General features: G+C 65.5%; 100 protein-coding genes and 1 tRNA gene. 61 read left to right on the forward strand and 40 right to left on the reverse strand.

Annotated elements, in window-relative coordinates:
* Positions 1–249 (forward strand): hypothetical protein (locus tag ACTJK6_RS20765; RefSeq protein WP_440840059.1); only part of this gene is annotated, 249 nt, incomplete at its 5' end.
* Positions 250–312: 63 nt separating this feature from the next.
* Here the strand turns inward: ACTJK6_RS20765 and ACTJK6_RS20770 are convergent.
* Together ACTJK6_RS20770 and ACTJK6_RS20775 are read right to left on the reverse strand one after the other, a co-directional pair.
* Complete coding sequence (locus tag ACTJK6_RS20770; protein WP_440840060.1) at positions 313–1,173, reverse strand: CHAD domain-containing protein; 861 nt, start codon at positions 1,171–1,173, stop codon at positions 313–315.
* A gap of 109 nt (positions 1,174–1,282) precedes the next feature.
* Positions 1,283–2,077, reverse strand: coding sequence for a DeoR/GlpR family DNA-binding transcription regulator (locus tag ACTJK6_RS20775; protein ID WP_440076315.1), 795 nt, complete (start codon positions 2,075–2,077; stop codon positions 1,283–1,285).
* A 122-nt stretch (positions 2,078–2,199) separates the two neighbouring features.
* Between ACTJK6_RS20775 and glpD the strand changes: the two genes are divergently transcribed.
* From glpD to glpK, 8 genes are all read left to right on the forward strand, one after another.
* Complete coding sequence (glpD, locus tag ACTJK6_RS20780; protein WP_440076316.1) at positions 2,200–3,777, forward strand: glycerol-3-phosphate dehydrogenase; 1,578 nt, start codon at positions 2,200–2,202, stop codon at positions 3,775–3,777.
* Between the two features lie 65 nt (positions 3,778–3,842).
* Positions 3,843–4,961: an ABC transporter ATP-binding protein gene (locus ACTJK6_RS20785; RefSeq protein WP_232041212.1), complete on the forward strand. Its 1,119-nt coding sequence runs from the start codon at positions 3,843–3,845 to the stop codon at positions 4,959–4,961.
* The gene (locus tag ACTJK6_RS20790; protein WP_260803830.1) at positions 4,948–6,045 is read left to right on the forward strand and encodes an ABC transporter ATP-binding protein; all 1,098 of its coding nucleotides are present in this window, start codon (positions 4,948–4,950) and stop codon (positions 6,043–6,045) included. Before ACTJK6_RS20785 ends, ACTJK6_RS20790 begins: the two co-directional genes overlap by 14 nt.
* Positions 6,042–6,932 carry a carbohydrate ABC transporter permease gene (locus ACTJK6_RS20795; RefSeq protein ID WP_232041214.1) on the forward strand — a complete coding sequence of 297 codons (891 nt, stop codon included), beginning with the start codon at positions 6,042–6,044 and terminating at the stop codon, positions 6,930–6,932. Before ACTJK6_RS20790 ends, ACTJK6_RS20795 begins: the two co-directional genes overlap by 4 nt.
* Complete coding sequence (locus ACTJK6_RS20800; RefSeq protein ID WP_206272500.1) at positions 6,925–7,755, forward strand: carbohydrate ABC transporter permease; 831 nt, start codon at positions 6,925–6,927, stop codon at positions 7,753–7,755. Before ACTJK6_RS20795 ends, ACTJK6_RS20800 begins: the two co-directional genes overlap by 8 nt.
* A 144-nt stretch (positions 7,756–7,899) precedes the next feature.
* A complete protein-coding gene (locus tag ACTJK6_RS20805) occupies positions 7,900–8,181 on the forward strand; it encodes a DUF2160 domain-containing protein (RefSeq protein WP_232041215.1) in 282 nt (93 codons plus the stop codon).
* Positions 8,182–8,349: 168 nt separating this feature from the next.
* Positions 8,350–10,086: an ABC transporter substrate-binding protein gene (locus ACTJK6_RS20810; protein ID WP_232041216.1), complete on the forward strand. Its 1,737-nt coding sequence runs from the start codon at positions 8,350–8,352 to the stop codon at positions 10,084–10,086.
* A 129-nt stretch (positions 10,087–10,215) separates the two neighbouring features.
* A complete protein-coding gene (gene glpK / locus ACTJK6_RS20815; RefSeq protein WP_232041217.1) occupies positions 10,216–11,712 on the forward strand; it encodes a glycerol kinase GlpK in 1,497 nt (498 codons plus the stop codon).
* A gap of 67 nt (positions 11,713–11,779) precedes the next feature.
* Here glpK and ACTJK6_RS20820 read toward each other — a convergent pair whose 3' ends face one another.
* Positions 11,780–12,145, reverse strand: a complete 366-nt coding sequence (locus tag ACTJK6_RS20820; protein ID WP_045205362.1) for a hypothetical protein — start codon at positions 12,143–12,145, stop codon at positions 11,780–11,782.
* A gap of 192 nt (positions 12,146–12,337) precedes the next feature.
* On the opposite strand from ACTJK6_RS20820, the gene ACTJK6_RS20825 reads away from it, so the two are divergent.
* The gene (locus tag ACTJK6_RS20825) at positions 12,338–12,964 is read left to right on the forward strand and encodes a DUF1415 domain-containing protein (RefSeq protein WP_440840061.1); all 627 of its coding nucleotides are present in this window, start codon (positions 12,338–12,340) and stop codon (positions 12,962–12,964) included.
* Between the two features lie 274 nt (positions 12,965–13,238).
* Here the strand turns inward: ACTJK6_RS20825 and ACTJK6_RS20830 are convergent, their stop codons facing one another.
* On the reverse strand, positions 13,239–14,852 hold the full coding sequence (locus ACTJK6_RS20830; RefSeq protein WP_440840062.1) for a glucan biosynthesis protein: 1,614 nt from the start codon (positions 14,850–14,852) through the stop codon (positions 13,239–13,241).
* Positions 14,853–15,128: 276 nt separating this feature from the next.
* Here ACTJK6_RS20830 and ACTJK6_RS20835 point away from each other — a divergent pair, with 276 nt between their 5' ends.
* Positions 15,129–16,367, forward strand: a complete 1,239-nt coding sequence (locus ACTJK6_RS20835; RefSeq protein WP_440476162.1) for an AGE family epimerase/isomerase — start codon at positions 15,129–15,131, stop codon at positions 16,365–16,367.
* Between the two features lie 8 nt (positions 16,368–16,375).
* Complete coding sequence (locus ACTJK6_RS20840) at positions 16,376–17,677, forward strand: MFS transporter (protein WP_316881079.1); 1,302 nt, start codon at positions 16,376–16,378, stop codon at positions 17,675–17,677.
* Between the two features lie 925 nt (positions 17,678–18,602).
* Here the strand turns inward: ACTJK6_RS20840 and ACTJK6_RS20845 are convergent.
* Positions 18,603–19,694 carry an ABC transporter substrate-binding protein gene (locus ACTJK6_RS20845; protein ID WP_260803837.1) on the reverse strand — a complete coding sequence of 364 codons (1,092 nt, stop codon included), beginning with the start codon at positions 19,692–19,694 and terminating at the stop codon, positions 18,603–18,605.
* 282 nt (positions 19,695–19,976) lie between these two features.
* Here ACTJK6_RS20845 and ACTJK6_RS20850 point away from each other — a divergent pair, with 282 nt between their 5' ends.
* Positions 19,977–20,774, forward strand: a complete 798-nt coding sequence (locus tag ACTJK6_RS20850) for an AraC family transcriptional regulator (protein WP_316881077.1) — start codon at positions 19,977–19,979, stop codon at positions 20,772–20,774.
* Between the two features lie 30 nt (positions 20,775–20,804).
* On the opposite strand, the gene ACTJK6_RS20855 is transcribed toward ACTJK6_RS20850, so the two are convergent.
* The gene (locus ACTJK6_RS20855; RefSeq protein ID WP_316870711.1) at positions 20,805–22,112 is read right to left on the reverse strand and encodes an ATP-binding protein; all 1,308 of its coding nucleotides are present in this window, start codon (positions 22,110–22,112) and stop codon (positions 20,805–20,807) included.
* Between the two features lie 3 nt (positions 22,113–22,115).
* Positions 22,116–22,847 carry a response regulator transcription factor gene (locus ACTJK6_RS20860; protein ID WP_102065093.1) on the reverse strand — a complete coding sequence of 244 codons (732 nt, stop codon included), beginning with the start codon at positions 22,845–22,847 and terminating at the stop codon, positions 22,116–22,118.
* A gap of 202 nt (positions 22,848–23,049) precedes the next feature.
* On the opposite strand from ACTJK6_RS20860, the gene ACTJK6_RS20865 reads away from it, so the two are divergent.
* Positions 23,050–23,847 (forward strand): MipA/OmpV family protein, encoded by a 798-nt coding sequence (locus ACTJK6_RS20865; protein ID WP_440840063.1) that lies wholly within the window; start codon positions 23,050–23,052, stop codon positions 23,845–23,847.
* A gap of 12 nt (positions 23,848–23,859) precedes the next feature.
* Here the strand turns inward: ACTJK6_RS20865 and ACTJK6_RS20870 are convergent, their stop codons facing one another.
* Complete coding sequence (locus ACTJK6_RS20870; protein WP_440840064.1) at positions 23,860–24,780, reverse strand: alpha/beta hydrolase family protein; 921 nt, start codon at positions 24,778–24,780, stop codon at positions 23,860–23,862.
* 117 nt (positions 24,781–24,897) lie between these two features.
* Here ACTJK6_RS20870 and ACTJK6_RS20875 point away from each other — a divergent pair, with 117 nt between their 5' ends.
* Positions 24,898–25,848: a helix-turn-helix domain-containing protein gene (locus ACTJK6_RS20875; protein WP_440840066.1), complete on the forward strand. Its 951-nt coding sequence runs from the start codon at positions 24,898–24,900 to the stop codon at positions 25,846–25,848.
* A 90-nt stretch (positions 25,849–25,938) separates the two neighbouring features.
* Positions 25,939–26,715 (forward strand): PepSY-associated TM helix domain-containing protein, encoded by a 777-nt coding sequence (locus tag ACTJK6_RS20880; protein WP_440840068.1) that lies wholly within the window; start codon positions 25,939–25,941, stop codon positions 26,713–26,715.
* A gap of 70 nt (positions 26,716–26,785) precedes the next feature.
* Here ACTJK6_RS20880 and ACTJK6_RS20885 read toward each other — a convergent pair whose 3' ends face one another.
* The gene (locus ACTJK6_RS20885) at positions 26,786–27,649 is read right to left on the reverse strand and encodes a MurR/RpiR family transcriptional regulator (RefSeq protein ID WP_232041229.1); all 864 of its coding nucleotides are present in this window, start codon (positions 27,647–27,649) and stop codon (positions 26,786–26,788) included.
* 287 nt (positions 27,650–27,936) lie between these two features.
* On the opposite strand from ACTJK6_RS20885, the gene ACTJK6_RS20890 reads away from it, so the two are divergent.
* The gene (locus tag ACTJK6_RS20890) at positions 27,937–28,983 is read left to right on the forward strand and encodes a porin (RefSeq protein WP_440840070.1); all 1,047 of its coding nucleotides are present in this window, start codon (positions 27,937–27,939) and stop codon (positions 28,981–28,983) included.
* A gap of 273 nt (positions 28,984–29,256) precedes the next feature.
* On the opposite strand, the gene ACTJK6_RS20895 is transcribed toward ACTJK6_RS20890, so the two are convergent.
* Positions 29,257–31,521 carry a mechanosensitive ion channel family protein gene (locus tag ACTJK6_RS20895; RefSeq protein ID WP_440840072.1) on the reverse strand — a complete coding sequence of 755 codons (2,265 nt, stop codon included), beginning with the start codon at positions 31,519–31,521 and terminating at the stop codon, positions 29,257–29,259.
* 66 nt (positions 31,522–31,587) lie between these two features.
* Entirely contained in the window at positions 31,588–32,841 is a 1,254-nt protein-coding gene (locus ACTJK6_RS20900) for an MFS transporter (protein ID WP_316881069.1), read from the reverse strand.
* A 119-nt stretch (positions 32,842–32,960) separates the two neighbouring features.
* Here ACTJK6_RS20900 and ACTJK6_RS20905 point away from each other — a divergent pair, with 119 nt between their 5' ends.
* Positions 32,961–33,677: a glutathione S-transferase gene (locus ACTJK6_RS20905; RefSeq protein ID WP_440840074.1), complete on the forward strand. Its 717-nt coding sequence runs from the start codon at positions 32,961–32,963 to the stop codon at positions 33,675–33,677.
* A 41-nt stretch (positions 33,678–33,718) separates the two neighbouring features.
* Here ACTJK6_RS20905 and ACTJK6_RS20910 read toward each other — a convergent pair whose 3' ends face one another.
* The 4 genes from ACTJK6_RS20910 to ACTJK6_RS20925 all read right to left on the reverse strand — a co-directional run bounded on the left by ACTJK6_RS20910 (position 33,719) and on the right by ACTJK6_RS20925 (position 35,404).
* On the reverse strand, positions 33,719–34,120 hold the full coding sequence (locus tag ACTJK6_RS20910) for a hypothetical protein (RefSeq protein ID WP_440840075.1): 402 nt from the start codon (positions 34,118–34,120) through the stop codon (positions 33,719–33,721).
* A 41-nt stretch (positions 34,121–34,161) separates the two neighbouring features.
* Entirely contained in the window at positions 34,162–34,584 is a 423-nt protein-coding gene (locus tag ACTJK6_RS20915) for a hypothetical protein (RefSeq protein WP_147218419.1), read from the reverse strand.
* A gap of 337 nt (positions 34,585–34,921) precedes the next feature.
* Positions 34,922–35,149 (reverse strand): hypothetical protein, encoded by a 228-nt coding sequence (locus ACTJK6_RS20920; RefSeq protein ID WP_232041236.1) that lies wholly within the window; start codon positions 35,147–35,149, stop codon positions 34,922–34,924.
* Between the two features lie 45 nt (positions 35,150–35,194).
* Positions 35,195–35,404 (reverse strand): hypothetical protein, encoded by a 210-nt coding sequence (locus ACTJK6_RS20925; RefSeq protein WP_024977449.1) that lies wholly within the window; start codon positions 35,402–35,404, stop codon positions 35,195–35,197.
* Between the two features lie 273 nt (positions 35,405–35,677).
* On the opposite strand from ACTJK6_RS20925, the gene ACTJK6_RS20930 reads away from it, so the two are divergent.
* Positions 35,678–36,892 carry a hypothetical protein gene (locus ACTJK6_RS20930; protein WP_440840076.1) on the forward strand — a complete coding sequence of 405 codons (1,215 nt, stop codon included), beginning with the start codon at positions 35,678–35,680 and terminating at the stop codon, positions 36,890–36,892.
* Positions 36,893–36,902: 10 nt separating this feature from the next.
* Here ACTJK6_RS20930 and ACTJK6_RS20935 read toward each other — a convergent pair whose 3' ends face one another.
* Positions 36,903–38,051, reverse strand: a complete 1,149-nt coding sequence (locus ACTJK6_RS20935) for a cation diffusion facilitator family transporter (protein WP_232041238.1) — start codon at positions 38,049–38,051, stop codon at positions 36,903–36,905.
* Between the two features lie 239 nt (positions 38,052–38,290).
* On the opposite strand from ACTJK6_RS20935, the gene ACTJK6_RS20940 reads away from it, so the two are divergent.
* The 6 genes from ACTJK6_RS20940 to ACTJK6_RS20965 all read left to right on the forward strand — a co-directional run bounded on the left by ACTJK6_RS20940 (position 38,291) and on the right by ACTJK6_RS20965 (position 47,917).
* A complete protein-coding gene (locus ACTJK6_RS20940; RefSeq protein WP_232041239.1) occupies positions 38,291–38,959 on the forward strand; it encodes a response regulator transcription factor in 669 nt (222 codons plus the stop codon).
* Positions 38,960–38,963: 4 nt separating this feature from the next.
* Complete coding sequence (locus tag ACTJK6_RS20945) at positions 38,964–43,304, forward strand: ATP-binding protein (RefSeq protein ID WP_440840077.1); 4,341 nt, start codon at positions 38,964–38,966, stop codon at positions 43,302–43,304.
* A gap of 145 nt (positions 43,305–43,449) precedes the next feature.
* Positions 43,450–45,072 carry a flavin-containing monooxygenase gene (locus ACTJK6_RS20950; RefSeq protein WP_440840078.1) on the forward strand — a complete coding sequence of 541 codons (1,623 nt, stop codon included), beginning with the start codon at positions 43,450–43,452 and terminating at the stop codon, positions 45,070–45,072.
* Positions 45,073–45,100: 28 nt separating this feature from the next.
* Complete coding sequence (locus ACTJK6_RS20955) at positions 45,101–45,991, forward strand: SDR family NAD(P)-dependent oxidoreductase (protein ID WP_440840079.1); 891 nt, start codon at positions 45,101–45,103, stop codon at positions 45,989–45,991.
* Between the two features lie 10 nt (positions 45,992–46,001).
* Positions 46,002–47,024, forward strand: coding sequence for an alpha/beta fold hydrolase (locus ACTJK6_RS20960; protein WP_440840080.1), 1,023 nt, complete (start codon positions 46,002–46,004; stop codon positions 47,022–47,024).
* Positions 47,021–47,917, forward strand: a complete 897-nt coding sequence (locus ACTJK6_RS20965; protein WP_232041243.1) for a metal-dependent hydrolase — start codon at positions 47,021–47,023, stop codon at positions 47,915–47,917. The genes ACTJK6_RS20960 and ACTJK6_RS20965 overlap by 4 nt, the downstream gene beginning before the upstream one ends.
* A gap of 91 nt (positions 47,918–48,008) precedes the next feature.
* Here the strand turns inward: ACTJK6_RS20965 and ACTJK6_RS20970 are convergent, their stop codons facing one another.
* The gene (locus tag ACTJK6_RS20970; RefSeq protein ID WP_232041244.1) at positions 48,009–48,827 is read right to left on the reverse strand and encodes a MerR family transcriptional regulator; all 819 of its coding nucleotides are present in this window, start codon (positions 48,825–48,827) and stop codon (positions 48,009–48,011) included.
* A gap of 86 nt (positions 48,828–48,913) precedes the next feature.
* Here ACTJK6_RS20970 and ACTJK6_RS20975 point away from each other — a divergent pair, with 86 nt between their 5' ends.
* The gene (locus ACTJK6_RS20975) at positions 48,914–50,071 is read left to right on the forward strand and encodes a hypothetical protein (protein ID WP_440840081.1); all 1,158 of its coding nucleotides are present in this window, start codon (positions 48,914–48,916) and stop codon (positions 50,069–50,071) included.
* Positions 50,068–51,141 carry a DUF2993 domain-containing protein gene (locus ACTJK6_RS20980; protein WP_440476309.1) on the forward strand — a complete coding sequence of 358 codons (1,074 nt, stop codon included), beginning with the start codon at positions 50,068–50,070 and terminating at the stop codon, positions 51,139–51,141. The genes ACTJK6_RS20975 and ACTJK6_RS20980 overlap by 4 nt, the downstream gene beginning before the upstream one ends.
* A gap of 16 nt (positions 51,142–51,157) precedes the next feature.
* Here the strand turns inward: ACTJK6_RS20980 and ACTJK6_RS20985 are convergent, their stop codons facing one another.
* Both ACTJK6_RS20985 and ACTJK6_RS20990 read right to left on the reverse strand, forming a co-directional pair.
* On the reverse strand, positions 51,158–51,571 hold the full coding sequence (locus ACTJK6_RS20985; protein WP_232041247.1) for a surface-adhesin E family protein: 414 nt from the start codon (positions 51,569–51,571) through the stop codon (positions 51,158–51,160).
* Positions 51,572–51,746: 175 nt separating this feature from the next.
* Positions 51,747–52,640, reverse strand: coding sequence for a c-type cytochrome (locus ACTJK6_RS20990; protein ID WP_316870685.1), 894 nt, complete (start codon positions 52,638–52,640; stop codon positions 51,747–51,749).
* Positions 52,641–53,020: 380 nt separating this feature from the next.
* On the opposite strand from ACTJK6_RS20990, the gene ACTJK6_RS20995 reads away from it, so the two are divergent.
* The 4 genes from ACTJK6_RS20995 to kdpE all read left to right on the forward strand — a co-directional run bounded on the left by ACTJK6_RS20995 (position 53,021) and on the right by kdpE (position 55,748).
* Positions 53,021–53,096 (forward strand) — tRNA-Arg (locus ACTJK6_RS20995).
* Positions 53,097–53,268: 172 nt separating this feature from the next.
* Positions 53,269–54,336, forward strand: a complete 1,068-nt coding sequence (gene hisC, locus ACTJK6_RS21000) for a histidinol-phosphate transaminase (RefSeq protein ID WP_440840082.1) — start codon at positions 53,269–53,271, stop codon at positions 54,334–54,336.
* A 324-nt stretch (positions 54,337–54,660) separates the two neighbouring features.
* Complete coding sequence (locus tag ACTJK6_RS21005; protein ID WP_232041250.1) at positions 54,661–54,972, forward strand: high-potential iron-sulfur protein; 312 nt, start codon at positions 54,661–54,663, stop codon at positions 54,970–54,972.
* A 71-nt stretch (positions 54,973–55,043) separates the two neighbouring features.
* Positions 55,044–55,748 carry a two-component system response regulator KdpE gene (gene kdpE, locus ACTJK6_RS21010; protein WP_260803857.1) on the forward strand — a complete coding sequence of 235 codons (705 nt, stop codon included), beginning with the start codon at positions 55,044–55,046 and terminating at the stop codon, positions 55,746–55,748.
* Positions 55,749–55,754: 6 nt separating this feature from the next.
* Here the strand turns inward: kdpE and ACTJK6_RS21015 are convergent, their stop codons facing one another.
* Entirely contained in the window at positions 55,755–56,753 is a 999-nt protein-coding gene (locus ACTJK6_RS21015; protein WP_440840083.1) for a Bug family tripartite tricarboxylate transporter substrate binding protein, read from the reverse strand.
* A gap of 144 nt (positions 56,754–56,897) precedes the next feature.
* Positions 56,898–58,028 carry a porin gene (locus ACTJK6_RS21020; RefSeq protein ID WP_232041253.1) on the reverse strand — a complete coding sequence of 377 codons (1,131 nt, stop codon included), beginning with the start codon at positions 58,026–58,028 and terminating at the stop codon, positions 56,898–56,900.
* Positions 58,029–58,526: 498 nt separating this feature from the next.
* On the opposite strand from ACTJK6_RS21020, the gene ACTJK6_RS21025 reads away from it, so the two are divergent.
* Positions 58,527–58,811, forward strand: a complete 285-nt coding sequence (locus ACTJK6_RS21025) for a hypothetical protein (RefSeq protein WP_232041254.1) — start codon at positions 58,527–58,529, stop codon at positions 58,809–58,811.
* A 147-nt stretch (positions 58,812–58,958) separates the two neighbouring features.
* Here the strand turns inward: ACTJK6_RS21025 and ACTJK6_RS21030 are convergent, their stop codons facing one another.
* The 4 genes from ACTJK6_RS21030 to ACTJK6_RS21045 form a co-directional block, all read right to left on the reverse strand.
* On the reverse strand, positions 58,959–61,157 hold the full coding sequence (locus ACTJK6_RS21030) for a xanthine dehydrogenase family protein molybdopterin-binding subunit (RefSeq protein WP_440840084.1): 2,199 nt from the start codon (positions 61,155–61,157) through the stop codon (positions 58,959–58,961).
* The gene (locus ACTJK6_RS21035; protein ID WP_440840085.1) at positions 61,154–62,167 is read right to left on the reverse strand and encodes an FAD binding domain-containing protein; all 1,014 of its coding nucleotides are present in this window, start codon (positions 62,165–62,167) and stop codon (positions 61,154–61,156) included. Before ACTJK6_RS21035 ends, ACTJK6_RS21030 begins: the two co-directional genes overlap by 4 nt.
* 9 nt (positions 62,168–62,176) lie before the next feature.
* Positions 62,177–62,917, reverse strand: a complete 741-nt coding sequence (locus ACTJK6_RS21040) for a 2Fe-2S iron-sulfur cluster-binding protein (RefSeq protein ID WP_440840087.1) — start codon at positions 62,915–62,917, stop codon at positions 62,177–62,179.
* A gap of 163 nt (positions 62,918–63,080) precedes the next feature.
* The gene (locus ACTJK6_RS21045) at positions 63,081–64,391 is read right to left on the reverse strand and encodes a M20/M25/M40 family metallo-hydrolase (protein ID WP_232041258.1); all 1,311 of its coding nucleotides are present in this window, start codon (positions 64,389–64,391) and stop codon (positions 63,081–63,083) included.
* Positions 64,392–64,574: 183 nt separating this feature from the next.
* Between ACTJK6_RS21045 and ACTJK6_RS21050 the strand changes: the two genes are divergently transcribed.
* On the forward strand, positions 64,575–65,369 hold the full coding sequence (locus ACTJK6_RS21050; RefSeq protein WP_440840088.1) for a DUF1835 domain-containing protein: 795 nt from the start codon (positions 64,575–64,577) through the stop codon (positions 65,367–65,369).
* 98 nt (positions 65,370–65,467) lie between these two features.
* Here the strand turns inward: ACTJK6_RS21050 and kefC are convergent, their stop codons facing one another.
* Positions 65,468–67,408 carry a glutathione-regulated potassium-efflux system protein KefC gene (kefC, locus tag ACTJK6_RS21055; protein WP_440840089.1) on the reverse strand — a complete coding sequence of 647 codons (1,941 nt, stop codon included), beginning with the start codon at positions 67,406–67,408 and terminating at the stop codon, positions 65,468–65,470.
* A 23-nt stretch (positions 67,409–67,431) separates the two neighbouring features.
* A complete protein-coding gene (kefF, locus tag ACTJK6_RS21060) occupies positions 67,432–67,989 on the reverse strand; it encodes a glutathione-regulated potassium-efflux system oxidoreductase KefF (RefSeq protein WP_440840090.1) in 558 nt (185 codons plus the stop codon).
* A gap of 400 nt (positions 67,990–68,389) precedes the next feature.
* Between kefF and ACTJK6_RS21065 the strand changes: the two genes are divergently transcribed.
* From ACTJK6_RS21065 to ACTJK6_RS21100, 8 genes are all read left to right on the forward strand, one after another.
* Positions 68,390–69,085 carry a GNAT family N-acetyltransferase gene (locus ACTJK6_RS21065; protein ID WP_232041261.1) on the forward strand — a complete coding sequence of 232 codons (696 nt, stop codon included), beginning with the start codon at positions 68,390–68,392 and terminating at the stop codon, positions 69,083–69,085.
* Positions 69,086–69,342: 257 nt separating this feature from the next.
* A complete protein-coding gene (locus ACTJK6_RS21070) occupies positions 69,343–70,977 on the forward strand; it encodes a methyl-accepting chemotaxis protein (RefSeq protein WP_440840091.1) in 1,635 nt (544 codons plus the stop codon).
* A gap of 16 nt (positions 70,978–70,993) precedes the next feature.
* A complete protein-coding gene (cysC, locus tag ACTJK6_RS21075; protein WP_440840092.1) occupies positions 70,994–71,641 on the forward strand; it encodes an adenylyl-sulfate kinase in 648 nt (215 codons plus the stop codon).
* Positions 71,638–72,744: a sulfotransferase family protein gene (locus ACTJK6_RS21080; protein WP_440840093.1), complete on the forward strand. Its 1,107-nt coding sequence runs from the start codon at positions 71,638–71,640 to the stop codon at positions 72,742–72,744. Before cysC ends, ACTJK6_RS21080 begins: the two co-directional genes overlap by 4 nt.
* Positions 72,745–72,878: 134 nt before the next feature.
* On the forward strand, positions 72,879–73,622 hold the full coding sequence (locus ACTJK6_RS21085) for a LysM peptidoglycan-binding domain-containing protein (RefSeq protein ID WP_440840094.1): 744 nt from the start codon (positions 72,879–72,881) through the stop codon (positions 73,620–73,622).
* Positions 73,613–74,026 carry a hypothetical protein gene (locus ACTJK6_RS21090; RefSeq protein WP_343620721.1) on the forward strand — a complete coding sequence of 138 codons (414 nt, stop codon included), beginning with the start codon at positions 73,613–73,615 and terminating at the stop codon, positions 74,024–74,026. The genes ACTJK6_RS21085 and ACTJK6_RS21090 overlap by 10 nt, the downstream gene beginning before the upstream one ends.
* A gap of 21 nt (positions 74,027–74,047) precedes the next feature.
* A complete protein-coding gene (locus tag ACTJK6_RS21095) occupies positions 74,048–74,485 on the forward strand; it encodes a hypothetical protein (RefSeq protein WP_232041266.1) in 438 nt (145 codons plus the stop codon).
* Between the two features lie 35 nt (positions 74,486–74,520).
* Positions 74,521–74,907 (forward strand): SgcJ/EcaC family oxidoreductase, encoded by a 387-nt coding sequence (locus tag ACTJK6_RS21100; protein WP_440840095.1) that lies wholly within the window; start codon positions 74,521–74,523, stop codon positions 74,905–74,907.
* An 11-nt stretch (positions 74,908–74,918) separates the two neighbouring features.
* Here the strand turns inward: ACTJK6_RS21100 and ACTJK6_RS21105 are convergent, their stop codons facing one another.
* Positions 74,919–75,407 (reverse strand): Lrp/AsnC family transcriptional regulator, encoded by a 489-nt coding sequence (locus tag ACTJK6_RS21105; RefSeq protein WP_027680403.1) that lies wholly within the window; start codon positions 75,405–75,407, stop codon positions 74,919–74,921.
* Positions 75,408–75,563: 156 nt separating this feature from the next.
* Between ACTJK6_RS21105 and hppD the strand changes: the two genes are divergently transcribed.
* The gene (gene hppD / locus ACTJK6_RS21110; RefSeq protein ID WP_232041268.1) at positions 75,564–76,670 is read left to right on the forward strand and encodes a 4-hydroxyphenylpyruvate dioxygenase; all 1,107 of its coding nucleotides are present in this window, start codon (positions 75,564–75,566) and stop codon (positions 76,668–76,670) included.
* A gap of 139 nt (positions 76,671–76,809) precedes the next feature.
* On the opposite strand, the gene ACTJK6_RS21115 is transcribed toward hppD, so the two are convergent.
* Both ACTJK6_RS21115 and ACTJK6_RS21120 read right to left on the reverse strand, forming a co-directional pair.
* Positions 76,810–77,424: an EF-hand domain-containing protein gene (locus ACTJK6_RS21115; RefSeq protein ID WP_260803869.1), complete on the reverse strand. Its 615-nt coding sequence runs from the start codon at positions 77,422–77,424 to the stop codon at positions 76,810–76,812.
* Between the two features lie 139 nt (positions 77,425–77,563).
* Positions 77,564–78,247, reverse strand: a complete 684-nt coding sequence (locus ACTJK6_RS21120; RefSeq protein ID WP_232041270.1) for a type II secretion system protein N — start codon at positions 78,245–78,247, stop codon at positions 77,564–77,566.
* A 175-nt stretch (positions 78,248–78,422) separates the two neighbouring features.
* Between ACTJK6_RS21120 and gspG the strand changes: the two genes are divergently transcribed.
* The 11 genes from gspG (at position 78,423) to gspF (ending at position 89,911) form a co-directional block, all read left to right on the forward strand.
* Entirely contained in the window at positions 78,423–78,893 is a 471-nt protein-coding gene (gene gspG, locus ACTJK6_RS21125) for a type II secretion system major pseudopilin GspG (RefSeq protein ID WP_280928280.1), read from the forward strand.
* 35 nt (positions 78,894–78,928) lie between these two features.
* A complete protein-coding gene (locus ACTJK6_RS21130; protein ID WP_440840096.1) occupies positions 78,929–79,423 on the forward strand; it encodes a GspH/FimT family pseudopilin in 495 nt (164 codons plus the stop codon).
* Complete coding sequence (gspI, locus tag ACTJK6_RS21135; protein ID WP_045206679.1) at positions 79,420–79,818, forward strand: type II secretion system minor pseudopilin GspI; 399 nt, start codon at positions 79,420–79,422, stop codon at positions 79,816–79,818. Before ACTJK6_RS21130 ends, gspI begins: the two co-directional genes overlap by 4 nt.
* A complete protein-coding gene (locus ACTJK6_RS21140) occupies positions 79,799–80,530 on the forward strand; it encodes a PulJ/GspJ family protein (protein ID WP_232041273.1) in 732 nt (243 codons plus the stop codon). The genes gspI and ACTJK6_RS21140 overlap by 20 nt, the downstream gene beginning before the upstream one ends.
* 1 nt (position 80,531) lies before the next feature.
* On the forward strand, positions 80,532–81,617 hold the full coding sequence (gene gspK, locus ACTJK6_RS21145) for a type II secretion system minor pseudopilin GspK (RefSeq protein WP_440840097.1): 1,086 nt from the start codon (positions 80,532–80,534) through the stop codon (positions 81,615–81,617).
* Positions 81,618–81,784: 167 nt separating this feature from the next.
* A complete protein-coding gene (gspL, locus tag ACTJK6_RS21150; RefSeq protein WP_440840099.1) occupies positions 81,785–83,227 on the forward strand; it encodes a type II secretion system protein GspL in 1,443 nt (480 codons plus the stop codon).
* A gap of 10 nt (positions 83,228–83,237) precedes the next feature.
* A complete protein-coding gene (gene gspM, locus ACTJK6_RS21155) occupies positions 83,238–83,804 on the forward strand; it encodes a type II secretion system protein GspM (protein ID WP_232041276.1) in 567 nt (188 codons plus the stop codon).
* Positions 83,805–83,821: 17 nt separating this feature from the next.
* Positions 83,822–84,664 carry a type II secretion system protein N gene (locus ACTJK6_RS21160; protein WP_440840101.1) on the forward strand — a complete coding sequence of 281 codons (843 nt, stop codon included), beginning with the start codon at positions 83,822–83,824 and terminating at the stop codon, positions 84,662–84,664.
* 37 nt (positions 84,665–84,701) lie between these two features.
* A complete protein-coding gene (gspD, locus tag ACTJK6_RS21165; RefSeq protein WP_440840102.1) occupies positions 84,702–87,104 on the forward strand; it encodes a type II secretion system secretin GspD in 2,403 nt (800 codons plus the stop codon).
* Between the two features lie 16 nt (positions 87,105–87,120).
* On the forward strand, positions 87,121–88,677 hold the full coding sequence (gspE, locus tag ACTJK6_RS21170; protein ID WP_440076351.1) for a type II secretion system ATPase GspE: 1,557 nt from the start codon (positions 87,121–87,123) through the stop codon (positions 88,675–88,677).
* Between the two features lie 22 nt (positions 88,678–88,699).
* A complete protein-coding gene (gspF, locus tag ACTJK6_RS21175) occupies positions 88,700–89,911 on the forward strand; it encodes a type II secretion system inner membrane protein GspF (RefSeq protein ID WP_027680390.1) in 1,212 nt (403 codons plus the stop codon).
* A 99-nt stretch (positions 89,912–90,010) separates the two neighbouring features.
* Here the strand turns inward: gspF and ACTJK6_RS21180 are convergent, their stop codons facing one another.
* On the reverse strand, positions 90,011–90,694 hold the full coding sequence (locus tag ACTJK6_RS21180; protein ID WP_440840103.1) for a pyridoxamine 5'-phosphate oxidase family protein: 684 nt from the start codon (positions 90,692–90,694) through the stop codon (positions 90,011–90,013).
* A 93-nt stretch (positions 90,695–90,787) separates the two neighbouring features.
* Here ACTJK6_RS21180 and pdxR point away from each other — a divergent pair, with 93 nt between their 5' ends.
* Both pdxR and ACTJK6_RS21190 read left to right on the forward strand, forming a co-directional pair.
* The gene (gene pdxR, locus ACTJK6_RS21185; RefSeq protein ID WP_440840105.1) at positions 90,788–92,257 is read left to right on the forward strand and encodes a MocR-like pyridoxine biosynthesis transcription factor PdxR; all 1,470 of its coding nucleotides are present in this window, start codon (positions 90,788–90,790) and stop codon (positions 92,255–92,257) included.
* 281 nt (positions 92,258–92,538) lie between these two features.
* Positions 92,539–96,099 carry an indolepyruvate ferredoxin oxidoreductase family protein gene (locus ACTJK6_RS21190; RefSeq protein WP_440840106.1) on the forward strand — a complete coding sequence of 1,187 codons (3,561 nt, stop codon included), beginning with the start codon at positions 92,539–92,541 and terminating at the stop codon, positions 96,097–96,099.
* Between the two features lie 77 nt (positions 96,100–96,176).
* Here ACTJK6_RS21190 and sbcB read toward each other — a convergent pair whose 3' ends face one another.
* A complete protein-coding gene (gene sbcB / locus ACTJK6_RS21195; protein WP_414561226.1) occupies positions 96,177–97,616 on the reverse strand; it encodes an exodeoxyribonuclease I in 1,440 nt (479 codons plus the stop codon).
* A 148-nt stretch (positions 97,617–97,764) separates the two neighbouring features.
* Here sbcB and adhP point away from each other — a divergent pair, with 148 nt between their 5' ends.
* Together adhP and ACTJK6_RS21205 are read left to right on the forward strand one after the other, a co-directional pair.
* Positions 97,765–98,787, forward strand: a complete 1,023-nt coding sequence (gene adhP / locus ACTJK6_RS21200; RefSeq protein WP_024977348.1) for an alcohol dehydrogenase AdhP — start codon at positions 97,765–97,767, stop codon at positions 98,785–98,787.
* A 59-nt stretch (positions 98,788–98,846) separates the two neighbouring features.
* Positions 98,847–99,842, forward strand: coding sequence for a 2-hydroxyacid dehydrogenase (locus tag ACTJK6_RS21205; protein ID WP_440840107.1), 996 nt, complete (start codon positions 98,847–98,849; stop codon positions 99,840–99,842).
* A 9-nt stretch (positions 99,843–99,851) separates the two neighbouring features.
* Here the strand turns inward: ACTJK6_RS21205 and ACTJK6_RS21210 are convergent, their stop codons facing one another.
* On the reverse strand, positions 99,852–100,481 hold the full coding sequence (locus ACTJK6_RS21210) for an HD domain-containing protein (protein ID WP_440840108.1): 630 nt from the start codon (positions 100,479–100,481) through the stop codon (positions 99,852–99,854).
* A gap of 126 nt (positions 100,482–100,607) precedes the next feature.
* Between ACTJK6_RS21210 and ACTJK6_RS21215 the strand changes: the two genes are divergently transcribed.
* The 3 genes from ACTJK6_RS21215 to ACTJK6_RS21225 all read left to right on the forward strand — a co-directional run bounded on the left by ACTJK6_RS21215 (position 100,608) and on the right by ACTJK6_RS21225 (position 103,676).
* Positions 100,608–101,339, forward strand: coding sequence for a Crp/Fnr family transcriptional regulator (locus ACTJK6_RS21215; RefSeq protein WP_440840109.1), 732 nt, complete (start codon positions 100,608–100,610; stop codon positions 101,337–101,339).
* A 93-nt stretch (positions 101,340–101,432) separates the two neighbouring features.
* A complete protein-coding gene (locus tag ACTJK6_RS21220; RefSeq protein WP_440840110.1) occupies positions 101,433–102,683 on the forward strand; it encodes an MFS transporter in 1,251 nt (416 codons plus the stop codon).
* 180 nt (positions 102,684–102,863) lie between these two features.
* The gene (locus ACTJK6_RS21225; protein WP_260803890.1) at positions 102,864–103,676 is read left to right on the forward strand and encodes a ferritin-like domain-containing protein; all 813 of its coding nucleotides are present in this window, start codon (positions 102,864–102,866) and stop codon (positions 103,674–103,676) included.
* 88 nt (positions 103,677–103,764) lie between these two features.
* On the opposite strand, the gene ACTJK6_RS21230 is transcribed toward ACTJK6_RS21225, so the two are convergent.
* The 4 genes from ACTJK6_RS21230 to ACTJK6_RS21245 form a co-directional block, all read right to left on the reverse strand.
* Complete coding sequence (locus ACTJK6_RS21230) at positions 103,765–105,753, reverse strand: methyl-accepting chemotaxis protein (RefSeq protein ID WP_260803891.1); 1,989 nt, start codon at positions 105,751–105,753, stop codon at positions 103,765–103,767.
* A 121-nt stretch (positions 105,754–105,874) separates the two neighbouring features.
* Positions 105,875–108,634, reverse strand: coding sequence for a hypothetical protein (locus tag ACTJK6_RS21235; RefSeq protein ID WP_440840112.1), 2,760 nt, complete (start codon positions 108,632–108,634; stop codon positions 105,875–105,877).
* Between the two features lie 114 nt (positions 108,635–108,748).
* Positions 108,749–108,976: a hypothetical protein gene (locus tag ACTJK6_RS21240; protein WP_232041292.1), complete on the reverse strand. Its 228-nt coding sequence runs from the start codon at positions 108,974–108,976 to the stop codon at positions 108,749–108,751.
* A gap of 197 nt (positions 108,977–109,173) precedes the next feature.
* Positions 109,174–109,962 (reverse strand): SDR family NAD(P)-dependent oxidoreductase, encoded by a 789-nt coding sequence (locus ACTJK6_RS21245; RefSeq protein WP_440840113.1) that lies wholly within the window; start codon positions 109,960–109,962, stop codon positions 109,174–109,176.
* 270 nt (positions 109,963–110,232) lie between these two features.
* Here ACTJK6_RS21245 and ACTJK6_RS21250 point away from each other — a divergent pair, with 270 nt between their 5' ends.
* On the forward strand, positions 110,233–110,721 hold the full coding sequence (locus tag ACTJK6_RS21250) for a MarR family winged helix-turn-helix transcriptional regulator (protein ID WP_045206711.1): 489 nt from the start codon (positions 110,233–110,235) through the stop codon (positions 110,719–110,721).
* A gap of 82 nt (positions 110,722–110,803) precedes the next feature.
* On the opposite strand, the gene ACTJK6_RS21255 is transcribed toward ACTJK6_RS21250, so the two are convergent.
* From ACTJK6_RS21255 to ACTJK6_RS21265, 3 genes are all read right to left on the reverse strand, one after another.
* Positions 110,804–111,502, reverse strand: coding sequence for a response regulator transcription factor (locus ACTJK6_RS21255; protein WP_322018680.1), 699 nt, complete (start codon positions 111,500–111,502; stop codon positions 110,804–110,806).
* A 144-nt stretch (positions 111,503–111,646) separates the two neighbouring features.
* The gene (locus ACTJK6_RS21260; RefSeq protein ID WP_433865614.1) at positions 111,647–112,585 is read right to left on the reverse strand and encodes a S1C family serine protease; all 939 of its coding nucleotides are present in this window, start codon (positions 112,583–112,585) and stop codon (positions 111,647–111,649) included.
* Positions 112,582–113,169: a hypothetical protein gene (locus ACTJK6_RS21265; RefSeq protein ID WP_260803897.1), complete on the reverse strand. Its 588-nt coding sequence runs from the start codon at positions 113,167–113,169 to the stop codon at positions 112,582–112,584. The genes ACTJK6_RS21260 and ACTJK6_RS21265 overlap by 4 nt, the downstream gene beginning before the upstream one ends.
* Between the last annotated feature and the right edge of the window lie 90 nt (positions 113,170–113,259).

Consider the following 113,259-nt stretch of genomic DNA (forward strand, 5'->3'; position numbering starts at 1 on the left):
TTTGTTTATCGCGTCGCTGCGTTGTCTGCAGCAGAGAAACGAGATTATGCAGAGCTTTTTCGTCGCTGTCAACAACTCGTCGAAGAATTTTTATCCGTCAACTCGCTGCTAACCACCACCCGATCTACCGCCAATCGCCAATCACACAATCGACCGCAAACCCGCTCCACTCCTGCTTCTCCACCACTCAACACCACCACCTCCACTTGCGTTTCGGCGCTGTGTTTTGCAGCGAGGGGCGAACTATAGGCGGGTTTCTCGAACAGTGCAAGCCCTTTCTTTTGACAGGGTTTTTCTGCGCTTTTTCTGGGTTTACGGCGCTTTGTGAGACCGCATCCATCGCAGCCCCTTCGCTGCCCGCTCCCGCGCAGTGCAGGCGCGCTTGTGAAAGGCGTTCACTATAGAAAGCGGTGGCGGCGCACCCAATAAGTCGGCAACGCAATCCAGAGCGACGCTCGCATCGTGCACTTCGCCCAAGGCCTCCTGCAATTTGCGCAAATGGTTGCGGTAGCGCTTGGCTGCGTGGGCTCCAAGCGCCGGGTAGAACGCTTCATATAGATAGCGCCACTGCTTGGCGGCGATTCGGGCGCGATGCAGCCGAATTGCGGACGACCGCTTGGGGTGGCGGCCGCGACGGATCAGTTTCCTTCTGAGCGCCCGGGCCTGGGTGCGAGCGAAACGGGAATGCCGCTCCGACTCGCCTTCTAAATGAAATTCCGCGACCGCACGCTCCAGTTCGAGCAGCGTTTCCGCCACATCAGGCGACGCCAGTTCGTCTCGCAACGCCTCCCAAGCTCGATTGCGGGCGTCTTTGGACTTCGTGAGCGCCCGATCCAACCACGCCCGGCCTACATCATCGTCATTAGATAAGGATTGCAGAGCCGCGGGCAGCCAGTCGGAAAGCAGCACATCCCATTCGCGCACAGGGCTCGTGGATGCGGCGAGTGCACGCAGGCGAGGCTTCCACTCTGTGGCAAAACTGCGCGGTAAAACCGGCGCGAACGTCACCCAAGCCGAACGTAGACGGCGCAACGTGACTCGGAATTGGTGGAGATCTTCATCGCTGGGGCTGGGCGCGACCAGCTTGGCAAGGGCATCGCGCAAAGCAGCGATGTGCTCGGTGACGATGCCCGCGAAGATCGAAAGGATTGCCGCATGTGAGTGCTCGCTCACGATGCTCCCCGTATGACGAGTCTGGACGACAGAGCGGCTCGCAAGGTGCGCGCCTTGTCATTTCACTGTAGTCGACGGGGCGAAGACTGCAGGAGCGCCAGATCAAACATCAGAGCGTTTCGCTGGCGACGATCACGTCGACCTCTGCAGCCCGGAAGACTTCGGCCATCGGCTCGGGCACCGGGACGTCGGTGAAGAACTTGTCGATCTGCGAGACGTGGCCGAGGCGGACGACGGCGCGGCGGCCGAACTTGGAGTGATCGGCGACGAGCCAGACCTCGCGCGACTGCTCGATGATGGCCTGGGCGACGCGTACTTCACGGTAGTCGTAGTCGAGCAGCGTGCCGTCTTCGTCGATGCTGGAGACGCCGATGATGCCGATGTCGACGCGGAACTGCTTCATGAAGTCGATCGTGGCCTCGCCGACGATGCCGCGATCCCGGTTGCGCACGAGGCCGCCGGCGACGATGACTTCGGCATCCGGGCTACCGGAGAGGATCGACGCGACGTTCAGGTTGTTGGTGATGACGCGCAGGCCACGCGGGCCGTTCTGGCCGACCAGCGCCTTGGAGACTTCTTCGGTGGTCGTTCCAATATTGATGATGAGCGAGCGGCCGGGCTCGACGTGGCGCGCAACGACTTCGGCGATGCGGCGCTTGGCGTCGATGTGCAAGACCTGGCGCTGGTCGTAGTCGATGTTCTCGACCGACGACGGCAAGCCGACGCCGCCGTGGTAGCGCGCCAGCAGGCGCTCGTCTTCAAGCTGACGGATATCGCGACGGATGGTTTGAGTCGTGACACCGAGCACGCGGGCAAGCGCGTCAACGGAAGCATCGCCGTGCTGGCGAACGTATTCAAGGATTTGGCGGTGTCGCGGAAGCATCAAGTCACGAAATGAACACAAACGAACACATGTGAGCGGATTAGGCGATTCCCTATGTTGCTTTATTTTCGCCCTTCACTAAACTATCCGCCAACGCGTCACTATTCGCAAGAAAAGACGCGCAAATCAACAGATTCCAACCCATGCAACTTTCTGACGCGTCGCATCTGGACTGTGATCTGCTGGTGGTCGGAGGCGGCATCAACGGCGTGGGCATCGCGCGTGACGCTGTAGGCCGTGGCCTGTCGGTGGTCTTGTGTGAAAAGGACGACCTGGCCCAGCACACCTCTTCGGCCTCAACCAAGCTGATCCACGGCGGGCTGCGGTACCTCGAATATTACGAATTCAGCCTGGTGCGCAAGGCGCTGCAGGAGCGCGAGGTGCTGCTGCGCATGGCGCCGCACATCATGTGGCCGCTGCGTTTCGTGATGCCGCACGACGCGGCCCAACGCCCGGCGTGGATGATCCGCGCGGGCCTCTTCCTCTATGACCATCTGGCGCGCCGGCGCTTTCTGCCCGGTTCGGACTCCATCAAACTCGCCCAGCATCCGGCGGGTAAGCCGCTTAAGGCAGGCTACACGCGCGGTTTCGTCTATTCCGATGGCTGGGTGGACGACGCCCGCCTCGTGGTGCTCAATGCCCGCGATGCGGCAGACCGCGGCGCGCACATCTTCACCCGCACACGCTGCCTGAACGCCGAGCGCCGCGCCGATGGGTGGCACGCCGCTCTGGCTGGCCCGGACGGCATCCGCTCCGTGCGCGCCAAGGCAGTCGTCAACGCTGCCGGGCCGTGGGCGGCGGAGTTCGCCCGCTCTGCGCACGCGCTGCCGAGCACGCGCGGCCTGCGCCTGATCAAGGGCAGCCACATCGTCGTGCGGCGGATGTTCGATCACCCGTTCGCCTATATCTTCCAGAACCCGGACGGGCGGATCGTGTTTGCGATCCCGTACCAGAACGAGTTCACGCTGATCGGCACGACGGATCTGGAATACAAGGGCTCGGTGGACCAAGTCGCCATCGACGCGGACGAAATCCAATATCTGTGCGAGATGGCCAGCCGCTATTTCACCCAGCAGCTGACGCCGGCCGACGTGGTGTGGAGCTACTCGGGCGTGCGGCCGCTGCTGGACGACAGCGCCGCCAACGCTTCGGCCATCACGCGCGATTACCTGGTCGAATGCGAGACCGGCGCCGACGGCACTGGCGCACCGCTCGTCAACGTGTGGGGCGGCAAGATCACGACCTACCGCAAGCTGGCTGAAGAAGCGCTGGACCAGTTGGCCCCGCATCTGCCGCTGGCCGGCAAGCCTTCGTGGACGGCCACTGCATCGCTGCCGGGCGGCGATCTGGAAGCGCCAGGGCAGTTGGTTGCCGAATACACCTTCGACGATTTTGTGACGCGCCTGCAAAAACGTTTGCCGTGGCTGCCGACCCAACTGGCGATGCGCTATGCGCACCAGTACGGCACGCGCCTGAACACGCTGCTGGCGGGCGCCACGCGGCTGGAAGAGCTGGGCGCCGAAGTGACGCCCGGCCTGTATGAAGCCGAAATCCGTTACCTGATCGAACACGAATGGGCCCGCACGGCGCAGGACATCCTGTGGCGGCGGACCAAGCTGGGCCTGCACGCCAGCGATGCCGACCGCAGCCGCCTGGAAGGCTGGCTGGCTCGGCATCTGCCGGAAGGCGAGACCGCGCCAGTTGCGGAACGCGCGCCCTGACGCACCGGGCCGGGCGCACGCGCTAAGACATCAAGAAATCAAAGCAGTAAGACGGGAGACATCAATTGATTCTGGAACTGGACCAGGTTACGGCCATGGTCGGGGCGCAGACGCACCTGTACCCGACCAGCCTGCGGCTGGCGCCCGGCGCCATCAACGTGCTGCTGGGGCCGACGCAAGCCGGCAAGACCACGTTGATGCGCATCATGGCCGGGTTGGACCGGCCGACCACCGGCCGCGTACTGGTCGATGGCAAGGACGTGACGGGCGTGGGGGTGCGCGATCGCAATCTGGCGATGGTGTACCAGCAATTCATCAACTACCCGGCGATGACGGTGTTCGACAACATCGCCTCGCCGCTGCGCCTGCAGGGCACCAACAAGGGCGAAATCGACACGCGTGTGCGTGCCGTCGCCGCCAAGCTGCACATTGAACACCTGCTGCAGCGCCTGCCGGCCGAGCTGTCCGGCGGACAGCAGCAGCGTTGCGCGCTGGCCCGGGCACTCGTCAAGCGTGCGCCGCTGGTGCTGCTGGACGAGCCGCTGGTCAACCTCGACTACAAGCTGCGCGAAGAACTGCGTGCCGAGCTGGCATCGCTCTTTGCCGATGGCGGCACGACGGTCGTCTACGCCACCACCGAGCCGCAGGAAGCGCTGCTGCTGGGCGGCCACACCGTCGTCATGCATGAAGGCCGCGTGCTGCAGGATGGCCCGACGCTCGACATGTATGAAGTGCCGGTGTCGGTCAACGCAGCGGCCATCTTCAACGACCCGCCGATGAACGTGCTGGACGCCACCGTGGTTGAGGGCAACCAGATCCGCCTGCCGCAAGGCATTGACGTTGCATGGACGCGCCCGCTGCCGATGGCGGCCGGCACGCGCTGCCGCATCGGCCTGCGTCCGAGCCACATCCGCCTGTCGCCGCGCAATGCTGGTGCGGTTGCCCTGCCGGGCACGGTGGAGCTGGCCGAGTTGTCGGGTTCCGAAACGTATCTGCACGTGCGCGCGCACGCCGCCGGCCAGTCGAGCACGATCGGCTTGGTCGCGCAGTTGCCGGGTGTGCATGAGTTCGAACTCGGCGCGGCGCTGGACGTGTTTGTCGATCCGGCCGAACTGTTCCTGTTCGATGAAGCGGGCAAGCTGGTGAGCGCGCCCAAGCAGGGAGGCGCACATGGCGCGCATTGAATTCCGCAACCTGGGGCACAGCTACCGCCCCAATCCGCAAAGTCTGAACGACTACGCGCTGCAGCCGATGAACATGACGTGGCGCGACGGCGGTGCCTACGCGCTGCTCGGCCCGTCGGGCTGCGGCAAGTCCACGCTGCTGAACATCATCTCGGGGCTGTTGACGCCGTCCGAAGGCCAGGTGCTCTTCGACGACCGCGACGTCACGCACGCCAGCCCGCGCGAGCGCAACATCGCGCAGGTGTTCCAGTTCCCGGTCATCTACGACACGATGACCGTGTTCGACAACCTCGCCTTCCCGCTGCGCAATCGCAAGACGCCGGAAGCCGAAGTGAAGAAGCGCGTGGAGGAAGTGGCCGAGATTCTCGAGCTGCAGCACGCGCTCAAGCGCCGCGCCTCGGGCCTGGCCGCGGACGCCAAGCAGAAGATCTCGCTGGGCCGCGGCCTGGTGCGCAAGGACGTGGCGGCCATCCTGTTCGACGAGCCGCTCACCGTCATCGATCCGCACCTGAAGTGGCAACTGCGTCGCCAGCTCAAGAAGATCCACCAGCAGCTCAAGCTCACGCTGATCTACGTGACGCACGATCAGGTGGAGGCGCTGACCTTTGCCGACGAGGTGGTCGTCATGACTGAAGGCAAGGTGGTGCAGCAAGGCGGCCCGGAAGCGCTGTTCGAGCGGCCGGACCATACCTTCGTCGGCTACTTCATCGGCAGCCCGGGCATGAACCTGTATCCGGTGGCGGTGGATGGCGACGTCATCGCACTGGGTGATCAGCGCCTGACGGTCGGACACGACACGCTCGCTACGCTCAAGAACGCAAACGGTTCGCTCAAGCTCGGCATCCGTCCGGAGTTCGTGCAGCTGGCCGCACCGGGAGAAGTCGGCACCGTGGCGGCCAACGTTCACCAGGTGCAGCAACTTGGTACGCACCAGCTGCTGACTGCAAGCCTGGGCGAGGCTGGCGGCCTGCCCATCAAGGCCAAGCTGCCGAACGAAGTGAGCGTGACCGAATCGCGCGTGTGGCTGCGCCTGGATGCGCCGCAGACGCTGTACTACAGCAATGACGAGAGGATCGGCCGATGAACAAGCCGTTCAACAACAAGGCATGGTTCCTGATCCTGCCGGTGTTCCTGTGTGTGGCGTTCTCCGCCATCCTGCCGCTGATGACGGTGGTGAACTATTCGGTACAGGACATCATCAGCCCCGAGCAGCACGTGTTCGTGGGCGTCGACTGGTTCCGCCAGATCCTGCGCGACGGCGATCTGCAGGACGCCCTCACGCGCCAGTTGATTTTCTCGCTGTGCGTGCTGGCCGTGGAGATTCCGCTGGGCATCGGCCTGGCGTTGTCGATGCCGTCCAAGGGCTGGAAGGCCTCGGCCGCGCTTGTGGTGCTCGCCATGCCGCTGCTGATTCCCTGGAACGTGGTCGGCACGATCTGGCAGATCTTCGGGCGCTCCGATATCGGCCTGGCCGGGTACTGGCTCAACGAGATGGGGATCGACTACAACTACACGTCGCACTCGTTCGATGCGTGGATCACGGTGCTCATCATGGACGTGTGGCACTGGACGCCGCTGGTGGCGCTGCTGGCGTATGCCGGGCTGCGCTCGATCCCGGATGCGTTCTATCAGGCCGCGGAGATTGACGGCGCCAGCCGCCTGGCCGTGTTCCGCTACATCCAGCTGCCGAAGATGCGCGGCGTGCTGATGATCGGCGTGCTGCTGCGCTTCATGGACAGCTTCATGATCTACACGGAGCCGTTCGTGCTGACCGGCGGCGGCCCCGGCAATGCCACGACGTTCCTGTCGCAGTACCTGACGCAGAAGGCGGTCGGCCAGTTCGACCTCGGCCCGGCGGCGGCATTCTCGATCGTGTACTTCCTCATCATCCTGCTGTTCTGCTTCGTCCTCTACAACTGGATGCAACGCATGGGCAGCGCCAGCACGGCCGTGGGAGACGACCATGCGTAAGAACAACAACAACGAGCACAAGCGCAAGATCGCCCGGGCGATCACGCTGGCGGTGTACGTGGCGTTTGCGGTGCTGCCGCTGTACTGGATGCTGAGCATGTCGCTCAAGACCAACGAGGAGACGCTGGCCGGCTTCTCGATCTGGCCGAAGCTCGTCACGTTCGATAACTACAAGATCATCTTCACCGATCCGTCGTGGTACTGGGGTTACATCAACTCCATCATCTACGTGACGATGAACACGGTGCTCTCGACCGTAGTGGCGCTGCCGGCGGCCTATGCCTTCTCGCGCTACCGCTTCCTGGGCGACAAGCACATGTTCTTCTGGCTGCTGACGAACCGCATGACGCCGCCCGCGGTGTTTCTGCTGCCGTTCTTCCAGCTGTATTCGACGGTCGGCCTGATGGACACCCACCTGGGCGTGGCGCTGGCGCACATGCTGTTCAACGTGCCGCTGGCGGTGTGGATTCTCGAAGGCTTCATGTCGGGCATCCCGCGCGAGATTGACGAGACGGCCTACATCGACGGCTACAGCTTTCCCAAGTTCTTCCTGAAGATCTTCCTGCCGCTCATCAAGGCCGGCGTGGGCGTGACGGCGTTCTTCTGCTTCATGTTCAGTTGGGTCGAACTGCTGCTCGCGCGCACGCTCACCTCGGTCGATGCCAAACCCATTACCGCGGTGATGACACGCACGGTGTCGGCCTCGGGCATGGATTGGGGCGTGCTGGCCGCTGCGGGTGTGCTGACGATCATTCCGGGCGCGCTGGTGATCTGGTTTGTGCGGAACTACATCGCGAAGGGCTTCGCGATGGGCCGCGTGTAAACGCGATCAGGACAATTCTGACGGCCCGGCGCGGCCTTGCCGTACCACACGTACTGTCTGCGGCCGCGCCGAACCGTCAGAACCGCTGCGCTTCGCCCTGATCACGTTTCCACGGACGAGGGAACGAATGTTGGAGAAATGAACATGTTCAGCTGGATGGCCTGGACGCCCGAAGTGGCGATCTTCTTTGGCTGCATCGCCTTGATGCTGGCCAGCATGACGGTGTGGGAGGTCGTTCGACCGACCGTGGAGCGCAAGGGCTTCCTGCCTATCGCCACCACGCGCGGCGACCGCCTCTTCATCGGCCTGCTGACCGCGGCCTATATCAACCTGGCGTGGGTTGGGCTCACGTCGGAAGAGACAAGCGCCTGGGGCGGCTTCATCGCCTCGATGGTGGTGCTGCTGATCGTGATGTGGCGCGGCTGACGCGCCATCGAACTTGAATTTGCAGGTCCGGGGGCATCGGCACGCGTTGATGCTTCCACGCCCAAATTGACGTACGGGCACAGGCATTCCATCACGCTCCCCGCGTCGGAATGCCGGATGTTTTCGCTGCGGGGAGAACAACAAGCCAACAAGCACGAGGAGATACCGATGAAAACATCCTGGCGCATGACGCTCCAAATCAGTGCCATTGCACTGGCGAGCGCCCTGGCAGTCGGCGCAGCCCATGCCGGCGAAGCCGAAGCCAAGAAGTGGATCAGCAGCGAGTTCCAGCCCAGCACGCTGAATCAACAGCAGCAGATGGCGGAAATGAAGTGGTTCATCGACGCCGCGGCCAAGCTCAAGGCCAAGGGCGTGACCGAGATCCACGTCGTGTCGGAAACGCTCGACACGCACGCCTATGAATCAAAGACGCTGGCCAAGGCCTTTGAAGAAATCACCGGCATCAAGGTCAAGCACGACATCATGCAGGAAGGCGATGTCGTCGAAAAACTGCAGACCTCGATGCAATCCGGCAAGAGCATCTATGACGGCTGGATTTCCGACTCCGACCTGATCGGCACGCACTACCGCTATGGCGTAGTGATGCCGCTGTCGGATTACATGGCCGGCGAAGGCAAGGAGTTCACCAACCCGGGCCTGGACCTGAAGGACTTCATCGGCACGAGCTTCACCACCGCGTCGGACGGCAAGCTGTACCAACTGCCCGACCAGCAGTTCGCCAACCTGTACTGGTTCCGCGCCGACTGGTTCGCCCGCAAGGATCTGCAAGACAAGTTCAAGGCCAAGTACGGCTACGACCTGGGCGTGCCCGTCAACTGGACGGCCTATGAAGACATCGCCAACTTCTTCACCAACGACGTGAAGGAGTTGGACGGCAAGCGCGTCTACGGCCACATGGATTACGGCAAGAAGGACCCGTCGCTCGGTTGGCGCTTCACTGACGCCTGGCTGTCGATGGCCGGCTCCGCCGACAAGGGCATCCCGAACGGCCTGCCGGTCGACGAATGGGGTATCCGCGTGGAAGGCTGCGCACCGGTGGGCGCCTCGATGTCGCGCGGCGGCGCCACCAACAGCCCGGCCGCCGTGTACGCCCTCACCAAGTACATCGACTGGATGAAGAAGTACGCCCCGCCCGAGGCGACCGGCATGACCTTCAACGAAGCCGGCCCGGTGCCCGCGCAAGGCCACATCGCCCAGCAGGTGTTCTGGTACAGCGCCTTCACCGCGCCAATGACCAAGCCGGGTCCGGTCGTGAACGCCGATGGCTCGCCCAAGTGGCGCATGGCGCCGTCGCCGCACGGCCCGTACTGGAAGGACGGCATGCAGAACGGCTACCAGGACGTCGGCTCGTGGACGTTCTTCAAGTCCACCCCGTTCGAGCGCCGCTCGGCCGCGTGGCTGTACGCGCAGTTCGTCACGTCGAAGACCGTGTCGCTCAAGAAGTCGATCACCGGCCTCACGTTCATCCGTGACTCCGACATCCACAGCGACTACTTCACCAAGAACGCAGCCAAGTACGGCGGCCTGATCGAGTTCTACCGTAGCCCCGCCCGCGTGGCCTGGACGCCGACCGGCAACAACGTGCCCGACTATCCGAAGCTGGCACAGCTCTGGTGGAAGAACGTCGCCACGGCCGTCACGGGCGAGAAGACCCCGCAAGGCGCGATGGACAACCTGGCCAAGGAAATGGACCAGGTGATGGGTCGCCTGCAGCGCGCAGGCATGAAGAACTGCGCGCCGAAGCTGAACCCGGAAAGCGATCCGTCGAAGTGGCTGTCGACCGAACACGCCCCGTGGAAAAAGCTCGACAACGAGCGTCCGAAGGGTGAGACGGTGGCCTACGACAAGCTGCTCGCAGCCTGGAAGGCCGGCAAGGTGCGCTGATCACGCGCCGCCCGCAGGGCGCCGGTCTTTGACGACGGCCACCTGCGGGCTACCATGCTTGTTTCCGTTTCATCCACTGTCGGGCAGGGAGCACCCTGACCTGGCCCGACAGTCATCAGACTCTGCCTTATGGAATACCTCCTCGCGCTCGACCAGGGCACATCCAGCTCACGCGCCATCGTCTTCAACCGCGCCGGCCAGATCGTCGCCAGTGCCCAGCAGGAGTTTCCCCAGCATTTCCCGCAGCCCGGCTGGGTCGAGCATGACCCGTTCGACATCTGGAACAGCCAGCTCGCCACCTGCCGCGCCGCACTCGAACAAGCCAAACTCTCCGCCGCCGACATGGCGGCGCTTGGCATCACCAACCAGCGCGAAACCACCATGGTGTGGGAGCGAGCCACGGGCAAGCCGATCTTCAACGCCATCGTCTGGCAGGACCGCCGCACCGAAGCCATCTGCGAACGCCTGCGCGCCGAGGGTCTGGAAGACGAGGTGCGCAAGCGCACCGGCCTGATCATCGACCCGTATTTTTCCGCCACCAAGCTGCGCTGGATTCTCGACCACGTGGACGGCGCCCGCGAGCGCGCCGCGCGTGGTGAACTCGCCTTCGGCACCATCGACAGTTGGCTGGTGTGGCAACTCACACGCGGCCGCCTGCATGTGACGGACGTGTCGAACGCTTCCCGCACGATGCTGTGGAACATCCACACCGGCGAATGGGATGCGGACCTGATGCGCGCACTCGACATCCACCCGAGCCTGTTGCCCGAGGTGCATCCGTCTGCGTATCAATTTGGGCAGACCGATGCCGACTGGCTCGGCGCCTCGCTCACCATCGGCGGCATTGCGGGCGACCAGCAATCCGCCCTCTTCGGCCAAGCGTGCTTCAAGCCCGGCATGGCCAAGAACACCTACGGCACCGGCTGCTTCATGCTGCTCAACACGGGCGACAAGGCGGTCCAGTCGCACAACGGGCTGATCAGCACGGCGGCCTGTCAGAGCGGCCCGAAACGCAGCTACGCGCTCGAAGGCAGCGTGTTCGTGGGCGGCGCGGTGGTGCAGTGGCTGCGCGACGGGCTGCGCGCCATCCAGCGCTCCGCCGACGTCGAAGGCCTGGCCGCCTCGGTGCCCGATTCCGGCGGCGTGGTGTTCGTGCCGTCGTTCACGGGCCTGGGTGCACCGTACTGGGATCCAACCGCACAAGGCGCCATCGTGGGCCTCTCGCGCGGCACGACCATCGGCCACATCGCCCGAGCCGCACTGGAGTCGATTGCCTTCCAAAGCACCGCGCTGCTGCAAGCCATGACGCGCGATGCCGTTTCCACCATCTCAGAACTGCGCGTCGATGGCGGCGCATCGGCCAACAACCTGCTCCTGCAGTTCCAGGCGGATTTGCTCGGCATTCCGGTCGTGCGCCCCGAGATCATCGAAACCACTGCGCTCGGCGCAGCCTACCTGGCTGGCATCGCCACCGGCTTCTATCAGGGGGAGGACGAAGTCGCCCAGCAATGGCGTGCCTCTCGCACGTTCCACCCCGTCATCAGCCGCGACGAGGCGGCGCATCGCATCGCCCAGTGGGAAATGGCCGTCGCGCAGGTCCGTCTGCCGACAACACGCGGGCACTGACGGCGGAAGCAACAGGCAGAAAAAAAGGCGACCCTCGGATCGCCTTTTTTCATGTTCGGCCGGCGGCTTACTTGCCTTCGCTGCTCGGCGTCTGGGCAGGGCCGCCTTGTTCGCTCATGGCTTCCTTGCGCTTGGCGCGGGCTTCCTTCTTCTCGGCCTTGCGGTTGGCCTTGGCGGCCTTTTTCTCTTCCTTGTACGCGGCCTTGGCGTCGGACTTGCGGGCCTTGTATTCGTCGCTGGCAGCCTTGTCGTCAATGCGCTTCTGCACCAGCGGGTCAGACGACGAGGTGGCCGGCCCGCCTTGTGGGGCGGCCTGCACGGTGCCGGTGGTCTGCGGAGAAGTCTGCGGTGCCGGCGTCATCTGTGCGAAAGCAGCCGACGCAGCAAACGTGGCGGCCACGGCGAGGGCGGTTTTCAGGCGCAGTTCAATCATGGTTGAGCTCCTTCTTTTACAAAAACACGGAATGGACTGACCACATAAGCGGCGCGCAAAGCACCCGAAGTGATCTCGGCGCACATCAAGGGCGCGCGCCGGACGTTGCAAATCACAACACCCATTCCGTCGCAAGAAGCGCTCCCACACCATCGACTACACTGCGCGCTGTCTCATCCCTCCCCGCACGCCGTGTCCAATCACGCCCTCGATTTCGTCTTGCTTGATCCACCCGCCGATGTCCTCAACTTGGACGCGGACGCCGCAGCCCGTCATGTCGCGACCGTGCAGCGCTGGCTGGAAGACGCCGTCATCGGCCTGAACCTGTGCCCCTTCGCCAAGGCCGTGCACGTCAAGCGGCAGGTTCGATACGCCGTCAGCCGCGCCACGATGGACGGCGACGTGCTCGACCACCTGCGTGCCGAAGCCGACCGGCTGCACGCCACGCCCGCCGCACAGATCGACACCACGCTGCTGATCGTCCCCGCCCTGGCCGACTTCCTCGACTTCCACTCGCTCACGGAACGCGCCGAATCGCTGCTCGCTAAAGCCGGCTACGAAGGCGAATTGCAACTGGCCAGCTTCCACCCCCACTTCGTCTTCGCCGATGCCGACCCAGACGACATCGCCAACGCCACCAACCGCGCGCCCGTCCCCATCCTGCACCTGCTGCGCGAAGACAGCATCGCCCGCGCCGCCGCAGCCGTACCCGACGCAGCGGACATCTACGAACGCAATATCGCGACGATGGAAAAGCTAGGAGCAGAAGGCTGGGCCGCAATGGTCGAGAAGTTCAGCAAAACACCGCCCCGCAACTGACCAAAAGCAGCGACGGTTTGGCCGTACCCTGCCCTAGATGGCGCCTTGAATTTCTGTAAGCGGGCGGAAAAAGACGGGAAACTGTTTGAGCGCAGCGAGTTTTTCCCGTCTCCGCCCGGTTACAGAAATTCAAGGAAGGGGTCGCCATCTCGGGCGCGCCTTTCTTTGCTTACTTTCTTTGGCAAGACAAAGAAAGTGAGTCAGCCCCGGCAGGGGATGAAACAAGGGATGGACCGACACCAGCCATAAAAGGCGACGCCCCGAGAAACCACTCTCACACACCCCGATCCACCGGCGGCGTCCACTGATACGCCCAAGTCTCAGAAAGCAACCGCTCCCCCGACTGCAACGTCAGCAGCAACTCAATCGGCGCATTGCTCGCATCCGGCACCACATCAAACATCGCCCGCACACCATCGATGCTCGCCAGCGGCCGCGCCGACGCAATCTCCACCCGCCCGCGCGAGGCACGTATGACCGGCTCCACAGTCGACCCCGCGGTGCTGCGCCCCAGCCGCGACAACTCGCCGCCGGCAAAGTCCACCACAAACCGCCACGAGAAGTATTTGCGCGGCTGTCCCACCACGCCGCCAATGCCCGTGCGCGTGGCCACCACCCGCGCCAGCGGTGAGGCCGCAGCAGGCTGCGCGCCCCACGTCAGCCGATAGCCGAACGCCAGTTCCTGCCCCGCATGCGGCGCCACGGCAGGCCGCCAGAACGCGACGATGTTGTCGAAGGTTTCATCGTTGGCCGATAGCTCCACCAGTTCGACTGCACCCTCACCCCAGTCATGCGTGGGCTCCACCCACACGCTCGGGCGCTTCTCATAGAACACGCCGTCATCCTGGTAATGATCGGGATTGCGATCGCGCTGCAGCAGGCCAAAGCCGCGCGGGCTGTCGTCGGCAAAGCGCTGGCTGCGCAGCATGGGCGGATTGGCCAGCGGCCGCCAGACCCATTCGCCCGAGCCGCGCCAGATGGCCAGGCCGTCCGAATCATGAATTTCCGGGCGCCAGTCCGATGCACGCCAGCGGCGCGCTGCGCTGTGGCGATCACCGGCGCGGTCGGTGCGGTCGTTCTCGCCGTAGAGGAACATGCTGGTCAGCGGCGCGATGCCCAGGCGCTCGATCGGCTTGCGCACGTAAAGCGTGACGGCCACGTCCATCACGAGCGTGTCGCCGGGGCGGATGTCGAAGCGGTAGACGCCCGCCACGCTGGCCGAATCGAGCAACGCATAAACGCGCAACGTATCGGCGTCGGCGGCCGGTCGCACCAGCCAGAATTCAGTGAAGTCCGGAAACTCTTCTGCGCGGGGCAAGCCGGTATCGATCGCCAAGCCCCGCGCCGACATGCCGTACTGCCACTGCCCGCCCACAGCGCGGAAGTAGCTGGCACCCAGGAAGGCGGCCACATCGCGCGTCGGGTCCGCCTTGGTCGTCAGCCGAAAACCGGCGAAGCCGAGATCGGCCGGCAACGCCTGGCGATCCAGCCCGCTCTTGCCGTAATCGAACATGGCGGGGTCGTAGGCAATCAGGCGGGCGTGGCCGTCGACCACCTCGTGCATCTGCACTGCTGACTTGAAGAAGAGCCCCAAATGGAAGAACTTGGCCTCGAACGGCAGGTGCTGGCCGGCCCACAATGCGTGATCAGGGCGATAGCCGATGGATTGGTACCCATCCCAGTCCAGTGCGGCCAGCGGCTTGGGCAGTTGCGTGCTGCGCGGCCGGTACGGCCTTGCGGCCAACGCACTGGCGCGCGCCAGCAGGCGGGCTTCGTCAAACGGTTCGGGGGCGCCAGCGGCGGTGCCGGGCGTGGCGCTGCGGGACAAACCAGGCGCCAGGGCAAGCAGCCCGGCGGCCAACTGCTTGAGCAGGTCGCGACGGTGCATGGATCGGGGCAGGACCAGGGGTGAGCCAGGGGGTGATTCATCTTCGCACAACCCACGCCCAGGCAGCATCCGGGAAAAACCTTTCATTGGACCCACAACCCTGCGCCATGACCGGGATTGCCCCTGTTGTGCGTGGCGCGGGGCAACCAGTTGGAGCACAATCCCGGGTCTGTTCACATGTACAACGCAAGTACGTCGCCTATGGTGAACAGAACAGATTCGAGCAATCGGCCTGGCTGAAACGGGTCGACGCCCGCCACGATCATCACGGCGCACATGCTTTCACAATCCTCCTCGCCCCCGCTGCCCGATACGGCCACCGAGCTGTCCGCCGCCACTGAGGCTGCGCTCGCGTCATTCGACCGCTATTACGACGACGTTCTGCTGCCCATGTGGCTCGGCCCGGGCTGGAACGCGCAGGCCGGTCTCTGCTATGAGGCCCTCGTCGTCGACAACGGCGCGCTGGTGCCAGCGTCGACCGCGCGCTACCGGGCGATGGCCTGTGCGCGACAGTTGTATACGTTCGCGCGCGCTACGCAGCTCTCCAGCCGCCACCGCGATCTCTGCGCCGAACGGGCCGCTGCGCTGTGCCATGCGCTGGACACGCGCTTTCGCGACACGATCCACGGCGGCTGGGTATTTGCGATCGACAGCGCGCTGGCTCCGCACGACACCACCAAGGATCTGTACACGCACGCCTTCGTGCTGTTTGCCGCCGCACATTGGCTGGCCGTGAGCGGCGATCCGCGCGCGGCCGCGTTGATGCATGACGCGCACGACGTGATCGCGCGCAGCTTTGCGCGGGCCGGGGCCAAACCGCTGCCGGTTGCGTCCATGGACGCCACGTTCAGCACCACGCTGGCCGGTGTCGCACAGAACCCCGTGATGCATCTGACCGAGGCCTACCTGGCCGCCGCCGCGCTGGACGAACCGCCCGCCTGGGCCGAAGCCGGCGTGCGCACGCTGGCCGAGGGCATCCTCGCGCGCTTCATTGATACGCGCACGGGCAGCATCGCCGAGTTGCCGGTTGACGAGGCCAGCACCGACAACCGCATCGAGCCCGGTCACCAGTTCGAATGGTTTTATCTCGTGCGCGCACATGCCGACGTCTTTACGCGCTCCGAAGCCGGCCGCCATCTGGCCGATAGCCTCGCCCGCGCGGTGGATGCCGCCTGCGCCGACGGCGTGGATGCCGAGACGCAGGGCGTGTGCCTGTCGCTCAACCTTGACGGCACGATGCGCGACGCCAGCCAACGCATCTGGGCGCAGACCGAATACGGCCGCGCCCTCGCGCTGTGCACCGAAACGCAAGGCGCCATGCTCGCGCGCCTGCTGCCGGCGTGGTCGGCACGCTTCCTGCACGCACAAGGCTGGAACGAGGTGATCGACCCCGCCGGCCAGCGCCTGCGCGCCGACATGCCGTCGAGCACGCCGTACCACATCACCACCTTTTACGAGGCGGCCCGCAGCTCGCTGTCTGGCTCGCCCGCACGTTGTACCCAAGCTGTTGAGTGAAATCCATCATGCATACCTCCAACCCCAACGAATCCAAGGCCCGCACCATCTTCCGGGTAGTCAGCGGCAACTTCCTGGAGATGTACGACTTCATGGTCTACGGCTACTACGCCAAGGCCATCGCCGACACCTTCTTCCCGGCCGGCAACGAGTTCCTCTCGCTGATGCTCTCGCTGGTGACCTTTGGCGCCGGCTTCCTGATGCGGCCGCTGGGCGCGATCTTCCTGGGCGCCTACATCGACCGTCACGGCCGCCGCACAGGCCTGATCGTCACGCTCGCGCTCATGGCCTGCGGCACGCTGCTAATTGCACTGGTGCCGGGCTACGCCACCATCGGGCTGGCGGCGCCGCTGCTGGTGCTGATCGGCCGGTTACTGCAAGGATTCTCTGCCGGCGTGGAGCTGGGCGGTGTGTCGGTCTACCTGGCCGAAATCGCCACGCCGGGCAAGAAGGGCTTCTTCGTGAGCTGGCAGTCGGCCAGCCAGCAGGTGGCGGTCATGTTTGCCGCGCTGCTCGGCGTGCTGATGTCGTACCTGCTGCCGCCGTCCGAGATGAGCGCATGGGGCTGGCGCGTGCCGTTCCTGATCGGCTGCCTGATCGTGCCGTTCCTGTTCATCATCCGCCGCTCGCTGCAAGAGACCGAAGAGTTCCAGAAGCGCAAGCACCGTCCGGACCTGGCCGCCGTGTTCCGCTCGATGGGCCAGAACTGGCGCTTGGTGGGCGCAGGCACGCTGATGGTCGTGATGACCACGGTGTCGTTCTACCTGATCACCGCCTACACTCCGACGTTCGGCAAGAGCGTGCTGCACCTGTCCGACATGGACAGCCTGATCGTTACGCTGTGCGTGGGTGCCTCGAACTTCTTCTGGCTGCCGGTGATGGGCGCGGTGTCTGACCGCGTCGGCCGCCGCCCGCTGCTGATCCTCTTTACCGTGCTGATGCTGGTGACGGCGTACCCGGCCATGCAGTGGCTGGTTGCCGCACCGTCGTTCGCGCGCATGTTGATCGTGCTGCTGTGGCTGTCGTTCCTGTATGGCAGCTACAACGGCGCGATGGTCGTCACCCTCACGGAGATCATGCCGCCGGAAGTGCGCACCACCGGCTTCTCGCTGGCATACAGCCTGGCCACGGCCATCTTCGGTGGCTTCACCCCGGCGATTGCCACGTGGCTGATCCACACCACCGGCAACAAGGCGATGCCGGGCGTGTGGGTGTCGTTCGCCGCGCTGTGCGGGTTGATTGCCACGCTGGCGATTGTGAAGCCGGCGGGCAGGCATGAGCATGGGGCGGGGACGGCGCCTGTGGCCTGACGGGTATTTGGAACGAATGAACGCCTCTCGGGGGATCTCTCTGAGAGGCGTTTTTTCTTTGTGCTTTTGGTTTTTGCTGGGGTTTCTTGTTGGTGGTGCATCCCTTGTTTCATCCCCTGCCGGGGCTGACTCACTTTCTTTGGTCTTGCCCAAAGAAAGTAAGCAAAGAAATGCGCGCCCGAGATGGCGAAAGGCTCCTTGAATTTCTGTCGCAGGGAGGGGAAGGGAAAAACTCGCTTCGCTCAGACAGTTTCCCTTCCTTTCTCCTCCCTGCAACAGAAATTCAAGGCGCCATCTAGGGCAGGAAAGTCAAAGGACAACAGCCACACCCTCTGGGCGCCAGCCCAAACGACAAGGCCAACCGCACGACGGGTTGGCCTTTTGCTTTTGACGTTGAGCCCTTGATGGCGCCTTGAATTTTCGTAAGCGGGCGGAAACAAGACGGGAAACTGTCTGAGCGAAGCGAGTTTTTCCCGTCTCCGCCCGGTTACGCAAATTCAAGGAATCTTTCGCCATCTCGGGCGCGCCTTTCTTTTGCCTACTTTTCTTTGGCAAGACAAAGAAAGTAGGTCGCCCCGCCAGGGGACGAAACGAGCGAGAAACCAAAACCAAAAGAATCCAAACTCCAGCCACCCCAGCCGAGTCCCAAACCCCATCCCCCGAGAACAAAACCCCTCGCTTGGCGTTCCGAACCCGACACACCAAGCAAAAAGGCTCGCGCTCGGCGTTCCGAACCCCACACCGTCGAGAAAAAAACCTCACGCGTGGCGTTCCCGACTCTGCGGGCCGAGTCAGAAACCTCACACTTCGAGTTCCGGACTCGGCGTGCCGAGCAAATAGGCTCACGCTTGAGGTTCAGAACGCCATGCATGAGGTTCCGAACTCGGCGTTAGGCGTCACGAAACCCATCATCGCAGTGCGAGCGTTACTGAATCACCAGCCCATTCGGCCCCACCACCCCCAGTTCCACATAGTGCGAGCCCGGGCGCGTACGGTCGGAAAAGTCCACCATGAATCCGCCACCCACATCGAAATTGCGCAGATGGGCCAGCTCGCGGCGCACCTGGTCGCGCGTGGGCTTGGGGCCGGCGCGGCGCACGGCTTCGGCCAGCACCTTGGCGGCCACAAAGCCTTCTACCGCGCGGAATGAAAGTTCGACATCTCTGGCGCCCACGGCCGTGCGTGCTCGATTGAATTCGCGGATGACGGGGTTCACGCTCTTGCCGGGGTTCGGCATGACAAGTGCGAGGGAATAGCCGCGCACCGCATCGATGCCGGCCACCTTGAGCAGGATGCCCGGATCAATGGACGACAGCCCCAGGATCTGCGCACCGCCGCCGCGCGCGCGGTACTGCTTGATGAACTGCGCGGCGGGCTCCGCCGTGGCGCCGAGGAAAATGGCCTGCACATCGGTGCCGAGCAGCTTGTCGACGGCAGCGCTCACCGAGGCCGTATTGCGCGGGTATGAGGCGGTGGCCGCAATCGTTAGCTTGTAGGGCTTGAGCGTGCGCTCCACGCCGGCCAACACTTCCTTGCCCAGCGCATCGTCCTGATACAGCACCCCGATGCGCGTGACGCCGATGGTGACGAGCGCGCCCACCATCTTGTCCATCTCTTGCTGGTAGCTCGCCTTGATGGGAAACACCAACGGATCGCCGGTCATGCTGGAGGCCCCGGTGGCGGGGCCGACCAGCGGCAGATTGGCTTCGGCCAGCACGCCGCTGCGCATGAGCGCTTCCACATTGGCGGTGCCGACCACGGTGAGCGCCGCCACGGGGTTGTCGATCTTGGCCATGTCGCGCACGTTGCGCAGGGTCTGCTCGACCTTCTGCTCGTCGTCGCGGGCGACCAGGCGGATGGTCTCGCCGTTGATGCCGCCATCGAGGTTGAGCCAGTCGAAATACAGCCGGGCCCCGGCATTGAGCGCCCGCCCCGTCGCGGCTTGTGTGCCGGACAGCGGCAAGGACTGGATGATGCTGATGTCGGCACGGGCGGCCGGCGCTGTCAGCGCCGCCATGCATGCCACACACGTGGCAAGCGCGGCCCACGGCCGCAACCATCCCATCGCCCCGCGCGCCCCCCGGCTACGCGTGTGATTTCCCGTTTGCATTGTTCGCACCCATGTCGCCGCGTGCCTCGTGGGCGACGGCGTTTTTGTCGAGACCGCTTGAGCGATCCGCTTTGTTGTGTGACGCCAAACTTCACCGGCGCCGGGCGATAGCCTGCCATCGACATCTGGCTTCGACAAGTCCTGCTGCCGCATTTACACTGGCCCGACCGTTTCTGTCGCAAACCCGCCATGCCACAGCGCATCCTGCCAACCGATATCGAAGGCCGCACGCCGCCGTCAGCGGCACATCCGGTGCGGCTTTACACGCGGCAGATGGACGCCAACACGCGGTTTCCGCGCCACACGCATCCGTGGGCGCAGGTGGCGTATAGCCACAACAGTGTGCTGCGCGTGCAGGCCGGCGACACCGCCTGGGTGGTCCCGCCCTCGCGGGCGATCTGGATTCCGCCCGGCATCGAACACGAAGTGTGGGTGGTCGAAGCCGCCTTCCTGCGCACGCTGTATGCCGATCCATCCGTGGTGACCGGCACGCTCGCGCAGTGCCGCGTGATGGAGGTATCACCATTGCTGCGCGAGCTGATTGCCGCGATGGATGTCCGCCAGCCACTGCCGGCCGCGCGCGAGCAGGCGCTGGCCATGTTGATCCTCGACGAGTTGCGCCGCAGTGCCCCATTGCCGCTGGATTTGCCGATGCCTGCCGACAAGCGCCTGCGTGCCCTGTGCGAACGCGTGATGGCCGACCCGGGCACCTCGCTCACCTTCGACGCGCTCGCCCGCGATGTAGGCGCCAGCGCCCGCACCCTGGCGCGGCGCTTCCGGGACGAGCTGGGCGTGAGCTTTTCGCAGTGGCGCCAGCAGGCCGTGCTGGCCAGTGCCATCCCGATGATGTCGCAGGGGATGCCGCTGTCGCGCGTGGCGCAGGAGCTGGGCTACAACAGCCAGAGCGCGTTTTCTGCGATGTTCCGCCGGGCGTTCGGCAGCAGCCCGAGCGCGTTTCTGCATCGACCGGGCGGCGAAGACGCTTAGCGCGCCCGCAGCGCCCACATCCTGCTGCGCCTACAACGGCGGAAGCGTCATGGCAGGCAGCAGCACCGCAAAGCGTGCACCGCCCGACGTTGCCGCATCGAGGCGGACGTCGCCGCCATGCACCAGCGCAATGCGCCGCACGATCGCCAGCCCCAGACCGAAGCCGCCGGTGTGGCGGTCGCGACTGGCATCCAGGCGCAGGAACGGCTCGAACACGCGCGCGCGATCCGACTCGGGAATGCCGGGGCCGTCGTCTTCGACCGTCAGGCGCAGCGCGCCGGCGGGGCCGGCTTCAGCGCGGATGGTGATGGTGTTGCCGGCATAGCGCGCGGCATTGCGGATCAGGTTGAGCAACGCGCGCGCCAGCAGGCGCGGGTCACACACGTGGTGCGCGGGGGCGGTATCGGCATGCACAGCCAGGGTGAGCTGGCGGTCGGCCACGTCGTTGGCCACGCTGGCGACCACGCTGTCGAGCCACTCGCCCACCGCCACGCGCATCAGCACGAGATGCGTGGCGCCCTGCTCCAGGCGGCTCAACGCCAGCAGCTCGCTCACCAGTTCATCGAGCTCACGCACGTCGCGGCGCAGCGCATCGAGCCGCACGTTGCGCTGAGCTTCCGACTCGGGCGACTGCAGCAGCGCGATGCCGAACTCCAGCCGCGCAATCGGCGTCTTCAGCTCATGCGAGATGCCGTTCATCATCTCGCGCTGGTGCTGGATCGAGCCCTGGATGCGCTCGGCCATCTCATCGAACTGGCGCGCCAGGGCATACACGTTCGAGCGCTTGCGCAAATTGGCGCGCGTGGCCAGATTGCCTGCACCAAAGCCGCGCGCCGCATCTTCCAGAACGCGCAGGTCGCGCCAGTGCATCCAGACCCAGAGCAGCAACGGCAGCAGCGCGGCAATGGCGATCAGCGAATAGGCGATCAACTGGATGCCGAGGTAGTCCATATCGGCGCTGTAAGCGTGCAGCACGGCTCCGTCGTGCAGCGGCAGGTAGTAGTCCTTGCCGTTGGTCATCAGCACAAGCTTGTGGTCGGCCAGGTCGCGCCGCTGCTGCGCCGAGAAATCCGGCACGGTATCCGGATCGACAATGTCGAATTTCTCCCAGGCGTTCTTGTTCAAGCGGGCGATGGCGGCATCGCGGCCAGCGGGGTCAGTGCGATCGGCGCGGTCCAGATACTCCTGCAGTACGAAGGCGTAGCCCTTGCGCACTTCGCGCTCGCCGTGCGTGAGCGTGTCGTGGAACAGCCAGACGAACGACTTGTTGACGCCGATGAGCGCGAGCGCCGCCGCCACCACGACCATCGCGTACAGCTTCAGTAACGACTTGAGCACGGTTCAGTCCTCCCACGCCGACGGGCTGAACAGATAGCCGCGTCCCCAGATCGTCTTGATCTTGTGCGGCTCGGGCGAGGCATCGCCAAAGCGGCGGCGCAGGCGTGAGATGCCGGAGTCGACGGTACGGTCCAGTCCGTCGAACTCGATGCCGCGCAACTGCTTGAGGATGTCGTCGCGGCTGAGCACGGTGCCGGCCGCACGCGCCAGGATCAGCAGCAGGTTGAACTCGGCCGTCTTGAGGTCGACCGGCTGGCCGCGCCACGTGACGGTGCGGTTGGGCGGCGAGATGGCCAGCTCGCCAAAGACGAGCGTGTCGTCGCGCGGCGCCACCGGCTCGGAGGTCGACATGACCGGCGTCGAACGGCGCAGCAGCGCGCGGGCCCGGGCGACGAGCAGGCGCGGCTCGATGGGCTTGAGGACGTAGTCGTCGGCGCCGATTTCCAGTCCGGCCACCTGGTCGTACGTGTCGACACGCGCGGTCAGGATCAGCACCGGCACGCGCGAGAACGCGCGGATGCGCCGGCACACTTCCATGCCGTCCATGTGCGGCAGCATCAGGTCGAGGATCACCAGCGCGGGCTGGTGTTCACGCACGGCGGCGACGGCAATGTCGCCGCGGCGCACGACTTCAACTGCAAATTCATAGTTGCCCAGGTATTCGCCGACAAGCTGTGCGAGACGGTCGTCGTCTTCGATCAGCAACACCTTGGTCTTGAGCGGCGCGTCGGTCATCGCGTTCATCGCCCGTACCCCCGTTTCTTCTTGTGTTGGCGCGCAGTGTACGGCGCCCGCCTTGCGAGCGGATGGGGCGGAGAAACTTGCAGACACTCGCGCACAATTGCGCACAACTTCCCGGCAATTTCCAGACAGACGTGCGTGCGGCACCTCGCCAGACTGCGGGCTCTCTCTCAAGAGGTCCAACAAGAGGTCCTACGTGCTCAATCGTCTCTCCCCCCGGTTTTCCGTCGCTTATCTGGCCGTGCTCTCCGGCATGTGGCTGCCGCCGTCTTCGGTGTATGCCGATGAATCGTCGTATTCGCTGTCGCTCAACGCGGGCGTGGCGCCGCGCTACCAGGGCAGCAAGGAGTACACCGTAACGGCCGGCCCGGGCTTCCGGGCAGATTTCGGCAACGGCTGGTTCATCGACCCGACCCAGGGTGGCGCCGGCTATGCCCTCCGCTTCCTGAACGGCATGTTCGCCTCGGCCGCGCTGTCGTACGACCCGGGCCGCTCCGATACCAACCGCTATGGCCGCCCCGGCTCGGATCACCTCAAGGGCATGGGCACGGTCAAGGGATCTCTGCTGGGCGTGTTCACGGTGGGCGGCAAGCTGATCGGCGACACCACGGGCAGCGCCACGCTGGAAGTGCCCATCACCCACCGCGAGCGCGGCTGGTCGGGCCACATTGACGTGGCGGCGCCGGTCGTGAGCTGGGGCAGCGACAAGATCACCGTGAGCCCCAGCCTGCATTTCGGCTCGAGCAAGTACATGCAGACGTACTTTGGCGTGACGCCGCAGCAGTCCGCCAACAGCGGCTTCGCCAAGTACAGCGCGAGCAGCGGCCTGCAAGCGGCCACGCTCACGGTGGCCTGGACGCATACGTTCTCGCGCCACTGGGCGGTGCAGACGGCGGTGGGCACCTCACGCCTGCTGGGCAACGCGGCCAAGAGCCCGATCGTGCAGAACAAGCAGAGCTACTTTGGCGGCACGGGCCTCGTCTACACCTTCTGAGCGGGTCCTCAATCAAGCAAGGGCATCGAGCCACGCCACCGTTTCGCGCCACCACGGCGCGCCGGACGATGCGCGGAAGAAGCCCATGTGGCCGACACCCTTGGCGCCCAGCGCAGCGCCGCTCACCTGGCGGCGCGTGACGCGGGTGGCAGGAAACTGCGCGATGAGCGCGTCGACGGCGTTGGCCGGCGCCATCGGATCATCGTCAACCCCCCAGGCGAGCAACGGCACGGCGAGCCTCGGATAGCGCGAGGTATCCAGCCCGGCACGCGGCCCGAAGATGTAGCCGCGCCAGCGGGCAAAGCGCGCCCAATCACCCAGGATGGCAGCCGGAATCGACATCGGCCCCATGCCGACGGCCGCCAGCGGCAGCATGCCGCCGCGCACGCGCGCCACCGCCAAGGGAATCCGCACATGCAGCAGCCAGGCAAAGTGCGGACGGGCCAGCGGCCCGCGCCACGGCCACAACCGCGCATCTGCCAGCGGGACCGCCACGTGCACCAATGCATCGGCATGCACGATGTGCGGCGCCAACCCCGCCAGTTGCCCGCCCGCGCTGTGACCGAGCACCACCAGCCTGCGGCCGCCGCAGCCCTCGGGGACGAGCGTGTCGTGCACCCATTTCAGCACCGCGTCGATGTCCTGCCGGCCCCAATCGGCAAAGCGCGGCGTGCCCGGGCCAGTCGCCACTGCCTCACCAATGCCGCGGTAGTCGAACGTCACCACACGCCAGCCCGCCAGACACAGCCCACGCGCAAACGCCGCGTAAAACTGACGCGGCACGCCCAGAGCCGAGCAGATCACCACCGTGCCGTGCGCGCCCAGCCCAGGGCTGGTGACCGTCACTGGCAGCGTCCAGCCGTCGGCCGTGCGAACGTGGTCGTCGCGGGTGGGAAGGGCATCGGCGGGGTAGTCGATCGGTTCGCGCTGCATGGGCACTCCGCTCGAGGTATCGGGTTGGGATGGACCGAGTATTGGCGACGCCAGAGGCGGTCACAATTACGCGGCGGGTAATCGCGGCAGCTACCTGACTCTGCTTCAATAGGTGACATGACGCCCACCAAGCCCGCCTCCGCCTCGTCCATCGACGACACCCTCATGCTTGAAGACGCCCATGCCTCCCATGGCGCCCAGGTGGCGATCGAGCCGCCTGAAGCAGCGCTCTCGCGCTTCCCGCAGTTGCTGCGCTTCTGGCGCACGCGGCGCGGCTATAGCCAGCTGGCACTGGCCCTGGCGGCGGGTGTGTCGCAGCGGCATGTGAGCTTTCTGGAATCGGCCCGCGCAACGCCCAGCCGCAACATGATCCTGCAACTGGCCGAGGAGCTGAACGTGCCGCTGCGCCATCGCAACCAGATGCTGCTGGCTGCCGGTTTCGCCCCCGCCTATTCCGAACAGGGCCTCGCCACACCGCCCGATGAGGGCTCGCCGATGATGCAGGCGGTGCGCCACGCGGTGAAGCTGATCCTCGACAAGCAGGCGCCGTATCCGGCCATCGTGCTCGACCGTTTCTGGCATGTACTCGATGCCAATGCCGCGCATCGCCGCCTGATGCGCTGGGCCATCGGCGACGACCGGTCCGAAGGCGCGCCGGGTGCCGTCAACATGATGAAGCTGGTGTTCGACCCGACCGCGCTATGGCCCGCCATCGCCAACCGCGATGCCGTCGGGCGCTACCTGGCCCGGCGCGTGCGGCAGGAACTAGCGCTGCAAGCCATCGACCCGGCGACGCAGCGGCTGCTGCACGACATCCGCGCGATGCAACCGGCGCTGTTCGATGCGTCGGATGCGCCGGCAGCCCACGCCGCACCCGCGCACGAGGCCGGCGATCCGCCGCCGTTCCTGCCCATCTCACTGCAGCGCGACGGCGTGACGATCTCGCTGTTCTCCACGCTCACCACGCTGGGCACCCCGCGCGATGCGGGGCTGCAGGAGATGCGCATCGAGTGCTTCTATCCGGCGGATGAAGCGTCGCGGCGGGCGCTGGAGCGTATTACGTTGTAAGCTGCACCCAATTGCAACGAGAATCATTCTCATCTATATTGGCCGGTCGATTTACCTCCCTCCGGCGGCTGTTACGCCGCCTTGTGCTTCATGACCGACCTGTCCCATCCCCCGCTTTCGGCCGAGCCCGCCGCCAAACCGGCCGCCAACGCCCGCCCGGCAAAGGCCAAATCCGAACACCCAGCCAACCGCCGCGCCACGATCGTCCGGTGGCTACGCAAGACGCACGGATGGTTCGGGCTGTGGGGCGCGGTGATGGGCTTGATCTTCGGTGTGTCGGGCATCTGGCTGAACCACCGCGCGGTGCTGAAGCTGCCCGTGGCGCAACAGCGCATCAATACGCAGATTGCCCTGCCCGACCCCGTGCCAGCCACGCCCGAAGCGATGGCCGCCTGGCTGCAGCAGACGCTGAACACGCCGGAGCCGGCCACCCGCACGCGCATAGAAAAGGCCAAGCCGGTGGCCTGGGCCGAGCGCCCGGCCAAGGGGGAAGGCGCCAGGGACGACAAGAACGCCGACGGCCCGCGCGAACCCGCCGCCAAGCCGTTGATGCAGCCCGAGCAATGGACGTTCAACTTCGGCAGCGCCACCACGCAAATCCAGGCCGAATACTGGGCCGGCAACCGCTCGGTAGCGATCCGCCAGACCGACAACGGCTTCCTCGGCACACTGATGAACCTGCACAAGGGCGTCGGCATGACGGTGCCGTGGATTCTGCTGGTGGATACGCTGGCCGGCTGCCTGATCTTCCTGTCGATCTCGGGCCTGTGGCTGTGGGTGATGACCACCAAGCGCCGCACGGTCGGCTGGACGATCTTCGGTTTGGGAAGTCTGCTGGCGATCGGGCTGGCGATCTCGCGGCTCTGAGTACCGCATGTGTTGTAGATGGCGCCCGCGTGGCGCCATTTTTTTGCCTTCGTCGCTTCGTCGCCGTCGCTTACGGGCGATCGACGCTGCGCTCGGTCAGCAGTCGCTGGATTGCCCGCATGCGCGAGCGCACCATTTCATCGCGGCGCTGCGCCACGCAGGTCATCAGGATTTCGATGACGGTGAGGTGCACGAGGTACGCCTCGGTGCCGACCCGCATCACCGCATCTTCCGGCACGTCCACCGTGAGCGCGATCTGCGCGCGCTCGGCCAGCGGAGTGCCCGCCTGGGTGATGGCGATCACGCACGCGCCCTGCTCGGCCGCATAGGCAATCGACTCGAGCAGATACGGCATGCGCCCCACGTGCGAGAACGCCACCACAACGTCGGACGCGCCCAACATGGCCGCTGACACAAGCTGCAGATGCGCATCGAAGTAAGCGTTGGACGCCAGCCCCAGCCGCATCAGCCGCGCCTGCATGTCGTTCGCCATGAACGATGAGGCCGCACCGGCCGCATAGCAATCGACGCGGCGCGCGCGTGCGATGCGCTCGGCGGCGGCGTCGACCTGCGTGGTGGACAGCGATTCGCGCAGCTTGGCCAGCGCCCGCGTGGCGCCATCGATGACCTTGCTGGCGACCAGCGCAGGCGGGTCCGCCCGGCCGACATGCCCCGGCAGCGTCGGCTGCGCGTGCGCCAGCTCGGCGGCCAGCGTGGCCTTGAACTCGCGCAAGCCTTCAAAGCCGAGCGCCTGGCACATCCGCACGATGGTCGGCATCGACACGCCTGCGCGCACGGCCAGTGTCTCGACGGATTGCTCGAGCGACAGCTCCGGCGCCTCCAGGATCAACCGCGCCACGCCCTGCTGCGCCGGCGAGAGCGCAGACAACTGGTCGCGCAGGGCGTTGAGCAGGGGAACGGAGAACGAAGGCATGGCGGTACGTAGTCGGCGAACGGAAATCAGCGTCGCCAGTGTAGCGGCAGCCCCGCGCCACGCCGCCTGGCCGAGGGAAAACCCCCAAGAATCTGTAAGCCCGCGGTTTACGCGCAATGCCCCTTCAGCGGGCAATGCTCCAACCGGCGCGACGTGTGCGGCGCTTTGCCGGTGCATGCGTAACTTCAACCCTTACAGAGCAGACTTGCCTGAGAGTCGGCCCCCGAGCCAGGCCGGAAAACCCGTTCCGGCCGACACAACAGTCGTCACGACAACAAGGGAGCCACATGACTACTTCGATCCGTTCCATTCCGCTATCGGCTGTTGCACTGTCGGCGCTGCTGGCCTGCGGTACCGCGCATGCGCAATCGAACGTCACGCTGTACGGCGTGATGGAAACCGGCCTGCGCTACAGCACCAACAACGACGCCGACGGCCACGGCAAGGCCGAGATGGCGGGCGGCTACTACAGCGGCAGCCGCTTCGGCATTCGGGGCTCGGAAGACCTGGGCAACGGGCTGAAGGCCGTGTTCCACCTAGTCAGCGGTTTCGCGCCGGACACCGGCGTGGGCTCCACCAACGACATGGGCCTGGGCGGCTACAAGCCCACCACGCCCGCAACGTCGCGCCTGTTCGGGCGCCAGGCGTATGTCGGCTTGGAAGGCGGCTTTGGCTCGCTGACGTTCGGCCGGCAGGAGAACCTCGTCTTCAACACGGCCGGCCAGTACGACGCGCTTTCTATCGGCAACCTCGGCGCGACGGCCTGGCACGTCACCGCCACCGGCGTGCGCATCGACAACGCGGTCAAGTACGTGGGCGATTTCAACGGCTGGCGCCCGGGCGTGATGGTCGGCATGGGCGAGCAGGCGGGCGCGTTCTCCGCAGGCAACTACAGCGCGCTGTCGCTCAACTACGCCAGCGGCCCGTTCGCGTTCGGCGGCGCGTGGGAGCAGCAGAAAGACCTGCAATCGGTCGGCACCCGCACCTGGACCACCGGCGGCAGCGTGCAGGTCGGCCCGGCCAAACTGATGCTCGGCTACATCAACTACCGCGACGGCACCCCCACCAGGAACGACCTCATCCTCGGCGGCGTGAAATACGACTTCAGCGGTCAGTACAACCTCGTGGTCGGCGGCATGGCCACGCGCCAGCGCGACCCCGACGGCCTGCGCTACACCGCCTACGCGATCATGAATTACGTGGTCAGCAAGCGCACGTGGCTGTACGTCGGCATGGACTACACCCACCAGAAGGACGCCGGTACCGTGCTCGCAGCCGCACTGCCGAAAGCCTCGCAGACCGGCGTCATGGTCGGCATGCGCCACGGCTTCTAAAACGAAGCACAAGGCCTGGGCGCCAACACCGGCGCCCAGACGGTTTGGCCGTACCCTGCCCTAGATGGCGCCTTGGATTTGTGTCGCGGGGAGGAAAAAGAGGGGAGGCCTGTCTGAGCGCAGCGAGTTTGCCTCTCCTCCCTCCCCGTGACACAAATCCAAGGAGTCTTTCGCCATCTCGGGCGCGCCTTTCTTTGCTTACTTTCTTTGGCAAGACAAAGAAAGTGAGTCGGCCCCAGCAGGGGACGAAACAGCAGCAAACCACCAACGCCCTTACGCTGGCGCCGCGGCAGGTGGTTCATTGGAAGCCGACGCCCCTTTCTCCTGCCCACCCCGCGTCATCCACGCCTCAAACGCCGCAGAAGTCCGCAACACCGTCCCCGGCGCCGCCAGCGGCACGTGCGCCTTGTCGAACGCATCCTTCAGCACAACGTTGAACGCCCGCAGCACATCCGCCTGCTTCTGCGGACGCGTCTTGAACCGCCCCTTGACGATCATCGCGCCACCTTCAAAGCGGTCCAGCCCGAAGATTTCCGCACCGCCGAGCAATGTGTAGGCAAAGCGCGGCTCACCTGCAATCTGATCAGCCGCCGTGCGCACGAGATCGATCGCCTGCTGCGGTTCGGCCTCCATCGCCACGCGCACTTCAAAGTCGGCAAACGAGTAATCGCGCGAGAGATTGCGCACGGTCTTGATCTGGCTGAACGGAATCGACAGCACCGCGCCCGTGCCATCGCGCAGCCGCACCGTCCGGATAGTCAGGTTGATGACGGAGCCCGTGGCCACCCCCACGTCCACCGTATCGCCCACGCTGATCGTGTCTTCCATCAGGATGAAGATGCCGGTGATGAAGTCCTGCGCCAGCGACTGCGCACCAAAGCCCACCGCGAGGCCAATCACCCCGGCGCCCGCCACCAGCGGCGTCACGTTGACGCCCAGGTTGGCCAGAACGCCAATGCTGGCTGTCACCACCAGCGTCACCTTCAGGCCATTGCGCAGCAGCGGCAGGATGGTCAGCGCGCGCGTGCTGGGCTGCGCCCGCGCCGAGGCCGGCGACAGCGCCCGCAGGATCGCCGTGTCGAGCAGGATCCAGACAAGCCAGGTGGCAAAGACGGTGCTGATCAGGCCCACCATGGCATCGGCGATGCGCTTGCCATTGACGGAGCTGTGCGCGACCTCCACCAGCGTGTGGCCCCACACGCGCAGCACCAGCTCAAGAAAGGCGATCCAGATGACGAGCTTGATCAGCGCGCCAACGAAATGCTTGAGCCTCTCCACATAAGGCGAGCTGCGCGCCAGACGCAGGTGTGAGCGCCAGTTGGCGCGGGGGCGGATGAGCGCCGACAGGAAGAACGCCGCCACCAGCAGCAGCGACGTCATCACGGCACGGCGTGCCACGACGTCAACGTTGCCGGGCGTCGTCAGGGTGGCCACGACGGTGGCGCTCGCCAGCACCACCACGGGCACCGGCCAGAACGCGGCCAGCAGACGGCGAATCTGGTTGCCCGTGTGTTCGCCGCTGCGCAGCTCCAGCGGTCGGTTGGCAATCAACTGCCCGATCGGCCGGCGCGCCCACAACGCGCCCACCGCCAGCATCAATGACGCCACCACGTTGCACACCGTGGCCAGCAGCAGACTGAGCGAGCCGCCCAGCGCCAAGGCAACGCGCGGATCGACCAGCGCGTCGCCGCAGGCGCCCAGACTGGCCGTCAGAAAGATCGGCCACATGCCGTGCTTGAACAGGTATTCCACCGCCACACGCCGGTGCGCGCTGCCGGAAAAGAGCGAGAACAGCATCGCCACACCGGCCGTGATGATCGCGCCCCATACGATGGCGTAGGCCAGCACCACCGCCAGAACAAAGCCGGGCGAGGCATCGCGCTCCAGCCGCATGATGACGGCAAAGGAAATCGCCCATGGGCCGATCTTGCGCGCCGCGTCGATCAACAGCGCGCGCGTGGTCGGATGCGGCCCGAGGCCTGCGGTGAGACCGAACACGCGGCGGATCAACCAGCCCAAGCCAAGCAGGCCAGCGGCGATGGCGGCCCAGATGCCCACGGTGCTGGCAAAGTCCGCAGCCAGCGGCATGCGCTTCTCGGGCGAGAGGAGCAGGCTCGCGTTACCGCTGGCGGCCTCGATACGGCGCAGCCAGTAGCGCGGAGCACCGGCTTCAACATCGGCCTGCAACGAGCCGTTCTCGATGAGCGACGCCACCGCGCCCAACAGACCCGGCGCCTGTTCGGCCTGCGCCTTCTGCTGCGCGCTCATGCCGTCGCGCAACTGCTTCAGTTCATTGACGAGAGCCGTGCGCTGCTGGTCGTTGTTGAGCAGCGTGATGACGGTGTCAAGCGACTGGCGTGTCTGCGCAGGGTCCGCTGCCGGCGCCGATGCGCTGGCGGTGGAGGTTGGCAGCCCGGCCAGCTTGGAAAACGACACCGGGGCAGCGTCGGCCAGGTTGGCGACGCACGCGATCAGCAAAAGCAGGACCGATGCGAGCGGCCACAGCCGCCGCGTCAGGAAGGGAGAATGAGTACGCATGACAGGGAAAGCGATCGTCCAGACATCGACCACGGCACGATACGCGAATTCCCTGGGCTCACAACCTCAGCGCTTGGCGCCCGGCGGCAGCGGAGCGCGCCGCCAGAGCCAGGCGGCCGTGCCGAGCGCACATGCCATGCAGGCCATCACCAGGGCCACCACCCCGGGCCAGCCCCACGGTGCGTAGAGCTTGCCGCCTGTGGTGCCGATCAGGCTGGAGCCCAGGTAATACGCCAGCAGATACAGCGCCGCAGCCTGCCCCTTGGCACGCTGCGCGCGGCGCCCCACCCAGCCGCTGGCCACCGCGTGCGCACCGAAAAAGCCGAAGGTCAGCAGCGCGATGCCGCCAATCACCAGCACCAGCGGCCTCGCCAAGGTCAGCAGCACGCCCGCCGACATCAGCGCTGTGCCGGCCAGCAGCATGCGGCCCCGGCCATGGCGATCCGCCAATCGGCCAAACCATGCCGAGGCGCCAATGCCCAGCAGATACACCATGAAGATGCCTCCCACCGCCGTCTGGCTGAGGGCATACGGTGCATCGAGCAAGTGGAAGCTCGCGTAGTTGTAGATCGTGACGAAGCCGCCCATCAGCAGAAAGCCCATGGCGAACAACGAACGCAGGCCCGGCTCGCGCAGATGCGCGCCCAGCGTATCGAACAGATCGCCCAGCGCCACACCCTTGCGCGGCACAAAACGCCGCGACGGCGGTAGCAGCCACAGGAATGCCAGCGCCGCCAGCAAACCCAATGTGCCGGTAAAACCCATGGCAGCACGCCAGCCGAAATGGTCGGCCACGGCGCCGGTCAGCACACGCCCGGCCATCCCGCCGAATGCCGTCCCACCGACGTAGAGGCCCATCGCCATGCCGAGCCCTTGCGGGTGCACCTCTTCGGCCAGATACGCCATCGCCACCGCCGGCACGCCGCCCAGCACAACGCCGAGCAATGCCCGCGTGACCAGCAACCCGTGCCAGCCCGGCAGCACCGCCGCGGCCAGCGTGAGCACCGACGACAGCACCAGCGACACGCCCATCAGTGTCTTGCGATGGATGGACTCCGACAGCAGCCCCGCAAACAGGATCGCAAAGGCCAGCAGCAGCGTGGACACCGACAGCACAAGGCTCGTCTGCGCGGGCGTGAGGCCAAAGTCGTGCGCCAGCATCGGCATGAGCGGTTGCACGCAATACAGCAGCGAAAACGTCGAGAAGCCCGCCGCGAACAGCGCCAGATTGGCGCGCAGATAACCGGGGTGGCCCCGGACCAGCCAGCGCGAAGGATCGGCGGGTTCGATGGAGGGCGAAGGAGAAAGCGGAGCGTTCACGGCGGGGGGGTTGAAACAGGCGCAGGGGCAAGCGCCTATTATCGTTCGCAGGCACCGTTCCCGCTGCGATGCGGCATCGCTCTTGCTGCGCAGCCCCCACCTCGCTTATCCGCCCGACCATGGAAACCACGCTCTACTACTGGCCCGAAATCCAGGGCCGCGGTGAATTCGTCCGGCTGGCGCTGGAGCAGGCCGCCGTGCCCTACACCGACCTCGGCCGCGAAGACGAAGCCGCCATCGAGGCGTTTCTGAACGACGCGGTCATTCCCACCCCGCCGTTCGCGCCGCCGTTCCTTGTGGCCGGCCAATTGGTGATCTCGCAGACGGCCAACATCCTGCTTTACCTGGGCCAGCACTACGGCCTGGCTCCGCACGACGAAGCCGGCGGTCTTTGGACGCACGGCCTGCAACTGACGATTGCCGATTTCGTGGTGGAGATTCACGACACGCATCACCCCATCGCGTCGTGCGAGTACTACGAAGATCAGCGGACGGAAGCCAAGCGCCGCACGCAGGATTTTCTGGACCACCGCGCCCCCAAGTTCCTGCACTACTTCGAGCGTGTGCTCGAGCGCAACCCCGCCGGCCCGACATGGGCCGTGCGTGATGCACTGACGTATGTGGATTTGTCGCTATTCCAGATCGTGGCGGGGCTGCGCTACGCATTTCCTCGCCACATGCAGCGATACGAGCGCGAGCTGCCGCATCTGGTGGCGCTGCATGATCGCGTGGCGGCGCAGCCGAACATCGCGGCGTACCTGGAATCGCCGCGTCGCATTCCGTTCAACACGATGGGCATCTTCCGCCACTACCCCGAGCTCGATGCGCTGAAATGACAAACCCGGCGCAAGCCGGGTTCGCATGGAGATTCAATCGTTCAGGCCGCCAACGGCGTATCCGGGAACCGGCGGGTCAACCGGCGGCGGATGTCTTCCAGCGCCGCGGGCCAGCTTTCGGTGGCCGCCAAGTCGTGGATGTCCTGCAGATCGATCAGCAGCTCCACCACCTGGTCGTCGTCGACATTCACGCCGGAGTAGCGCAGCGCACACGCGAGCGGATCGTCGCTCGGCACACGCAGCAGACTCACGCCCAGGCGCTCGATCGCGGCGCAGTAGAACGCATCGTCAATAAGGATGCCGACGCCGCATCGGCGGTTGTCGAGCCCGCGATAACGCGGCTCGCCGTCGGCGTCTTCAGAGCGGCATTGCTGTGCGAGCAGGTGTGCGCGCACGCGTTCAAAAATGTCCTCGATGGCGAGGAACGTCCCCTTCCCTTTCATGGTGTCACCTTCTATAGGGTGATCTGTGACCGGCCGGTCGGTCAGAATGTATCGACAAGAGCGCCGCTCAGGCCGAATTGGCGTGCGATCGACTGCAGGCGTTCCTTCCACTCCCACGTGCCGAACACGTCATGCGCGTTCTGCAGCTTGGAGAGCAGCTCAACGGTGTCGCGGTCGTCCACGTCGATGCGCGCGCGCTTGAGCGCACGGCGCAATGCGATGACACCGGCATCCATGTACCGCGGAATTTCGTTGGCGGGCTTGACGATATAGCGCACCGGAACGCTTTCCATCGACGTCGTGTAGTCACGCACGCCGATCAGGTTGCCGATCGGGCAGCAGCGGCCGCCCTGGCCGTGGTACGCCGCACCGCCGCGCGGCAGGATGGCAGCGCCGCCCTGACCGAACAGATGGCGAACTGCGCCATCGTAGATTTCTTGCTTGCTGAGATATTGCGTCTTCATGTTCTTTCCCCTGACCCCAAGATTGCAGGCGCCGCCGCTTCGATTCACTTCCGACTTACGGCCTGACGTTGCGTCCGACGTCGCACAATTTGCCATCCGTGCGATCTATCTTGGTTCAGGATGCACCAGAACCATGGGCCGAAAAAGGACCGGAATGTAAGTCATTTTTACCGTTTGCTTTTTGGCAACGGATTGCCCGCAAAGGTGCGCCAGTCAACGCTTTGCGGGTGCTCCAGAGACCACGCGGGCGGGCCGATTTGGCATGCCTTGATGCGCTTTCGCAACAGCGTGTGCGCATGACTGCGCGCACGTGGCGCATGCGTCGTAGGTGCGGCGCTTACATCCCGATGATCTGGTCTGCGTGGCCGAGACAGAAGCCACGTCGGTCATGGTGCCCACAGGTGGGCATCACCTCGTAGCCGGCAGCGCGCAGCAATACCGCGCGCGCGGCCACCTCCACGGGGGGCAGGGGCTGCCCCGAGTCTTCATCGCGCACCAGCCGGCCGAGTTGGGCAAACGGCTGGCGCAGCAGATGGTTCAGATCCAGCGAACCGCAGTACCGCATCACATCACCTTCTTCAAAAATGGCGGCGGCACCGCGGTGCGCCGATTACATCGATTCGTCTGCCAGCTCAGGACACGCAACCAGCGTCCGGCGCACACGCGCATATGCGGCACGCTGTGCCCAGATCGCGTCGGTCAAGGCCGCAATCAGCGCGTCGCGGGGCAGGCTTTGCGGTGCCACGCCGAACTGCGCCTCCACGGTACGTAGAGCCTCCGTCACTTCGCTTCGCCATCGGGCGTCGAGTCGCTGGGTCATGTTGTTCTCGTTGGGTCGGTTCTGGCGCGGTGGGCGGCGGGCTTGTGCCCACTCTGGCCGCGCTGGGAGGGGATTGGCGGAATGGGTTCCGCTCTTGTTTGTGAAGAACGGCACACGGGACTGAAACTTGATCGCCTCGGCGGGGGGTAAAACGGTCGCCCGGGATCGGGTGCCACCGAGCGCCTCTCCGCCAAACGGGCTCCCCCATTCGCGCAGCAACTTCGGCGGGTGCCCGTGGCCCAATCGGTTCTGAAACCGCCACCCGAGCCACCGATGAAGATGGAGCGCTACGTGTCCCGACTGTTTTTCCTGCACCGTACCTTGCTCACCGTTGCGTGCGCGCTGGCCTTGCCCGCCGTTGCGACGGCTGGCGCCCCCGATCCGCGTCAATACATGCATGGCATCAGCGCGGTGCCTGGCGCCAAGGCCGACACCTTCAACGTGTTCTTCAGTAGCTCGGGTCTGCCGCCGCGCGGTGCCGATCGCAGCGGAAACTGGCCGCACGATGTCTATGTCGCGCAATGGCATGCCGACACGGGCGTGCTCGATGCCCCGCGCATCTTCATCCAGAAGCCCGAAGCGCAGGAGCCCGTGACGGTGGCGCGCAACCGCGCGGGCCAGGTGATGGTGTCATTTGAAGACGGCTGGAATGCGCCGGAAAACGTCAACCAGCGCTTCGGCATCTACGACACCGCGCTCCGGCCCATCAAGCCGTATCCGCAACTGGTGGAATCCGGCAGCCATTCGGGCCATATCACGGCCGTGGGCGACCGTTTCGTGGTGTTCTACTCCGACGGCTGGATCACCGGCGGTGGCGTCGACAACCTCGGCAGCGGCAACGGCGTCTACCTGAAGGTCTACGACGGGCGAGGCCGTCGCCTGCACAACGTCGACGTTGCCGATGGCCGGCGCGAATGGTGGCCCATGGTGGCTGGCGGCAGCACCAATGCGCTGCTTGCCTGGCAGCAGTTCGTGCCAGGCCAGACCGAGGCCAATCTGAAAATCGCCGTGTTCGATCCCGTTAGCGGACGCGTGACCGGCGAGCAGCTTCTGCACAAGCATCTGCAGTACTACACCTACAGCGTCACGTGGATGCCGGCGATCGAGCGGTTCCTGCTGGTCGGCGTGGCCAAGGGCAACGGCTTTGCCGACTTGATCGACACGACGGGCAAGGTGCGCGCGTCCATTGCATGCATGCCGGCAACGGTGCGCGAAGCGGGCATCGCCGTGAACCAGAACACCGCCTATACGCCCGCCGCCGATGGCCGCCTGCTGCAACTGCACGCGGGGCCGGATTCGCTCACGCTATCGGCCACGCTGCTGAACACCGACGGCAAGCGCGTGCAATGGCGGCCGGTCGGCAGCACCGGTTTGCTGCGCACGTCGGGCGCGATCGACTGGATGTCGCTGACGGAAAAGGGGCTGGAGCAGTTGCACTTCGACCCCGCCAAGACGCAGCCGGCCAACGCGGTCGACCAGTGCCGCTAGCGCGACAACCTCAAGCGTCCGTAACAAGCACGCGCAGGCGCACGAGACCATCCCACCTTGTGTGGATGGCATCGGCGATGCGGGCGATTTCGGCGGCCAGCGCTGGTGGCAGGACCAAGTCGACCTCCACCGCGCCATCGACGTAATGGAGCACGCAGTGGCGTGCGTCCAGCGGCGTGCCGGGCGGCAGCAGTTGGGCCAGCACGGCGTGCAGCGCATCGCGGTCGGGGAGCGGCACGGGGTCGGTTGCGATGTGCTCGCGCGGGTCGACGTGAATCTGCACGTCGAGCACCGCCATCGCCGTATGCGCACTGAGTACGTTGGTGCGGGCCCGCACGGCAATCGCATGGCCTTCGCTTACCGAGACGCGCGGATCGACCTCGATATGCGCGTCCACCAATGCCTGGTCGCCTGTCACACGCGTACGCAAGTCGTGCACGTTGATCACGCCAGGCGTGGCTTCCAGGCTGGTCCGGATCGCCTCTACCTGCGCGGGCGGCAAGGCGCGGTCCATCAGGTCGTTGAGCGCTTCCCACCCAAAGCGCACACCCACACGGCCAATCATCAGCCCGACGATGCAGGCGGCTATCGGGTCCAGCCAGTGATAGCCCATCAGGTTGCCCGCCACGCCGACGGCCGCCACCAACGACGACACCGCATCGGAACGCGCATGCCACGCATTCGCAATCAGCATGCGTGAGTTGATGCGCTTGGCCACGGCCAGCATGTAGCGGAAGAGCCCTTCTTTGGCTGCCAGCGCGATCAGCGCCACCACCAGCGCCAGTCCATGCACGGGCGTCGGCCCCTGCGGCGAGCGCAGGCTTTCCACCGCGGCCCAGATCATGCCCGCGCCCGCCCCGATCAGCAGCAGCCCCAAGCCCAGCGACGCTGCGTTTTCGTAACGCGCGTGGCCGTACTGGTGGTCTTCGTCCGGCCCCTTGTGGCTGTTGCGGTTGGCAATGAAGACGATGCCATCGGCAATCAAGTCGGACAGCGTATGCAGCCCGTCCGCCACCAGGCCTTGCGAGTGCGACCACAGGCCCGCCGCAATCTGCCCCGCCGAGAGCAGGCAATTGACGCCAGCGCTCACCAAGGTGGAGCGCTCGGCGCTCTGCTTGCGTGCGGCCGCAGAAGGTGCTGTCGAGGATGTGGGCGTCATGGGAAATCGGTGCGATCAAGCGTGCGAGGCAATCGCCAGCATTGTGCCACGCACCGGTACACCGCCCCGATCCGAAATGATGGCCACGATCGCAACGTGCTGCGACAAATTTGCACCAGAAGAGCGCGGATTGGGGCGCATTTATAGGACGTTTCCGATGTTCCGCCCTGGAGGCTTCGGCGATTCTCAGCAATGCGGCAAACACATTGCCGCGCGTTACACGCTCGGAGACACGTCGAATGCAGAACCCCGTCCAACTCGTCATTGCAGATGATCACCCTGGCGTGGTGGCGGCCGTGCGGCGCCTCGTATCGGGGGTCGACGGCTTCGAGGTGGTGGGCGAAGCCAGCAACGCCGATGAGCTGCTCGCCGTGCTGGGTCGCGTGCGATGCGACCTTGTCATCACCGACTACGCCATGCCTGGCAGCCGCTACGGCGACGGCATCCTCCTGCTCGAATTCCTCGTGCGCCGCCACCCCGACCTGCGCGTGATGGTGCTCACCATGCTCGAGACCCGCGCACTGATGAGCAACATCCTGCGCGCGGGCATCAAGGTCATTGTCAGCAAATCCGACGAGCCACAGCACATCCTCGAAGGCATGCATGCGGCGGCGGGCGGTCGCATCTATCTCTCGCCAATGCTCAATGCCAAGCTGCTCTGCCGTAACGGGGAGCCACAGGCTGTCCACGACGACCCCGTCGCCAAATTGGGCAAGCGGGAGTTGGAAGTGCTGCGCATGTACGTGACCGGCAAGACGGTCAGCGAGATTGCCTTGCAGCTCAACCGCAGCGTCAAGACCATCAGCTCGCAGAAGCAGACGGCCATGCGCAAGCTCGAGCTTGGCACCGAGGCGGCGCTGTTCGACTTTGCCGTGCGCCACGGACTGCTTGGCAGCAGCGAGGCCTGAGACGATGGCCCGCGTCACGCTTTCGGTGTCGGCTCGCCTGCGCATCGGCATCGGCGCGGGGTTGCTCGCCTGTGCCGTTGCGCTGGGCTGGCTGGGCAGCTCGCCCAATGCCGATGCGGAAGATGCGGCGCAGGCCGTTCAACGGCTGACGCAGTTTCCGCCCAAGGTGACCGTAGGCGTCATCAGTGATGCCATGGCTCCGCTGGAGGGCGTCGAGGCCGACCGGCTCAGCGGCTTCTCCGGTGACCTGCTGATGCATCTGATTCCCCAGGATCAGGTACGCGTCATCCCGCACGTCTTTTCACGGCGTGATGAGCTGCTCAAGGCGGCTTGCCGCGGCGACGTCGACATCATCATGAGCGTGGCGCCGCGCTCGCAGTACGACCATTGCCTCATCTATTCGGCGCCATACCTTGAACGTCCCACCGCGGTGGTCGCGCGCAACGACAACACGCAAGTCGCGCAGAACCCGTTTGCCTCCGGCATGCGCATCGCCGTCGAGCAGGGCTCTTCGCTCGAAGAAGAGTTGGCTGGGCAATACCCGAGCATCCGCCTGATCAGTACGCCCACGGCGGCAGACGCCCTGGACGCCGTGCTGCATGACGCGGCAGACGCTTACGTGGGCGTGACCTATCCGACGCGGGAGTTGATGTCGCAGCCTCGCTACCGGCGGCTTTCCATCGTGCAGCTTGTGAACCAGCAGGTCGACGCGCTGCACTTTGCCGCGCCGCGCGGGCAGGCGATGTTGATCCGCTATCTGGACCGCCATCTCGCCCAGTTGCCCGACGCCACCATGAGCGAGCTGCGCGCGCGGTGGATCACGCAAGGCGGCGGTTCGTTTATGGGCGTGCAGCTGTCGGACAACGAGCGGGCCATGCTCGCGTCGCTCCCGCCCCTGCGCTACGCCGCCGACCCCGACTACATGCCCTACACCTTCAACGGAACGGGCGGCGGGATGCTGGGTATCTTCCCGGAATATCAGAACTTCCTCTCGCGTACGCTCGGGTTGCGCTTCGAGCGGGTGACCGTGCGCGACTGGGCTGAAGCGCTCGCGAAGGCGCGCAGCGGCGAGGTCGACATCCTGCTCGGTATATCCGATCAGGATTCCCGCCCGCCCGGCTTCACACTCTCTCAACCGATCGATGCCACACCGATGGTGATCGTCGGGCGCAGCGACGCGCTCACGGTGGCTGCGCTTCCCGAACTTTCCGGCAAGACCGTCGCCCTGCCGGCAAGTGAGACCCTGACCACGTTGCTGAACCAGAATGTGCCGAAGATTCGCATCCTGCCTGCACGCTCGGTCAGCGATGCATTGGCAATGACGGCAACCGGGGAAGCCGATTTCACGATCGTGAACCTGCCGGTGGCCGATGCGCTGATCCGTCATCACTTTCCAGGCGAGCTGAAGGTGACCGGTTCTGCGAATACGATCGAAAGCATCGGCGTGGGGGTATCGTCGCGGTACGCTGCGCTGGTGCCGCTCATCAACCGCGCGCTCTTCGCCATGCCCGAAGGCGAACAAGTGAGCATCCGCAACAAGTGGCTGTCGGTCAGCTACCAGTTGGGGCCGTCCACTTCGGCTGTGCTTGGCAAGTTCGGGCCAGCGGCGGCGCTGGTGCTGGCTGCACTGGTCGCACTGTCCATCAAGCAGATGCAACTGCGCCGTGAGAACCACCAGCGCCGCCGCGCCGAGGAAAGCCTGGCGCGGCAACTGAGCTTCCAACGCGCGCTGATGGAGGCCGTGCCGTTCCCGCTCGTCGCCCATGACGCCGCGCACCGTTACGTTGCCGTGAATGCGGCGTTCTGCAACATGTTCGGCCGGACACGCGCGTCGTTGCTCGGGCACACGCCACAGGAGCTGGGGCTGTATTCGGTCGGCGACACGTCGCCGCTGTCCGATATCGACCGACGCGCGGCGCAGGCCAGCGAAAGCACGCGCGAAGAGCTCATCATCGACACGCCGGACGGCCAATCGCGCAACGTGCTGTACTGGATCGAGCCGTTTCACCTGCCGGACGGGCAACCTGCCGGCACCGTGGCCTCGCTGGTCGACATCAGCGAGATCCGTGAAACGCAGGCGCGGGCCGAACGCCTTGAGCAGCGCCTGCGCGAGGTCACCGAGTCGTTGCCCGCGCTTGTCTATCAGTTTGAGCTGCCGCCGGGCCAGGGGCAGGGCCGCATCACCTACGTGGCCGGCAAAGCGCACGAAACACTCGGCGCACAGCCCCAGGACCTGCTGAGCTACCTGTCCACACCTGAACGGCTCATCCATAAAGAGGACAGGCAGCGCATGATCGACACGGTGCTTGCCTCTGCGCAACACCTGACGCCGTTCGACCAGCAATTCCGCCACGTTTGTGAAGATGGGACGGTGCGGTGGCTGCACGCGCGCTCGATCCCGCACCGCGAGCCGGACGGCCGCACGGTCTGGAACGGCTACCTGAGCGACGTCACCACGGAGCGCGAGCAGGCCGACGCGCTGGAAGCCGCCAAGAACGCAGCGGAATCGGCCCTGCACGCGAAAGACCGCTTCCTGGCCATGATGAGCCACGAGATCCGCACGCCCATGAACGGCGTGCTCGGCCTGGTCGAACTGCTGCAGCAGACGAAGCTCGAGGGCGAGCAGAAGCAGATGGTTTCGTTGGTACAGGATTCGGGGCGCGCGCTGCTGCATATCCTCGATGACATCCTCGATTACGCAAAGGTCGAGGCCGGCCGACTGGATATTTCCCCCTCAGCCACAGACCTTCGCGAAGTCTTTGACGGGACGGTCGGCCTACTGGCAAGCCGCGCACACGAGAAATCGCTCGCCGTGCACGTGGATGTGGGCGCCGATGTGCCGGCCAGTGTTTCTGTCGACAGCATTCGGCTACGGCAAATTCTGTTCAACCTGCTTTCCAACGCCATCAAATTCACCGACACGGGAAGCGTACGACTGTCAGCCGACTGCACGCGTGTTACGGACGGCACGGCGCACCTCGTCGTCTCTGTCATCGATACGGGCATCGGGATATCACCGGAGGTGCAGGCAACGCTGTTCGCGCCATTCGTGCAGGCCGAGCGCTCGACCACGCGGCGCTACGGCGGCACCGGTCTGGGGTTGGCGATTTCTCGTCAGCTTGCGGGTCTGATGGGCGGTGAACTGCTGATGGAGAGCGCCCCCGGATACGGCACCGCTGTCACGCTGCGGCTGGCCGTGCCGGTTCTGCAAGCGCGGTATGCGCTGCCGCAACTGGCGGGCCGCAGCGTCGCCATCGTGGTGGACGACCCTGCCGTGCGCCACAGCCTCACGCAATTCGCGGTTGCGGCCGGGCTGCAGGCCGGCCACCCACCAAACGCCGACATCCTCCTGACCTCGGCGGTGCAGGCAGACGCGCGCGCCATCCGCATCACGTCAGAAGCGGGCTATGCGGGACCGGGCAACCCGCTGAGCGTCAATCCGCTGAGCTGGCACGCTTTCGTGCAGGCGTGCGAGCGCGCCCTCCCGCAACCCGAATCCATGCAAGCCGCCAGCGCGACGGTACACGCGCTTCCCGCCGCCGCGCCCACTGAAGCGCCCGGTGCACACATCCTCGTGGCGGAAGACCATCCGATCAACCGCGAGCTGATCGCCAAGCAACTGCGTCTGCTCGGCTATCGGGTCACGCTGGCCGAAGATGGCGTCGTTGCGCTTGAGCGTCTGCACGAACACCGTTTCGACGCCTTGCTCACCGATTGCCACATGCCGCGCATGGACGGCTTCGACCTAGCCCGGCACATCCGCCACGAAGAACAAGAACGCGCCGACGGGCCTCGCCTGCCCATCATCGCCATCACCGCAACGACGCTCGCTGAAGAGCACGCGCGCTGCCGTGCCGTTGGAATGGACGCGAGCCTGCTGAAACCAACCACCCTCGCCACGCTGCAGGAAGCGCTGTCTGCGCTGTGGAGCCCCGATGGTCTCGCGGTTGCGGGCACGCCCCCGGAAGATCCATTCACTTTGTCGCTCGACGATCTGCACGCCGCGCTCGGGACGGACCCGGCCGCAGCCGGGTTGGCGCAGGTCTTTCTGTCGTCGCTGGCCGAGGATGCGCAGCGGCTCCAGCCGCTGCTGGACGCGATGGACCGCCCCGCCCTGCGCCAGTGGGCCCATCGCACCGGCGGCGCACTGGCACTTCTGCACAGCCCCGACGTCGACGCTGTGGCGGAAGCCTTCCGTCATGCCGTGCACGATGGCAGCCATGACGACATCCATGCCGCCGGCAGGCGCGCTTTGCGTCTGCTAACGCACATCAACGCGTTGTTGAACGCCTTCTTGCCCGTGTCAGCCGACGTTGTGCACCGCACGCAAGTGACGGATTCATAAGGGAAAACCGTTTCAAGCGATCGATGCATCGCTTTTAGACGTGCCATTCCAATCGCCCGATTGACTCGGTCCTGGCGGCCTCCTACGATGACATCGACCAATGTCACATTAAGAGGCGCCCATGTGGTGCCCACGGAGACACCACGTGAACGCACGGACCGATTTCCCGCGCCCCGACGCTTTTGCGCCGACCCCGCGCAGCCCTGACGCCCCCGCCCTGATCGATGCCGCCATCATCGGGACGGGCTTTGCCGGCCTGGGCATGGCGATCCAGCTCAAGCAGAACGGCATCGACAACTTCCTCGTCTTCGAAAAAGCGGGGTCTGTGGGCGGCACGTGGCGCGACAACCACTACCCCGGCTGCGCGTGCGATGTGCAATCGCACCTGTATTCGTTTTCGTTCGCACCCAATCCGGACTGGTCGCGTATGTATTCGCCGCAGCCGGAAATTCGCGCGTATCTGGAGCGCTGCACCGATGAATTTGGCGTGCGCCCGCACGTGCGCTTCCATCACGAACTGACGCGCGCCACGTTTGACGAAGCCGCCGGCGTGTGGAACCTGGAAATGGCCGACGGCCGCCGCTACCGCGCGCGCACGCTCATCTCCGGCATGGGCGGCCTGAGCCGTCCGGCCTGGCCGAACATTCCCGGCATCGAAACCTTCCAGGGCAAGGCTTTCCACTCGCAGCTCTGGGAGCACGATTACGACCTGCGCGGCAAGCGCGTGGCCGTGATCGGAACCGGCGCGTCGGCCATCCAGTTCGTGCCGCAGATTGCGCCGAAGGTCGGCCGCCTCGACCTGTATCAGCGCACGCCGCCGTGGATCCTGCCCAAGCCCGACCGCAAGGTGTCGCGCGCCGAGCACTGGCTCTTCCGCCACCTGCCGTTCACGCAAAAGCTGATGCGCACGGGCATCTACTGGATGCTGGAGTCGCGCGTGCTCGGCTTTGTGATTCATCCGAAGCTGATGAAGGCGGTGGAACGCATGGCGCGCAGCCACATCAAGCGCCGCATTGCCGACTCCGTGCTGCGCGAGAAGGTCACGCCCAACTACACCATCGGCTGCAAGCGCATCCTGATCTCGAACGACTACTACCCGGCGCTCACGCGCGAGAACGTCGACGTGATCACCTCCGGCATCGCACGTGTGGAGCCCAACGCCATCGTCACCACCGACGGCAAGCGGCGCGAGGTGGATTGCCTGATTTTTGGCACCGGCTTTCATGCGACGGACCCATTCCCGCGCGGCGTGCTGCTTGGCAGCCAGGGCGTCGACATTGTGGATGCGTGGGACAAGCACGGCGCCGAGGCCTACCTGGGCACCACCGTGTCGGGCTTTCCGAATTTCTTCATGGTGGTGGGCCCGAACACGGGGCTCGGCCACTCGTCGATGGTGTTCATGATCGAGTCGCAGGTGGCGTACATCGTCGACGCACTGAAGTCGATGCGTGCGCACAACGTGGCGGCCATCGACGTACGCCCCGACGTGCAGCGCCGCTTCAACGACGGCATCCAGAAGCGGCTGTCGAATGCGATCTGGTCGGCCGGCGGCTGCGTGAGCTGGTACCTCGATCCGAAGACCGGCAAGAACACGACGCTGTGGCCGGGCTTTACGTGGCAGTTCCGCCGTGCCACCGCGCATTTCCGGCTGGCCGATTACCGCACGCGCCCGATGGCCGTACCGAAGGGTGTGCCGCTGCGCGTGCCCGCCCGCACGGTGCCGGCCGCCCAAAACACCCCCAACGAAGAAGCGCTCGACCGCGTCTGAAGCGCGCCAGCCCCACGGAGACCACGCCATGAAGTCATTCAACAACCAGGTTGCCGCCATCACCGGTGCCGCGTCGGGCATGGGCCGCTCGCTGGCGCTGCAGCTGGCGCGCGAAGGCTGCCACCTCGCACTGGCCGATCGCAATGAAGCGGCGCTCGCGCAGACGCTGCAACTGGTGCGCGCGCACGAAGGCGACCGCATCCGCGTGACCACGCACGCCGTCGACGTGGCCGACCGCGCCGCGGTGTACCGCTGGGCAGAAGAAGCGGCCGCTGCGCACGGCAAGGTCAACCTGATCTTCAACAACGCGGGTGTGGCCCTGTCCAGCACGATCGAAGGCATGGAAGACGACGAGCTGGCCTGGATCATGAACATCAATTTCTGGGGCGTCGTGCACGGCACCAAGGCGTTCCTGCCGCTGCTCAAAGCCACCGGCAACGGCCACATCATCAACACGTCGAGCATCTTCGGCATCTTTGCGCAGCCGGGCATGGGCGCCTACAACGCCAGCAAGTACGCCGTGCGCGGCTACACCGAAGCCCTGCGCCAGGAACTGGATCTGATGAACTGCGGCGTGTCAGCCACGTGCGTCCACCCGGGCGGCATCAAGACCAATATTGCCAAGTCGAGCCGCGTCTCGCCGAGCATGAACGGCTTCCTGGTGCGCGACGAACAGCAGGGCAAGGCGGAGTTCGAGAAGCTCTTCATCACCTCGGCCGACAAGGCTGCGGAGGTGATTCTGGACGGCGTGCGCAAGAACAAGCGTCGTGTGCTGATCGGCCCCGACGCCCACGCCGCCGATGTGATGGCCCGCTTGCTGCCCGCCGCATACCAGGCGCTGGTCGTGCGCGAAGCCCGCCGCACGCGCAAAAAGGCGCTGCGCGACGATACGGCGCCGGCCACCGCCCGCGCAAAGTAGGAGGCCGCCGATGAACACGGCCACCACCGGAGAATTGTTCGCCAGCCCCCCGCGCCCGAACCTGCTCAACGTTGCACGCGCCATGCTGCGCCCCGGCCGCATCGGCCTGCGCAGCATCGGCCGCGATGTGCTGATCGCACGCTACGCCAAGCCGCAGTCGCGCTACCTGCCGTTGATGGGCACGCGCGTGCATTACACCGATGAAGGCGCAGCCAACTCCGAAGGCACGCTGCTGCTGATCCACGGTTTTGGCGCGTCACTGCACACGTGGGATGGCGTGCTGCCGCAGCTCACGCGACGCTACCGCGTCATCCGGCTCGACCTGCCGCCGTTCGGCATCACCGGCCCGCTGCGCGATGCGCAAGGCCGCCCGCGCACGATGGAACTGCCGCTGTATCGCGACTTCATCGACGCGTTTGTCGACACGCTGGGCCTGTCGAAACTCACGCTGATCGGCAATTCGCTGGGCGGCATGGTGTCGTGGGACTTTGCCGTGCGGCACCCGGGTCGCGTCGAGAAGCTCGTGCTGATCGACTCGGCCGGCTTTCCGATGAAGCTGCCGATCTACATCGATCTGTTCAATCACCTGGGCGTGCGGATGACGTCGCCGTGGATGCTGCCCGAGGGGATCATCCGCGCCGCCACGCGCGATGTGTATGGCGACCCGTCGCGCGTGTCCGAGCCCACGCTGCGCCGCTACGCCGATTTCTTCTATGCCGACGGTGCACGACAGGCCATCGGCAAGATGGTGCCGAAGTTCCGCTTTGACGATGTCGATTCCAGCGGGCTGGCCTCGATCCGAGTGCCCACGCTCATCCTCTGGGGCCAGCGCGACCGGTGGATCCCGCCCGCGCATGCCGGCGAATTTGCCCGCCGCATTCCCGGCGCCACGCTGCGCATGTATCCGGCGCTCGGCCATATCCCGATGGAGGAAGACCCCGTACGCGTGGGGACCGACCTCTGTGCATTCCTCGACCAGGGGCGCGCGTCGACGCGCCTTTCAGAAACCACATTCCAGGAGAACCGCCCATGATGCCAGTCCGCCGCGACGTGCATCCTCACCTGCCGGCTGATCGCATCAGCAACTGGCACGAGCGAGGCACGCATGTCACCCACTTCCTGAACGCGCTGTCGATCTTCTTCCCGACCGGCGAGCGCTTCTTCATGGACAGCGTGCGCAACTACCGCCATCTGGTGACCGACCCAGAGCTGAAGCAGGCCGTGGCCGGCTTCATCGGCCAGGAAGCGATGCACACGCGCGAACACGTGCTGTACAACGACCTGCTCGACCGCGCCGGCCTGCCCGCCACGCGCATCGACCGCTTTGTCGGCAAGTTCCTGAACATGCTGCGAAAGTACACGCCCAAGTCGCACCAGTTGGCGGTGACGGTTGCGCTGGAGCATTACACGGCCATGCTGGCCGGCCAGGTACTCGCCCATGAAGATGGCCTGGGCCGCAACTCCGAACCCGGCTACCGCCAGGTCTGGATGTGGCACGCCATGGAAGAGACCGAGCACAAGGCGGTGAGCTACGACGTGTGGAACCTCGCCATCAAGCCGGGCCTGCGCCGTTACATCCTGCGCACCTCGACGATGCTGCTGACGACTGTCACCTTCTGGGCGATGGTGTTCTACGTGCACATGCGGCTGATCCTTGCCGACCGCACCTGCAAGAACAAGTTCTTCGGTCTGGGCAAGGCGTTCCATTACCTGTGGATCCACCCGGCACCGCTGCGCAAGATCATTCCGGAGTTCTTCGACTTCTTCCGGCCGTCCTTCCACCCGTGGGATGAAGACAACCGCGCCGCACTCGAACGCCTGCCCAAGCTGATCTCGGAGATCGAAGCCTATGCGGCTGCCAACGGGGAAGCACCGTCGCCGTCGATCCGGCGCAAGCTCTCGACGGCCGGTGCGGCCGGATCTTGAGCAGGCATTCAAAACGCCTGCAGCACCCGTCGTATCGGGATCAAACTAGAAATAGATAAGGCGCGCCCCATGCATGGGCGCGCCGGAGACACTAACCTTTGTCCGGCCCGGGCGTGCTGCCCGGCGGTTCATGCATGTGCTCGATGACCTGCGCCACACGGTCGCCCAGATATTTGTTGGCGGCCGTCTCAAGCGCGCGCATCAGCTCGGCTTCGACCGCCACCAGCGCCAGCGGACGGATGCGCCAGATCACGTCGACCAGACGCGGCACGTCTTCGACCGGTGGCAGATCGCTGCCGTACTTGTCGAGTTCGCGCACGACCATCGAGACGAGATCGTCGGCCACCGCCTGCGTATGCGGCCGGGCACGCTCGATGATGTCGAGCACTTCGACGAGCGGGAAACCGGCCTTTGCCATTTGCGCGCCGGCCAGCAGCGCTTTCGGGCTGCGCGCCAGATAGCCAAGGCCATCGGGTTCAAGCAGGCCGAGCGAGATGGCACGCGCCAGCGCCTGACGCGACATGGCGCGGCCAAACAGCTTGGCAAGCGCCAGAAGCGAGTAATGCTTGGGCGACTCGTCCGACCACGGGCTGGCGATGGCGGATTCCAGCCCGAGGATGGAGCGCAGGTCATGGCCCTCGACGATGGCCTTGAGCAGCTCCTGGATGTTGGAAAGCGTGTAGCCGCGCCCGAGCAGGTGATTGATGAGCTTGAGCCGCCCCAGATGCGCCTGCGTGTAGATACCCACGCGACCACGCCGCTCGGGCGGATCGATCAGGCCGCGGTCCTGATACGAGCGGACGTTGCGGACAGTGGTTTCGGCCGCGCGCGCGAGTTCATCGATGGTGAACTCGCGGGCGGGCGGATTGGCAGGCGGACCGGCGTCGCCGGTTGGTTTGCGGGCAGGCATGCAAAAAATTCTACACGAGCGCGGCAACAGACCGCGTCGGTGACCGGAACGTTTCCGGTGCGTTTCTCACGACGAGGAGACCGTCGATGTGGGACTTGACCTTGCGTCATCGAAATGGCGCGCTGCGGGCTGCGGGCGCGGTCGTTGCGGCGCTGCTGCTGCAAAGTTGCGCCACCGCCGGCGACGGACACGGCGCCATCGAGGCTGACAAAGCCAAACAGCTTGAAGACGCGCGGGCGCAGGCGCGCGCGCCATTCCAGTCTGGCAATCTCGCCACGCGCGAGGTGCGGCCCGCCACGCTGCGCGACTCCGGCCAGCCCGATGCGATCTCGTATCTGCGCCACGTCGATTTCCGCTTCGATGGTGGCGTGGGCTTCCTGGTCGATCAGCTCGCGCTGCGCATGGTGCCGCGTGCGCCCGGCGACCCGGTATGGCTCGACGATGTGTCGTCGTACACGCTGCAGCCGGTGAGCGGCTCGGTGCGCGTCACGGCTGAGAGCATGGCCGCACTGTTCAATACTGTGGTCTTTGCGCGCGGGCCGGGCGATGATCCGCCGCTGCGTAACTTCACTTTCTCGCTGGACGACGGCACGCTCGACATGCGCGCCGAGATGCGCCGGCGCGGCGCGTGGGTGCCGATCGAGCTGCGTGGTCCGCTCGTGTTGCGCGATCCGCAAACCATCGTGTTCCGCCCCAACGTGGTCAAAGTCCGGGGCCAGGACGCCACCGCGCTGATGGGCGCCGCGCATATCGAACTGGCCGATCTGTTGCCGGTGTCCACGCCCGCAGTGCAGTTGGCCGGCAGCGAGATCGTCATGCAGGTGCCCAAGCTCTTTCCGCCGCCCGCGCTGGATCTGAAGCTCTCCGCCATCCGCGTCACGCGCGAGGGGTTGCTCATGCAGATCGGCGATGGCAACCCGCAGATGCCGCCGTTGGCCAACGCCGCCGACGCGCAGCGCCCGTACATCCTCTTTCGCGGCGGCGACATCCGCTTCATGCGCTCGATGCCGATGAATGCGCGCATCGATATCGTCGTCGCCGATCCGGCCAAGCCGTTCGTGTTCAACCTGTACCGCTATCGCGATCAGCTGGTGGCGGGGTCACTGCGCTTCTCGCCCGATGGCGGCATTCGCGTGCTGATGCCGTCGTTCGACACACTCAGCGCTGCCAGAGCCGCCAAGGCACCTGCCGTCGCCAAAGCGGGCAAGCCCGCCCTGCAACTCGCCAAGAGGACCGCGCCATGATCGCCCCCGCCTTCGCTCTCGCCGCCCTGATGTTGCGCCTGGTGGTGGTGACGCTCGGCTTGACCGGTCTTCTTGCCAGCGCCGTCGCCCGCGCCGCCGAGCCACCCATGGCCGGCGCACAGCGCAAGGAGTTGACCACCGTGCGCCAGCAATGGGTGCAACGCTGCGATCCGTCCTCCGGTGCACCCAACGCCAGCGGCCCCGCCGTTGCGCGCGACTCGGGCACGGCACCGCCCGTGGTGCAGATGCGTGATGTGGATTTCCGTATCACCGGCGACATCGGCTTTCGCGTGCACCAACTCACCGCGCAGCTCGTGCCGCACAAGCCGGGGCAGCCCGTCGACATGGACGATCCGGGCCAGTTCGACATCCGCATCCTCGGCGGTGAAGTGACGGTGCCCAAGGATTCGCTCGACGCGCTGTTCAACCGGTATCTGCTCGACTATTCGCCGCGCTCGCTCAATGCGCTGTCGCTCACGCCCGGCGACGGCGTGCTCGACGTGTCGGGTGGGCTCAAGCTGCGCAATCATTTTCCCGGCGTGTGGCTGCCGTTCGGCATGCGCGGCACGTTGACGCTGAAGGAATCGCGCTACCTCGTCTATACGCCCACCGAGGCCCGCGTGATGGGCATCCAGACGCTGGCGCTGCTCAAGGGGATGGGGCTGGAGTTGTCGCAGCTGGCGCCGCTCAATCGCGACGGCGCCAAGCTGGACGGCAATGAGATGGTGCTGGACCAATACACGGTGTTTCCGCCGCCGCGGCTGATCGGTCAGATGAAAACGGCGCGTGTCACGCCAGACGGGCTGGTGCTCGGCTTCGGCCCCGCGCCGGCCCTGTGCGCGTCTGCGCCAACCGACGCGGCCAGCCGCATCTGGATCCAGTCCGGCGACCTGAAGATGTACAACGTGCTGGTCACCAACAGCCGCATTCTCGTGACCGATACGTCAACGCGTGGGCCGCTGCGCTTCGACCTGTATCACTACCGCGAGGCCGCTGCGCGCGGCACCACGCGCATGGATGCGGACGGGACGCTGCGCGTCGACCTCGCGCCGGCAGCGGCCGTCCAGTAACGCCGTCGTCAACACGCTATTTCTGGCAAACGGCGCGCAGGATCGCCTCGCCTTCTGAACGCGGCACGACGGCCTCCCAGCGGGGGCCGTCGATGGTCTTGGTGAGCACCGTACCGTGCTGGCTATCCTGGATCAGCGCGCTGACCGGCAGGATGCGCCCCTCCTTGCAGTCGTAGACGGACGTGCGCGTGTCGTACTGATACGCCCTGCCGTCCGAGAGCTTGCGCGGCGCGTCATAGGCGTCGCGCGTCGTGGCGCGCACGGTGCCATCCTTGTTGTGCTCGATGGAGTCCTTGTCCAGATAGAGCGAGCCGCCGTTGTCGGCCAGCGGGGCCAGCTTGACCCAGTTGTCGGCCGCCATAGCGGTCGAGCTACCGATTGCCAGCGCGGCAGCCACCCAGTAGATCAGCGTCGTTCGTTCCGTTCGCATCGCAACCTCCGTTTGCCTCATTGCACAGACGTATGCGGAACGAAGCGGCATGGTTGCCTCGTTCTCCGCACATTCGAACTAGGCGTAGCAAACGACATGCCTCACGCGTGTCACTGCCGGCGCAGGCAACAAAAAAGCCCGCACGAGGCGGGCTTCTTCGGGAATGCGGGACGGCTTACTTGGCAGCGGCGGCCATGTAGTCGACGGCAGCTTTCACGTCGTCATCGGAGCCGGCATAAGTGCCCTTGGGCGGCATCGCGCCCTTGCCGTGCAGCGCGGATTCATACAACTTGGCCTTGCCTTGGGCAATGCGCGGCGCCCAGGCGGCCTTGTCGCCAAACTTGGGCGCGCCAGCCACTCCGGCGGCGTGGCACATCTGGCAAGTCGACTCGTAGACCTTTTTGCCAACTTCCCCCGCCGAGGCTTGCGGTGCGGCAGCGGCGGCCGGTGCGGCCGGCGCTGCAGCAGGTGCCGGCGCTGCAGCCGCCGGAGCCGGGGCCGCCGCCGGAGCCGATGCTTCCGATGCCGATGCTGCAGCCGGGGCTGCACCCGCGCCCGCCGGTGCAGCCGGTTCCTGCAGCTTGCCGCCAGCGGAGTTGGCCATGTAGACGATGGCGCGTTCGATTTCGTAGTCGCTGACGTCATCCGGCGACGTGCCGCCGCGCGCGGGCATGCCGCCCTTGCCGGCCAGCGCCACCTTCGTCAGGCCATCCAGGCCCTGCGGCAGGCGCGGACCCCAGCTTGCCGCGTCGCCAAACTTGGGCGCACCAGCCACGCCTGCTGCGTGACAAGTCGCACAGACTTCCTTGTAGAGCTGCTCGCCCGTCTTGAAAACGTGCGGTGCGTTCGGGTCTTTCAGTTCGAGCTGTGCAACGGGCTTGATGCGATCGTTGACCGCCTCTTCCGACATGCCGGAACCGCCGGCGCCTTCCCTGGCACCCAGGCCGACGTAATTGGCCAACAGGATGATGATGAGAATGGGAACGGCAAAGGCGGCGATCACCGCGATGATCAGCTGCTTGGGGGTCTTGATCAGAGGCTCGTGTTCGTCGTGTTGCGCGTCGCTCATGCTCAACTCTCAGGATGGTGAAACCGCTCTTGGAGCCCTCAGAGCGCCGCCGGCAAGGTCACGAGCATCGCCGGCAGGGCGTGGGGGCCGCATTGGATCGCGATGAGGGCAGGAAGACCATGGCGATCAATCGCCGCGTCGGCCCAGACAGACCTGTCCCCGTCTTTCTTCTGGCAAATAACGCGCGATTATATCCGTAATGCTTTGGCCTTTGACACGCGGGACAGCCCTAGGCGCCGCTTTTCGACCTGCGTCAAAAACCCAACGAAACGTTGCTGCAGCAGGCCTCATACCCAGCGGTCCACGGGAGTGCGATGGACGCTTGCGCCCAAATGCGCTATCCTGCGGGGCTTCTCTTTCGGTGCGTTCTGTGCCGATATGCGCCCGTAGCTCAATGGATAGAGTACTGCCCTCCGAAGGCAGGGGTTGCTGGTTCGATCCCAGCCGGGCGCGCCAAAAATCAAAGATTTACGCAGCTTGTACGATTTTCCGACGCCAGAACCGCGCTTCTGCCGCAACGTGCAGGCCTGCCCATTCCCGAACCTCATTCAGCTTCCCAGCCTTTTTCGATCCATCGATCGCGCTGCGGGCACGCTTAGAAGATAGTCACCTCATCAGGAGTCAAGCCGTGAGCCGTTACTGGAGCGATATCGTTCAGCAACTTGTGCCCTACGTCCCGGGAGAGCAGCCGGCCATCGCGCGGCCCATCAAGCTGAATACCAACGAGAACCCGTACCCGCCATCGCCGCGCGTGGTGGCGGCAATCTCGGCCGAGCTGGGGCAGACGGGCGAGAGCCTGCGCCGCTATCCCGATCCGCTGTCGCGCCGGCTGCGCGAGACGGTTGCCGTGCAGGTCGGCCTCAAGCCTGAGCAGGTCTTTGCGGGCAACGGGTCGGATGAAGTCTTGGCGCACGTCTTCCAGGCCCTGCTCAAACACGACAAGCCACTGCGCTTTCCCGACATTTCATACAGCTTCTACCCGACCTACGCGCGGCTGTACGGCGTGCAGTGCGAAGTGGTGCCGCTGGCGGACGACTTCTCCATCCGCGCCGATGACTATCTTGGCGACGCGGGCGGCGTGCTGTTTCCAAACCCGAACGCGCCGACCGGCCACGCGCTGCCGCTGGCAGAGATCGAACGGATCGTCGCCGCGAACCCGTCGTCGGTGGTCGTAGTGGACGAGGCCTATGTCGATTTCGGCGCCGAGTCCGCCATTGCGCTCATCGACCGCTATCCGAATTTGCTGGTGGTGCACACGACGTCAAAGTCGCGCTCGCTGGCCGGCATGCGCGTGGGCTTTGCGTTCGGGCATACGGCGCTCATTGAGGCGCTCAATCGCGTGAAGGACAGCTTCAATTCATATCCGCTGGATCGCCTCGCGCAGGCGGCCGCCCAAGCGGCTTACGAAGACAATGCGTACTTCCGTGCCACGTGTGCACGAGTGGTGGCGAGCCGCACGCGGCTTACGCAATCGCTGCAGTCGCTGGGGTTCGAGGTCGTGCCGTCGATGGCGAACTTTGTGTTCGCGCGGCATCCCGCCCACGACGCGGCAACGCTGGCAGCGCGGCTGAAAGAGCAAGCCATCTTCGTGCGCCATTTCAAGCTCCCGCGCATCGACCAGCATCTGCGTATCACGGTCGGCACCGATGATGAATGCGACGCATTCTTAAAGGCGCTGCAAGGTCTGCTGGCGTAAGCACCCACGCCTCTGCGGCAAATTGCCACCGGAGTGGACCAGCCATTTGGACGACTGCGATTGCGCTGACGCCGGCATTCCTCGACCACACGGTGCATCCGCGGCATTGCGTGGTGTGGATCGAAGGCCACGAAAGCAACCGATTGCTGCACTCAGGTATGCGGAACATTGACCGTACGCAGATGCTGCCGGCCGATTGCTGTGCCAGAATGCACGAGCGGGTAAATGGCGCGCCGACGCCGTCCGCTGTCCCCTAGGGCGAGCCTGAGCATTGCACGGGCGGCACGGGACGCCACACAACACACTCCCACAAAAGGAATCAGCATGTCCAATCGTCGTCAATTCCTGAAGAGCATCCCCATCGTGGCCGCCGCAGGCGCCGTCATGTCGATGTCGGACCTGGCACTGGCTGCACCGATGGTGGCGGAAACCGACCCGCAAGCCAAAGCGCTGGGCTACGTGGCTGACACCACCAAGGCCGACAAAGCAAAATTCCCGAAGCACACGCCGGATCAGCATTGCGGCAATTGCGCCCTGTACCAAGGCGGTGCGGCTGCGCAAGGCGCCTGCCCGCTGTTCGCCGGCAAGGACGTCGCAAACAAGGGCTGGTGCAGCGCCTGGGCCAAGAAGGCTTGAGCGGAGCGGTATCGCATGCAGGCAAAACGGGCCCTTCGGGGTCCGTTTTTTTTATGGGCGCGCCCTCTACAATGCGGGCCATGCCGTTCACATTCACACCCACCGTCCTCGTCATCGACGACGAACCGCACATCCGACGCTTCGTCCGCGCTGCACTGGAGGAGGAAGGCTGCGAAGTCCATGAAGCCGACCGCGTCGAGCGCGGCCTGATCGAAGCGGGCACGCGTCAGCCGGATGCGGTGATCCTCGATCTCGGCCTGCCCGATGGCGATGGCATGCAGTTGATTCGCGAATTGCGCACCTGGACGGAAGTGCCGGTGCTCGTGCTTTCGGCCCGGGTGGATGAGCGCGACAAGATCGACGCGCTCGATGCCGGCGCAGACGATTACCTGACGAAGCCCTTCGGCGTGGGGGAGCTGGTTGCGCGCCTGCGCGTGCTGCTGCGACGGCACGCCAAGCGCGGCGAAGACGGCGGCAGCGTTATCCGCTTCGGCGAGGTGGAAGTCGACCTCGCGCGCCGCCTGGTCAGCCGCAATGGCCAAGCCGTGCATCTCACACCCATCGAATACCGGCTGCTGGCAGTGCTGCTTGGCCGCCGTGGCACCGTGATGACGCACCGCGAGCTGCTGCGCGAAGTCTGGGGCCCCGCGCATTCCGACAGCAGCCACTATCTGCGCATCTACATGGGCCATCTGCGCCACAAGCTCGAGCGCGATCCGGCGCGGCCCGAACACCTGCTGACCGAAGTCGGCGTCGGGTACCGCTTCACGGCGTAAGCCGGTTCACTGCTCCTTGATGCCTGCGGCGCGGACGATGCGGCCGTTGCTGTCGTATTCCGCGCGGATGGCCGCGGCAAACTGTTCGGCCGTACCGCCGGCCGGCACCACGGCGGCCTGCGTGAGGCGATCACGCAGATCAGGCGCAGCCAGCGCCTTGTTGATCTCTGCGTTCAGGCGGGCAATGACGGGCGCAGGCGTCTTGGCCGGCGCGAACACGCCAAAGGTCGACGCCATGTTGGCCTTGGCGTAACCCAGTTCGGTGAAGGTCGGCACGTTCGGCAGTGTATCGAGCCGGTGCGGCGCGCCCACCGCGAGCGGGCGCAGCTTGCCGCTCGCGATGTGTTGCATCAGCGTCGGGCCAACATTGGTCGACATGATCTCTACCTGGCCGCCCAGCGCATCCGTCAATTGCTGGCCACCGCCTTTGTACGGGATGAGCGTGATATCCACATGCGCCTGCGACTTGATCTGCTCCAGCGCGAGATGCCCCACCGTACCCAGGCCAGATGTCGACCAGCGGATCGAGCCCGGCTTGCTGCGCGACTGGCTCAGCATGTCGGCAAAACTCTTGCCCGTGAACGCGGGCGTGCCCAGCAGGATCATCGGGGCGTACATGACATTGGCCACGGGTGCGATGTCTTTCTGCGGGTCATACGGCAGCTTGCTGAAATGCGGGTTCAGCGTGAGCGGGCTTACCGACGAAAAGCCCAGCGTGTAGCCATCGGGCGGCGCCTTGGCCACGGCGTCCATGCCGATGCTGCCGCCGGCCCCGGCGCGGTTTTCCACCACCACGGGCTGGCCAAGTTGCGCCGACAGCTTTTCGCCCAGTGCACGCGCCACGTTGTCCGAAATGCCACCAGTCGGGTACGCGACGATGATGCGGATCGGCTTGACCGGATAGTCCTGCGCTTGCGCGGGCACAGCGGCAAGCAGCGGCACGCCGGCGCACAGCAGCACGGCAGAGGCAATCAGACGGCGGCGGGCAGTACGTGCGGAAGTCATGGCGCAATGTCAGATGAACGAAACAGGAATCAACATTGTAGGCGGATGCCCAGGCAACCTTGCCCGACGAAGCACAAAAACAGCAGGCAAAAGAAAAGGCGCCCGAAGGCGCCTTTTCCATTCCCAATCGAGTGACAGCGTCGATTAGAAGATGTGGCGGATACCCACGCCAACGCTGGTCTGGTTCGACTTGCCAGTGCCGGCTGCGTTGCCGCCACCCGACAGTTCCGGCAGAGCTGCGTCCTTGACCTTGTTGTAGTCGACCGTGCCATACACTTGCGTGCGCTTGGACAGGGCGTACTCAGCCAGCAGAACGCCGGTGTAGCGCTTGCCGTCGTTGCCGGCGGTCAGAGCAGCGTTCTTGATGCTGTCGTAGTAGAACGCGCCCGTCAGAGCCAGCGCCGGGGTGACGTTGTACGTCACGCCCAGGATGCCGACGTGGTCACGACGCTTCGTGGCGCCCGGGGTCAGGCCAGCGCCCGACGTGGCGTTGCCGTAGATGTTCAGGCCGAAAGCGCTGCCGCCGACGCAGTTTGCCGAGCTGTTCACGCAACCCGTTGCGTCGCTGCTGTCGATGTAGCCTGCGAACAGCTTGGCTGCGGCGATCGTGTAGTTACCGCCGATACCCCACACGGTTTGCTTGTTGCCAGCAACGTCCTTGTGCTGTTGTGCGAAGGCGCCGATGTAGGCCGGGCCGAATTCATAGGCCACCGTACCGCCAACGTACGAGTTCTGGCTTGCAGCGCCAGCCACTTCGCCAAAGCCGTAGGCCAGGCCGACCGACAGGCCGTTCCACTTGCCTTCGTACTTCAGCATGTTGGATTCACGCAGACCGGTCAGGCCGTAGTACATCCACGAGTTGCCGTCGTAGTTACCCACGCCCAGCGGGTCGAAGTTGCCGCCGGTCGTGAAGCCGAAGTTGTATTGACGGCCCAGTGTGATGGTGCCCAGGTCCTTGTTGGACAGGCCCACGAACGATTGACGGTTGAACAGCGTACCGGTGCTGCTCATGCGGCCCGAGTCCGAGTTGAAACCGCTTTCCAGCACGAACAGCGCCTTGTTGCCACCGCCCAGGTCTTCCGAGCCCTTCAGGCCCCAGCGGCTGTTCGACACAGCACCGCTTTCCATCTGGGTCACGCTGTTGCCAGCTTGGTTGGCGTTGTTGATGTAGTGAATGCTGGTATCGACAATACCGTACAGCGTCACGCTCGATTGGGCGTAGGCAGAACCTGCGAACAGGGCGCCAACTGCAACCAGAATGGCAGACTTTTTCATGTGGGCTCGTAATAAAAGAGTTGTCTCAAACCGCCCGACCCCGTGTGCATGAGGTTGGGCTCCTCCGTTTCCTTAACTTCCGTGTCGGAAGTGCCGCGCAAATTTAACAAAAGCCCATATGCCCGGCAAAGTAATTCACGGAATCGTTCTACCAAGTGTGGTACGCGCGCATCGCTCTTAATGCACCGCACCAAATCGGCCTACGGCAAGGCTTGCCAGCGTGCACTGCCCTGCCGTGGTGCACCAACGCGGACCGTCGGCTTTGAACCGCTCTCTTGATTAGTCAAAAAGGTTGGGGGATTGCCGGGGGCGTTACGCCATTGGCGCGATATTCAGCGCCGTTCACGCTGACTTGCATCATTTCGGCACCGACAACAAACCGTTCGTCGCACCACCGTGGATACGGCATGCCCCCTGACCTAGGCTGTAGACCGTGGCAAGACATCAAATGACCACGCCTAAAACAGCACCGAAAATCAGTTGAAGAAGGAGTTCGCCATGCGACTCAAGCAAATGGGGTTGGCCGCCATGTTGGCGGTCGGGGCCCTCGCGGCGGGCAGCGCTTGGGCGCAGGCCAGCCGCGTGGAAGTGTTCGGCCAGAATGCACGGGCCGAACGGTTTGACGTCTATAGCGACGGTGCCCGCACCGGACGCTTCGACACGTATACAGAAGGCGCACGCAGCGGCCGCTTCGATCCGTATTCGGACGGCATGCGCAGCGACCCTGCCGGCCGCTCCCGCGAGGGCGGCGGTACGGTCTACGGGTACCCGGTTCCGAATTGATGCGCTGATCGGCATGCACTGCGTTCGTCACGCAGTCGTTACGCATTGATCAATTACGGGCCGGTCTCCAGGCATCCTCCGTTTTTCCGCCTCTTGGCCCACTCAGGCCCCGCTGGTGATGCGCCAGCGGGGCTTTTTCATGCGCGCTCAGATGAGCTTATCGAGCGTGATCGGCAATTCGCGCACGCGCCGGCCGGTGGCGTGATAGACGGCGTTGGCAATGGCCGCCGGCACGCCCGTGATGCCGATCTCGCCAATGCCCTTGGCGCCCAGCGGGTTGATGTGCGAGTCCGCCTCGTCGAGCACGAGGATGTCGATGTCGGGCACATCGGCGTTGACGGGCACGTGGTACTCCGCCAGGTTGTTGTTGACGATGCGGCCGTAGCGCGTATCGAATAGGCTCTCTTCGAACAGCGCCATGCCCATGCCCCAGACGATGCCGCCCATGAGCTGGCTGCGGCCCGTCTTGGCGTTGAGCAACCGCCCTACGCCGTAGCTGCCCACGATGCGCGAGACGCGGACCACGCCCAGGTCCGCATCGACATGCACCTCGGCAAACACCGCACCGAACGAGTGCATCGAGTACTTCTGCTTCTCCTCGCCCGGCTGCACCTTGGCGGTCGCCTCGATGGGGCGGCCGTAGCGCGCGACCACGGCAGCCACGGGCTCGCGCGCACCGCTGCGCGCAGTCAAGATGCCGTCGGCCACGGTGATCTCGCTTGCGGCCAGCCCATGTAGCGGCGAGCTGGCATCGGCAATGGCCGCGTCAATCAGCGCATCGCGAGCCTGCGCGCCGGCGGCCTGCACGGCGGGCGATACGCTGGCCACACTTTGCGAGCCGCCCGACACCGGTGCCTCGGGCATGCGCGTATCGCCCAGGCTGAAATGCACCCGGTCGACGGGCATGCCCATGGCATCGGCCGCCACCTGGGTCATCACCGTGTAGGTGCCGGTGCCCAGATCCTGCGAGCCGGATTCGACCTGCGCCGTGCCGTCCGGCAGGTAGCGCGCGGTGGCGCCGGCCGCGCTGCGGTTGGCGGGGTATGTGGCCGTTGCCATGCCCCAGCCGATGCGTGTGTTGCCTTCGCGCATGCTGCCCGGCTGCGGGTTGCGGCGCGCCCAGCCGAAGCGCTCGGCACCAGCGCGGTAGCACGCCGCCAGCGATTTGCTCGACCACGGGATGCGTTTTTCCGGGTCCTGCGCGGCGTCGTTGCGCAGACGCAGCTCCACCGGATCGATGCCGAGCGCGTAGGCCATTTCATCCAGCGCCACTTCCAGTGCGAACGTACCGGTGGCCTCGCCCGGCGCACGCATGAACGTCGGCGTGCCGATGTTGAGCCGCGCGAGCCGATGCGTCGTCCGCTGGTTGGGCGTGTCGTAAAGCATGCGGGTGACGATGGCGCATGGCTCGGTCCAGTCTTCGATCATCGACGTGGTGGTCAGCGAGTCATGCGAGATGGCGGTGAAGCGGCCATCGCTGGCGGCGCCCAAGGCGATGCGTTGCTCGGTGCGCGGGCGCCCGCCGACCGGCCCGAACATCTGCGGGCGTTCCAGCACCAGCTTGACGGGCCGCCCCGCTTGGCGCGCGGCCATCGCAGCCAACACCACGTGCGACCACACCGAGCCCTTGCAGCCGAATCCACCGCCCACGAACGGGCACACCACACGCAGTTTGTCGGGCGACAAGCCCAGCGTCTTGGCAACAGTGCGGCGCACGCCCGAAACGTATTGCGTGCTGTCGTACAGCGTGAGCGAATCGCCCTCCCAGACAGCGATGGTCGCGTGTGGCTCCATGGGATTGTGCGTTTCCATGGGCGTGCCGTAGACAGCCTCGATGCGCTGCACCGCCTGGGCCATGCCAGCGGCCACGTCGCCGCGTGTGGTGTCGGCCGATTGCGTCTGCACCTTGCCGGGCGAGTGCGCATCGGCGCGGGCGGTCTCAAAATCGAGCCGCGCGGCCTGCTGAGCGACCTCCACGCGGACCATGCGGGCTGCGGCCTGGGCGTGTTCCAGCGTGTCGCCCACCACCAGCGCAATGGGCTGGCCGTTGTAGTGCACCTGATCGTCCTGCAACAAAGACAGAGCGCGTCCGGCCGGCGGCTCCAGCGCGGGCTTGCCGCCGTTGGGCAGGCGCGGTGCGTTCTCGTGCGTCATCACCAGCAGCACGCCGGGCATGGCCTGCGCGACGTGTGTATCGACCCGTGTGATTCTGCCGGCGGGCACCGTGCTTTGCACCAGCACGGCATGCGCCAGGCGCGGCACCTGGAACTCCGCGGAGTAGCGCGCCTGGCCGGTGACTTTGAGCAGACCGTCTGTGCGGTCCAGCGGTTGGCCGACGTTGCTCATGCCACACCCCCAGTCGGATTGGTCGGATTGGCCGCCGAGGTCAGCGCGCGCCCCACCGCCCGCTGTGCGAGCGGTACCTTGAAGCCGTTGTCGCGCAGCGGCTGAGCGCCCTGCACGGCCAACGCACCGGCCTGGGCAAACAACTGCGCGTCCAGCACCTGCCCCGCCAGCATCTGTTCTGCCGCATGCGCGCGCCAAGGCTTGTGTGCCACGCCGCCCAGCGCGATGCGCGCCTCCCGGATCGTCCGACCATCCGTCTGCAACGCCAGCGCCGCCGCCACCGACACCAGCGCAAACGCATAACTGGCGCGGTCGCGCACCTTCAGGTAATGCACATGCGATCCGAACACGGGCGGCGGCAGATCGATGGCGACGATCAACTCGCCGGGCGCCAGCATCGTGTCGATCTCGGGATGCGCTTCGGGCAGCCGGTGGAACGCTTCGATCGGGATACGCCGCTCGCCGTGCGTGCCGTGCACAACCACCGTGGCGTCCAGCGCGGCCAGCGCGACAGCCATGTCCGACGGATGCGTCGCCACGCAGGCCTCGCTCGCACCGAGGATGGCGTGCATGCGAGTGAAGCCCTCCCGCGCGGCGCAGCCGGAGCCGGGCTGCCGCTTGTTGCACGCCGGGTACGCCGTGTCGTAGAAGTAATGGCAGCGCGTGCGCTGCATCAGGTTGCCGCCGTTGGTGGCCATGTTGCGCAGCTGACCCGAGGCGCCCGACACAATCGCCTCACTCAGGAGCGGATAGCGCGAGCGCACCAGCGGATGCGCCGCCGTATCGGCATTGCGCGCCATCGCGCCCAGTCGAAGTCCGCCGTCGGGCAACGCACGAATTTGCGCAAGCGGCAGGCGGCTCACGTCCACGAGCCGCTGCGGCTGCTCGACGCCGCCCTTCATCAGGTCCAGCAGGTTCGTCCCGCCGCCGATATAGCGCGCGCCCGGCTCATGGCCCAGGCGCACGGCGGCCTCCACTGAAGACGCACGGTCATAGGCAATCGATTGCATGGCGGCTCCTCAAACAGTGTTGCCGGACTTGGCGGCCACCACGCGGATCGCCGCCACGATGTTGGGGTACGCGCCGCAGCGGCAAATGTTGCCGCTCATGCGCTCGCGTATTTCGTCTTCGGTCAGCGCAACGGGGCCGTCATTGCCCATTGCCGCGGGCGACGTCACGGTGCTCGGCATGCCGCGGCGCGCCTCCTCCAGCACCGCCACGGCCGAGCAGATCTGCCCCGGCGTGCAATATCCGCACTGAAACGCGTCGTGTTCAAGAAACGCGGCCTGCACCGGATGCAGCGCCGCGCGGTCGACCAGGCCGTCTTTCGCGTGCGCTAGCCCTTCGACGGTGGTGATGGAGTCCCCCTCGTGCATGATCGCCAGCGTCAGGCAACTGTTGATGCGCCGGCCGTTCACGAGGACGGTGCACGCGCCGCACTGGCCGCGGTCGCAACCTTTCTTGGTGCCGGTCAGCGCCAGCACCTCTCGCAGCGCATCGAGCAACGTGACGCGCGGCTCCAGCGACAACGCATACGGCTTGCCGTTGATATTGAGCGAGACCGGCCGCGCCGGCGCCAACGCGGCTGAACGTGCCGGGGCAGACGCAGAAGCGCGCGCGCCGGCCGACTCGTGCGGCAGCGCAAACGCCGACGCCGCAGCTGCCGCGCCCTGCAGAAAGCCGCGCCGGCTCGGGCGCGCAGGTGGCCCTTCCGGTTCGTCGGCGGGGTCATTCGATGCTGGGAAGGGATGTTCGGACATGGCGCGCGCTCCACCGGCCGGGGCGGCCGTAGCTGGGGACATGCGTCAGCGGAAAGCAAGCGGAATACCCGGCAGCCGGGCGTTGGGAAGCCGCTGAGCAGCGGCTTCGCGCAGGAGATGTGCTGCGGCGCGTGTAAGCCTTACGCGCCGCGTTGCAGTGCGGTTACCTGGCCGGGCCGACGCGATCGCGCGACACATCCATGACCATGCGCGTCAACAGGTACAGGCGCGGCACGATGGAATTCAGATCGACATATTCGGCGTCATTCGAGTGCGCGCCAAAGCTCGCCAGACCGAAGCGCTCGATCACGGGCGCCTTGGTTTTCGAGGCGGCGAACGCGGCATCGGTACCTCCGCCCTCGGCCTTGTCGTCAATCTCCAGCGTCTTGCCGAGTTCGCCATAGATCTTCTGGGCATGCTCGGCCAGCGCGCGCGATGCCGGCGTGGCTTCCAGCGGCGGGCGGCGGCGCTCGAACTTGGCCGAGACCTGCGTATCCGGGATCAGCTTGTTCTTGATGCGTTCGTTGACGATTTCTTCGAGCTTGTCGGCGTCGGCTGCACGCAGCAGCCGCACATCGGCCTGGGCGCTGGCCACGGCCGGGATCACGTTGCGGTTGGTGCCCGCCTGCGCCACGGTCCAGTTCACCTTCAGGCCGGTTTCCGGCTTGGACAGATCGCGCATCTGCAGGATCTGGTGCGACAGCTCGTACAGCGCGTTGCGCCCCTGCTCCGGCGCGCCGCCCGCGTGCGAAGCCTTGCCCTTCACATCCAGCAGGATCGCGCCGATGCCGCTGGTGGCCAGCGAAAGCTTGTCCGACGTCACGCGCGTGCCTTCGCAGGAGAACACGGCGTCCTGCTCGGCGCCCAGCTTGGCTTGCATGGCCCGCGCGCCCGGCGAGCTGATCTCTTCATCGCCGTTGATCAGCACCGTGAGCGTGCCGTACTGCTTGAAGTTGACGGCCTGCAGAATCGATACCGTGTGCAGGATGACCGCCACACCGTTCTTGTCGTCGGCAATGCCCAGGCCGTAGGCGCGCTCACCGTCGATGCGGAATGGCTGGTGCGCAAGCATGCCCTTCAAGTACACGGTATCCATGTGCGCGATCAGCATGATGTTGCGCTTGCCCTCGCCCTTGAAGCGCGCAAGCACCATCTTGCCGATCTTCTCGGGCGTGTCGGCCATGCGGTAGGCATGGTCGCTGGGGTCAATGAGCTTCACGTCGCCGCCCATACCGCGCAGGCGCTCGGCGATCACGCCGGCAATCTTGTCCAGGCCTTCGATGTCCTTGCTGCCCGATTCGATCGAGACCAACGTCTTCATGGTGTCGATCAGCGCCGGTTTTTCCTGCTGGGCGCGCTTGTAGATTTCAGCCGGCGGCACGGCGGCGGCATGGCCGGCAGCCAGCACACCCACCATTGCGACGACGGCGAGCACAGCGGGGCGCATGCCCTTGGGCAACAACGGGGCTCTCATGAATGTTTCCTCACCTGTTCTTAGTTATGGTCTGCAACAAAACGGCGATTTTCGCACGCCCGCCTGAGCATTGCCCGAGGGCTATCCCCCCTTTGAATAGGCGCATGACACCGCGCAAAGGAGTACTGATAGAGATGCGTAAAACGAAAGCGCCGGGCTGACACTCTCGCTACAATTGCTGCCATGCAATACATCCATGTCGTCAACGGCGATGTTGCCGGCGCCACGCTCAAGCAGGCGCTCGCACAGGCTGGCCGCCCCGATTCCGTAGTCGTACTGCGCGACGATCTCGCCGTCGGGCCGCTGGTCGACGTCGATAGCGTCGCCATGGCGCGCTCCGGCTTCTGGCAGCGCGTGGCGCCCAACAGCAATATCGACTTCGCCGCCGAGATGCGCGACGCACTTGCGTCGCTCGCCGACCTGCGCGATGCCACTACCGAAGTCGCCATCTGGCACGGCCAAAGCGCGTCGGACCAGCTCATGCTGCGCCGGGTGGCGTTCCACCTGCACCAAGCGCCCCAGCGCATCAATGAAGTCGGCATGGATGTGCGCGAACTTGAGGCGCCCAACGGCCAAGGCCCGCTGACGACCATCGGCATGTATTCGGGCGCCCGGCTGGCGCGGCGGTTTTCGACCATCGCGCCGGTGTCGGTGCTGCGCATCGGCCGCCTGGCCTACGAGTGGCAGCAGACCGTGCGCGAGAACGCCGACACGCGGCTGTGGAAGGGCAACACGCTGGTGCCGGTGTCGTACGGCACGGTGGACGAAGTGATCCTGGAGCACGTTCCCACCGACTGGGCCAGCGCCCGCGACGTAGTCGGCAGCATCATGGGCGCCATCGACGGGCTGCTTGCCAGCGACTGGTTTGTCTTCTGGCGCTGCCGCGAACTGGTCGGCAACGGCCGGTTGCTGTTGCGCGGCGAGGCCGATTCGCTCAGCACCTGCGAGCTACGTCGCAACGTGAGCGTGGCCGTGTAAGCGCCCCCTAAACCTGGATCTGCCCCGAGGAGCGCCAAAAGCGCTCCTTTTTGTTTGTGCACGGCTTGCGCATGAAGCGCGACCGTAACCGGCGCGAGTCAGCCGTCGCGCCGAAGGCCTGCGCGTGCCGGGCAATCGATCGGGGCATCGGCGTCGCCGCCGTCGACCTCGTTGGCGAGATCGCTATCGGGCTGCGTGCCTTCCTCATCGCTATGGACGTCGCCCTCGCCCCAGGGCATGCCGGATTCGCGCAGGCGCTTGCGCTGGGTGCGGTCGCGCTGGAACATTTCGGCCAGCTCGTCGCGCCCCTGCTGGGCAAGTGACACGAGCTTCTTCTGATCGCGGTAAACGGGGTAGACCTGCTCCATTGAATTGAGCGTGTGGCGGCGGAACGTCTGCGCGATGCGGTGCGCTTCGTACGGCTCCTTGCCCAGCCCCTCCAGCACCCGGCGGCTTAGCATGAGCGAGCCCTCGAACATCTCCCGCTCGATCACTTCCACGCCGCGGTCGCGCAGTTGGTACACGTGCGACACGTTGCGCGCCCGCACATACAGCTTCAGGTGCGGAAAGCGCTCGCGCACACGGTCGACCACCTCCAGGTTGGTTTCCATGTCGTCGATGGCGACGACCATCATGCTGGCCTTGTCGGCGCCGGCGGTTTCCAGCAGGTCCATGCGCGTGGCGTCGCCGTAGAAGACCTTGAAGCCGAAGCGGCGCAGCATGTCGATCTGGTCCGGGTCGTGATCGAGCACGGTGGCGCTATAGCCCTGGCTGTAGAGCATGCGGCCGACAATCTGCCCGAAACGGCCGAAGCCCGCGATGATGACCTGGTTGTCCTGGGGCTCGATGGCCTCGGGCGCGCGCTTTTTGCCATCCATCAGGCGCGGCACCAGCACTTTGTCGTGCAGCAGCAGGAGCAATGGCGTCGCGGCCATCGACAGCGCCACCACGAGGTTGAGCGCAGCGGCCGTCTCCGCCCCGAGCACGTCGCCAGCCACGCCAGGACCGAATACAACGAACGCAAATTCGCCGCCTTGCGAGAGCAGGAACGCAAACAGCCACGCCTGCCCACGCGCAATGCCAAAGCGGGTGGCAAGCAGGCGCAGCGCGCCAATCTTCACCGCCAGGAACACCGCCACCAGCCCGATCACGGCCAGCGGCTGGCGCATCAGCACGCCAAAGTCGATCGACATGCCAACCGCCAGGAAGAACAGGCCGAGCAGCAGACCCTTGAAGGGCTCAATGTCGGTTTCGAGCGCGTGACGGTATTCGGAATCGGCCAGCAGCACCCCGGCAATGAAGGCGCCCAGCGCCATCGACAGGCCCACACTGTGCATCAGCAGCGCAATGCCGACCACCAGCAGCAGCGAGAACGAAGTGAACATCTCGCGCATGTTGGTACGGGCAATGGCGCGCAGCACCGGCCGCAACACCGTGCGCCCGCCAAAGATCACGGCCGCCACCACGCCAACTGCCTTGGCCGCCGCCACCCAGCTATGACCGCCGGACGCGTCGCTTGCCTCGGTTGCCAGCAGCGGCAGCAACGCGATCATCGGAATGGCGGCAATGTCCTGGAACAGCAAAATGCCGAAACTGGCCGAGCCCGCCGGCGTGCGCATCAGGTTGCGCTCGGAAAGTGTAGCCAGCGCAATCGCCGTGGACGACAACGCGAGCCCCAGCCCCGCCACCACAGCCGCGCGCCACGGGTGGCCCACCGCCATGACCGCCAGCCCGACGGCCAGCGCACACACCAGAATCTGCAGCCCGCCGTAACCGAAGATGCTCCGCCGCAGTGACCACAGCCGCGCCGGCTCCAGCTCCAGGCCAATCACAAACATCATCAGCACGACGCCGAATTCCGAGAAATCCAGAATCGACTGCACATTGGTGATGAGCCGCAAGCCCCACGGCCCCACGATCACCCCCGCCAGCAGATAGCCGAGCACTGAGCCCAGCCCCAGCCGACGCGCAAGCGGCACTGCCGCCACGGCCGCAGCCAGGTAGATGACGAAATTGACGAGCAGATCGTGCGATTGCATAGGCAGGGAGGAGATCGGAAACGTCAGGCGACGGAGTCGGCGTCGGTCGGGAGCCAGGGTTGCAGCGCGGCGCGCACCTGGGCGATATGGGCGTCTATGACATCGGCAGACACATCGTCGGCATCGTGCAGCACGTGCGGTGGCTGCCATTGCATGCCGCACAACGCAGCCGTCTGTTGCAGCGGCAGCAGGAACATGTCGAACGTGTGGCCGTGAACGCCGTCCGGGTTGTAGGAATGCGCGCGACCGCCGGTCGTGGCCAGCACCATCAGATGCTTGCCGCGCAGCGCCGTGCCCCCCGGCCCGTAGGCCCAGCCCATCTCCAGAACCACGTCGATCCATTCCTTGAGCAGCGACGGCGTGGCGTACCACTGCACCGGAAACTGGAAGACGATCAACTCCGCCACCTCCACCGCTTCCTGCTCAACACGCACATCGATGTCGAAATCCGGGTACTGCCGGTACAGGTCGTGCATGGCCACGCCAGGCAGGCTGGCCAAGGCACGCGCGAGCGGCTTGTTGGCGCGCGAACGGCGCGGCGCAGGATGCGCGTAGATCACAAGTATGCGCGAGGGCGTCATGGAAAATCAGGAGGCTGGGGCGTCTTGATGGCGCATCTTCGCACGGCTATTGTTGAGCGGCGTTACGAACGGCGGCTGCAGGTAACCGGGCGATGCAACTTTCAGAGCACCCGAAAAGCGCCCCTTCCCTCGCTTTTGCGCGATGCAGCATTTACGTTGTTGCCACGCCACACCTCTGGAACCCACCGTCGGATGCGTTAAATCAATGATTTACCGGGAAATCCTCTGGAAGGTCTGACACCAGACTTACGGGGAAACCCTGATTGCACTACAATAGCATGGTGCATTGCACAACACTCAGTTGCACCCGATTGAGTGCCCCGGAGGTGCCATCCGCGCCTCCGACTCATCACTTCGCAGCCTTCCACTGAAAGGCGCGATCAGAATAGGAAACCGTGTCGTGAACCCGCTCGAGCTGAGCAAGGCCATCGGCGTCGTCACCCAGGACGACATCGACAAAACGGAAGCTGCGCAAGGCGCGCCGCGTTCCACCGTGCTGGTGCGCGAGCTTGCTGCGCACCACCGGTCGCGCCTGCTCAAACACCTGCTCGCCCTGGGCGAGGAAGACCGCCTGCTGCGATTCGGCCAGGTGGTGCGGGATCACGTGATCGAGGCGTACGTCGACAGCATCGATTTCGACCACGACAAGGTCTTTGGCGTCTACGACGAGCGTCTGGAGCTGACGGGCGTGGGCCACCTCGCCTACCTGCGCGACAACCCGCAAGGGCGCGTGGCGGAGTTCGGCGTGTCGGTGTCGGAATCGGCGCGCGGCAAGGGCGTGGGCAGCGCGCTGTTCCAACGTGCCGCCATGCATGGCCAGAACACCAAGGTGCGTACGCTGTACATGCACTGCCTGTCGCGCAATGCAGCCATGATGCACATCGCCAAGAAGGCGGGTATGCGCGTGCAGTACGCCTATGGCGAAGCCGATGCCTATCTCGAATTGCCGCCTGCCGACACGATGAGCCTGCTGACGGAAGCCATCGACGAACAAGTGGCCGACCTGGACTACATGCTCAAGCGCAACCTGCGCGATGTGCGCCGGTTTGGACAGCGCTTCTGGCGCTCGCTGGTGCCGCAAAAGCGCACGGTGTAACTGCTTCGCCCAACAAGAAACGCCCGGTTCCCCCCGGGCGTTTTTGCTTTGCGCGGCGCATTTGGATTGCTCGCAATTTAATGCAAGTCATTTCAATAAAATAATATCTGCAAAAAGCGTCATCGATATTCCCAGCCTTATTTTGTGATGCCAGTCCGACGTGCCATTACGCATATTGAGTAATTTGATTTAAATCACTCAAGCTCCTGCCATACCGCTCGATAGTGCATTCGTTATCGATTATGACGGGGACAAAGATGCGCTTCTCGAAAATGAAGGTGGCCACCCAACTGGCGTGGGGTTTTGGCTTGACGATGGGGCTGCTCGTGCTGCTCATGGCATTCAGCCTGCAGCGCATGTCAGATTTTCGACGGCTGCTGGAGGACACTACGGAAATCAACGCCGTGGAAGCCAAGCTCGCCGCAAAAATGTATTCGAGCGTTACTGAACGGGCATTGGCTTATCGGAATATCGTGCTGCTGGAGCAGCATGACGAAATCCAGATCGAACTGAGCCGCGTTGATAAGCAGGAGGCCCTGTACAGCGAAGCCGACCGCAAGCTTGGCCGCATGTTCGACACGTTGCCGGACACCACCGCCGAAGAAAAAACGCTGCTTGCGCAAATCCGGCAGCAGGCTGAATTGGCCGCGCCGTTCGCAGCGCGCGTCAAGGCGCTGATTGCCGCCGGCCACAAGGAAGACGCCTACAAGGTGTTGCGCTTCGAATTCCGCCCGGTGCAGCGCGCTTGGTGGGATCTGCTCGGCAAGCTGCAGGCGTTTGAAGAAAAGCTCAACGACGAAAACACCGCCAAGGCCAAGTCGAGCTACATCGACAGCCGCAACTGGCTACTGGCACTGAGCGTGCTGGCACTGCTCGTGAGTCTCGCGGCCAGCGTCCTCATCACGCGCGGGCTGCTGCGCAAGCTCGGCGGCGAGCCCGGCACGGTGGCCGACATTGCCAGCCAGATCGCCGGCGGCAACCTGGCCGTGGCCATACCGACGCGCGACGACAATCAGACGAGCCTCATGCACGCCATGAAGCGCATGCGCGACAGCCTCGCGACGATTGCCGAACAGGTACACACCAGCACCGACACGCTGGCCACGGCATCTGAGCAGATCGCCACCGGCAACTTCGACCTGTCGACCCGCACGCAGGAACAGGCCTCGGCGTTGGAGGAATGCGCCGCGTCGATGGAAGAGCTCAACGCCACCGTCAAGCAGAACGCCGATCATGCGCGTCACGCCAACCAGCTCGCCGCCACGGCTGCCGAGGTCGCTACGCGAGGCGGTACGGTGGTAGCGCGCGTGGTGGACACGATGGGCGCGATCAGCGAATCGGCACGCAAGGTGAGCGAGATCATCGGCGTGATCGACAGCATTGCTTTCCAGACCAACATCCTCGCACTCAACGCAGCCGTGGAAGCGGCCCGTGCCGGCGAGCAGGGACGCGGCTTTGCGGTGGTCGCCAGCGAGGTGCGCGGGCTGGCGCAACGCTCTGCTGCGGCAGCCAAAGAGATCAAGTTGCTGATCAACGACTCTGCCAACCATGTCGACGCCGGCAGCACGCTGGTGGAACAAGCCGGCACCACGATGCAGGATGTCGTGACCAGCATCCACCGCGTAACTGCCATCGTGACCGAAATCATGGGCGCGACCGACGAGCAGGCCAGCGGCATCGACCAGATCCACCGCGCCATCACGCAAATGGACGAAGTCACGCAGCAGAACGCCGCGCTGGTTGAAGAAGCGGCCGCAGCAGCGGAATCGATGCGCGAGCAGTCGAGCCGACTGGTGGGCGTGGTGAGCGTATTCAAGCTGGCAAACCAGGCGAAAGCGGCCGCCCCCGCAGCGCGCATCGGCTATCACCAACCCGCCCTGTTGCCGGCCTGACGCGGAGGACGCCGAGATGAAGCCTGCGCTCTCTTCCTGCGCCAGCCCCGGCGCACGGAATGTCTACTGGCATGCCGGCGCTGTGGCTGACGAAGCCCGCGCGCATCAGTTCGGTCATGCGCCGCTCACGCTGTGGCTCACGGGCCTGAGCGGCGCGGGCAAGTCCACCCTCGCCTATGCGCTGGAAAAGCGCTTGTACGAGACGTGCCAGCGCTGCGCCGTGCTCGACGGCGACAACCTGCGCCACCACCTGAACCACGATCTCGGCTTTACTGAAGCCGACCGCACCGAGAACCTGCGCCGCGCCGCCGAGGTGGCGCGCCTCATGAACGACGTCGGCCTGATCGTCGTGACGGCGTTCATCTCGCCGCTGCGCTCCGATCGCGAGATGGCGCGCGAGATCATCGGCGCAGACCGGTTTGTGGAAGTGCACGTCTGCACCACGCTCGATGTGTGCGAGGCGCGCGACCCAAAGGGGCTATACGCCCGGGCGCGAGGCGGGCAGATCCCGCAATTCACCGGCGTTTCGTCGCCGTACGAGGCACCGGAGGCGCCGTCGCTGCGGCTCGATACCGGCGCCATGCCGCTGCGGGCAGCCACGGCCGCGCTGCACGCTCACTTGTCCGCCTGGCTGGACAATCGCCAACCGGAGACCGTTCGATGACCGCCCTGCCACGCCCCGTCCTGATGATTCCGCTGCGCCGCTGCGGCAGCCATGCGCTCCGCCTGCGGCTGAACTTCAACCCCGCGTTCTACGCGCCGTATCCGCTGCACATCGTCGACTTCATGCCGCTGGTGCCGCTGTACGGCGACCTGCAGGACGATCGCGCCTACTTCCGCCTCGTGACCGACGCGATCGGCCTGCAGGCAGCGAGCATGGTGAAGTGGCCCGGCATGGTGTTTGATCCGGTGGAGGTGTTCGAAGCCTTGCGCGACCAACCGCGCAGCGTGCACCGCGTGGTGTGGGAACTCCTGCTGCGTGCGGGCGCGCAGCACGGTGCTCGCGTCGTCATGGACAAATCACTCGACAGCGTGCACTACGCCGCCGAGCTGATGACGCTCTTCCCAGACATGCGCTTCCTGAATGTCGTGCGGGACCCGCGCGCCCAAGTCGCGTCAATGAACCGCGCGATCATCCACGACTTCGACACGCTGCTGAACACGCAGACCTGGGTGGCCGCGCACCGCGCCGCCAACGCGCTCATCGCCCAGTACCCGGAGCGAACCTGCACCATCCGGTATGAAGATTTCCTGGTCGATCAGGAAAGCACGTTGCGCCGCGTTTGTGCTTTCCTGGAGATCGATTTCCTGCCGCAGATGCTCGATGTCTCGCGCTCGGCCGAAGCGCGGCAGATTTCGCGGTTGTCAGCGTTGTGGACGTCCAACTGCTTCGCGCCCATCACGGCCAATATCGACAAATTCCACCAGCAGTTGTCGATGGACGAAATCACGCTCATCGAAACCCTGGCGCGCGACGACATGGCCCGCTACGGCTATGCCCCGCTGACCGCCGCAAACGCCCGCATCGAAACACACACACAGGAAGCGGCGCGCATGCGCTCGGAATCCGGCCGTCAGGCGGCATGGCACGCACTGGAAACGGACAACTACCGCGATTTTGTCTTGCGCCGCCACCGCGCTGATTTTCTGGGCAGCGTGCGCGAGCGGCTCATGCTCCAAGCGAAGACGGCGACGGCCGTCAAACCCACGGCACCGCACCGGCTGGAGGCGCTGGCCGACCCGGCTGCGTTTGAAGTCACGGACTAGCTGACGCCACCGCTTGGGTGCACATGCATCGCCGTGGACAGCCGCCAGCAAGGTACATAAACAGCCGTTAACACGCGGCCGGCGGGCGCTGGCTACCATGCCCCTCCATAGGTCAAGCAACCGCGGAGGGGCACATGGTCACCAAGGCCCAGGCCAAACCGAAAACCGATTTCGAGCGCTGGCAGGATTACATCAACACCTCTACCCAGCACCCCGACCGCTGGAACGGCTACGATTGCGACATCCAGTCTGCGGTGGCGGAATACAACCGTTACCTGATGGGCAACGCGGGTTATCTGCCGCTGGACTGGCAGATCGTCAAGGCGATGGTGTGGGTCGAAACTGGGGCAGATTCGGAAGCGTGGCAGACCAAGCCGATGCAGATCGGCAACCTGGGCGACCCCGGTCTGAATACCCTGCTGCGCGGCGAAGAAGGCAGCGACCTGATCGTGCCGCCGGCCATCCGCACCCGGTTGAACGCGGGCCTGGCCCGAACGGTGCCCGCGTGGAACATTCGCGCCGGGATCGGCTACCTCCTCACGCGCATGGCGAAGTTCGACGTCCGGAGCGTGCGCGATACCGACGACAAGGTCTATGAGGTCACCGTCAAGGCGGGCGACAGCCTCGACAAGATCGCCCGCGCACAAGGCTCAACCCTGGCGGAAATGCGCACGCTCAACCCGAACGCCGCAACACTCAAACCCGGACAGGTGGTCAAATACCGCAAGGCCGCCATGCGCAAGATGATTACCGGCTGGCGGCCCGTGACGACGCAGAACATTGCCGTGCTGTACAACCACGGCGACGCAGCGTACATCCGGAAACTCGATTACGTGCTCACGCTCATCCCGAAGATCGGAACCGCCGCATGCAAGTAGGTCGCCTCCTTATCGTCGCGTTGCTGCTGGCCGCGCAATCGGCCATGGCTGCAGATACCCTGACCGGAACCTTCCGCGGTGATGGCCGCGCCTGCTACGGCGCGTTATTCCTCCGCCCGAAAACCATCGAGTGGAACGCCAGCTTCTTCAAGTGCGGCCCCACGCGTTACAAGGTGATCGAGCAGGACCTGTCGGGCGAGCATCCGCATGCGGCGTTCAAGATTGAAGACCACCGCAAACGCTGCGGCCTGGCCGTGATCGAAGTCTCGCGGTACAGCGAGTTCTCCTGGAGCGTAAAGGGCTACCAGACCGTGGAGGCCTATCAGAAGCGCGAGGAACCCGGCTGGAAGGATTCCGCCGACCCCGCACGCCAGGTCGCCCTGTGCGGCATGCGCAAGGAATAGCGCAGCCAACGCGCCGCCGCCATGCAGCCGCTCCAACGCTTCGCCCTGGAGAAACACAGCGGCCCGTATGAGCAGTGGCCCATGCGCACACGCGTGATCGTCGACGGCGTGCCGCACCCCGCGCTCACCATCCCCGGCTACGAGCTGCTCCGGCAATACCAGACCGACCTCGGCTTCGTCCTCATCACCAGCTACGACTGCCCGTTTGAAGAGGCCGTCTCCATCACGCTCATCGCGCCCGACCTTTCACGGGCGATCAGCACCGGCACCATCGGCGCGGCGTACTACACGTTCTGGCTGGATGACGTCGAGTGGATCGACGCAAGCCACTTTCGCCTCACCTGCGAAGACGCCGTGGGTGATTGGCTGGTCACGCTGCGCGCGCGCCATATCCCGGTGTTATCGCCGGCCGTCTTCATCAAGCGCCGTGTGGCGCCGCCGGTCGAGCCTGCGGTGTAGAGTGAAAGACCGCCCTTTCATCGATACCTGCCGCCATGACCGACGACGAAAGCGCCATCCGCAACGTAGTGGACACCTGGCTCGCCGCCAGCAAGACCGGCGACATCGATACCGTGCTCGGCCTGATGACCGACGACGTGTTGTTTCTCACGCCCGGCCAAGCGCCCTTTGGCAAGGACGCCTTCTCCAAGATGTCCGGCGGCATGAAGGACGTGCACATCGACGGCACGAGCGATATTCAGGAGGTGCAGGTGTTTGGCGAGATCGCTTACTTGCGCAACGCGCTGCGTATCGTCGTCACGATGCCGGATGGGAAGGTGGCGCGGCGCTCGGGGCAGACGTTGACGATCCTGCGCAAAGAGGTAGATGGGAAGTGGCGGGTGGTGCGGGATGCGAATTTGGTGATGGCGGATAACGCCTGATACGGGCGCCCTCAAACCACCACCGGCAACGCCGTCGTATCTTTAATCCGCTCCAACGCAAAGCTGCTCTTCACATCGATCACCGCCGGGTGCGCAAGCAGCTGGTCGCGGATGAAGCGCGCGAAGTGCTCCATGTCTTCCACGAACACCTTGAGCAGGTAATCCATCTCGCCGGTCATGGCGTAGCACGTGACCACCTCGGGCCATGTCGCCACGGCGGCGCGAAAGATGTCTGACGGCCCCTTGCCCTTGGGCGCACCGCCCTGCTTTTCCAGCCGCACGTTGATGTAGGCCGACAGCCCCAGCCCGATCTTGGTCGGGTCGAGCAGCGCGGCGTATTGGCGGATCACGCCGGACTCTTCCAGGCGGCGAATGCGTCGCAAACACGGGCTGGGCGACAGATTCACCCGCTCGGCGACTTCGAGGTTGGTGAGGCGGCCGTTGTTCTGCAGGACTTCCAGGATCTTGCGGTCGATCTTGTCGAGTTCCACTTTATTCATTTTTGTTGCTCCGCACCAATTAATTCGGCAATTTTCTTGCGCAAATTTAGCAAGGTGGGCACAACTTCGCAATTTTTGCTTGGAGGGACACTCCTACACTGCGAGGATCGTCAAAGACCTGAGCGCTCCAGAGCGCGCCCCCACAGGAGACTCACCATGCAATTCACGCCTTGGGAAAACCCGATGGGCACCGCCGGTTTCGAATTCATTGAATACGCCGCGCCGGATCCCGTTGCCATGGGCAAGCTGTTCGAGAACATGGGCTTTACCGCCATCGCGAAGCACCGTCACAAAAACGTGACGCTGTATCGCCAGGGCGAGATCAACTTCATCATCAACGCCGAGCCGGATTCGTTCGCGCAGCGCTTTGCGCGCCTGCACGGCCCGTCGATCTGCGCGATCGCGTTTCGCGTGCAGGACGCCGCGTTCGCCTACAAGCGCGCGCTGGAACTGGGCGCATGGGGCTTCGACACCCACAGCGGCCCGATGGAGCTGAACATTCCGGCCATCAAGGGCATCGGCGATTCGCTGATCTACCTGGTCGACCGCTGGACCGGCAAGAACGACGCCAAGGCCGGCGACATCGGCAACATCAGCATCTACGACGTGGATTTCGTGCCCATCGCGGGCGCCAACCCGAACCCCACCGGGCACGGCCTGACCTACATCGACCACCTGACGCACAACGTCTACCGTGGCCGCATGAAGGAATGGGCCGAGTTTTACGAACGCTTCTTCAACTTCCGTGAAGTGCGCTACTTCGACATCGAAGGCCAGGTCACGGGCGTGAAGAGCAAGGCGATGACGAGCCCGTGCGGCAACATCCGCATCCCCATCAACGAGGAAGGGACGGAGAAGGCCGGCCAGATCCAGGAGTATCTGGACATGTACCACGGCGAGGGCATCCAGCACATTGCGCTGGGCTCGACCAACCTGTTCAACACGGTGGACGCACTGCGCAGCAACGGCATCACGCTGCTCGACACGATCGACACGTACTACGAACTGGTCGACAAGCGTATCCCCGGCCATGGCGAAAACGTGGCGGAACTGAAGAAGCGCAAGATCCTGATCGATGGCGCGCCGGGCGACCTGCTGCTGCAGATCTTCTCCGAGAACCAACTCGGGCCGATCTTCTTCGAGTTCATCCAGCGCAAGGGCAACCAAGGTTTTGGCGAGGGCAACTTCAAGGCGCTGTTCGAGTCGATCGAACTCGACCAGATGCGCCGCGGCGTGCTCAAGGCCGACGATCAGCCGGCCTGAAAACCCTCAACTTCAGGCAAGCTGTACCCGCACCCCGGTGGTTCGCCATCGGGGTGTTTTTTTTGGGCGTCGCGGCAAGCAATAAAAAACGGCGCCCGAAGGCGCCGCTTGCTTACAACCGATACCGCGGGTGGAAGGCTTATTCGCCCTTGGTGGCAGACGGGCCGCCCGGCATGGCCGCGGCTGCAGGGGTGTTCTTCTGCGCCTTGCGGGCATCGTGACGGGCCTTCATGTAGGCGCGGATTTCGTCTTCGGTGATCTTGCCGTCGTGGTTGGCGTCGATCTGGTCGAAGTTCTTGGCCAGACGCGGCATGCCGGCCTGCACTTCGTCCTTGGTCAAGGAGCCGTCGTTGTCCTTGTCGGCGGCCTTGAACTTGGCGTCGAAGCGTTGCGCCATCTTTTCGCGCATCTCGCCCTTGTGGGCCTTGTGCCAGGCGGCCAGCTCGTCCTTGCTGAGTTGGCCGTCGTGGTTGGTATCGATCTGGTCGAAGTTCTTCTCAAGCCAGGTGTGACCCTTGGCCTCGTCGCGCGAGATTTGGCCGTCGCCGTTGGTGTCGAGCGCCTTCAGGCCGCCGCCGTGACGGCCAAGCTTGCCGGCAGGCGCATTGGCTTGCGGCGCAGCTGGCACTGTCGCGGGCGCCTGTGCGCTGGCGGCTGGGGCGCTGGCATCCTGGGCACGGGCGTTCATGCCCGACATGGCCAGGAACAGGGCCGAGGTGGCGAGGAAGGCTTGGACAGCACGTTTGTTGGTCATGGTCAGCTCCTTTTCACATGGACTGTGTAGCGGATTAGAACCCGACAATGCCGACGCGTTGCCGGCTTTTACACGCTGTTACCCCGATGACATGCCCTGTAATATGCGCGCCCCACCGCATGGCGGGGCCGCCCCGTGCCTATTGGTTGGCACCCGGCTGGGGGTTATCGCCCTTGCGTGCGGCCGCCGCCGCGCGGTGGCGCGGGCCGACGATACCGCCGCCCTGGCTGGCAGGCTCGTCACCCGTGTTGATCTGAGCGGGCGCAATGGGCAGCATGGCGCCCGGCATGGCGGTGTTGGCCGGGTTGTTGGCAACTGGCGGCGCGGGTGGCATAGCGGGCGTCGATAGCGGAGCTGCGGCACCTGCAGGCGGCAGCGGCAGAGGCGGCGCATGGCGATTGGCCGGCGACACGCCGGCCACGGCGCTGGCTGGTAGCGGAATCTCCTGGCGCGCGCCGTTACGCTCGATCACTACCGAGCGCGCCTTGATTTCCACCAGCTTGAGGTTGGGTGACAGCGACTTGCCGGCCCGAACCGCCTGCGGTGCGCCGCCGTCCACCGACACGATGGCCGCGCCCGAACCATCGGCCAGATCAGCCACCACGCCCATCACCTGCACATCGCGCGGGCCATTCTGCGGGCCACCGCCAAAGAGCGTGACGGCCGCGCCGGTCTCCAGCGCGTCGGTCTGGGCCACACGCGCCTCGCGCGGCGTACCCAGCGAGCGCAGTGACGACAGCGTCAGCACCCAGTGCGTCAGGAGCGCACACAGGGCAGCAAACAGTACAAGACTGAGCAGGCGGGACGACTGTCGAGCGTTCATGAAATGGGGCAAGGCACCGTAGGAATACGCCGATTCTATCCGCCCTTCATGCCGGTTCGGTGAACAGCTTGGAGGTGCGGCTCTAGAGCCAACGCGGCATGACCCCCGCGTGCAATATATGGTCATATGTCACGGATATACTGTGTCTCTTCCCCTTATTGCCAACTCTGTCGCCATGATGCAAGGCCAACTTCGCTCTTCCTTCCGCCAGCGCGCCCTCGCCCGACATGCGGCGCGTGGCTTCACCCTGATCGAAATCATGGTGGTGGTGGTGATCCTGGGCATCCTCGCCGCGCTGGTGGTGCCGAAGATCATGAGCCGTCCCGACGAGGCGCGCATCATTGCCGCCAAACAGGACATCGCTTCCATTTCGCAGGCGCTCAAGCTCTATCGCCTGGACAACGGCCGCTACCCGACCACCGAACAAGGCATTGGGGCGCTGGTCGCCAAGCCGACCACCGAGCCGATCCCCAACAACTGGAAAGGCGGCGGCTATCTGGAACGCCTGCCCAAAGACCCGTGGGGCCACCCGTACCAATATCTGAATCCCGGCGTGCGCGGTGAAGTGGACGTCTTTAGCTTCGGCGCGGATGGCCAGGCCGGTGGCACGGGCAACGACGCCGACATCGGCAACTGGGACAACTAAGCCGCCGCCGTCCCCCCAGCCCCCACCCGCTCACCATGCTCGGCCATCCACACCGCCGCCGGCGGGCTCTCGGCTTTACGCTGCTGGAGTTGCTGGTGGTGGTGGTCATCATCGGCATCGTGCTGGCCGTGGTGGCCGTCAACGCCACGCCCAACCCGCGCTCGCAACTGGCCGATGACGCGCAGAAGCTCGCCCGCCTGATCGAACTGGCTCAGGAAGAGGCGCAACTCACCTCGCGCCCCGTGGCGTGGGAAGGCGATGCGCAGGGCTGGCGCTTCTACGAATCGACGCCGAGTGGCTGGCGCGTGCTCAACCAGGACGTGCTCGCGCCGGGCCACTGGCGCCAAGGCATGGACAACGTACAGATCGTGGCCGGTGCCGCTGCGGTGCCGGGCGCCCCGCAGCGCCTCGTGTTCGGCCGTGAGGCGATCGGCCTGCCGTGGCGCGTGGCACTCACCTCGCAGGGTTCGCGCGTCGACGTGGTATCAGACGGCGGCCCGCGCGTGCTGACGGAGACGCAAACGCAATGACGCGCAGCCACCGTCCAACGCGCACGCGCGGTTTCACCCTGCTCGAAGTGCTGGTGGCGCTGACCATCGTGGCCGTGGCACTTACCGCCACCATGCGGGCCATGGGCAGCATGACCACCGCAAGCGACTCCCTGCAGACGCGCATGATCGCCACCTGGAGCGCCGAAAACCACCTCGCCAACCTGCGCCTGGCACGCGTCTTCCCCGACCCCGGCGCGCGCGGCTTCGCCTGCCCGCAGGGCGATACACAACTGTGGTGCGAAGAGACCATCGCCACCACGCCCAACCCGGTGTTCCGCCGCGTGGAGGTGTCCGTCTATCCGGACGCTTCCAAATCCGTGCGGCTGGCCTGGCTCGTGACTCTGTTGCCGAACGATGCGCGCAATGTCTTCTAACCGTTCGGCGCGCGGCTTCACCCTGCTCGAACTGCTTGTGGCGATCACGCTGCTGGCCATCCTGGCCGTGATCGCCTGGCGCGGGCTCGACAGCATGACCCGCACGCACGAGGCGCTGGCCCAGCGCGACGAACGCATCGAAGCACTCAAGACGGCCTACGCCCAGTTCGACGCCGATTGCACCCAACTGGCCGATCCGAACACGCTGTCGCGCTCACCGGTGGAGGTGGACGCCAACCGCGTGCTGATGGTGCGCGACCGCCGCGACGACGGCCAGCCGCCCGCGTGGCAGGTGGTGCTCTACCGCATCGTCGACGGCCGGCTCGAACGCCTCCAGACCCAACCGATCACCAACCGCGGCGACCTGCGCAATGCGATGGACAACCTGCGCCAGGGCGGCGCGGGCGCGGCGCGCTACCTGCTCGCCGCCAACGTCGACAGCATCAGCGCGCGCGCCTGGATTGAACCCGGCGGCTGGATGGACAACACGGGCGCGCTGTCGGCGGCGCTGTTCCCGGCCGGCAGCAACACCACCACCCTCACCGGCTTGCCGACGGCTTCCGCGCCCAGCGCGTCGGCGCCGTCGGCCAACAGCCCGGGCGTGGTCGTGCCGGCCGCCTCGGTGCGCGCGGTGGAACTGGCATTGCTCGTGCGCATGACGCCGCAGGGCGCGCCGCAGCGCTTCACGCGCATCTGCATGACGGGGCTTTGACATGGCGCGATGCTCTCGTCGACCTGCCCAACGTAACGCGCGTGCCCGGCGCCAGCGCGGCGCGGCCATCATCACGGCCCTGCTGGTCGTCACGCTGGCCGTGGTCATCGTGTCGGGCATGTTGTGGCGCCAGCAGGTGGAGATCCGCGCAGTGGAAAACCAGCGCCTGAAAGCGCAGGCCACATGGATCGCGCGGGCCGGCATCGACTGGGCGCGCCTCATCCTGCGCGATGACCAACGCCGCACCGGCGCCGTCGACCACCTGGGCGAAATCTGGGCTGTGCCGATCCAGGAGACCAAGCTGTCGGACTTCCTCGGCAGCTCGCTGCGCACGGATACGGCCGGCGAGGAGTCGTACCTGTCGGGCCGCATCTTCGATGCCCAGGCACGCTTCAACCTGATGAACTTGCTGACGGCGCAGACGCTGGGCGCCCGCACCCTCATCACCGGCCGCGACAAAGACGCCATCAAGGCGTACGGTCTGCTGCTGCAATCGCTCAACATCGACCCGAGCCTGGCCAATATCACGGCGACGTACCTGGCGCAGATGCTGGGCGGCTTCCAGTCGATCGAAGGCATGCAGGGCGGTCAGCAAGGCGGCGAAGACAGCGGCGGCGGGAGCGGCGGCAGCAACAGCAACGGCCCCCGGCCGCTCGACGACGTGGCCAGCCTGCTGACGATTCCCGGCTACACGGCCGACATGATCGCCAAGCTGCGCCCCTACGTGATCGTGCTGCCTACCCGCACGCAGATCAACGCGAACACGGCCAGCGCCGAAGTGCTGGCCGCCGTCATCCCGAACCTGAGCCTGGACCGCGCCCGCTCGCTGGTGCAGGCGCGCGACCGCGCGTACTTCCGCAACATCGGCGATGTCACGAACCAGTTGCGCGGCATCGCGCCCGGGGTCGACACCACCGCCGCAGCCAATCTGCTGGACGTGCAGACCCACTATTTTCTGGTCTACGGCATGGCCCGCCACGAGCGCGCCCGGATCGGGGAAGTGGCGCTTGTTTCACGTGGCGATCCGATCAACAATAACGCGACCCGCATCGTCTGGGTCCGCCGCATCGACGAGATTCCGTCATGACGGCGGCGCAACACCCCTCCACGTGCGTACGCGCCGCTTGTAGACAGACCCTGGCCTTCGCCGTATTGTCATCCGCATCGTTCAGCATCGCGGGTTTTGCGCAATCCGGCGCTTCCGTCGGCAGTTCGCATTCACACTCTCAAGATCAATATCAATAGAGGAGCGGTTTGACGACCTCCCTGTACGTGCGCCTGCCGCACCGGCCCATTCAATCGCCCGAACGCTGGTCGGCGGGCGCGCTTGCCTCCGTGCCATTCGCGCTGGTGCGTGAAGAAGGCGCGCAGGGGCCGCAACGTGTTCAGCGCGAAGGCACGTCGCGCACCGACGAGCTGCCTGCGGCTGACCGCCTGATCCTTCTGCTGCCCGCCGCTGACGGACTGCTGGTGCCGGCCAACGTGCCGCCGCTGGCGCTGCCCAAGCTGCGTCTGGCCCTGCCCAACCTGGTGGAAGACCGCCTCGTGCAGGACGCGCAGCAATGCCATATCGCCCTTGGGCCCCGCCTCGGAGATGCACCGGCCCGTGGCTGGCGCGCCCCCCGCGAGCCGCAGTCGCGCGCGCTGATGATTGCCGATCGCGCGTGGGTCCGCTTCATTCTCGATACCTTTGCCGGCCACAAGCACCGCACCTGCCATCTGCTGCCCGCGCAGCTTTGCGTGCCGTTTGAAACGCCTGCCGCAGCCGCAGCGCCGATTGCAGAATCGGCAAACGCCGTCGAACGTGCCGAGCCGTCGCTTGACGCTTCCTCTGCCGCTGCCGCTGAACCCGCAGCCGACGCGCCTGCTGCTGAAACCCTGTCCGCGGTCGCACCGGCAACCATCGCGCTCGATGCGGCACCGCCGTCCGACCCGGATGCGCCCGTCGCCATCGACATCACCGTACGCACCGGCCGCGCCGAGGGCTACGGCCTGCGCGTGCTGCCCGCAAACGTCGGCAACTGGCTGGGGATTGCCCCCACGCCGGCCACGCTGATGGTGTCCCCGGCACTGCGCGAGCTGGCGCCCGGCCTGTCCGCCGACCCCGCCACCGCCACGCTCGACTGGTCCACCTGGGCCGCCGGCGCACGCGACGCCCTCGCGTCAGGCGAAGCCGACCTTTGCCAGTTCGACTTTGCAAGCGGCGGCGTGGCCGGCATGGACTGGAGCCTGTGGCGCCTGCCGATCGCGCTGGCCGTGCTGATCGTGGTCGTGCAGCTCATCGGCATGAACGCGCGCTGGCTCACGCTGCGCGCCGAGCAGAAGCGGCTCGATACCGCCATGCGCGCGCAATTGCAGACGGCATTCCCGAATACGCCCGTGATCCTCGACCCGCCCGCGCAGATGCGCCGCCAGGTCGAGCAACTGCGCCTGGCCGCCGGCAAATCGGCGCCGGAAGACTTCCTGCCGCTGGCCGATCGCTTCGCCCAGGCTGCCACCGGCCTCGCGCCCGACGCGTTGCTCGCGCTCGACTACCACGGCCGCGCGCTCACGGTCACGCTCAAGGACGGCACCGACACCGCCAGCCTGCGCACCGCTGCTCGCAATGTCGGCCTGAACATGGACACCGCCGAGGCCCCGCGCGGTGCCGAGGCGACCGTACCGGGCTCGCGCTGGACGGTCTCCATCGCCCAATAACGATTCCTCCATGGCGACTTCCTCCTCTTCTTCCCGATCGTCATCCCGCCGCTTGCCGCGCATTGGCGTGCCGGACTCGGTGCGCGATGCGGCCACGACCTTCTGGATGCAGCGCGAACCGCGCGAGCGCCGCATCCTGGCTGGCGGCGGCGTGGTGCTGTTACTCGTGATCGTCTACCTGGTGCTGTGGGAGCCGGCCTTTGAAGGCCAGCGCCGCATCGAGAAAGCGCTGCCGCAGATGCGTACCCAACTCGCCGAGATGGAAACGCTCGGTCAGGAAGCGCGCAGCCTGTCGGCCATTGCCGCTGCACCCGTGCCGCGCGGCGCGGAACTGCAGCAGGCACTCAACACGAGCCTGACCAACCACGGCCTGAAGGCCACGCGGATGGCGATGTCGGGCGAGAGCGTGCAGGTGCAACTGGACAAGGTGCCCTTTGGCGCCGTCGCCGAATGGCTGCAGGAGGTGCGGCAGGCACAGCGCATGAAGGTGATCGATACGAACATCAAATACGTGGGCGCGACGGCCCTGGTCAACGTGACGGCGACGCTGCAAGGCCCCGCCGCCGCGGGCCACTGACGGGTCCGATCGTGCCGATGGGAATTGAATCGCTTCCGCCGCTGCGCTTGCGCCGCCGCGCCGAGTCCGACGAGCGCACGAGCCTCGGCTGGCGCGTGCTGTGGTGTGGCGTGGCGCTGCTGGCCGTGGGCGTGACCCTGGTGGCGCAGTATCCGGCCGCATGGGCGGCGGAGCGCATCGCCGCCGCCACGGGCCACCGTGTGTTGCTGGCCGATAGCCAGGGCAGTATCTGGCACGGCAGCGCAACGCTGGCGCTGACGGCCGGCAACGGCGGCGCCGATGCAACCGTGCTGCCCGGTCGGCTGTCCTGGTCGATCGACATGCTGCCCCTGCTGGCCGGCACGCTGCGCGTGCACCTGACGCACGATCGCGCGCTGGAGAAGCCGGTCACGCTGACGGTCACGCCAGGGCATTGGGACGCGGAGGCGGGTACGGTCGCCCTGCCGGCATCGTTGCTGGAAGGCATTGGCGCACCGTTCAACACGCTCAAGCTGGACGGCCGGCTGCGGGCCCAGTGGACGCCGCTCTCGGGCCGATTCGGCCGTGGAAAGGGCCAGCCAGACACCGCCCAGGGCGCGCTGACTGTCACGCTCGAGCAGGTATCATCCAGCCTCAGCCGGGTACGGCCGCTGGGCAGTTACCAGGCGGTGGTGTCGTTTGGCGGCGTGAGCGGTGCGCCGATGCAGTTGTCGCTGTCGACGCTGGCCGGGCCGCTCACCCTGCAGGGCCAGGGCACCCTTGGCCAGGGCGCGCATTTTGCCGGCGTGGCCAGTGCCACGCCGGAGTCGGAACCACAATTGATTGGCCTGTTGAGTCTGCTGGGCCCGCGCGACGGGTCCAATCATCGACTCCGCTTTTGATCCTCAAGCCGGCGCGCGAGCCAGCGTACCGACAACCATGAACGAGACCATGTACAACGCCTCTTCCCGACTCACCGTTCGCGCCATCGTCCTGGCATGCTGCGCAACAATGGTGGCCGGCTCGATGCCAGTCTTTGCCGCTCCGCCGAGCGCGGCATCTGCCCAGAACGGCGCCGTCGGCAACCCCGGGGATGAGGTCTCGCTGAATTTCGTCAACGCGGATCTGGACTCGGTGGTCAAGGCCGTGGGCCAAGCCACCGGCAAGAACTTCATCGTCGACCCGCGCGTGAAGGGCACCGTCAACCTCGTCACCGAAAAGCCGGTGACGCGCGCGCAGGCGCTGGAATCGCTGGGCTCGATCCTGCGCATGCAGGGCTACGCGATTGTCGAGGGCAACGGCTTCACCAAGGTCGTGCCGGAAGCCGACGCCAAGCTGCAGGGCTCCCCCACGAGCGTGGGCGCGGCGGGCTCGCGCGGCGGCGAGCAGGTCGTCACGCAGGTTTTCCGCCTGCAGCATGAATCGGCCAACAACCTGGTGCCGGTGCTGCGCCCGATGATCGCGCCCAACAACACGATCACCGCCTACCCGGCCAACAACACGCTGGTCATTACCGATTACGCCGACAACCTGCGCCGCATCGGCCGCATCATCGCCTCCATCGACACGCCCGTGGCCGGCGAGACCGAACTGATTCCGCTGAAGAACGCCGTGGCCATCGACGTGGCGGCCACGCTGCAGAAGCTGCTCGACCCGTCGGCCGGTGGCGCAGGCGGAGCGGGCGCCGGCGCGGCGCTGTCGGACCCGAGCCTGCGCACGTCGGTCGTGGCTGAACCACGCTCGAACAGCGTGATGGTGCGTGCGTCGAGTGCGGCACGCCTTGCGCAAGCCAAACAGCTGATCGCCAAGCTCGACGTTCCGAACGCACGCCCGGGCAACATCTGGGTGGTACCGCTCAAGAACGCCAACGCGGTGCAGCTGGCCACCACGCTGCGCGCGATCGTCGCGGCCGACGCCACGCTGTCGGCCTCGGCAGCGACGGGCCCGGGCGGCCAGAGCGCCGCGCAAGGTGCGACCTCGCAGCCGGCGGGCGGCGTGAACACCTCGCAGAACCAGAACACGCAGAACACCAACTACGGCAGCAGCTCGGGTTCGGGCAGCGGCAGCTCTTCGTTCCGCGCCTCGTTCGGGCAGAACAACACGCCGACCACCGGCGGCATCATCCAGGCCGATCCGGCCACCAATGCGCTCATCATCACCGCCAGCGAGCCGGTCTACCGCAACCTGCGCGCCGTGATCGACGATCTCGACGCGCGCCGCGCGCAGGTCTATATCGAATCGATGATCGTGGAAGTGACGGCCACCAAGGCGTCGCAACTCGGCATCCAATGGATGGTGGGCGCGGGCGGCCCGAACACCTACGGCGGCGGCGGCACCAACTTCGGCACCGGCTCGGGCAACCTGCTGACGCTGGCCGGTACGATTGCCACCATCACGACGGGCGGCATCGGCAGCACGGCGGCGCAGACGGCGCTCTCGAACGTGAACGTCGGGCAGCTCAATGGCGGCAACTTCGGCGTCTTCAACAAGGCCAGCGGGCTTGGCGCGATTCTGTCGGCGCTGGGCTCGGACGGCTCCGTCAACGTGCTGTCCACCCCGAACCTGATCACGCTCGACAACGAAGAGGCCAAGATCCTGATCGGCCAGAACGTGCCGATCACCACGGGCTCGTATGCGCAGACGGGCACGTCCGCTTCGGTCACGCCGTTCCAGACGTTCGACCGCAAGGACGTCGGCATCACGCTGCGCGTCAAGCCGCAGATCACCGACGGCGGGCTGGTGAAGATGCAGATCTTCCAGGAGTCGTCGGCCGTGGTGCCGGGCACGCAGAATGCGACGCAAGGCCCGACCACCAACGTGCGCTCGATCGAGACCAACGTGCTGGCCAACGACGGCCAGGTCGTCGTGCTGGGCGGCCTGCTCGAAGACAACTACCAGGACGGCGAGCAAAAGGTGCCGGGCCTGGGCGACATCCCCATCCTGGGCGCGTTGTTCCGCTCGGAGAACAAGACGCGTGTGAAGACCAACCTGCTGGTGTTCCTGCGCCCGATCATCCTGCGCACGGCCGATGCCACGGGCGCGCTGTCAGACAACCGCTACAACTACATGCGCGATACGCAGCAGGGCTTTGTCTCGCCGAACATGCTGCCGACCACGTCAGACAAGGACACGCCGGTGCTGCCCTCGCCCAACGCCATGCGCCCGGCCGACAACTACGGCGATGTGTCGATCGTGCCGAAGGGCCCGGCCGGCACGCAGGTGCCCCCGGGCGCCCCGATGCCGATGCCGCAAGGCACCACGCGCAGCCAGCCGCGCCTGCAGAACTTCGCGGCGCCCACCTCGGGCGGCTACGACGGCAACGCGCCGCGCAATGGCGGCTGACAACGGACAACGAACCATGGCAACGCAAGCTCCCACCACCGACGTCAGCACGCTCGAGCCGCCCTCGCAGTCCGCCGTGCGGCTGGTGCCGTATGCGTTTGCGCGCGACGCCAAGCTGCTCGTCGCCCGCCAGGACGTCGACACGCTGGAGGTGTGGGTCTGCCCCGAAACCTCGCGCACGGCGCTGGCTGAACTCGGCCGCGTGTTCGGCGCGCTGCAGTTGGTGACGCTTAGCACTGCGGCGCTGTCCACGGCCACACAAACGGCCTATAACGCGCAGGACGGCAGCGCGGCCCAGGTGGTGGGCGAAGTGGAAGGCGAAGTCGACCTCTCGCGCCTGATGCAGGACATTCCAGCCGTGGAAGACCTGCTCGAATCCGAAGACGACGCGCCGATCATCCGCATGATCAACGCGCTGCTCACGCAGGCCGCGCGCGAAGGTGCCTCGGATATCCACATCGAGCCGTTCGAGAATGCCTCCGTCGTACGCTTCCGTGTGGACGGCACGCTGCGCGACGTCGTGCGCCCCAAGAAGGCGCTGCACGGAGCGCTCATTTCGCGCATCAAGATCATGGCGCAGCTCGACATTGCCGAGAAACGCCTGCCGCAGGATGGCCGCATCACGCTGCGCGTGGGCGGCCGCCCCGTGGACGTGCGCGTGAGCACGCTGCCCACCGGCCACGGCGAGCGCGCGGTGCTGCGTCTGCTCGACAAGGAAGCCGGCCGGCTCGACCTCAGCAAGCTCGGCATGGGCGCCGGCACGCTGGCGCGCTTTGACCACCTGATCAACCAGCCGCACGGCATCGTGCTCGTCACCGGCCCGACGGGTTCAGGTAAGACGACCACGCTGTACGCGGCGCTGTCGCGGCTCGATTCCGCTTCCACCAACATCATGACGGTGGAAGACCCGATCGAATACGACCTCGACGGCATTGGCCAGACGCAGGTCAACCCGAAGATCGACATGACGTTCGCCAAGGCCCTGCGCGCCATCCTGCGCCAGGACCCGGACGTGGTGATGATCGGGGAAATCCGCGACTTGGAAACCGCGCAGATTGCCGTGCAGGCCTCGCTGACGGGCCACCTGGTGCTGGCGACGTTGCACACGAACGATTCGGCCTCCGCCGTGACGCGCCTGATCGACATGGGGATCGAGCCGTTCCTGCTGTCGTCGTCGCTGCTGGGTGTGCTGGCGCAGCGTCTGGTACGCCGCCTGTGCGTGCATTGCCGCCGCGAAGAAGTGCTCGAACTCACGCCTGCGGAAGTGGAAGCCGTGGCCGGCACGCCGGTTGCCGATGGCGTGGCACCCGCTGCGCCGGCGCGCAAATCGGTGTGGCATCACGTCGGCTGCGACCGTTGCAACCATTCCGGCTATCAGGGCCGCACCGGCGTGTACGAACTGCTGACCGTCACGCCCGAGATCCAGACGATGATCCACCGCCAGGCCGCTGAATCCGAGATCAAGGCGTTCGCCATCGGGCAGGGTATGCAGACCATGCGCATGGATGCACAGCGCTGGATCGACACGGGCGCCACGTCGCTGGAAGAAGTGCTGCGAGTCACACGTGACTAAGCCGCGATTACACGAATAGCGCATGCCAGCCTTCCGCTACGAAGCCGCCGACGCCACCGGCAAGACCGACAAGGGTGTCATCGAAGCCGACAGCGCGCGTCAGGCGCGCACGCTGCTGCGTGCACGCGGGCTGACGCCGCTGCTGGTCGACGCGCTGGGCGCGCAGGCCACCAAGCGCGGCGGGTCGAGCTTCGGCAAGCGGCTCTCGGCGCAGGAAAACGCGCTTGTCACCCGTCAGCTCGCCAGCCTGCTGGTGGCGGGCCTGCCGCTCGATGAAGCGCTGGCCGCGCTGGCCGATCAGGCCGAACGCGCGTACGTCGGCGAACTGCTCGCGGCCATCCGCGCGGAAGTGGTGGGCGGCAGCTCGCTGTCGGTGGCGCTGGCGCAGCATCCGAAGGATTTTCCCGACATTTATCGCGCCCTCGTTTCAGCGGGCGAGCACTCCGGCAACCTCGGCCTCGTCCTCTCCCGCCTGGCCGACTACATCGAGAGCCGCAACGCGCTCACATCGAAGATCAAGCTGGCATTCACGTACCCCGCCATCGTCACGGTGGTGGCGTTTGCGATCGTGATCTTTCTGCTGTCATATGTGGTGCCGCAGGTGGTCAGCGTGTTTGCCAACACCAAGCAAAAGCTGCCGACGCTCACGATCATCATGCTGTGGCTGTCGGATTTTGTGCGGAACTGGGGCTGGCTGGCAGCGATCGTGCTGGCGGCCATTGGCGTGCTGATCCGCAATCTGCTCAAGCAGCCGGCGTTGCGGTTGTCGTGGCACAAGTGGCTGCTGACAGCGCCGCTGTTCGGCAAGCTCGTTCGCGGTTACAACACAGCGCGGTTTGCGAGCACGCTGGCAATTCTGACGAGTGCCGGCGTACCGATTTTGCGGGGGTTACAGGCAGCGGGTGAAACGCTGAACAACGTGGCGCTCAAGACCAACGTGGAAGATGCGTCCACGCGCGTGCGGGAGGGGACTTCGCTGGCGCGGGCGTTGGCGGCACAGAATCAGTTTCCGCCTGTGCTGGTGCATTTGATCCGCTCGGGAGAGGCGACGGGGAATCTGCCTGCGATGTTGGAGCGGGCTGCGCAGGGTGAGGCGCAGGAGCTGGAGCGTCGCACGTTGTTTCTGACTGGCTTGCTGGAGCCGGCTTTGATTTTGACGATGGGCGTGGTCGTGTTGCTGATCGTGTTGGCTGTGCTCATGCCGATCATTGAGATCAACCAACTGGTGCACTGATTTTTGTTCTTGGTGTGCCCGTTGTTTCATCCCCTGCCGGGGCTGAAACAAGGGATGCACCACAATCAAAAAACAAAACCAACCAGCGCCCCGCAGCCCTCACGACATCACCGCGCCCACCGCCTGTGCGCGAGCACTGTCCCTCCACTCCTGCACGTAGTCAGGCGTACCCCCCGGCGCCGCCTCCACCACCGGCGGTAACGGCAACAGCGCCATCGGCAGCACCCCAGCCCACACAGGCAGGCCAAGGTCTTCAGCATCATCCTTCGGCCCGCCCGTGCGCACTTTGCACGCAGCCTCATTCAGCGGAATGCGCAGCACGGTCGTGGCGGCAAGTTCCTTCGCATTGCCGGGCCGCGCCTGTCGCGAACGGCCAGGCGCGAGCACTTCCATGAAGGTATCGAGCACCGCAGGTTTCTGCGCATCCGGCACAACCTCGAACGCGCCGTAGATCACGGCCGACCGGTAGTTCATCGAATGGTTGAATGCCGAGCGTGCCAGCACCAGGCCATCGATGTGCGTAATGGTCACGCAGACCTGCGCCCCACTGCCCGCCAGCTTGAGCATCCGGCTGCCGTTGGAGCCATGGATGTAAAGGTGGTCGCCCTCGCGCCAGCACGCGGTGGGAATGCAGTGCACGCCATGCTCGTCGGCGAAAGCGATGTGGCAGACGTAAGCCTCGTCGAGGATGGCGTGCAGCGTGGTGCGGTCGTAGTGGCCGCGGTGCGCGACGCGGCGCACACGGGTGCGAGCGGTGGGCGATGTGGGTTCTGTGGTGGACATGCGGGGGCTCCGAATCGTCAATCGATATGCCGACGATAAAAAAATCGTGGCACCATGCATAGACCCACAAAAATCCAAAATCATAGAGCCACGATGGACTACGGCGTCCTGCTGTCGAACTACGAACGGACTGCGATGCACAGCGAAGGCGTGGCACGCGCCTCGCAACAGCATCGGCTGTATGCCTGCCTGCGTGCGGCCATCCTGAGCGGGCGGATCGAGGAAGGCACGCGCCTGGCACCATCGCGCACGCTGGCCGAAGAGCTGGGCATCGCGCGCAACTCGGTGCTCTACGCCTACGAGCAGCTCGCCACGGAGGGCTTCGTGCTCAGCCGGCGGCAAGGCACGGTGGTGGCGCGCGTTGGCCTGCAGCAGACGCCCGCGCAAGCGCCCGAAGCCGCGCCCGAACTGTCGCACCGCGTGAAGGATCTGGAACGCCCGCGCGGCGGCATGGACGACCTGCTGCCCTTCCTGCCGGGCACGCCCGCGCTAGATGAATTCCCGCTGGCGCAATGGCGCCGCTGCATGGAGCGCGGGTGGCGTCGCATCGGCCCGGGGCAGATGGGCTACGGCCCCGTCGAAGGCAACGTCGCGCTGCGCCAAGCCGTGGCGGAATACCTGCGTGTTTCGCGCGGCGTGCGCTGCGATGCGACGCAGGTGTTCATCACCGATGGCACGCAGAACAGCCTCGACATGTGCGCCCGCACGCTGGCCGATGCGGGCGACACCGCATGGATTGAGAACCCCGGCTACTACGGGGCGCGCGCCGCGTTGCAGGCGGCCGACATGCGTCTGGTACCGATCAGCGTCGACGCCGACGGCCTCGCCCCGCGCGCGGAAGACTGGCGCGACACGCCGCCCAGGCTCATCTACATCACGCCGTCGCACCAATACCCGCTGGGCGCGGTGATGAGCCTTGAGCGCCGTCTTGCGCTCATCCAGCACGCACGCGCAGCCGGCGCGTGGATCATCGAAGACGATTACGACAGCGAATTCCGCCACACGGGCGCGCCGCTGTCCGCCGTGCAAGGCCTGACCGAAGATGCGCCCGTCATCTATCTCGGCACGTTCAGCAAGATGCTGTTCCCGGCGCTGCGCCTCGGCTACATGGTGGTGCCGCCGGCACTGGCCCCCGCGCTCAAAAAGACGGCCGGTGCGCTGATGCTGCGCGGGCGCGTGGCCGAGCAGCTTGCGCTGGCCGAGTTCATCGAGGCAGGACATTTCACGCGGCACCTGCGCCGCATGCGTCGCCTTTATGGCGAGCGCCGCGATGCGCTGCAGGCCGCGATCGAGCGACACCTGGCTGGCATCGTCACCGTGTCGGGCGGTGCGGGCGGCATGCATCTTTCCACCCGGCTCGACGCGCCGGTGCCAGACACGGAGGTCAGCCGCGCCGCCCGGGAACGCGGGATGGTGCTGCGGCCGCTGTCGCGCTTCTGCCTGCCCGGCACGCTGAGCGCGCAATACAACGGCCTCGTGCTTGGCTACGGCAACGTGCCTGCCGAAGCGATGGACGGATTGGTCCTGCGCATGCACGACGTGATCGAGAGCGTGAGAGGCTAACTCACCAGCCCGGCAGTCGCCCGCTAGACTTTTCCGCAAACGTTGCATGCACCGCACAACCGGTGCAACCACCGCTTCCATCCCCCTGCATGCGTGCATCGGACACCACAACCCAGGGAAAACCCACCCCCATTCTTGCTGCGTTGCACGGTGTTCGGAATGTCACGCGATGCTACGATGCCTCGACCCACGGCTGCATGCCAGTTTCCACAAGAAGCGGCGCAGGCAGCACCAAAAGAGACCTGCTGTCGGCGATCCCGACACACCCACCCGGAGCACGCATGAATGCCCCTCTGAACGACGCGCTACGCCGCGCGCTCGAAACCGTTTCCCTGGACGACAAGTACACGCTCGAGCGTGGCCGCATCTACATCAGCGGCACGCAGGCACTGGTGCGTCTGCCGATGCTGCAGCAGGAGCGCGACCGCGCCGCTGGGCTGAACACGGCGGGCTTCATCTCCGGCTACCGCGGCTCGCCGCTGGGCGCGCTGGACCAGGCCTTGTGGAAGGCCAAGAAGCATCTGGCCGGGCACAACATCGTCTTCCAGGCGGGGCTCAACGAAGACCTGGCCGCCACGGCGGTCTGGGGCTCGCAGCAGGTCAATCTGTATCCGAACGCCAAGTTCAGCGGCGTGTTCGGCATGTGGTACGGCAAGGGGCCGGGCGTGGACCGCACCATCGACGTGTTCAAGCACGCCAACTCGGCGGGCTCGTCCGCGCATGGCGGCGTGCTGGTACTGGCCGGCGATGACCACGCCGCCAAGTCGTCCACGCTGGCGCATCAGTCCGAGCACGTCTTCAAGGCGGCCGGCATTCCGGTGCTGTATCCGTCGAACGTGCAGGAATATCTCGACTACGGCCTGCATGGCTGGGCGATGAGCCGCTATTCCGGCCTGTGGGTGTCGATGAAGTGCGTGACGGACGTGGTGGAATCGTCGGCGTCGGTGGACGTCGATCCGCATCGCGCACAGATCATCCTGCCCGAAGATTTCGTCATGCCGCAGGGCGGCCTGAACATCCGCTGGCCCGATCCGCCGCTGGTGCAGGAAGCCCGCCTGCTCGACTACAAGTGGTACGCCGGCCTGTCGTACGTGCGTGCCAACAAGCTGGACCGCGTGGTGCTCGACTCGCCGCAGGCGCGCTTCGGGATCATGACCGCCGGCAAGGCGTACCTCGACGTGCGCCAGGCGCTGGTCGACCTCGGCCTCGACGAGGAAACCTGCCGCCGCATCGGCATCCGCCTGTACAAGGTCGGCTGCGTGTGGCCGCTGGAAGCGCACGGCGCGCGTGCCTTTGCCGAAGGGCTGCAAGAGATCCTGGTGGTGGAAGAGAAGCGCCAGATCCTGGAATACCAACTCAAGGAAGAGCTGTACAACTACCGCGACGACGTGCGCCCGCGCGTGTACGGCAAGTTTGACGAGCGCGACAACGCCGGCGGCGAATGGTCGGTGCCGATGGCCAACTGGCTGTTGCCGGCGCACTACGAACTGTCGCCTGCGCTGATCGCGCGCGCCATCGCCACGCGTCTGGAAAAGTTCGAGCTGCCGTCGGACGTGCGCGCACGCATTGCCTCGCGCATCGCCATCATCGACGCCAAGGAAAAGGCGCTCGCCAAGCCGCGCGTCACTGCCGAGCGCAAGCCGTGGTTCTGCTCGGGCTGCCCGCACAACACATCGACCAACGTGCCGGAAGGCTCGCGCGCGCTGGCCGGCATCGGCTGCCACTACATGACCGTGTGGATGGACCGCCGCACCGACACCTTCAGCCAGATGGGCGGCGAAGGCGTGGCGTGGATCGGCCAAATGCCGTTCTCGGGCGACAAGCACGTGTTCGCCAACCTGGGTGACGGCACGTATTACCACTCTGGCCTGCTGGCGATCCGCGCATCGATCGCGGCCAAGGTGAACATCACCTACAAGATCCTCTACAACGACGCCGTGGCCATGACGGGCGGCCAGCCGGTCGACGGCCCGCTGTCTGTGCCGCAGATTGCCGCGCAGGTGCATGCCGAAGGCACCTCGCGCATCGTCATCGTCACGGACGAGCCCGAGAAGTACAACGCCGCTATCAAGCTGCCCGAAGGCGTAACGGTGCATCACCGCGATCGCCTCGACGCGATCCAGCGCGAGCTGCGCGAGGTGCAAGGCACCAGCGTGCTGATCTACGACCAGACCTGCGCGACGGAAAAGCGCCGCCGCCGCAAGCGCGGCACGATGGTCGATCCGGCACGCCGCGCGTTCATCAACGACGCGGTGTGCGAAGGCTGCGGCGATTGCTCGGTCAAGTCGAACTGCCTGTCGGTCGAACCGCTGGACACGGAGCTGGGCACCAAGCGCAAGATCAACCAGTCGTCGTGCAACAAGGATTTCTCGTGCGTGAACGGCTTCTGCCCGAGCTTCGTGACGGCCGAAGGCGCGCAGGTGCGCAAGCCGGAATCGCACGGCGTGTCGATGGAGGGCCTGCCGCTGCTGCCGCATCCTGAGCTGCCCGCCATCCAGCGCGCGTATGGCGTGCTGGTGACCGGTGTGGGCGGCACGGGCGTGGTCACCATCGGCGGCCTGCTCGGCATGGCAGCGCACATCGAAGGCAAGGGCGTGACCGTGCTCGACATGGCAGGCCTGGCGCAGAAAGGCGGCGCGGTGCTCTCGCACGTGCAGATCGGCGAGCGTCCGGATTCGATCCACGCCACGCGCATCGCCATGGGCGAGGCTGACCTGGTGATCGGCTGCGACGCGATTGTCTCGGCGTCGGACGAAGTGCTGTCGAAGGTGCAGCACGGCCAGACGCGCGCCATCATCAACAGCACGGCATCGCCCACGGCCGATTTCATCAAGAACCCGAACTGGCGCTTCCCGGGCAGCTCGGCCGAGGCGGACATCCGCGCGGCCGTCGGCGACGCCTGCGCGTTTGAAGACGCCAACACGCTGGCCGTGCGCCTGCTGGGCGACGCCATCTTCACCAACCCGCTCGTGCTGGGCTTTGCGTGGCAGAAGGGCTGGGTTCCGCTGACGTACGACGCGCTCATCCGCGCGATCGAACTCAACGGCGTCGCCGTCGAGAAGAACAAGACCGCCTTCGAATGGGGCCGCCACCTCGCGCAAGACCGCGATGCCGTACTCAAGCTGGCAGGCGACGCCCCGCGTGCCAAGGCCGACGTCATCGCCCTGCCCTCGCTGGACACGCTCATCGCCCGCCGTGTCGATCTGCTGACCGCGTACCAGAACGCCGCGTATGCCGCTGAGTTCCGCGCGGTGGTGGAACGCGTGCGTGCAGCGGAAGCTGCCGTGGTGGGTGCCGGCCAACCGCTGGCGTTCACGGAAGCGGTCGTGCGCAACCTGTCGAAGCTGATGGCGTACAAGGACGAATACGAAGTCGCCCGCCTGTACACCGACCCGGCGTTCCTCGACAAGCTGCGCGCGCAGTTCGAAGGCGAACCCGGCCGCGACTATCAGCTCAACTTCTGGCTCGCACCGCCCATGATCGCCAAGCGTGACGAGAAGGGCCACCTGGTCAAGCAACGCTTCGGTCCGAGCACGATGCGCATCTTCAAGGTGCTCGCCAAGCTCAAGGGCCTGCGCGGCACGGCGCTCGACCTCTTCGGCAAGACCGAAGAGCGCCGCACCGAGCGCGCGCTGATCGGCGAATACCGCGCGCTGGTCGATGAACTCGTGAAGGGACTGACGGCGCAGAAGCTGGCGCAAGCCGTGGAACTGGCTCGCCTGCCGGAGGATATCCGCGGCTTCGGCCATGTGAAGGAAGCCAACCTGGCGGCGGCGCGCATTCGCTGGAACAAGCTGCTGACACAGTGGCGCGATCCGGCGGCGGCGCAGCGGGCAGCCTGATCGGCGCTAAGCATTCAGCATCACCATAAAAAAACGGAGGCTTCGGCCTCCGTTTTTTTTGATGCGCGCTGGCTTCGTCAGCCCGGCACGATCTGCTGCGCGTAGTCGTACAGATCCTGCAGGATGGTCTGCGCACGCGTGTCGCCGTTCTCCGCCGCTTCCGCGCCCAACTGTTGAAGCCGCTCGCCGAAAATTTCGAACGTCATATAGCCGTCACGGCCCTCAAACAGGCGCTCGGCGCGCAACTGCTCCCACTGCTCGTATTCCTCTTCGTTCAGCGTGTCGGGAAAGTTGCGTGCGCGGTAGCGGAACAGCAGCTCGGGCAGGCGCACGTCGGCAAACTCGGCATGCAGGCGCGCAAGCTGTTCTCCGCTGAGCGTGCGCAGCTCATTGAGCAGGCGGCGATCGTCGTTGCCGACAAATCCGCCGTAGAGGTTCTGGTCGACGTCTTCGATCGGCTCCAGTTCGCGGGCGTATACCTGACGCCACGTCTCGCGCATGTCGGGCGCGCCCTGCGCGATGGCGGCATGGCGTTCGATCGTGGCGAAGTCGATGCCCCAGCGCTCTGCCTGCGCGGGCTGCAGCGTCTTCATGTTGCTGATGACAATGGGCGACTTGTTGATGTGGATCGACTTGATCGGCAGTCGCGTGGTGCCTTCGGCCAGATCGGCCGTGCGCGTAAACATGCGCTCGCGGATCGTCGCCACATCCATGTGAAACAGCTCGGACGGGTCGAACGCCAGATCCCACACGATCAGTTCGTTCTTGTTGGTCGGATGACCACCCAGCGGCCACACCACGGCCATGCAGCCGCGCTCGACGCCGTACATGCCGGAGATGTGCAGCAGCGGCCGCGGCGCATCGCCAATCTCGGCCACCACGCGGTCTTTCTTGCGCAGCGCCAGGCAGAAATCGAACAGGCGCGGCTGCGCGTTGCGAATCAGACGCGCCAGCGCGATCGTCGCGCGCACATCGGACACCGCATCGTGCGCCGCCTCGTGCACCAGACCGTTGGCCTTGGACAGATGCTCCAGCTTGAAGCTCGGCCTGCCGTCTTCATGCGTGGGCCATTGGATGCCTTCCGGGCGCAGCGCCCACGTGGTGCGCACCACGTCGAGCAGATCCCAGCGCCCGCATTCGTTCTGCCACTCGCGTGCGTACGGGTCGATCAGGTTGCGCCAGAACAGGTGGCGCGTCACCTCGTCATCAAAACGGATGGTGTTGTAGCCCACGCCGATGGTGCCGGGCGTACCGAGTTCGCGCTCGATGGCCTGCGCGAAACGGTATTCCGGAATGCCTTGCCGGGCGCATTGCTGCGGGGTGATGCCGGTGATGAGGCATGACACCGGATCGGGCAGCCAGTCGTTGGAGGGCTGGCAGAACAGTTCGACCGGCTCGCCGATCTCGTTCAGTTCGGCATCGGTGCGGATGCCGGCAAACTGCGCGGGGCGATCACGGCGCGGCACGGCGCCGAACGTTTCGTAGTCGTGCCAGAGAAAGGTGGGAGTCACGGGCAAGGCGGCAGCTCGTTGGAAAGACTGAAGATGCCGGCATGTTAACAGTGTTGCCCATCCCGCACGCCCTCCTCGGCGGTTGACTCACATCAATCCGCCCCCGCCAGGCGTCGACCAGACTGGTATCTCCCCCCCAACCAGGAGATGTCTCATGGCCCAGTCGATGAAAGCCGCGGTAGTCCATGCGTTTGGCGAACCCTTGCGCATTGAGGAAGTGCCGGTTCCCACACCTGGGCGCGGGCAGATTCTTGTCAAGATCGCGGCCTCGGGCGTCTGCCATACGGACCTGCACGCCGCCGATGGCGACTGGCCCGTCAAGCCAAGCCTGCCGTTCATCCCCGGGCACGAAGGGGTGGGTTATGTGGCAGCCGTCGGCGAAGGCGTAACCGCCGTCAAGGAAGGCGACCGCGTGGGTGTGCCCTGGCTCTACACCGCCTGCGGCCACTGCGAGCACTGCCTGAGCGGCTGGGAAACCCTCTGCCACGAGCAGCAGAACACCGGCTACTCCGTCAACGGCGGCTATGCCGAATACGTACTGGCCGACCCGAACTACGTCGGCCACCTGCCCGCGCAGGTCAGCTTCGAAGAAATCGCACCCATCCTCTGCGCGGGGGTGACGGTCTACAAAGGCATCCGCATGACCGATACGCGGCCCGGCCAGTGGATCGCCATTTCCGGCATTGGCGGGCTGGGGCATGTGGCGGTGCAATACGCGATCGCCATGGGCCTGCACGTGGTGGCCGTCGACGTGGCGCCCGACAAGCTGGCGCTGGCGCGAGAACTTGGGGCCAAGCTCGTCGTCGATGCCTCGCAGCAAGACCCGGCGGCCGTGATTCAGAAAGAGATCGGCGGTGTGCACGGCGTGCTGGTGACGGCCGTGTCGCGCAGTGCCTTTGCGCAAGCGCTGGGCATGGTGCGGCGCGGCGGGACGATCTCGCTCAATGGGCTGCCGCCGGGCGATTTTCCGCTGCCGATCTTCTCCACGGTGCTCAACGGCATCACAGTGCGCGGTTCGATTGTCGGCACGCGGCGTGATCTGCAAGAGTCCCTGGAGTTTGCCGCCGAGGGGTTGGTACGCGCCCACATTCACCGCGACAAGCTCGACAACATCAACCAGGTGTTCGCCGATTTGAAGGCCGGCAAGGTGGATGGCCGCATCGTCCTGACGCTCTGAGTGCCGGTACCCGGCGGTGCGAGTAAGCTGCAGGCATCACGTCCGCCTGCCCCACCGCCATGCGCATCCTCTTTTTCAGCAGCCACCGTTACGACGAAGACAGCTTCCGCGCATCACTCGCGCGCGGCGGTCACAGCTTCGACCTCGTTTTCCAGCGCGCGCACCTTGAAGCGCAAACGGCGCCCCTCGCAGCGGGCTTTGAAGCGGTGTGCCCGTTCGTCAATGATTGCCTCGATGCGGAAGTGCTCGAGGCGCTGGCAGCGGGCGGCACGCGGCTGATCGCGCTGCGCTCGGCAGGCTTCAACCATGTCGACCTGCCCGCCGCACAGCGCCTGGGGCTGACGGTGGTACGCGTGCCGGCGTATTCGCCGCACGCGGTGGCCGAACATGCGGTCGGCATGATCCTCACGCTCAACCGGCGGCTGCACCGTGCCTGCAACCGCACGCGCGAAGGCGATTTCTCATTGGATGGATTGCTGGGCTTCGACCTGTCGGGCAAGACCGTCGGCGTGGTCGGCACGGGGCAGATCGGGCAAGTGTTCGCGCGCATCATGGCGGGCTTCGGCTGCCAGTTGCTGGCATTCGATCCGTTTCCGCAGGCGTCGCTTGCGGCGCTGGGCGTGCGTTACGTGCCGCTGCCTGAATTGCTGGCGCAGGCCGATATCGTCAGCCTGCACTGTCCACTCAACGCCGATACGCATCACCTGATCGACGCCAGCGCGCTCGCCAGCATGAAGCCGGGCGCGATGCTCATCAACACAAGCCGCGGCGGCCTGGTCGACAGCCCGGCGCTGATCGACGCCCTCAAGACCGGCCAGCTCGGCCACCTTGGGCTGGACGTGTACGAAGAAGAGGCCGATCTGTTCTTCGAAGACCGCTCCGCCGACGTGCTGCAGGATGACGTGCTGGCGCGGCTGCTGAGCTTTCCCAACGTCATCGTGACCGCGCATCAGGCGTTCTTCACGCGCGAGGCGCTGGCGGGCATTGCCGACACCACGCTCGCCAACGTGGCGGCGTGGGCGGCAGGCGCGCCCGTCAATGTGGTGAAAGCCTAGGCCGGCACATCACGCTGCCGCGGCCTTCGGCTGCGATAGTTCGCTCTCCCCTTCCTTCACGTAGATGGAGTTGCGCGGCTTGGCCAGCACGCGGCGCACCATCGGCTCGAAGAACGACAGCGGCAGGTTGTCGTAATCGGGCATGAAGGCCGCGGCGTCGTACTTGGCGCAGAACTCGGCGGTGCGCTCAAACAGCTCGGGCTGGCTGCGGTACTGCTCGCGCAGGTTCCGGTCGAGCCCCAGATGGTGGAAGAAGTAATAGCCCTGGAAGATGCCGTGCTTCTCGACCATCCACAGGTTTTCCCGGCTCACGAACGGCTTGAGGATGGCCGCGGCGATGTCCGGGTGGTTGAAGCTGCCCAGCGTATCGCCAATATCGTGCAGCAGCGCGCAGACCACGTATTCCTCGTCGCGGCCGTCGCGGTGGGCGAGCGTGGCGGTTTGCAGGGAATGCGCGAGACGATCGATCGGGAAGCCGCCGCAATCGCCATCGAGCAGTTTCAGGTGCGCGAGCACACGGTCGGGCAATGCGCGGGCAAAGGGCATGAATTCAGCCGAGATGGCGGCCCAGTCTTCGCGCGTGCCGTGCTCCATATGGGAAAACGTTGCGCGCGGGGCGGTGTGTTGCGGATCGGTCATTGGGGGTGTCTCCTTCGTCGCCGGAATGGTCGCGTCGGTGCCGCGTCGTATTGATTGGATGGTGGTGCGCGGCTGGCGGACCATTCTCTGCCCGGCGCTTGCATGCAGACTGTCAAGCGTTTGACAATGATCGGACCGCCCTCGCCGCATCCTGCCGCCATGCCCGCAGACGCCTCCCATACCGCCCCGGCTCCTACGCCCTCGCAGCTCGCGCAGGGCTGGCTGCGCGACGCCCCCGCCGACCTGCTGGCCGAGATCGCGCCCACCGCACGCCTGGTCACCTACCCCGACGGCGAGTGCATCCACCCGCACGGCGGCCCCGCCCAGGGCATGTTCCTGATCGTGCGCGGCCGCGTGCGCATCAGCCGGACGACCGACGGCGGCAGCGAACTCGTCTACGGCGTGCTGCGCGCGGGCGAATGGTTTGGCGAGATCGCGCTCATCGACGGCGGCGGCCGCACGCACAGCGCCCATGCGCAGGGGCCGACCACGCTCGTCCTGCTGGGCAGCGCGGCGTTTGCGCGCGTGGTGTCGGCCTACCCGGCCGGCATGTGGGCGCTGATGCAGCAGCTCTGCCAGCGCATCCGCCTGATCTTCGACGAGTTCGAACACGCCAGCGAAATGCCCGCCGATGCGCGCCTCGCCCAACGACTGCTGCAGCTTGCCCGCGCCGGCGATGGCCGCACCGTGGCCGCCAGCAATGAAGAGCTGGGCCGCATGCTGGCACGCTCTCGGCAGACGATTTCCAAGTACCTGCAGGCGTGGCAGCGCGCGGGCTGGATCCGCTGCCATTACCGCACGGTCGAGATCGTCGACACGGCAGCTTTGCGGCGGCTGATGGACGGGCACGCTTCCTGAGCGTGCCCTGCGCATGGGGCACGCGCGCCGCAATCTCCGCCGATAGAATGGTTTTTTGCTGCGCCGATCTGCCCCCCCACCGCTCCCATCTTCATGAACCCCATGTTCTCCCCAGGCTCGCCCGAAGGCCGGCGCCTTGTGTTGCTGCTGGGCCTGGCACAAATGGTCTCCTGGGGCACGCTGTACTTCACCTTCACCGTGTTTCTGGGGCCGATGCACAGCACGCTCGGCTGGGCGCGGCCGTTCCTGGCGGGCGGGTTCTCGCTCGGGTTGCTGGTCTGGGCGCTGTGCTCATTCTGGGTCGGGCGCGCGCTGGACCGCTGGCCTGCGCGCCGCGTGATGGGTGCAGGCACCGTGCTCGCGGCGGGCGGCCTGCTGGCGTGGTCCTTCGTCTCGAGTGAGGCGGCCTTCCTGCTGCTCTGGCTGCCGATGGGCCTGGCGATGGCCACTACGCTCTACGACCCGGCCTTTGTCGTGCTTCGCCAGGCGTTTGGGGATGCGTATCAGCGCCCGATCATCGGCCTCACGCTGATCGCAGGGTTCTCCAGCACGCTGTGCATTCCGCTCGCGCAATGGGGCGTGGAACACCTCGGCTGGCGGCATACGCTGCAGCTTTTTGCGCTGGCGCATGTGCTGATCTGCCTGCCGATCCATGCGCGCCTGCGCGTGCGGCCGCCCGTGCACGCGCCAGCCGAAGCGCTCGACCCGACGGCACCGGTGCATGCCTCGGCATGGCGCATGGTGTTGCGCTTGCCGGTGTTCTGGGCGGTGGTGCTGGCCTTCGTGGCCACCAGCCTGATCGCCACCGTGCTCGGCGCGCACCTGATTCCGCTGCTGACGGAGAAAGGCGTGCCGACCAGTCGCCAGTTGCTGATCGCCGCGCTCATCGGCCCCGCCCAAGTGCTCGGGCGGCTGACCATGATGCGTTCACGCCCGGCGCACCCGGTACGCATTGCACCGTGGACGTACGGCGCCATGGCTGGCGCGCTCGGCTTGCTGGCGCTGTCCAGCGGGCCGCTGCTGATCGTGTTTGCGCTCGTCTATGGCGCAGCCAACGGCATCAACACGATGGTCCGCGCGATTGCGATGCCGGAGCTGGTTTCGCCCAACCAGTACGCCACGCTCAACGGCCTGATGATGACGCCCGTGCTGCTGGCACAGGCCAGCGCCCCATGGCTGGGTGCACTGCTCTGGCGGGCCAGCGGCGGCTATGCTGCAGTGGAATGGGCGATGGTTGGCGCTGCTCTCGTCGCGCTCGGGGCCTTCGCCTACGGCTTGCGGAACGCGCGAAAACGCACCGTACCCACCGCTGCGTCGCGTACAGGGGTGACGCAATCGTCATGACGCATTCACCACTTTGAAAGCAAGAGATTGCTTTTAGGAACCTTTGGAAGCGCACATCTGTCTTGAAACATGGAACGTGATGTTTCATTCTCATAGCAGAGGCGGTCCGCTTTTTGCGAGATTGCCGACGGAGGAAGCGCCTTGTCACAGGTTCATCTGGAAACATCTGAGAGCGAGCGCATGCCGTGGTCGGTCCAGGAGATCGCTTACGACAGCATCGACGTCGCACGCGTACGCGAAAACGGCACGCTGTTCTACCTCGTTGCCAGTGCGTCGTTTGTGGAAAGCGGCTCCGACCTCTATGCCGGCAACCTCGCTCAGTACTACGCCGACCGCCCCGAAACCGCGCACTGGCTGATCCACCATTGGGAACGCGAAGAGCTTCAGCACGGCCGTGCATTGCGCCGCTACGTTGAAACTGTCTGGCCCGAGTTCGACTGGGAGCGCGGCTACGCCCGCTTCTTCGATGAATACTCAGTCACCTGTTCGGTCGACCAGTTCGAGCCCACGCAGGCGTTGGAAATGGTCGCGCGCTGCGTCGTCGAAATGGGCACCGCCACTTTCTATCGGGCCATCGCCCAAGCCGCGGCTGAAGCCGATGAACCTGTGCTGCGCGACCTCGCCAGCCGCATCTCGGCCGATGAAGTCCGACATTACAAACACTTCCTGCGTTTCTTCAACGAATGCAACGCGAGCGAGGGCGTGGGCCGCGCGCGCGTGCTCAAGGCGCTCGCGTCGCGCTTGCGTGAAATCAAGAATGAAGATTCGATGATCGCCCTGCGCAATGTGCTGCGCATCGAGCGCAGCCAGGAAGATGTGCCCGAAGCCGATGTCCGCGCGCTGAACTCGCGCGTGAGCGCCCTGGTGCGCTCTTATCTGCCGCTCGACATGGCTGCCAAGATGCTGCTCAAGCCACTGCGCCTGCGTCCGGGTTTCGAGCGCTCGATTCGGCCGCCCCTGGTCGCCGTGGTGCGGCGGGTGATCCTGCACTAGATCGCCGCGCACGAAGGAGGCGCCAACAAAAACCCGGGCCTAAACCCGGGTTTTTCTATCTCGACAACCGGGCGCACAGCCCCGCGGCTCAGGCGAGCCGGAACACGTCCACCGCGCCGCGCAGTTCCTGGGCTTGTTGGCGCAGGCTTTCGGCGGCGGCGGCCGCTTCTTCGACCAGCGCAGCGTTCTGCTGCGTCACCTCGTCCATCGACGTGACCGCATGGTTGACCTCTTCGATGCCTTGCGACTGCTCTCGCGAGGCGTGGCTGATCTCGCCCATCAGACCGGCGATGCGCTCCACGCGCGTCACGATGTCCTGCATGGCGTCCCCGGCGCCGCGTGCGGCCTCGTTGCCTGCCTGCACTTCTTCAACCGAGCGACTGATCAATTCCTTGATCTCCTTGGCGGCGGCTGCACTGCGCTGGGCGAGGCTGCGCACCTCGCCGGCCACGACGGCAAAGCCCCGGCCCTGTTCACCTGCGCGGGCAGCTTCCACGGCAGCGTTCAGCGCCAGGATGTTCGTCTGGAAAGCGATGCCGTCGATGATGCCCGTGATGTCGGCAATCTTCTGCGCCGTGGCGTGGATGCCCGACATGGTGCCGACCAGTCGCTCGACGGTCTGCCCACCAGCGTTGGCCGCCTCGCTGGCGGACTGCACCATGTCATGCGCGTGGTGGGCGCTTTCGGCGTTCTGGCGCACGGTGGCGGCCAGTTGTTCGATGCTCGATGCGGTGCGCTCCAGATTGCCGGCCTGCGCTTCGGTGCGGGCGGAAAGATCCGCATTGCCGGCCGCGATCTGGCCGGTGCTCGATGCGATGGTGGAGGCGCTGGCGCGCACCTTGTCGACGATGCCTGAAAGGCCGTCGCCGACACCGTTGACGGCGCGCATGACCTGGCCGATCTCATCGCGGCGGGTGGTGGGCAGCCGGTGCGTGAGATCACCCGCAGCCACACGCTGGGCGACGTTCACCACCTCGGCCAGCGGCGTGCTCACAGTACGGCGCAGCATCCAGTACAGCCCGCCGGCCAGCAGCGCACCGAGTGCCAGGCCCAGCAGCAGGAAGCGATTGCGGGCGGCCACCAGGTCGGCGTTGAGTTCATCGACGTAGGCCGTGCCCGCAATCACCAGTTGCCAATCCGGGTATTGCGTGAAAACGGTCAGGCGCTCCCGGGCGGTGCCGCCTTCCGTGTCGGCCAGCGTATGACGTAGCGTGCCGTCCTTGCGCGCGATCATCTCGCGCACCCAGGCTTGGCCTGCGGCGTCCTTGGCGTCGAGCAGGTTCTTGCCTTCGCGGGCTTGCGTATGGTCGATCAGCACCTTGCCCTGATCGGCGCCGGGCTTGCCGTCAACCACGAAATAGCCGCCCGTCTTGCCGATGCCGTGCGAGCGGATTTTGTCCTTGAGCAGGGCCAGCTCCGAGCGCACGTCCACACCCACATACAGCGCGCCAATCACCTTGCCCGACGCATCGCGCACGGGTTCGTACTTGCTCATGTAGGGCACGCCAAACAACCAGGCCAGGCCGCGGAAGGACTCGCCAGCCATCAACGCTTTGTAGCTCGGGTGCGCGCGGTCGAGCAGCGTGCCGATCGCCCGTTCGCCGTTTTCCTTCTTGAGCGAGGTGGTCACGCGCACGAAATCGTCGCCGGTGCGGGCGAACACAGTGGCGATGGTGCCGCCGGTGCGCGCGAAGAACTTGTCCGGCACGGTGAAGTTGAGGTTCAGCACCGTGTCGCCGCTTTTGAAGGTGGGCGTCGGCTTGCCCGCCACTTGCACGATCTGCGCCGGGTCCACGCTGTAGGGGCCGGGCGCGGCGTCGGCAAAGGCGGTCAGGAAGCGGTCGGCCTCGGTGCGCATGGTGCCGTCGAACAGGCCGATCATGTCGCGCATGGCGGCCTCCTGGTTATGCATGGCCGATTGGGTATTGGCCTCCAGCATGCGCAGGCTCGATTGCGAGTTCGCCAGGGCAAACATGCCGAACACCGCCACCAGGGCGATCAGGCCAATCGCGGCCAGCCGGGTACCGAGACTGGTCGGGGGTTGTGAAACTTCAGAAAGGGGCGCAGACGCTCTCATGCTTTTTTTTCCTGGGGGTCGTCAGTCGGGTTAACAACGGATCGACCAGGAAAAGCTTGAGCGCAAACGTTTTTCCTCCCGCTATGTCTGGCAAACAAGACATTCGCCCGTGTTTCGGACGTCATTTTTCGCAGGTCAGCTCGACGTGCTGGGGCGCGGGCTTGGCGGGGTTGCCCGTACCCAGGTCGATGCGCCACTCAGCGCCATGTGAGCCGCTCACTTCGCGGCCGTCCACGGTCGCCCGGCAACGGGCTGCATTGGCAAAGCGGATGAAGGGCCGCGTATAGCCGGCCACATCGACCGACAGCGAACGGCCATCCACACCACGCTGCCAGTTCGACAGGCGGCCGCTGGCATCGCGCACGTAGGGCTGCGCTGGCGCGGCGTTGTTCAGGGTGAAGCGCGCCGAGCCGCTTGTGAGGTGGATGTAGGTGCCGCCCGGGCCTGCAGCGTAGCCGGCCACATCGCGTGCATCGGCAAGGCGCGGCACGCCGGGCCCGGCCCAGCGCACGGTCCGCAGATCGCCGTTGCCGCGCACGACCCAGGCATCGCCGTCACGCGCAACGGCCATGGTACGGAAGTCGAGCACCTTGCGGATGTAGTCCGACGCGTAGATCGGCACGACCGGCTGCGCGACCGCCCAGTCATATACCTGCCGCAGGGCGGTGAGCGAGGCCAGCTTGGTGCCGGAATACATGTGGTAGTAAATGCCGATCGGCTTGAAGCGATACGGTTTTTCGGTCAGCTCGAATGTTTCGATGGCGCGCGAAAAGCCGTAATACGGGCCGTGCCAGAGGTTGGTGTAGATGTTCTCGTTCTGGTCGGGCGCAAATACCTGGAAGAGGCCATCGCCTTTGTCCACGCCAAGCGGCGCCACGGCCGTCCAGCTCGGGTTGGAGCGCGTGATGTAGGTGTCGCCGCCGTTCATGTTCAGCACGCCGGCCTCGACGGTCTTCTGCACGGCAATCGGAGGCACCTGGCCGTTGCCGCTCCACAGCAGCACCTTCACGCGCTTGCCCGGTGGGGCCAGCTTGGTGTTGATGTAGTGGATGGAGCCCGCGATCTCGCGGTCGAAACTGAAGCGGTAATTGGGAATCCTCAACGAGAAAGCGGTGTCGGTGCCTTCGGGCGTTTCGGCAGAAGTCGGGTCGGGCGGGTTGGTGGTACGCAGCCAGTTGAACGGGTGCGAGAATGTGTGGCTGGCCAGTTCCACATAGGGCTGCGCAAAGATGCTGCGCGCGATCGGCTCAAGCTGCGGTGTGAGCTTCGGGTACACACCGTCGGCCGCCACTTCGCCCTCGATGATCGACACGGTAGTCGGCACCTTGTAGCGATCCAGAATGTCGCGCAGCAAGGCCTGGCCGGAGAACTCGCCGGGCGGGAACTCGGTGCGGGAGGCGAATCCGTCGCCATCGATATGCACGGTCATCAGCCGGCGGCCGTTCTCCGTGGTGGTGTCGGGTACCGGCATGGCGGGCAGCTGCAGCGCGCGGCGCAGAAAGTCCAGCGGCTGGATGACCCAGCGCGCCTGGTCGACATCGGGCATGCGAAACACACCGAACGGCTGCAGCACATAGCCACCCCACGGCATGATGGCCGCCGCATCGTAGGTGAAGCTGCCGGCGGAGAGCCGCAGCAGCGATTGCGCCCCCGTCACACCAGGGTCCACCTGCACGCCCACGGCCATGCGCCGATCGGGATGGGGCTGCAGCTCGAAGCCCATCATCGGATCATGCGAGACGATGGCAAGCGGGCCCGCCGGCGTGCCGGGCATTATTTTCAGATTCAGCATCTGCGCCGTAGGCGCATCCATGTTCAGCCCGAACTGGTTGAACATCGCCACACGCACGCCGGCGCCCATCGTGCGCCTGAGCCACGACGCCCACGCGCCCGGTCGCGATGCGTTGCCGTCGAACCAGGTGACGACGCCGGCATAGCGGTCGGGCGTGACGGCCGGCAACGGCTTGTTGGCGTCGGCAAATTCGGTGCGATAGCCCAGATAGTTGATAGGCATGGCCAGATAGAGCACCGACGGCGCGGTGTTGCGGCTGGTGCCGGGCTCCTGAGCTTCGACCAACAGGACACGGCGCGGCATCACTTCCAGCCGGCCAATGCCGATGAAGTCCGCGCCCGGTGTGGTGGCGTAGCTGGTGACGCCCGCGGCGCGCGCCACGTCGGCGGTCTCACGCAGACACGTGCGGTTGTAGTTGACGCAGTAATCGAGCGCGACCGCGGGCAAGTGATACTGGGCACCGATGTTGCGCAACGTGGCAATGCGCGCGTTGCGCTCGGCATCGTCCACATCACGCAGACCTTCGCCCCCTGCGCGCTCACGCACCAGACCCGCCGTCACGACGCCTGACAACTGCGGCGCCAGCGTCTCGAGCCAGGCCGTACCACCAGCCAGCAGCTTGGCGTTCGGTGCGCGCGCATGCAACGCCGGCATCAATGCCACAATGGCATTGGCGGCATCGGGGGCGCTGCGTTGGAGTGTGTCCAGTCCGTCGAGCAGGAAGCCTTGGTAGCCTTGCGCGAGCAACGGCGCAAAGACCTGGTCAATCACATTGGCAGGCCAGGCGCTCGAGCGCATCGCATCGGTCTGCTGTGTCAGGTCGACGCGAGCGAACCAGAGCGTGGACGATGGCTGCTTCGGATCGAAACTGCCGGCCGTTGCCGGGTCCACCACGACCCAGTCAAAGGCTTGCAGTTCAGCGGCGGGCACATCGCGGCCGTAGTAGAAGGCGATCTGCGGATCTGCAGGCGCAGGCGTTGCCGGCTGCTGTGCGCGAGCGGCCGCAACACCGAACGCCAACGTAACGGCACCCAGCCATGCCGTCCGCCACCACAAACCCATGCTGCCCACAGCTCGCTTGCCCTGCATCCCGATCCTCGAAAATCAATCCGACTTTCATTGTGACGGGCTGCCGTCCGATTGCAATGTTTGTTGCCGGGGCGTGCCCGCCACGATGCCGGGGCATGTGGCGGGGCAGGCGGCTCAGTAACCGACCACCGTGTACTGCGGAAATTGCGCTTCGAACGCTTTTTCCAGATCGTCGACGCTGGCGACTGCGGAAGTGTAGACAGCCGTTGTCGTGCCGCTGTCGTAGGCCAGCGTGACGGCCCAGGTGGCGTGCGCCTGGTTGACGCGATCGCGCGCAGCCTGGGCCGCCAGTTGACCGGGGCCGTTGTCAGGTTTGGTTCCGTAGACCTTGCAGTGGGACATGGCAATCACTCCGAAAATGTGGAAGGAATGCCGCCAACGCACGGGCAAGGACACGCTCGGGCTGGCTGGTCTGCGTTCTCAACGATACGGGCGAACAGACGCGCTGCCGGCTTGTCCCGCCGGCATGCACCAGCGGCACGGCCAGCGTAAAAGCCGGGGCCGCGCGCCGGAATGGTGCGTTCGTCAGGGCTGACGTTCTAGAACGCCGACTTCACCACGCCGCCATCCACGCGCAGCGCAGCGCCCGTGGTGGCTGACGACAGCGGGCTCGCCACATAGGCAACCAGGCTGGCCACCTCCTGCGTGCTGGCAAAGCGCTTGATGAGCGAGGTCGGGCGGGCCGTCTCGAAGAAAGTCTTCTCGAACGCTTCGAAGCTCTGGCCGCCGGAGAGCTTCTCGACAAACTCATCGACGCCTTCGGAACGCGTCGGGCCCGGCAGCACGGCATTCACGGTGATGGCCGTGCCGGCCGTCAATTCGGCCAACCCGCGCGAGAGGCCCAGCAGCGCGGTCTTCGTGACGCCGTAGTGGATCATCTCCACCGGAATCTGCACGCCGCTCTCGCTGCTGATGAACACGATGCGGCCCCAGTTCTGGGCACGCATGCCGGGCAGGTACGCGCGGGACAGACGCGCGCCGCTCAACACGTTCACGTTGAAGAAGTGCTGCCACTCGGCGTCGTCGATTTCCTCAAACGGTTTGGGGTCGAAGATGCCGAGGTTGTTGATAAGGATGTCGACCTTGGGAAAGCGGGCGACCAACGCATCGGCCTGCTCCGCGTTGGACAGGTCACCGGCAAAGCCCTCGACCTGGGCGTCGGGCGCCTCGGTGCGCAGGCGCGCAATTGCGTCGTCTACAGACGCTTGAGTACGGCCGTTGACGATCACGCGGGCGCCTTCGGCGGCCAGTGCTACAGCAATGGCATGACCGATGCCCTTGGTAGAGCCGGTCACGAGTGCGAGCTTGTTCTGAAGGTGGAGGTTCATGGCGTTCAAAAAAGGAATATGGAGGAGGAGGAGCACGCCACACCACATGGTTCCGCGGCGGCGTTTCAACCATGATACGAACCACCCCGCCCCTTGGCAGCCGCAATCGTTTTGCAGCGATATCCAACGAGATTTGACGATCTGCGTTGGTATCGATCCCGGCTTGACGGCCTGGGCAAGCGACGATTAGTGTGCAATGAAGCACGCCAGCGTTACGGGAATGCGGCGCGCCTTACAAGCCGGATCACCGGCAGAACGGGGAGCACCACCATGAGCATCGACGTACAGACACCTGAGGCCGCCGACACCAGCACCAGTGAAGGCGCCTACCAGCTTGACACCATGGACCGCGATACCAACATCGGTCGGCTCGTGCATCGGGTCCGACACGCGCTGGTGACACACATCGACAGTGCCCTGGCATCGCTGGACCTGACGGCCGCGCAGTGGACGGTCGTCATCTACCTAGCCGAAGACCTGGCCACCACCCCGGCCGAACTCTCGCGGGCGCTGCACTACGATCCGGGCGCGATGACGCGACTGATCGATCGGCTGGAGAAGAAGAACATCGTCAAGCGCGCGCCCAGTGATGCGGATCGCCGCTCGGTCGTGGTCTCGCTCACCGAGCAGGGTCGCGCGCTGTATCCGGAAATCCGGCCGCTGATCATCGACGTGCTGAACCACCTGCTGCGCGGGTTCTCGCAGGCCGAGGTCAAGCAGTTGGAGAACCTGCTGCTGCGCGTGCTGCACAACGCCTGACCAATTCAGGCGTTCGCGGTTCGGTCATCTGAGCCGACGGGGTTGCCGGCGTGCAGGGCATGGCTTGGGCGCCGCTCAGCGCTCACTGCCCCTCAAGCTCGTGCTTGATCTTGAACAGCTCGGTATCGGTTCGGATGCCCAGCTTGCGATAGGCAGATTGCTTCTGCGAGCTGATGGTCTTGATGCTGCGCGCGAATTTCTCGGCAATGTCCGTGACCGACATGCCATCGAGGCAGCAGCGCAGCACTTCGCGCTCGCGCGGGCTAAGCTCGGAGCGGTCGAGCAGTGCAGAGAACTTGCTGCCATTCGCGGTGGGCGGGGGCGCATCGGTAGAAAGCGCGTCGCTCTCCATCTCGGCAGCCAGCGCGGCGTTCAGGCGCTTGCCGCCCGTGGCCACGGTGCGAATGGCACGCACCAGTTCCGACAGCTCCTCTTCCTTGCCGACAAACCCGCGCGCGCCGGCATGCATGACCATGCCAACCGTCGCCTTGTTGTGATGCGCCGAGGCCACCAGGATCTTCAACTCCGGATAGCGCACGCGAATCAGGCGGATCAGGTTCAGCCCGTCGATCTCAGTGGGCCCCAGCGAATAGTCCATCAGCAGGACATCCACCTCGAAGGTGCTGTCCTTGAGTGCCCGCACGATTTCGCGGCCTGACGCAAACATGCCGCAGACCTCGATGTCGGCCTCCTGCTTCAGGCGCGCAGCCAGACCATGGCGGACGACCGCATGATCATCGAGCACGACCACGCGGATCGGTCGGGTCGCGGTCCAATTCATGTTCGCAGGTTCCTATTCGACGTGTTTTGAGTGACTGTGCAGGCTCGCTCAAACGGGCATCGCGCAGCCAAACGGGTCACATATTAATGTCTTCATGCCCCGACCTGAACCGGGCTGAATCGAGATCAAGCGTTGCGAGGGCGTTTATTTGGCTTCGACGACCGTGTCGTCGCGGGCATAGATCGAACAGTTCTGATAACGCTCCTTGCACGACGACACCGCACGGAATTCAGCGTTCTGGCCCCATTCGTAGACAAATTGATCGCCGTCGGCGGCCACGAAGATCTTGGGCCACGGCTTGTGCAAGTACGCACCAAAGGCGGCTTGCGACTTCGGGCCCAGTTCACCGGGCTTGCGCGGCTGTGGAGCGATGGCCGCAGCAGGCGTCGTATTGGCTGCCACCGACGACGCTGCTGCAGCGCGCTCGGCCAGCGCCTTTTGCGCACGGGCGGGAACATCGTTGATCCACTCGGCGGGCGCGGCAAAGTTCAGGTTCTGCCCGTAGACGGCGGACACCATGCGCGACGTGATACCGACCAGCCGCGCGTTGCTGTCGAACAGGCCCCCACCGCTGGAGCCCTGCGAGATCGCGGCCGAAGTCTGGATCGCCTTGAGCTCGCCGTTTTCATCATGCCGCAGCGACGAGATCAACCCCTCGCTGATCGTCAGGTCAAACCCCAGGGGGTTGCCGATTGCGTAGACCTTCTGCCCCGTCACCAGCGTGCTGCTCGGGACGATGGTGACGGCGGGGTAGTGGAAATCGGCAACGCGAAGCTGGCACAGGTCGCGCTGCACGTCGGGATACAGCAAGCGCGCGCCAAAGCTGGCGTTGCCGCGCTTGAGGCTGACCTGCTTGCCGCCGCGCAGCACGTGGCAGTTGGTCACGGCCAGCCCGTCGCCGATCACCACCGCGCTGCCGATGGCCAGCGGCTGGCCGGCGGCGTTGGATACGCGCACCTCCCAGATGCTGGGCGCGACCTTGGCGAACACTTCGGCTGGCTCCAGCGCAGCCGCCGGCAACGCTGCCAGTGCCGATGCAGTGGCCAGGAGCGTGCGGATCATGAAGGTAGTGCGGCGGGTCATTGCGGCGTCAGCAGATCGGAAAGGTCGCTTAGCGTGGTGGAGCCGTCTTCGGAGCGCGTCTTGTCGCGCATGAAGGCCACGTCTGCGTCGGTCAGGCCGGGGCAGCTTCCGGTGCCCCACGACGGGTTGATGCGGTAGGTGCGATAGCGCGCGTTGATGGCGTGCCACGACCGGCCGTCGTCAGACTCAACCACGCCGGCGCGGCACACATGGGCGTTGGTGGGGTAGCTGGCCGTCATCTTGTACTGCTTGCCCGCCTGCGGTACGAACGTCGCCGACACACCGCAGCGATAGATGAGCGTGCCCGAGGCGCGAATGAAACTCGCGCCCAGCGCGGTCGGCACACCCGCCAGGACGCGGATCGGCCGCGTGGCGTCAGCCGGCTTGAGCGCGGTGCGCGGGTTGCCGCAATACTTTGGGTCGTCAAACGCGAGGATGGTGGCGTTGGTGCTGGTCAGCGGGCGGACGAAATCCACCGTGGCCGTGTTGGCGCCGGCAGGCGGCTCGGCATAAGGCGCTGCGCAGCCGGTCAGCCACAGCGTGCCCCCGATTCCGATGGCCGCAGCAATCGTTCGGCTCGTCATACCCAATTCCCCCGCGAGTCTTGTGTTTGGTGTGTTTGTGCGACTGCGCACAAGTGTAACCAAAGGTGGCGCGGAGGGACGCCCGCGGCG

Origin of the sequence: Ralstonia sp. 22086, assembly GCF_052045975.1 — a bacterium.
GTDB classification, from domain to species: domain Bacteria; phylum Pseudomonadota; class Gammaproteobacteria; order Burkholderiales; family Burkholderiaceae; genus Ralstonia; species Ralstonia wenshanensis.

What these genes read in the sequence shown, in the direction of transcription:
- glpD (WP_440076316.1), top strand. Translation starts at nt 2,200, where the DNA reads ATGCAACTTTCTGACGCGTCGCATCTGGACTGTGATCTGCTGGTGGTC.
- ACTJK6_RS20790 (WP_260803830.1), top strand. Translation starts at nt 4,948, where the DNA reads ATGGCGCGCATTGAATTCCGCAACCTGGGGCACAGCTACCGCCCCAAT.
- ACTJK6_RS20795 (WP_232041214.1), top strand. Translation starts at nt 6,042, where the DNA reads ATGAACAAGCCGTTCAACAACAAGGCATGGTTCCTGATCCTGCCGGTG.
- ACTJK6_RS20800 (WP_206272500.1), top strand. Translation starts at nt 6,925, where the DNA reads ATGCGTAAGAACAACAACAACGAGCACAAGCGCAAGATCGCCCGGGCG.
- ACTJK6_RS20805 (WP_232041215.1), top strand. Translation starts at nt 7,900, where the DNA reads ATGTTCAGCTGGATGGCCTGGACGCCCGAAGTGGCGATCTTCTTTGGC.
- ACTJK6_RS20810 (WP_232041216.1), top strand. Translation starts at nt 8,350, where the DNA reads ATGAAAACATCCTGGCGCATGACGCTCCAAATCAGTGCCATTGCACTG.
- glpK (WP_232041217.1), top strand. Translation starts at nt 10,216, where the DNA reads ATGGAATACCTCCTCGCGCTCGACCAGGGCACATCCAGCTCACGCGCC.
- ACTJK6_RS20820 (WP_045205362.1), bottom strand. Translation starts at nt 12,145, where the DNA reads ATGATTGAACTGCGCCTGAAAACCGCCCTCGCCGTGGCCGCCACGTTT.
- ACTJK6_RS20830 (WP_440840062.1), bottom strand. Translation starts at nt 14,852, where the DNA reads ATGCACCGTCGCGACCTGCTCAAGCAGTTGGCCGCCGGGCTGCTTGCC.
- ACTJK6_RS20835 (WP_440476162.1), top strand. Translation starts at nt 15,129, where the DNA reads ATGCTTTCACAATCCTCCTCGCCCCCGCTGCCCGATACGGCCACCGAG.
- ACTJK6_RS20840 (WP_316881079.1), top strand. Translation starts at nt 16,376, where the DNA reads ATGCATACCTCCAACCCCAACGAATCCAAGGCCCGCACCATCTTCCGG.
- ACTJK6_RS20845 (WP_260803837.1), bottom strand. Translation starts at nt 19,694, where the DNA reads ATGGCGGCGCTGACAGCGCCGGCCGCCCGTGCCGACATCAGCATCATC.
- ACTJK6_RS20850 (WP_316881077.1), top strand. Translation starts at nt 19,977, where the DNA reads ATGCCACAGCGCATCCTGCCAACCGATATCGAAGGCCGCACGCCGCCG.
- ACTJK6_RS20860 (WP_102065093.1), bottom strand. Translation starts at nt 22,847, where the DNA reads ATGACCGACGCGCCGCTCAAGACCAAGGTGTTGCTGATCGAAGACGAC.
- ACTJK6_RS20870 (WP_440840064.1), bottom strand. Translation starts at nt 24,780, where the DNA reads ATGCAGCGCGAACCGATCGACTACCCCGCCGATGCCCTTCCCACCCGC.
- ACTJK6_RS20875 (WP_440840066.1), top strand. Translation starts at nt 24,898, where the DNA reads ATGACGCCCACCAAGCCCGCCTCCGCCTCGTCCATCGACGACACCCTC.
- ACTJK6_RS20880 (WP_440840068.1), top strand. Translation starts at nt 25,939, where the DNA reads ATGACCGACCTGTCCCATCCCCCGCTTTCGGCCGAGCCCGCCGCCAAA.
- ACTJK6_RS20885 (WP_232041229.1), bottom strand. Translation starts at nt 27,649, where the DNA reads ATGCCTTCGTTCTCCGTTCCCCTGCTCAACGCCCTGCGCGACCAGTTG.
- ACTJK6_RS20890 (WP_440840070.1), top strand. Translation starts at nt 27,937, where the DNA reads ATGACTACTTCGATCCGTTCCATTCCGCTATCGGCTGTTGCACTGTCG.
- ACTJK6_RS20895 (WP_440840072.1), bottom strand. Translation starts at nt 31,521, where the DNA reads ATGCGTACTCATTCTCCCTTCCTGACGCGGCGGCTGTGGCCGCTCGCA.
- ACTJK6_RS20905 (WP_440840074.1), top strand. Translation starts at nt 32,961, where the DNA reads ATGGAAACCACGCTCTACTACTGGCCCGAAATCCAGGGCCGCGGTGAA.
- ACTJK6_RS20910 (WP_440840075.1), bottom strand. Translation starts at nt 34,120, where the DNA reads ATGAAAGGGAAGGGGACGTTCCTCGCCATCGAGGACATTTTTGAACGC.
- ACTJK6_RS20915 (WP_147218419.1), bottom strand. Translation starts at nt 34,584, where the DNA reads ATGAAGACGCAATATCTCAGCAAGCAAGAAATCTACGATGGCGCAGTT.
- ACTJK6_RS20920 (WP_232041236.1), bottom strand. Translation starts at nt 35,149, where the DNA reads ATGCGGTACTGCGGTTCGCTGGATCTGAACCATCTGCTGCGCCAGCCG.
- ACTJK6_RS20925 (WP_024977449.1), bottom strand. Translation starts at nt 35,404, where the DNA reads ATGACCCAGCGACTCGACGCCCGATGGCGAAGCGAAGTGACGGAGGCT.
- ACTJK6_RS20930 (WP_440840076.1), top strand. Translation starts at nt 35,678, where the DNA reads ATGAAGATGGAGCGCTACGTGTCCCGACTGTTTTTCCTGCACCGTACC.
- ACTJK6_RS20935 (WP_232041238.1), bottom strand. Translation starts at nt 38,051, where the DNA reads ATGACGCCCACATCCTCGACAGCACCTTCTGCGGCCGCACGCAAGCAG.
- ACTJK6_RS20940 (WP_232041239.1), top strand. Translation starts at nt 38,291, where the DNA reads ATGCAGAACCCCGTCCAACTCGTCATTGCAGATGATCACCCTGGCGTG.
- ACTJK6_RS20945 (WP_440840077.1), top strand. Translation starts at nt 38,964, where the DNA reads ATGGCCCGCGTCACGCTTTCGGTGTCGGCTCGCCTGCGCATCGGCATC.
- ACTJK6_RS20955 (WP_440840079.1), top strand. Translation starts at nt 45,101, where the DNA reads ATGAAGTCATTCAACAACCAGGTTGCCGCCATCACCGGTGCCGCGTCG.
- ACTJK6_RS20960 (WP_440840080.1), top strand. Translation starts at nt 46,002, where the DNA reads ATGAACACGGCCACCACCGGAGAATTGTTCGCCAGCCCCCCGCGCCCG.
- ACTJK6_RS20965 (WP_232041243.1), top strand. Translation starts at nt 47,021, where the DNA reads ATGATGCCAGTCCGCCGCGACGTGCATCCTCACCTGCCGGCTGATCGC.
- ACTJK6_RS20970 (WP_232041244.1), bottom strand. Translation starts at nt 48,827, where the DNA reads ATGCCTGCCCGCAAACCAACCGGCGACGCCGGTCCGCCTGCCAATCCG.
- ACTJK6_RS20975 (WP_440840081.1), top strand. Translation starts at nt 48,914, where the DNA reads ATGTGGGACTTGACCTTGCGTCATCGAAATGGCGCGCTGCGGGCTGCG.
- ACTJK6_RS20980 (WP_440476309.1), top strand. Translation starts at nt 50,068, where the DNA reads ATGATCGCCCCCGCCTTCGCTCTCGCCGCCCTGATGTTGCGCCTGGTG.
- ACTJK6_RS20985 (WP_232041247.1), bottom strand. Translation starts at nt 51,571, where the DNA reads ATGCGAACGGAACGAACGACGCTGATCTACTGGGTGGCTGCCGCGCTG.
- ACTJK6_RS20990 (WP_316870685.1), bottom strand. Translation starts at nt 52,640, where the DNA reads ATGAGCGACGCGCAACACGACGAACACGAGCCTCTGATCAAGACCCCC.
- ACTJK6_RS21005 (WP_232041250.1), top strand. Translation starts at nt 54,661, where the DNA reads ATGTCCAATCGTCGTCAATTCCTGAAGAGCATCCCCATCGTGGCCGCC.
- kdpE (WP_260803857.1), top strand. Translation starts at nt 55,044, where the DNA reads ATGCGGGCCATGCCGTTCACATTCACACCCACCGTCCTCGTCATCGAC.
- ACTJK6_RS21015 (WP_440840083.1), bottom strand. Translation starts at nt 56,753, where the DNA reads ATGACTTCCGCACGTACTGCCCGCCGCCGTCTGATTGCCTCTGCCGTG.
- ACTJK6_RS21020 (WP_232041253.1), bottom strand. Translation starts at nt 58,028, where the DNA reads ATGAAAAAGTCTGCCATTCTGGTTGCAGTTGGCGCCCTGTTCGCAGGT.
- ACTJK6_RS21025 (WP_232041254.1), top strand. Translation starts at nt 58,527, where the DNA reads ATGCGACTCAAGCAAATGGGGTTGGCCGCCATGTTGGCGGTCGGGGCC.
- ACTJK6_RS21030 (WP_440840084.1), bottom strand. Translation starts at nt 61,157, where the DNA reads ATGAGCAACGTCGGCCAACCGCTGGACCGCACAGACGGTCTGCTCAAA.
- ACTJK6_RS21035 (WP_440840085.1), bottom strand. Translation starts at nt 62,167, where the DNA reads ATGCAATCGATTGCCTATGACCGTGCGTCTTCAGTGGAGGCCGCCGTG.
- ACTJK6_RS21040 (WP_440840087.1), bottom strand. Translation starts at nt 62,917, where the DNA reads ATGTCCGAACATCCCTTCCCAGCATCGAATGACCCCGCCGACGAACCG.
- ACTJK6_RS21045 (WP_232041258.1), bottom strand. Translation starts at nt 64,391, where the DNA reads ATGAGAGCCCCGTTGTTGCCCAAGGGCATGCGCCCCGCTGTGCTCGCC.
- ACTJK6_RS21050 (WP_440840088.1), top strand. Translation starts at nt 64,575, where the DNA reads ATGCAATACATCCATGTCGTCAACGGCGATGTTGCCGGCGCCACGCTC.
- kefC (WP_440840089.1), bottom strand. Translation starts at nt 67,408, where the DNA reads ATGCAATCGCACGATCTGCTCGTCAATTTCGTCATCTACCTGGCTGCG.
- kefF (WP_440840090.1), bottom strand. Translation starts at nt 67,989, where the DNA reads ATGACGCCCTCGCGCATACTTGTGATCTACGCGCATCCTGCGCCGCGC.
- ACTJK6_RS21070 (WP_440840091.1), top strand. Translation starts at nt 69,343, where the DNA reads ATGCGCTTCTCGAAAATGAAGGTGGCCACCCAACTGGCGTGGGGTTTT.
- cysC (WP_440840092.1), top strand. Translation starts at nt 70,994, where the DNA reads ATGAAGCCTGCGCTCTCTTCCTGCGCCAGCCCCGGCGCACGGAATGTC.
- ACTJK6_RS21080 (WP_440840093.1), top strand. Translation starts at nt 71,638, where the DNA reads ATGACCGCCCTGCCACGCCCCGTCCTGATGATTCCGCTGCGCCGCTGC.
- ACTJK6_RS21085 (WP_440840094.1), top strand. Translation starts at nt 72,879, where the DNA reads ATGGTCACCAAGGCCCAGGCCAAACCGAAAACCGATTTCGAGCGCTGG.
- ACTJK6_RS21090 (WP_343620721.1), top strand. Translation starts at nt 73,613, where the DNA reads ATGCAAGTAGGTCGCCTCCTTATCGTCGCGTTGCTGCTGGCCGCGCAA.
- ACTJK6_RS21095 (WP_232041266.1), top strand. Translation starts at nt 74,048, where the DNA reads ATGCAGCCGCTCCAACGCTTCGCCCTGGAGAAACACAGCGGCCCGTAT.
- ACTJK6_RS21100 (WP_440840095.1), top strand. Translation starts at nt 74,521, where the DNA reads ATGACCGACGACGAAAGCGCCATCCGCAACGTAGTGGACACCTGGCTC.
- ACTJK6_RS21105 (WP_027680403.1), bottom strand. Translation starts at nt 75,407, where the DNA reads ATGAATAAAGTGGAACTCGACAAGATCGACCGCAAGATCCTGGAAGTC.
- hppD (WP_232041268.1), top strand. Translation starts at nt 75,564, where the DNA reads ATGCAATTCACGCCTTGGGAAAACCCGATGGGCACCGCCGGTTTCGAA.
- ACTJK6_RS21115 (WP_260803869.1), bottom strand. Translation starts at nt 77,424, where the DNA reads ATGACCAACAAACGTGCTGTCCAAGCCTTCCTCGCCACCTCGGCCCTG.
- ACTJK6_RS21120 (WP_232041270.1), bottom strand. Translation starts at nt 78,247, where the DNA reads ATGAACGCTCGACAGTCGTCCCGCCTGCTCAGTCTTGTACTGTTTGCT.
- gspG (WP_280928280.1), top strand. Translation starts at nt 78,423, where the DNA reads ATGATGCAAGGCCAACTTCGCTCTTCCTTCCGCCAGCGCGCCCTCGCC.
- ACTJK6_RS21130 (WP_440840096.1), top strand. Translation starts at nt 78,929, where the DNA reads ATGCTCGGCCATCCACACCGCCGCCGGCGGGCTCTCGGCTTTACGCTG.
- gspI (WP_045206679.1), top strand. Translation starts at nt 79,420, where the DNA reads ATGACGCGCAGCCACCGTCCAACGCGCACGCGCGGTTTCACCCTGCTC.
- ACTJK6_RS21140 (WP_232041273.1), top strand. Translation starts at nt 79,799, where the DNA reads ATGCGCGCAATGTCTTCTAACCGTTCGGCGCGCGGCTTCACCCTGCTC.
- gspK (WP_440840097.1), top strand. Translation starts at nt 80,532, where the DNA reads ATGGCGCGATGCTCTCGTCGACCTGCCCAACGTAACGCGCGTGCCCGG.
- gspM (WP_232041276.1), top strand. Translation starts at nt 83,238, where the DNA reads ATGGCGACTTCCTCCTCTTCTTCCCGATCGTCATCCCGCCGCTTGCCG.
- ACTJK6_RS21160 (WP_440840101.1), top strand. Translation starts at nt 83,822, where the DNA reads ATGGGAATTGAATCGCTTCCGCCGCTGCGCTTGCGCCGCCGCGCCGAG.
- gspD (WP_440840102.1), top strand. Translation starts at nt 84,702, where the DNA reads ATGAACGAGACCATGTACAACGCCTCTTCCCGACTCACCGTTCGCGCC.
- gspE (WP_440076351.1), top strand. Translation starts at nt 87,121, where the DNA reads ATGGCAACGCAAGCTCCCACCACCGACGTCAGCACGCTCGAGCCGCCC.
- gspF (WP_027680390.1), top strand. Translation starts at nt 88,700, where the DNA reads ATGCCAGCCTTCCGCTACGAAGCCGCCGACGCCACCGGCAAGACCGAC.
- ACTJK6_RS21180 (WP_440840103.1), bottom strand. Translation starts at nt 90,694, where the DNA reads ATGTCCACCACAGAACCCACATCGCCCACCGCTCGCACCCGTGTGCGC.
- pdxR (WP_440840105.1), top strand. Translation starts at nt 90,788, where the DNA reads ATGGACTACGGCGTCCTGCTGTCGAACTACGAACGGACTGCGATGCAC.
- ACTJK6_RS21190 (WP_440840106.1), top strand. Translation starts at nt 92,539, where the DNA reads ATGAATGCCCCTCTGAACGACGCGCTACGCCGCGCGCTCGAAACCGTT.
- adhP (WP_024977348.1), top strand. Translation starts at nt 97,765, where the DNA reads ATGGCCCAGTCGATGAAAGCCGCGGTAGTCCATGCGTTTGGCGAACCC.
- ACTJK6_RS21205 (WP_440840107.1), top strand. Translation starts at nt 98,847, where the DNA reads ATGCGCATCCTCTTTTTCAGCAGCCACCGTTACGACGAAGACAGCTTC.
- ACTJK6_RS21210 (WP_440840108.1), bottom strand. Translation starts at nt 100,481, where the DNA reads ATGACCGATCCGCAACACACCGCCCCGCGCGCAACGTTTTCCCATATG.
- ACTJK6_RS21215 (WP_440840109.1), top strand. Translation starts at nt 100,608, where the DNA reads ATGATCGGACCGCCCTCGCCGCATCCTGCCGCCATGCCCGCAGACGCC.
- ACTJK6_RS21220 (WP_440840110.1), top strand. Translation starts at nt 101,433, where the DNA reads ATGAACCCCATGTTCTCCCCAGGCTCGCCCGAAGGCCGGCGCCTTGTG.
- ACTJK6_RS21225 (WP_260803890.1), top strand. Translation starts at nt 102,864, where the DNA reads ATGCCGTGGTCGGTCCAGGAGATCGCTTACGACAGCATCGACGTCGCA.
- ACTJK6_RS21230 (WP_260803891.1), bottom strand. Translation starts at nt 105,753, where the DNA reads ATGAGAGCGTCTGCGCCCCTTTCTGAAGTTTCACAACCCCCGACCAGT.
- ACTJK6_RS21235 (WP_440840112.1), bottom strand. Translation starts at nt 108,634, where the DNA reads ATGCAGGGCAAGCGAGCTGTGGGCAGCATGGGTTTGTGGTGGCGGACG.
- ACTJK6_RS21240 (WP_232041292.1), bottom strand. Translation starts at nt 108,976, where the DNA reads ATGTCCCACTGCAAGGTCTACGGAACCAAACCTGACAACGGCCCCGGT.
- ACTJK6_RS21245 (WP_440840113.1), bottom strand. Translation starts at nt 109,962, where the DNA reads ATGAACCTCCACCTTCAGAACAAGCTCGCACTCGTGACCGGCTCTACC.
- ACTJK6_RS21250 (WP_045206711.1), top strand. Translation starts at nt 110,233, where the DNA reads ATGAGCATCGACGTACAGACACCTGAGGCCGCCGACACCAGCACCAGT.
- ACTJK6_RS21255 (WP_322018680.1), bottom strand. Translation starts at nt 111,502, where the DNA reads ATGAATTGGACCGCGACCCGACCGATCCGCGTGGTCGTGCTCGATGAT.
- ACTJK6_RS21260 (WP_433865614.1), bottom strand. Translation starts at nt 112,585, where the DNA reads ATGACCCGCCGCACTACCTTCATGATCCGCACGCTCCTGGCCACTGCA.
- ACTJK6_RS21265 (WP_260803897.1), bottom strand. Translation starts at nt 113,169, where the DNA reads ATGACGAGCCGAACGATTGCTGCGGCCATCGGAATCGGGGGCACGCTG.